Annotated in this window: 100 protein-coding genes and 1 tRNA gene; 49 read left to right on the top strand and 52 right to left on the bottom strand. The window is 65.9% G+C overall.

Going from position 1 to position 114,976, the window contains the following annotated elements:
* Positions 1-27: 27 nt before the first annotated feature.
* On the bottom strand, positions 28-387 hold the full coding sequence (locus ACQY8M_RS30915) for a hypothetical protein (protein WP_428664240.1): 360 nt from the start codon (positions 385-387) through the stop codon (positions 28-30).
* A gap of 1 nt (position 388) precedes the next feature.
* Positions 389-1,798 (bottom strand): aspartate aminotransferase family protein, encoded by a 1,410-nt coding sequence (locus tag ACQY8M_RS30910; protein WP_428664237.1) that lies wholly within the window; start codon positions 1,796-1,798, stop codon positions 389-391.
* A 194-nt stretch (positions 1,799-1,992) separates the two neighbouring features.
* Here ACQY8M_RS30910 and ACQY8M_RS30905 point away from each other — a divergent pair, with 194 nt between their 5' ends.
* The 6 genes from ACQY8M_RS30905 (at position 1,993) to ACQY8M_RS30880 (ending at position 9,394) form a co-directional block, all read left to right on the top strand.
* Positions 1,993-3,606, top strand: coding sequence for an ABC transporter substrate-binding protein (locus ACQY8M_RS30905; protein WP_428664235.1), 1,614 nt, complete (start codon positions 1,993-1,995; stop codon positions 3,604-3,606).
* 137 nt (positions 3,607-3,743) lie between these two features.
* Positions 3,744-4,733 (top strand): ABC transporter permease, encoded by a 990-nt coding sequence (locus tag ACQY8M_RS30900; protein WP_428664233.1) that lies wholly within the window; start codon positions 3,744-3,746, stop codon positions 4,731-4,733.
* Between the two features lie 16 nt (positions 4,734-4,749).
* Positions 4,750-5,667 carry an ABC transporter permease gene (locus ACQY8M_RS30895; protein WP_428664230.1) on the top strand — a complete coding sequence of 306 codons (918 nt, stop codon included), beginning with the start codon at positions 4,750-4,752 and terminating at the stop codon, positions 5,665-5,667.
* A 241-nt stretch (positions 5,668-5,908) separates the two neighbouring features.
* A complete protein-coding gene (locus ACQY8M_RS30890; protein ID WP_428664228.1) occupies positions 5,909-6,931 on the top strand; it encodes an ABC transporter ATP-binding protein in 1,023 nt (340 codons plus the stop codon).
* Positions 6,924-7,949, top strand: coding sequence for an ABC transporter ATP-binding protein (locus ACQY8M_RS30885; protein ID WP_428664225.1), 1,026 nt, complete (start codon positions 6,924-6,926; stop codon positions 7,947-7,949). Before ACQY8M_RS30890 ends, ACQY8M_RS30885 begins: the two co-directional genes overlap by 8 nt.
* 446 nt (positions 7,950-8,395) lie before the next feature.
* On the top strand, positions 8,396-9,394 hold the full coding sequence (locus ACQY8M_RS30880; RefSeq protein ID WP_428664223.1) for a cyclic nucleotide-gated ion channel: 999 nt from the start codon (positions 8,396-8,398) through the stop codon (positions 9,392-9,394).
* A 76-nt stretch (positions 9,395-9,470) separates the two neighbouring features.
* On the opposite strand, the gene ACQY8M_RS30875 is transcribed toward ACQY8M_RS30880, so the two are convergent.
* The 10 genes from ACQY8M_RS30875 to ACQY8M_RS30830 all read right to left on the bottom strand — a co-directional run bounded on the left by ACQY8M_RS30875 (position 9,471) and on the right by ACQY8M_RS30830 (position 18,724).
* A complete protein-coding gene (locus ACQY8M_RS30875; RefSeq protein ID WP_428664221.1) occupies positions 9,471-11,615 on the bottom strand; it encodes an adenylate/guanylate cyclase domain-containing protein in 2,145 nt (714 codons plus the stop codon).
* Positions 11,612-12,769, bottom strand: coding sequence for an ABC transporter substrate-binding protein (locus ACQY8M_RS30870; protein ID WP_428664218.1), 1,158 nt, complete (start codon positions 12,767-12,769; stop codon positions 11,612-11,614). The genes ACQY8M_RS30875 and ACQY8M_RS30870 overlap by 4 nt, the downstream gene beginning before the upstream one ends.
* A gap of 115 nt (positions 12,770-12,884) precedes the next feature.
* Positions 12,885-13,178, bottom strand: a complete 294-nt coding sequence (locus ACQY8M_RS30865) for a helix-turn-helix domain-containing protein (RefSeq protein ID WP_428664215.1) — start codon at positions 13,176-13,178, stop codon at positions 12,885-12,887.
* Between the two features lie 151 nt (positions 13,179-13,329).
* Positions 13,330-13,533, bottom strand: a complete 204-nt coding sequence (locus ACQY8M_RS30860; RefSeq protein ID WP_428664212.1) for a hypothetical protein — start codon at positions 13,531-13,533, stop codon at positions 13,330-13,332.
* A 501-nt stretch (positions 13,534-14,034) separates the two neighbouring features.
* Positions 14,035-15,552 carry a 5-methyltetrahydropteroyltriglutamate--homocysteine methyltransferase gene (locus ACQY8M_RS30855; protein ID WP_428664210.1) on the bottom strand — a complete coding sequence of 506 codons (1,518 nt, stop codon included), beginning with the start codon at positions 15,550-15,552 and terminating at the stop codon, positions 14,035-14,037.
* A gap of 11 nt (positions 15,553-15,563) precedes the next feature.
* The gene (gene phnC, locus ACQY8M_RS30850; RefSeq protein ID WP_428664207.1) at positions 15,564-16,310 is read right to left on the bottom strand and encodes a phosphonate ABC transporter ATP-binding protein; all 747 of its coding nucleotides are present in this window, start codon (positions 16,308-16,310) and stop codon (positions 15,564-15,566) included.
* Positions 16,311-16,351: 41 nt separating this feature from the next.
* Positions 16,352-17,167: a phosphonate ABC transporter, permease protein PhnE gene (gene phnE, locus ACQY8M_RS30845; protein WP_428664205.1), complete on the bottom strand. Its 816-nt coding sequence runs from the start codon at positions 17,165-17,167 to the stop codon at positions 16,352-16,354.
* Between the two features lie 25 nt (positions 17,168-17,192).
* Positions 17,193-18,077 carry a phosphate/phosphite/phosphonate ABC transporter substrate-binding protein gene (locus tag ACQY8M_RS30840; RefSeq protein WP_428664202.1) on the bottom strand — a complete coding sequence of 295 codons (885 nt, stop codon included), beginning with the start codon at positions 18,075-18,077 and terminating at the stop codon, positions 17,193-17,195.
* Between the two features lie 2 nt (positions 18,078-18,079).
* Positions 18,080-18,442: a DsrE family protein gene (locus tag ACQY8M_RS30835; RefSeq protein WP_428664199.1), complete on the bottom strand. Its 363-nt coding sequence runs from the start codon at positions 18,440-18,442 to the stop codon at positions 18,080-18,082.
* A gap of 39 nt (positions 18,443-18,481) precedes the next feature.
* Positions 18,482-18,724 (bottom strand): sulfurtransferase TusA family protein, encoded by a 243-nt coding sequence (locus tag ACQY8M_RS30830; protein ID WP_428664197.1) that lies wholly within the window; start codon positions 18,722-18,724, stop codon positions 18,482-18,484.
* A gap of 502 nt (positions 18,725-19,226) precedes the next feature.
* Between ACQY8M_RS30830 and ACQY8M_RS30825 the strand changes: the two genes are divergently transcribed.
* From ACQY8M_RS30825 to ACQY8M_RS30760, 14 genes are all read left to right on the top strand, one after another.
* Positions 19,227-19,577, top strand: coding sequence for a hypothetical protein (locus tag ACQY8M_RS30825; RefSeq protein ID WP_428664194.1), 351 nt, complete (start codon positions 19,227-19,229; stop codon positions 19,575-19,577).
* A gap of 358 nt (positions 19,578-19,935) precedes the next feature.
* Positions 19,936-20,940 (top strand): hypothetical protein, encoded by a 1,005-nt coding sequence (locus ACQY8M_RS30820; RefSeq protein ID WP_428664192.1) that lies wholly within the window; start codon positions 19,936-19,938, stop codon positions 20,938-20,940.
* Positions 20,941-21,251: 311 nt separating this feature from the next.
* Complete coding sequence (locus tag ACQY8M_RS30815) at positions 21,252-22,271, top strand: helix-turn-helix domain-containing protein (protein ID WP_428664189.1); 1,020 nt, start codon at positions 21,252-21,254, stop codon at positions 22,269-22,271.
* Positions 22,272-22,401: 130 nt separating this feature from the next.
* Positions 22,402-22,701: a formylglycine-generating enzyme family protein gene (locus ACQY8M_RS30810; protein WP_428664186.1), complete on the top strand. Its 300-nt coding sequence runs from the start codon at positions 22,402-22,404 to the stop codon at positions 22,699-22,701.
* A 56-nt stretch (positions 22,702-22,757) separates the two neighbouring features.
* Entirely contained in the window at positions 22,758-23,207 is a 450-nt protein-coding gene (locus ACQY8M_RS30805) for a hypothetical protein (RefSeq protein WP_428664184.1), read from the top strand.
* Complete coding sequence (locus ACQY8M_RS30800) at positions 23,204-24,922, top strand: SulP family inorganic anion transporter (RefSeq protein WP_428664181.1); 1,719 nt, start codon at positions 23,204-23,206, stop codon at positions 24,920-24,922. Before ACQY8M_RS30805 ends, ACQY8M_RS30800 begins: the two co-directional genes overlap by 4 nt.
* Positions 24,919-25,176: a DUF202 domain-containing protein gene (locus ACQY8M_RS30795; protein WP_428664179.1), complete on the top strand. Its 258-nt coding sequence runs from the start codon at positions 24,919-24,921 to the stop codon at positions 25,174-25,176. Before ACQY8M_RS30800 ends, ACQY8M_RS30795 begins: the two co-directional genes overlap by 4 nt.
* A 121-nt stretch (positions 25,177-25,297) precedes the next feature.
* Positions 25,298-26,791 carry an arylsulfatase gene (locus ACQY8M_RS30790; protein ID WP_428664177.1) on the top strand — a complete coding sequence of 498 codons (1,494 nt, stop codon included), beginning with the start codon at positions 25,298-25,300 and terminating at the stop codon, positions 26,789-26,791.
* A 63-nt stretch (positions 26,792-26,854) separates the two neighbouring features.
* A complete protein-coding gene (locus ACQY8M_RS30785; RefSeq protein ID WP_428664175.1) occupies positions 26,855-27,058 on the top strand; it encodes a hypothetical protein in 204 nt (67 codons plus the stop codon).
* Between the two features lie 133 nt (positions 27,059-27,191).
* Positions 27,192-27,764: an HdeD family acid-resistance protein gene (locus ACQY8M_RS30780; protein ID WP_428664172.1), complete on the top strand. Its 573-nt coding sequence runs from the start codon at positions 27,192-27,194 to the stop codon at positions 27,762-27,764.
* A 349-nt stretch (positions 27,765-28,113) separates the two neighbouring features.
* Positions 28,114-29,736, top strand: coding sequence for a glycosyl hydrolase family 28 protein (locus ACQY8M_RS30775; RefSeq protein ID WP_428664169.1), 1,623 nt, complete (start codon positions 28,114-28,116; stop codon positions 29,734-29,736).
* A 556-nt stretch (positions 29,737-30,292) separates the two neighbouring features.
* Positions 30,293-30,574 (top strand): hypothetical protein, encoded by a 282-nt coding sequence (locus ACQY8M_RS30770; protein WP_428664167.1) that lies wholly within the window; start codon positions 30,293-30,295, stop codon positions 30,572-30,574.
* A 99-nt stretch (positions 30,575-30,673) separates the two neighbouring features.
* Positions 30,674-31,252 (top strand): hypothetical protein, encoded by a 579-nt coding sequence (locus ACQY8M_RS30765; protein WP_428664164.1) that lies wholly within the window; start codon positions 30,674-30,676, stop codon positions 31,250-31,252.
* 150 nt (positions 31,253-31,402) lie between these two features.
* Positions 31,403-32,332, top strand: coding sequence for a PRC-barrel domain-containing protein (locus ACQY8M_RS30760; protein ID WP_428664161.1), 930 nt, complete (start codon positions 31,403-31,405; stop codon positions 32,330-32,332).
* 80 nt (positions 32,333-32,412) lie between these two features.
* On the opposite strand, the gene ACQY8M_RS30755 is transcribed toward ACQY8M_RS30760, so the two are convergent.
* The 6 genes from ACQY8M_RS30755 to ACQY8M_RS30730 form a co-directional block, all read right to left on the bottom strand.
* Positions 32,413-32,784 (bottom strand): DUF983 domain-containing protein, encoded by a 372-nt coding sequence (locus ACQY8M_RS30755; RefSeq protein ID WP_428664158.1) that lies wholly within the window; start codon positions 32,782-32,784, stop codon positions 32,413-32,415.
* Positions 32,785-32,893: 109 nt separating this feature from the next.
* Positions 32,894-33,628 carry a spermidine synthase gene (locus ACQY8M_RS30750; RefSeq protein WP_428664155.1) on the bottom strand — a complete coding sequence of 245 codons (735 nt, stop codon included), beginning with the start codon at positions 33,626-33,628 and terminating at the stop codon, positions 32,894-32,896.
* A gap of 68 nt (positions 33,629-33,696) precedes the next feature.
* Positions 33,697-34,500, bottom strand: coding sequence for an enoyl-CoA hydratase-related protein (locus ACQY8M_RS30745; RefSeq protein WP_428664152.1), 804 nt, complete (start codon positions 34,498-34,500; stop codon positions 33,697-33,699).
* Positions 34,501-34,532: 32 nt separating this feature from the next.
* Positions 34,533-35,738: a CaiB/BaiF CoA transferase family protein gene (locus ACQY8M_RS30740; RefSeq protein ID WP_428664149.1), complete on the bottom strand. Its 1,206-nt coding sequence runs from the start codon at positions 35,736-35,738 to the stop codon at positions 34,533-34,535.
* Positions 35,739-35,864: 126 nt separating this feature from the next.
* Positions 35,865-37,007 (bottom strand): CaiB/BaiF CoA transferase family protein, encoded by a 1,143-nt coding sequence (locus tag ACQY8M_RS30735; RefSeq protein WP_428664146.1) that lies wholly within the window; start codon positions 37,005-37,007, stop codon positions 35,865-35,867.
* 95 nt (positions 37,008-37,102) lie between these two features.
* Positions 37,103-38,320: an iron-containing alcohol dehydrogenase gene (locus tag ACQY8M_RS30730; RefSeq protein WP_428664143.1), complete on the bottom strand. Its 1,218-nt coding sequence runs from the start codon at positions 38,318-38,320 to the stop codon at positions 37,103-37,105.
* A gap of 205 nt (positions 38,321-38,525) precedes the next feature.
* On the opposite strand from ACQY8M_RS30730, the gene ACQY8M_RS30725 reads away from it, so the two are divergent.
* Together ACQY8M_RS30725 and ACQY8M_RS30720 are read left to right on the top strand one after the other, a co-directional pair.
* On the top strand, positions 38,526-39,278 hold the full coding sequence (locus tag ACQY8M_RS30725; RefSeq protein ID WP_428664141.1) for an IclR family transcriptional regulator: 753 nt from the start codon (positions 38,526-38,528) through the stop codon (positions 39,276-39,278).
* 42 nt (positions 39,279-39,320) lie between these two features.
* The gene (locus ACQY8M_RS30720) at positions 39,321-40,958 is read left to right on the top strand and encodes an ABC transporter substrate-binding protein (RefSeq protein WP_428675545.1); all 1,638 of its coding nucleotides are present in this window, start codon (positions 39,321-39,323) and stop codon (positions 40,956-40,958) included.
* A 22-nt stretch (positions 40,959-40,980) separates the two neighbouring features.
* Here the strand turns inward: ACQY8M_RS30720 and ACQY8M_RS30715 are convergent, their stop codons facing one another.
* The 5 genes from ACQY8M_RS30715 to ACQY8M_RS30695 all read right to left on the bottom strand — a co-directional run bounded on the left by ACQY8M_RS30715 (position 40,981) and on the right by ACQY8M_RS30695 (position 47,200).
* A complete protein-coding gene (locus tag ACQY8M_RS30715; protein WP_428664138.1) occupies positions 40,981-42,186 on the bottom strand; it encodes a CaiB/BaiF CoA transferase family protein in 1,206 nt (401 codons plus the stop codon).
* Between the two features lie 3 nt (positions 42,187-42,189).
* The gene (locus ACQY8M_RS30710) at positions 42,190-42,993 is read right to left on the bottom strand and encodes an enoyl-CoA hydratase/isomerase family protein (protein ID WP_428664135.1); all 804 of its coding nucleotides are present in this window, start codon (positions 42,991-42,993) and stop codon (positions 42,190-42,192) included.
* Between the two features lie 114 nt (positions 42,994-43,107).
* The gene (locus ACQY8M_RS30705; RefSeq protein ID WP_428664133.1) at positions 43,108-44,289 is read right to left on the bottom strand and encodes a CaiB/BaiF CoA transferase family protein; all 1,182 of its coding nucleotides are present in this window, start codon (positions 44,287-44,289) and stop codon (positions 43,108-43,110) included.
* Between the two features lie 151 nt (positions 44,290-44,440).
* Positions 44,441-45,598 (bottom strand): acyl-CoA dehydrogenase family protein, encoded by a 1,158-nt coding sequence (locus ACQY8M_RS30700; protein ID WP_428664131.1) that lies wholly within the window; start codon positions 45,596-45,598, stop codon positions 44,441-44,443.
* Positions 45,599-45,610: 12 nt separating this feature from the next.
* A complete protein-coding gene (locus ACQY8M_RS30695) occupies positions 45,611-47,200 on the bottom strand; it encodes an ABC transporter substrate-binding protein (RefSeq protein WP_428664129.1) in 1,590 nt (529 codons plus the stop codon).
* 228 nt (positions 47,201-47,428) lie between these two features.
* Between ACQY8M_RS30695 and ACQY8M_RS30690 the strand changes: the two genes are divergently transcribed.
* Genes ACQY8M_RS30690 through ACQY8M_RS30680 form a run of 3 tightly spaced genes read left to right on the top strand, consistent with a single transcriptional unit; the run spans position 47,429 to position 50,053 of the window.
* Positions 47,429-48,430: a Bug family tripartite tricarboxylate transporter substrate binding protein gene (locus ACQY8M_RS30690; RefSeq protein ID WP_428664126.1), complete on the top strand. Its 1,002-nt coding sequence runs from the start codon at positions 47,429-47,431 to the stop codon at positions 48,428-48,430.
* Positions 48,431-48,435: 5 nt separating this feature from the next.
* Positions 48,436-49,272 carry a phytanoyl-CoA dioxygenase family protein gene (locus ACQY8M_RS30685; RefSeq protein ID WP_428664123.1) on the top strand — a complete coding sequence of 279 codons (837 nt, stop codon included), beginning with the start codon at positions 48,436-48,438 and terminating at the stop codon, positions 49,270-49,272.
* A 16-nt stretch (positions 49,273-49,288) separates the two neighbouring features.
* Complete coding sequence (locus ACQY8M_RS30680) at positions 49,289-50,053, top strand: SDR family NAD(P)-dependent oxidoreductase (protein ID WP_428664120.1); 765 nt, start codon at positions 49,289-49,291, stop codon at positions 50,051-50,053.
* Between the two features lie 141 nt (positions 50,054-50,194).
* On the opposite strand, the gene ACQY8M_RS30675 is transcribed toward ACQY8M_RS30680, so the two are convergent.
* A complete protein-coding gene (locus ACQY8M_RS30675; RefSeq protein WP_428664118.1) occupies positions 50,195-50,659 on the bottom strand; it encodes a hypothetical protein in 465 nt (154 codons plus the stop codon).
* A gap of 23 nt (positions 50,660-50,682) precedes the next feature.
* On the opposite strand from ACQY8M_RS30675, the gene ACQY8M_RS30670 reads away from it, so the two are divergent.
* Positions 50,683-50,838 (top strand): hypothetical protein, encoded by a 156-nt coding sequence (locus tag ACQY8M_RS30670; RefSeq protein WP_428664115.1) that lies wholly within the window; start codon positions 50,683-50,685, stop codon positions 50,836-50,838.
* A gap of 141 nt (positions 50,839-50,979) precedes the next feature.
* Here the strand turns inward: ACQY8M_RS30670 and pgm are convergent, their stop codons facing one another.
* Together pgm and ACQY8M_RS30660 are read right to left on the bottom strand one after the other, a co-directional pair.
* Positions 50,980-52,590: a phosphoglucomutase (alpha-D-glucose-1,6-bisphosphate-dependent) gene (pgm, locus tag ACQY8M_RS30665; protein ID WP_428664112.1), complete on the bottom strand. Its 1,611-nt coding sequence runs from the start codon at positions 52,588-52,590 to the stop codon at positions 50,980-50,982.
* Between the two features lie 221 nt (positions 52,591-52,811).
* Positions 52,812-53,387 (bottom strand): NUDIX domain-containing protein, encoded by a 576-nt coding sequence (locus ACQY8M_RS30660; RefSeq protein WP_428664109.1) that lies wholly within the window; start codon positions 53,385-53,387, stop codon positions 52,812-52,814.
* A gap of 402 nt (positions 53,388-53,789) precedes the next feature.
* Between ACQY8M_RS30660 and ACQY8M_RS30655 the strand changes: the two genes are divergently transcribed.
* Complete coding sequence (locus tag ACQY8M_RS30655; protein ID WP_428664107.1) at positions 53,790-57,674, top strand: beta strand repeat-containing protein; 3,885 nt, start codon at positions 53,790-53,792, stop codon at positions 57,672-57,674.
* Between the two features lie 126 nt (positions 57,675-57,800).
* On the opposite strand, the gene cysN is transcribed toward ACQY8M_RS30655, so the two are convergent.
* The 3 genes from cysN to ACQY8M_RS30640 form a co-directional block, all read right to left on the bottom strand.
* Positions 57,801-59,696, bottom strand: coding sequence for a sulfate adenylyltransferase subunit CysN (cysN, locus tag ACQY8M_RS30650; RefSeq protein WP_428664104.1), 1,896 nt, complete (start codon positions 59,694-59,696; stop codon positions 57,801-57,803).
* Positions 59,696-60,607 (bottom strand): sulfate adenylyltransferase subunit CysD, encoded by a 912-nt coding sequence (gene cysD, locus ACQY8M_RS30645; protein WP_428675543.1) that lies wholly within the window; start codon positions 60,605-60,607, stop codon positions 59,696-59,698. Before cysD ends, cysN begins: the two co-directional genes overlap by 1 nt.
* Positions 60,608-60,848: 241 nt before the next feature.
* Positions 60,849-61,826: a hypothetical protein gene (locus ACQY8M_RS30640; protein ID WP_428664102.1), complete on the bottom strand. Its 978-nt coding sequence runs from the start codon at positions 61,824-61,826 to the stop codon at positions 60,849-60,851.
* Positions 61,827-62,286: 460 nt separating this feature from the next.
* Between ACQY8M_RS30640 and ACQY8M_RS30635 the strand changes: the two genes are divergently transcribed.
* The 8 genes from ACQY8M_RS30635 to ACQY8M_RS30600 all read left to right on the top strand — a co-directional run bounded on the left by ACQY8M_RS30635 (position 62,287) and on the right by ACQY8M_RS30600 (position 72,867).
* A complete protein-coding gene (locus tag ACQY8M_RS30635; RefSeq protein ID WP_428664099.1) occupies positions 62,287-63,018 on the top strand; it encodes an enoyl-CoA hydratase/isomerase family protein in 732 nt (243 codons plus the stop codon).
* Positions 63,019-63,313: 295 nt separating this feature from the next.
* On the top strand, positions 63,314-64,336 hold the full coding sequence (locus ACQY8M_RS30630) for an ABC transporter permease (protein WP_428664096.1): 1,023 nt from the start codon (positions 63,314-63,316) through the stop codon (positions 64,334-64,336).
* Positions 64,333-65,214 carry an ABC transporter permease gene (locus tag ACQY8M_RS30625; RefSeq protein ID WP_428664094.1) on the top strand — a complete coding sequence of 294 codons (882 nt, stop codon included), beginning with the start codon at positions 64,333-64,335 and terminating at the stop codon, positions 65,212-65,214. The genes ACQY8M_RS30630 and ACQY8M_RS30625 overlap by 4 nt, the downstream gene beginning before the upstream one ends.
* A complete protein-coding gene (locus tag ACQY8M_RS30620) occupies positions 65,211-66,929 on the top strand; it encodes a dipeptide ABC transporter ATP-binding protein (RefSeq protein ID WP_428664092.1) in 1,719 nt (572 codons plus the stop codon). The genes ACQY8M_RS30625 and ACQY8M_RS30620 overlap by 4 nt, the downstream gene beginning before the upstream one ends.
* Positions 66,926-68,506 carry a hydantoinase/oxoprolinase N-terminal domain-containing protein gene (locus ACQY8M_RS30615; protein ID WP_428664089.1) on the top strand — a complete coding sequence of 527 codons (1,581 nt, stop codon included), beginning with the start codon at positions 66,926-66,928 and terminating at the stop codon, positions 68,504-68,506. The genes ACQY8M_RS30620 and ACQY8M_RS30615 overlap by 4 nt, the downstream gene beginning before the upstream one ends.
* A gap of 197 nt (positions 68,507-68,703) precedes the next feature.
* Positions 68,704-69,786, top strand: a complete 1,083-nt coding sequence (locus tag ACQY8M_RS30610) for a DUF917 domain-containing protein (protein ID WP_428664087.1) — start codon at positions 68,704-68,706, stop codon at positions 69,784-69,786.
* Positions 69,787-69,799: 13 nt separating this feature from the next.
* Positions 69,800-71,383, top strand: a complete 1,584-nt coding sequence (locus ACQY8M_RS30605) for an ABC transporter substrate-binding protein (RefSeq protein WP_428664084.1) — start codon at positions 69,800-69,802, stop codon at positions 71,381-71,383.
* Between the two features lie 290 nt (positions 71,384-71,673).
* On the top strand, positions 71,674-72,867 hold the full coding sequence (locus ACQY8M_RS30600; RefSeq protein WP_428659174.1) for an IS4 family transposase: 1,194 nt from the start codon (positions 71,674-71,676) through the stop codon (positions 72,865-72,867).
* Positions 72,868-73,003: 136 nt separating this feature from the next.
* Here the strand turns inward: ACQY8M_RS30600 and ACQY8M_RS30595 are convergent, their stop codons facing one another.
* The 7 genes from ACQY8M_RS30595 to ACQY8M_RS30565 form a co-directional block, all read right to left on the bottom strand.
* Entirely contained in the window at positions 73,004-75,232 is a 2,229-nt protein-coding gene (locus tag ACQY8M_RS30595; protein WP_428664082.1) for a N,N-dimethylformamidase beta subunit family domain-containing protein, read from the bottom strand.
* Entirely contained in the window at positions 75,229-75,588 is a 360-nt protein-coding gene (locus tag ACQY8M_RS30590) for a hypothetical protein (protein WP_428664080.1), read from the bottom strand. Before ACQY8M_RS30590 ends, ACQY8M_RS30595 begins: the two co-directional genes overlap by 4 nt.
* Before the next feature lie 7 nt (positions 75,589-75,595).
* On the bottom strand, positions 75,596-76,645 hold the full coding sequence (locus ACQY8M_RS30585; RefSeq protein ID WP_428664078.1) for an extracellular solute-binding protein: 1,050 nt from the start codon (positions 76,643-76,645) through the stop codon (positions 75,596-75,598).
* Positions 76,646-76,678: 33 nt separating this feature from the next.
* Positions 76,679-77,431, bottom strand: coding sequence for an ABC transporter permease (locus tag ACQY8M_RS30580; RefSeq protein ID WP_428664075.1), 753 nt, complete (start codon positions 77,429-77,431; stop codon positions 76,679-76,681).
* Positions 77,432-77,472: 41 nt separating this feature from the next.
* On the bottom strand, positions 77,473-78,342 hold the full coding sequence (locus ACQY8M_RS30575; RefSeq protein WP_428664073.1) for an ABC transporter permease: 870 nt from the start codon (positions 78,340-78,342) through the stop codon (positions 77,473-77,475).
* The gene (locus ACQY8M_RS30570) at positions 78,339-79,427 is read right to left on the bottom strand and encodes an ABC transporter ATP-binding protein (protein ID WP_428664071.1); all 1,089 of its coding nucleotides are present in this window, start codon (positions 79,425-79,427) and stop codon (positions 78,339-78,341) included. The genes ACQY8M_RS30575 and ACQY8M_RS30570 overlap by 4 nt, the downstream gene beginning before the upstream one ends.
* A gap of 80 nt (positions 79,428-79,507) precedes the next feature.
* Complete coding sequence (locus ACQY8M_RS30565; protein ID WP_428664068.1) at positions 79,508-79,813, bottom strand: hypothetical protein; 306 nt, start codon at positions 79,811-79,813, stop codon at positions 79,508-79,510.
* Positions 79,814-80,144: 331 nt separating this feature from the next.
* Between ACQY8M_RS30565 and ACQY8M_RS30560 the strand changes: the two genes are divergently transcribed.
* The gene (locus ACQY8M_RS30560) at positions 80,145-80,357 is read left to right on the top strand and encodes a hypothetical protein (protein WP_428664066.1); all 213 of its coding nucleotides are present in this window, start codon (positions 80,145-80,147) and stop codon (positions 80,355-80,357) included.
* A gap of 3,288 nt (positions 80,358-83,645) precedes the next feature.
* Here ACQY8M_RS30560 and ACQY8M_RS30555 read toward each other — a convergent pair.
* A tRNA-Glu gene (locus tag ACQY8M_RS30555) sits at positions 83,646-83,721 on the bottom strand.
* Positions 83,722-83,773: 52 nt separating this feature from the next.
* Positions 83,774-84,784, bottom strand: a complete 1,011-nt coding sequence (locus tag ACQY8M_RS30550) for a methyltransferase (RefSeq protein WP_428664063.1) — start codon at positions 84,782-84,784, stop codon at positions 83,774-83,776.
* 61 nt (positions 84,785-84,845) lie between these two features.
* On the opposite strand from ACQY8M_RS30550, the gene ACQY8M_RS30545 reads away from it, so the two are divergent.
* Positions 84,846-85,643, top strand: a complete 798-nt coding sequence (locus tag ACQY8M_RS30545) for a class II aldolase/adducin family protein (protein WP_428664061.1) — start codon at positions 84,846-84,848, stop codon at positions 85,641-85,643.
* A 79-nt stretch (positions 85,644-85,722) separates the two neighbouring features.
* A complete protein-coding gene (locus ACQY8M_RS30540) occupies positions 85,723-86,886 on the top strand; it encodes a helix-turn-helix transcriptional regulator (protein ID WP_428664058.1) in 1,164 nt (387 codons plus the stop codon).
* 452 nt (positions 86,887-87,338) lie between these two features.
* Here ACQY8M_RS30540 and ACQY8M_RS30535 read toward each other — a convergent pair whose 3' ends face one another.
* The 12 genes from ACQY8M_RS30535 to ACQY8M_RS30480 all read right to left on the bottom strand — a co-directional run bounded on the left by ACQY8M_RS30535 (position 87,339) and on the right by ACQY8M_RS30480 (position 99,155).
* A complete protein-coding gene (locus tag ACQY8M_RS30535; RefSeq protein ID WP_428664056.1) occupies positions 87,339-88,100 on the bottom strand; it encodes a hypothetical protein in 762 nt (253 codons plus the stop codon).
* Positions 88,101-88,104: 4 nt separating this feature from the next.
* Positions 88,105-88,251 (bottom strand): hypothetical protein, encoded by a 147-nt coding sequence (locus ACQY8M_RS30530; protein WP_428664053.1) that lies wholly within the window; start codon positions 88,249-88,251, stop codon positions 88,105-88,107.
* Between the two features lie 25 nt (positions 88,252-88,276).
* A complete protein-coding gene (locus tag ACQY8M_RS30525; RefSeq protein ID WP_428664051.1) occupies positions 88,277-88,657 on the bottom strand; it encodes a copper resistance CopC family protein in 381 nt (126 codons plus the stop codon).
* 36 nt (positions 88,658-88,693) lie between these two features.
* Positions 88,694-88,954, bottom strand: a complete 261-nt coding sequence (locus tag ACQY8M_RS30520; protein WP_428664049.1) for a hypothetical protein — start codon at positions 88,952-88,954, stop codon at positions 88,694-88,696.
* A 269-nt stretch (positions 88,955-89,223) separates the two neighbouring features.
* A complete protein-coding gene (locus tag ACQY8M_RS30515) occupies positions 89,224-89,580 on the bottom strand; it encodes a molybdopterin dinucleotide binding domain-containing protein (protein ID WP_428664047.1) in 357 nt (118 codons plus the stop codon).
* An 86-nt stretch (positions 89,581-89,666) separates the two neighbouring features.
* Positions 89,667-89,939: a hypothetical protein gene (locus ACQY8M_RS30510; protein ID WP_428664044.1), complete on the bottom strand. Its 273-nt coding sequence runs from the start codon at positions 89,937-89,939 to the stop codon at positions 89,667-89,669.
* Between the two features lie 111 nt (positions 89,940-90,050).
* The gene (locus tag ACQY8M_RS30505; protein ID WP_428664041.1) at positions 90,051-93,173 is read right to left on the bottom strand and encodes an efflux RND transporter permease subunit; all 3,123 of its coding nucleotides are present in this window, start codon (positions 93,171-93,173) and stop codon (positions 90,051-90,053) included.
* A 5-nt stretch (positions 93,174-93,178) separates the two neighbouring features.
* The gene (locus tag ACQY8M_RS30500; protein ID WP_428664038.1) at positions 93,179-94,837 is read right to left on the bottom strand and encodes an efflux RND transporter periplasmic adaptor subunit; all 1,659 of its coding nucleotides are present in this window, start codon (positions 94,835-94,837) and stop codon (positions 93,179-93,181) included.
* 13 nt (positions 94,838-94,850) lie between these two features.
* Positions 94,851-95,129, bottom strand: a complete 279-nt coding sequence (locus ACQY8M_RS30495; protein WP_428664035.1) for a metal-sensing transcriptional repressor — start codon at positions 95,127-95,129, stop codon at positions 94,851-94,853.
* Positions 95,130-95,454: 325 nt separating this feature from the next.
* Positions 95,455-97,746: a molybdopterin guanine dinucleotide-containing S/N-oxide reductase gene (locus tag ACQY8M_RS30490; RefSeq protein ID WP_428664033.1), complete on the bottom strand. Its 2,292-nt coding sequence runs from the start codon at positions 97,744-97,746 to the stop codon at positions 95,455-95,457.
* A gap of 9 nt (positions 97,747-97,755) precedes the next feature.
* Positions 97,756-98,796 carry a threonine aldolase family protein gene (locus ACQY8M_RS30485; RefSeq protein ID WP_428664031.1) on the bottom strand — a complete coding sequence of 347 codons (1,041 nt, stop codon included), beginning with the start codon at positions 98,794-98,796 and terminating at the stop codon, positions 97,756-97,758.
* Positions 98,793-99,155, bottom strand: coding sequence for a DUF6476 family protein (locus ACQY8M_RS30480; RefSeq protein WP_428664028.1), 363 nt, complete (start codon positions 99,153-99,155; stop codon positions 98,793-98,795). The genes ACQY8M_RS30485 and ACQY8M_RS30480 overlap by 4 nt, the downstream gene beginning before the upstream one ends.
* Before the next feature lie 9 nt (positions 99,156-99,164).
* On the opposite strand from ACQY8M_RS30480, the gene ACQY8M_RS30475 reads away from it, so the two are divergent.
* The 7 genes from ACQY8M_RS30475 (at position 99,165) to ACQY8M_RS30445 (ending at position 108,967) form a co-directional block, all read left to right on the top strand.
* Positions 99,165-100,133: an RluA family pseudouridine synthase gene (locus ACQY8M_RS30475; protein WP_428664025.1), complete on the top strand. Its 969-nt coding sequence runs from the start codon at positions 99,165-99,167 to the stop codon at positions 100,131-100,133.
* Positions 100,134-100,265: 132 nt separating this feature from the next.
* Positions 100,266-101,195 (top strand): RNA polymerase sigma factor RpoH, encoded by a 930-nt coding sequence (rpoH, locus tag ACQY8M_RS30470; RefSeq protein ID WP_428664022.1) that lies wholly within the window; start codon positions 100,266-100,268, stop codon positions 101,193-101,195.
* Positions 101,196-101,285: 90 nt separating this feature from the next.
* Positions 101,286-103,031, top strand: coding sequence for a hypothetical protein (locus ACQY8M_RS30465; RefSeq protein ID WP_428664019.1), 1,746 nt, complete (start codon positions 101,286-101,288; stop codon positions 103,029-103,031).
* Between the two features lie 96 nt (positions 103,032-103,127).
* Positions 103,128-104,147, top strand: a complete 1,020-nt coding sequence (locus ACQY8M_RS30460; protein WP_428664016.1) for an HlyD family secretion protein — start codon at positions 103,128-103,130, stop codon at positions 104,145-104,147.
* Positions 104,147-106,477: an ABC transporter permease gene (locus ACQY8M_RS30455; RefSeq protein ID WP_428664014.1), complete on the top strand. Its 2,331-nt coding sequence runs from the start codon at positions 104,147-104,149 to the stop codon at positions 106,475-106,477. The genes ACQY8M_RS30460 and ACQY8M_RS30455 overlap by 1 nt, the downstream gene beginning before the upstream one ends.
* A complete protein-coding gene (locus tag ACQY8M_RS30450; RefSeq protein ID WP_428664011.1) occupies positions 106,470-107,447 on the top strand; it encodes an HlyD family secretion protein in 978 nt (325 codons plus the stop codon). Before ACQY8M_RS30455 ends, ACQY8M_RS30450 begins: the two co-directional genes overlap by 8 nt.
* A complete protein-coding gene (locus ACQY8M_RS30445) occupies positions 107,444-108,967 on the top strand; it encodes a mechanosensitive ion channel domain-containing protein (protein ID WP_428675542.1) in 1,524 nt (507 codons plus the stop codon). The genes ACQY8M_RS30450 and ACQY8M_RS30445 overlap by 4 nt, the downstream gene beginning before the upstream one ends.
* Positions 108,968-109,176: 209 nt before the next feature.
* On the opposite strand, the gene ACQY8M_RS30440 is transcribed toward ACQY8M_RS30445, so the two are convergent.
* Positions 109,177-110,478, bottom strand: coding sequence for an ABC transporter substrate-binding protein (locus ACQY8M_RS30440; protein ID WP_428664008.1), 1,302 nt, complete (start codon positions 110,476-110,478; stop codon positions 109,177-109,179).
* Positions 110,479-110,829: 351 nt separating this feature from the next.
* Here ACQY8M_RS30440 and ACQY8M_RS30435 point away from each other — a divergent pair, with 351 nt between their 5' ends.
* The 3 genes from ACQY8M_RS30435 to ACQY8M_RS30425 all read left to right on the top strand — a co-directional run bounded on the left by ACQY8M_RS30435 (position 110,830) and on the right by ACQY8M_RS30425 (position 112,903).
* Complete coding sequence (locus ACQY8M_RS30435) at positions 110,830-112,167, top strand: ABC transporter substrate-binding protein (RefSeq protein WP_428664006.1); 1,338 nt, start codon at positions 110,830-110,832, stop codon at positions 112,165-112,167.
* An 83-nt stretch (positions 112,168-112,250) separates the two neighbouring features.
* Positions 112,251-112,490: a type II toxin-antitoxin system Phd/YefM family antitoxin gene (locus tag ACQY8M_RS30430; protein ID WP_428664004.1), complete on the top strand. Its 240-nt coding sequence runs from the start codon at positions 112,251-112,253 to the stop codon at positions 112,488-112,490.
* Positions 112,487-112,903: a type II toxin-antitoxin system VapC family toxin gene (locus ACQY8M_RS30425; RefSeq protein ID WP_428664001.1), complete on the top strand. Its 417-nt coding sequence runs from the start codon at positions 112,487-112,489 to the stop codon at positions 112,901-112,903. The genes ACQY8M_RS30430 and ACQY8M_RS30425 overlap by 4 nt, the downstream gene beginning before the upstream one ends.
* Positions 112,904-112,925: 22 nt before the next feature.
* On the opposite strand, the gene ACQY8M_RS30420 is transcribed toward ACQY8M_RS30425, so the two are convergent.
* Positions 112,926-113,816: an alpha/beta fold hydrolase gene (locus tag ACQY8M_RS30420; RefSeq protein WP_428663999.1), complete on the bottom strand. Its 891-nt coding sequence runs from the start codon at positions 113,814-113,816 to the stop codon at positions 112,926-112,928.
* Between the two features lie 38 nt (positions 113,817-113,854).
* Between ACQY8M_RS30420 and ACQY8M_RS30415 the strand changes: the two genes are divergently transcribed.
* A complete protein-coding gene (locus ACQY8M_RS30415; protein ID WP_428663996.1) occupies positions 113,855-114,706 on the top strand; it encodes an enoyl-CoA hydratase in 852 nt (283 codons plus the stop codon).
* Positions 114,707-114,976 lie beyond the last annotated feature (270 nt).

The following is a 114,976-nucleotide window of genomic DNA, read 5'->3' as shown; positions in this document are numbered from 1 at the left end:
GACGAATTTTGCGAGCCGTTCGCAACGTCAGGCCAGCAGCACCCCGATCAGGGCTGCACTCAGGAACAACGAGACCGTGAGCATCGGCAGGGCGCCAAGCAGGCGTACCTGAAGCGGCAACCCGTCCCAATGGCGCAGCGTCGGGACGGCAGCAGCGACCGCAAACAGCGCTCCGAGTGCCCAGAGCGCAAGGGCGATCGGCATGCCGACCGCGATCTCTTCGCCCCGGGCCGAGGCAACGCCCATGCCGACCAGGGCCGGAGGGACGGCGGCGGCGAAGAACGCCACGGCCCAGATCGCCCGGTTACGGATCCGCTGGCTGGTGCCGAAGGGCGGCGTCCAGTCGGGCGAGGCAGGGGCGTCCGGCCCAGGGGCGCCCCCGACCATGTCAGCCCTCGAAGTGGCCGTCCGTCTTCATGTCGGCGAGGGCCAGATCGAACGCCTTGTGCAGGCGGCCGAACAGGTCGGCCAGCTCGGTCTCGTTGATGATCAGCGGCGGGCAGATCGCGACGCGATCGCCCATGTTGCGCACGAACAGGCCGAGCGCCTGGGCGTGGTTGGCAACGCGCGTGCCGGCGCCGACCGTGGCGAGGTCGTACGGCGCGCGGGTCTTCTTGTCGGCCACGATCTCGAGCGCGCCGACCATGCCGACGCCCATCGCCTCGCCGACCAGCGGGTGATCGGCGAACGACTGCAGGTGCTTCTGGAAGATCGGGCTCATGCGCTTGGCGTGGCCGAACAGGTCGATCTCGTCGTAGATCTTCTGGGCCTCGAGCGCGACGGCCGCGGCCACGGGGTGGCCGGAGTAGGTAAAGCCGTGGCCCCAGGTGCCGATCTTGTCGCTCTCGCTCATCAGCGCCTGGTAGATCTTGTCGGTGATCATCACCGCCGAGATCGGCAGGAACGACGCCGACAGCGCCTTGGCGCAGGTCAGGATGTCCGGCTTGATATTCATCGTCTGGCAGCCCCAGACGTTGCCGGTGCGGCCAAAGCCGTTGATCACCTCGTCGGCGACGAACAGCATGTCGTACTTGGTGCAGACCGCCTGGATCTTCTCGTAGTAGCCCTTGGGCGGCACGATCACGCCGCCGGCGCCCATCACCGGCTCGGCGATCATCGCGGCGACTTCATCGGCGCCGCCTTCCTTGATGATCAGCTGCTCGAGCTCCTCGGCGCAGCGCGTCGTGAACTGGTCCTCGGTCTCGCCCTCGGTGTGGAAGCGGTAGTAGTGCGGGCAGCTCGTGTGCAGGATGTTGGCGATCGGCAGGTCGAAGGAGCGATGGTTGACCGGAAGGCCAGTGAGGCTGCCCGAGGCCACGGTGATGCCATGATAGCCCTTGATCCGCGAGACGATCTTCTTCTTCTTCGGCCGGCCCAGCGCATTGTTCATGTACCACACCATCTTCACGACGGTGTCGTTGGCCTCGGAGCCGGAGTTCGCGAAGAACACCTTCGACATCTCGACCGGCGCCATCGACTTCAGCTTCTCGGCGAGATTGATCGCTGGCTCGTGGGAGCGCTGGTTGAAGGCGTGGTAGAAGGGAAGCTGCTTCATCTGCTCGTAGGCGACCGTCGCCAGCCGCTCGTTGCTGAAGCCCAGCGCCGCCGACCACAGGCCGGCCATGCCCTCGATGTACTCCTTGCCGTCGTCGTCCATGACGTAGATGCCGCGGCCGCGCACGATCGTGACCGGGCCGGTCGCCTCGTGCTTCTTGAAGTTGGTGTAGGGGTGCAGATGATGCGCGATGTCGCGCGCGGCATTCGAATTGCCGCGAAAGCTGCGTGGAACGTCGTTCATGGCCGCATCCTCAAATTAACCCGAGGGCAGCACGATAGGAGCCCGGCCAAGGCCTGTCCAACGGTTGTGTTTCATGCTGGCCAATGAGAATTCTTGTGGAATTGACGGCCCCACAGAGCCGGTGCAATTTGCGCAGAGCGATGCGCCTGTGCTTGGGAAGGCAGGATGCTGTGCGTCCATTGAGGGGGTTTTCGATGATTTTCAGTTTCCGTCATTCCATGGCGATGAGCGCGCTCGTTTGCGCGGCCCTCGCGACGGCCTCGATCGCCGAGGCCAAGACGTTCAAATGGTCGAACTCGGGCGATGTCAGCTCGATGGACCCCTACGCCCGCCAGGAAACCTTTCTCCTGACCTTCACCCAGAATATCTACGACCCGCTCGTGCGGCGCGACAAGAACCTCAACCTCGAGCCCGCGCTGGCGACCAAGTGGGGCCAGACCGACAAGAACACCTGGTTCTTCGACATCCGCCCCAATGTGAAATTCAGCGACGGCACGCCTCTCACGGCCGATGACATCGTCTTTTCGCTCAACCGGGCCAACGGGCCGGGGTCGAACATGGGCAGCAACTTCGCCTCGGTGAAGGAGATCAAGAAGGTGGGCGACCTGCGGGTCGAGGTCACGACCAAGTATCCCGACCCGCTGCTCGCCAGCAAATGGGCGGCGCTCGGCATGATGTCCAAGGCATGGGCCGAGAAGAACAATGCACTGAATTCGGCCGACATGACCAAGAACGAGGAGAATTTCGCGACCCGCAATGCCATGGGCACGGGCCCCTTCATGCTGAAGGAGCGCAAGGCCGGCGAGAAGACGGTGCTGGTGCCGAACCCGGGCTGGTGGGACAAGCCGACGCATAATCTCACCGAGGTGGTCTTCACGCCGGTCGCCAATCCCGCCACCCGGATCGCGGCACTGAAGGCGGGCGACATCGACATGACCTACGAGGTTCCTCCGGCCGACACCGAGTCGCTCAAGAAGGACCCGAACATCAACGTGCTCGAAGGCCCGGAGACGCGCGTCGTCTATCTCGGCATGGACCAGGAGCGCGACGAGCTGCTCGAGTCCAACGTCAAGGGCAAGAACCCGTTCAAGGACAAGCGTGTCCGCGAGGCGTTCCATCGCTCGATCGACGTCGACGCGATCAAGCGTACCGTGATGCGCGGCCAGTCGTTCCCAACCGACCTCATGGTCGCCCCCGGCATCAACGGCTACATGAAGGATCTCGATAAGCGCCCGCCGCTGCTCAAGCCGGACGAGGCCAAGAAGCTGCTGGCCGATGCCGGCTATCCGAACGGCTTCGAGGTCGGCATGGATTGCCCCAATGACCGCTACGTCAACGACGAGAAGATTTGCCAGGCCGTGGTGTCGATGCTGGCCAAGATCGGCGTGAAGGTAAATCTGCGGGCGCAGACCCGAAACCTCTACTTCGCCAAGATCCTGCGCAAGTCGGACGGCAAGCCGGGCGAGACCAGCTTCTACATGCTGGGCTGGTCGCCGGCCCAGACCTACGACGTGCACAACGTCTTCGAGGCGCTGATCCAGACCCCGAATGCGGCCACCAAGAAGGGCATGTTCAACGCCGGCGGATACTCCAACCCGGCGCTCGACAAGCTTGCCGACGCCATGGAACAGGAGACCGACAAGGCCAAGCGCGACGATATGATCAAGCAGGCCACCAAGCTCTATGTCGACGACTTTGCCTATATCCCGCTGCACCAGCAGGCGGTGGTGTGGGCGGCGCGCAAGAACATCGACCTGTTCCAGCCCGCCGACAACGCTTTCCCGCTGCGCTTCGTGACGGTGAAGTAGCTCTAGTCCTCACTCCTCATGTTCCTCTCTCCCGTGAGGGGGAGGGCAGGTGAGGGGAGTTGGCACACTGCGTGCAACCCCCTCGCCCGCCCGCTCCCCCTGGCGGGGGAGAGGAGAATGAGAATAAAACCGACGTAATGCTCGCGTTCATCCTCCGACGCCTTCTGCAATCCGTTGCCGTGCTGCTGGCGGTCGGGGTCGTGTCCTTCTTCCTGTTCCGCTACGTCGGCGATCCGATCAACGCCATGGTCGGGCAGGATACCTCGCAGCAGGAGCGCGACGAGCTGCGCGAGAAGCTCGGCCTCAACGACCCGGCGCCGATCCAGTTCTTCCATTTCCTCGTCAATGCCGCCCAGGGCAAGTTCGGGCTGAGCTACCGGACGTCCGAGCCGGTGAGCCGGATGATCCTGGAGCGCCTGCCGGCGACCCTGGAACTCTCCTTCTGCGCCTCCCTCTTCGTCCTCCTCTTTGGCATCCCGATGGGCGTCTATACCGGTCTCTATCCGCGCCACTGGTCGAGCCGGCTGCTGCAGGCTGTGTCGCTGATCGGCGTGTCGCTGCCGACCTTCCTGATCGGCATCCTCCTCATCCTGTTCTTCTCGGTCGTCCTGCACTGGCTGCCGTCGTTCGGCCGCGGCGAGACGGTCGATATCGGCGGGTGGACCACGAACTTCCTGACGCGCAAGGGGCTGGAGGCGCTGATCCTGCCGTCGATCACCCTCGGCCTGTTCCAGCTCACGCTGATCATGCGGCTGGTGCGTTCGGAGATGCTCGAGGTGATGCGCACCGACTACATCAAGTTCGCGCGCGCCCGCGGCCTGACCAACCGCGCCATCAACTTCGGCCACGCGCTCAAGAACACGCTGGTGCCGGTGATCACCGTGGCCGGCCTCCAGCTCGGTGCGCTGATCGCCTTCGCGATCGTGACGGAGACGGTGTTCGCCTGGCCGGGCGTCGGCCAGCTCTTCATCCAGTCGGTGCAGTTCTCAGACATTCCGGTGATGGCGGCCTACCTGATGCTGATCGGGTTGCTGTTCGTGGTCATCAACCTGGTCGTCGATATGCTTTATTTCGCCGTCGATCCGCGCCTCCGAGGCGGCGGTGCGGCGCGGGTTGGTGGCCATTGAGCGGCGGGCGCCTGACATGAGCGAGTGGCTCGCCCGTGCTGCCGACAGCGACGTCTGGTGGAGCTTCAAATCATCGAAGCTCACCGTCGTCGCTGCGGTCGCGACGCTATTGATCGTGGGCATCGCCTTCCTGTCCCCCTTGCTGGCGCCGCACACGCCGTTCGATCCCGCCACGCTCAACCTCAGCGACGGCCTGAAACCGCCGGTGTTCGTTGGCAGCGACGGCGACTGGGCCTTCCCGCTCGGCACCGACGACCAGGGGCGCGACATCCTCTCCTCGATCATGTACGGCACGCGTCTCTCGCTGGTGGTGGGCTTCGCCTCGGTTGTCGTCGCCATGGTGCTGGGCATCGCGCTCGGCCTGATCAGCGGCTATGTCGGCGGCGCGGTCGACGCGGTGATCATGCGCATCGCCGACGTGCAGCTCACCTTTCCGGCGATCCTGGTGGCGCTGCTGATCGACGGCATCGTGCGCGGCCTGATCTCGGTGCAGCGCCACGACGAGATTGCGATCTACGTCATCGTCGGTGCGATCGGCCTCAGCTTCTGGGTGCAGTATGCCCGCACCGTACGCGGCTCGGTGCTGGTTGAGAAGAACAAGGAGTACGTGCAGGCGGCACGGGTGATCGGCCTGTCGCCCGCACTGATCATGGTGCGGCACGTGCTGCCCAACGTCACCGGCCCGGTGCTGGTGATCGCTACGCTCAATCTGGGCCTCGCCATCATCTCCGAGGCGACGCTGTCGTTCCTCGGCGTCGGCCTGCCCTCGACGCAGCCCTCGCTCGGCACCCTGATCCGGCTCGGCAACGAGGTGCTGCAGTCGGGCGACTGGTGGATCACCGTGTTTCCCGGCGCGACCCTCGCCGCGCTGGTGCTGGCGGTGAACCTGCTCGGCGACTGGCTGCGCGACGCCCTGAACCCGAAGCTGCGATGATGGATCATTTCGGTTTTTCCTTGGCTGTCGCTGCACAAACACCTCACCCTGAGGAGCGAGCGCAGCGAGCGTCTGGAAGGGTGGCGACGCGCACCGTGCCTGTTGCCACCCTTCGAGACGCGTCGCTTCGCTACGCTCCTCAGGGTGAGGGGGAATTGTTGCGCAATCGAACGCACGCACTTCGCCTGCGGCCCGCCCGTCGAGGCCGCGCTATGCGCCTCCTCGGGATGAGGGGTTGCTGATGGCCAGCCCGACCAACAACCCGCCGCTGCTCGAAGTGAGGAACCTTCGCGTCGAGTTCCCGACGCGGCGTGGCACCTTGCTCGCCGTCGACGACGTCTCCTTCGAGATCGCGGCCGGCGAAGTGCTGGGCGTGGTGGGCGAGTCGGGCGCGGGCAAGTCGCTCACGGGCAATGCCATCATCGGCCTGCTCGAGCCGCCCGGGCGCGTCGCGGCCGGCGAGATCCGCCTCGAGGGCCGGCGGATCGACAATCTGCCGTACGAGGAGATGCGCAAGGTGCGCGGCGCGCAGATCGGCGCGATCTTCCAGGATCCGCTGACCAGCCTGAATCCGCTTTATTCGGTTGGCCGGCAGCTGGTCGAGACGATCCAGACCCACCTGCCGCTCAACGCCGCCGCCGCGCGCAATCGCGCGCTCGATCTCCTCAAGGAGGTCGGCATTCCCGGCGCCGAGCATCGGCTCGACCATTATCCGCACCAGTTCTCCGGCGGCATGCGCCAGCGGGTCGTGATCGCGCTCGCGCTGTGCGCCGGCCCGCGCCTGATTGTGGCCGACGAGCCGACCACCGCGCTCGACGTCTCGATCCAGGCGCAGATCATCGCGCTCTTGAAGAAGCTGTGCCGCGAGCACGGCACCTCCGTCATGCTGGTGACGCACGACATGGGCGTGATCGCCGAGACGGCCGATCGCGTCGCGGTGATGTATGCCGGCCGCATCGCGGAGATCGGCCCGGTCCGCGACGTCATCAAGAACGCGCAGCATCCCTACACCAAGGGCCTGATGGGCTCGATCCCGCATCTCGGCGAGCGCGGCGGCAAGCTGACCCAGATCGACGGCGCGATGCCGCGCCTCAACGCCATCCCGAAGGGGTGCGCCTTCAATCCGCGCTGCACGTACCGCGGCCAGCGCTGCCTGGTCGAACGGCCCGAGCTGATGGCGGCAGGCGCAAGCCGCGCCGCCTGCTGGCTGCACGACGCCAAAGGAATCGGCGCGCCCGCTGGCAAGGAAGTCGTCGATGTCTGAGTTCGTCCAGATCGACGGCCTGAAGCGCTATTTCGACGTCTCCGCGCCGTGGCTGGTGCGCCAGATCGAAGGCCGTCCGCGCCAGGTCGTGCAGGCGGTCGACGGCATCGACATCGCCATCGCCAAGGGCGAGACCTTCTCGCTGGTGGGCGAGTCGGGCTGTGGCAAGTCGACGGTCGCCCGCCTCGTGGTCGGCCTTTATCCGCCGACCGCCGGCCGGATCGTGTTCGACGGCCACGACATCGCGACCAGCCGCAACCAGGCCAAGCATTCGGCGCTGCGCCGCCGGCTGCAGATGATCTTCCAGGACCCGTTCGCCAGCCTCAATCCGCGCTGGCGGGTGTTCGACATCATCGCCGAGCCGATCCGCGCCTTCGATCTCGCCAAGGACAAGGCCGATCTGCGCAATCAAGTCGACGAGCTGCTGCGCCAGGTTCGGTTGACGCCGGCCGACGGCGTAAAATTCCCGCACGAATTTTCCGGCGGCCAGCGCCAGCGCATCTCGATCGCCCGCGCGCTCGCCTCGCAACCGGAGTTCCTGGTGTGCGACGAGCCGACCTCGGCGCTCGACGTGTCGGTGCAGGCGCAGATCCTGAACCTGATGATGGATTTGCAGCGCCGGCTGCAGCTCACCTATCTCTTCATCAGCCACAATCTCGCGGTCGTCTATCACATCTCCACGCGCGTGGGCGTGATGTACCTTGGAAGGCTGGTCGAGCAGGCGCCGACCGAAACCCTGTTCAAGCGGCCCAAGCACCCCTACACGCGCATGCTGCTCGACACCATCCCGGACCTCGAGATGACCGGCCGCCAACGTGCGCCAGTGGCGGGCGAGGTTCCGAGCCCGATCAACCCGCCGTCCGGCTGCACCTTCCATCCGCGCTGCCCCTTCGCCAACGAGCGCTGCCGGATCGAGCGGCCGCAGTCGCTGCCGACCGAAGGCGGCCTGGTCGCCTGCCACGCGATCGAGGAAAAGCGCATCCCGATCGAGGACCGCATCTACGCCGCGCGACAATAGCGAGCGGCACGTAGCCGAAACGCAAGGCGGCGGTGACGCCACCGGGTCCGTTGTTTACGAACTTTCTGAAGCAGAGCGGCTCGTTCGATGCGTGCGCGTCGGACAGCCCGCTGCGCTACGTCGATCCGAACGCGCCGAGGAGAACGTGTCGGGATTCCTGCGTGTGCAATGCCCCATCCACCGGCGTCGCGTGAGCACGACCGGCCCCGCGATGTCAGCAGCGATGCAAGGCCGGGCGCATGTAATCGCAGTCGGTGTGGATCGGCGCCAGTCATGTTGGCGTAAGTCCGGCGCTGCAAGATGAATCGACGTCGATGTCCAGGGGGAGCGGTCGGATCTTGTCTTTGCGCCGGCGTGCCTATGCAGTGCTGGAACGAGAGCCTCCGGTCACGCGCACCGTCCGCATCGTCCATCGAGCGATCATCGCGCTTATATTGATCAACATCGTGGCGGCGGTGCTCGACACGGTGCCGGAGATCCACGCGGAATGGGACCGTGCGTTCGACGCGGTCGAGATTTTCTCCCTCTGCGTCTTCTCGGCGGAGTACGCCCTGCGCCTGTGGGCGGCGCCGGAAGCGGGCATGGCCGGGTCCGCCGCATGGCTGACATCCCTGCGCTGGATGGTCAGTCCGGCGGGCCTGATCGATTTCGTCGCAATCGTGCCTTTCGCAGCCGATCAGTTGTTCGACATCGACCTCCGCTTCATCGTGCTGCTGAGATTGCTGCGCTTCTTCAAGATCGCCCGCTACTCGCCGGGCTTCCACTCCCTCGGTGAAGCGGTCTGGTCGGAACGCCACGCGCTGATGGCTTGCCTGGTGATCCTCGCTTCGGTGATCCTGATCTCGGCCGGATTGACCTATGTCGTGGAGCATAACGCCCAGCCGGACAAGTTCGGAACGATACCCGATGCGATGTGGTGGTCCGTCGCCACCGTCACGACCGTGGGCTATGGCGACGTCGTCCCGACGACGACGGCAGGCCGGCTCATCGGCGCGTTCACGATGGTGTCGGGACTGCTGATGCTCGCCTTGCCCGCCGGCATTGTGGCGACGTCGTTCGCCAACATCATCGCGCGGCGCAACTTCGTCCTGAGCGCCGGCCTCGTGGTCCGGATGCCGCTGTTCGCCGGGCTCGCCCCCAGCCAGATCTTCGACCTGCTGCCGGCGCTGTCCACGCGCGTCTTCGAGCCGGGAGAATATGTTCTCCGGCGGCGGGAAAGGGTCGAGGCGATCTATGTCGTCGCCGATGGGCAACTGGAAGTGCACTTCGGGCGGCAACAGCGGATGCTTCGCGCCGGGGACAGCTTTGGCGGCTTGTCCGATGCAACGCGCAAGGCGGTGCGCGCGACCACACGCGTCCGGCTGCTGGTGCTCGATACGCTGGAGGCGAAATGGCTGCTGGCCAACCATCCGGAACTCGGCGGCCGGATCACGGAGCCGGCGTGACCGGAAAGCGGCCCGTTGGCCAGGGGTGCCGAGGTCTTCTCCTCCCTGCGCGCAGCGCAGGGAGGGAGGAACGGCCTTACCGTGCCGGCAGCTGCCGCGCCAGCTCCTCCTCGATGCGGCGCAGCTCGTCGATCGCCTCGTGCATCAGCCGTCGGTCGGGGATGCTGACCGACACATGCTTGCCGACGCGCGTGACCGCGCTGCCGGTGTCGGTGCCGGCCAGGCCGTTCAGGCGGTAATACGCGACCGGCCGCACGAAGCCTTTCGGGGTGATCTGGCCCAGCGGCGTGGCATAGACCGCGTCCTGGATCAGCAGCCAGGTCGAATCGGCGATCAGGATCGTGTCGGCCTCGGCCGCCGTCTGCAGCCGCGCGGCGAGGTTCACCGGGCTGCCGATCACGGTGTAGTCGAGCCGCTGGTCGGAGCCGAAATTGCCCACCGTGCAGTAGCCCGTGACGATCCCCATGCGCGCATGCAGCGGCCGCGAGATGCCGTTCTGCTGCCACAGCCCGGCCAGCTCGAGCAGCCGGTCGCGCATGCGCAACGCCATGCGCGCGCAGCGCAGGGCGTCGTTGCGGTCGCCCTCGGTCTCGGGGTCGCCGAAGAACACCAGGATCGCGTCGCCGATGAACTTGTCGACCGTGCCGCCGTGCGCGATGGCGATGTCCGACATCTCGCTGAGATAGGTGTTGATCAGGAACGCCAGGCGCTCCGGCTCCATTCCGTCGGTGATGTCGGTGAAACCCTCGATGTCGGAGAAGAAGATCGTCAGGTTCTTGCGCGCCAGCGCGGCGGCCGGTTCGCCCCTCTTCGAGAAGATCGAGCTGTAGATCTGCGGCGAGAGATACTTGGCGAGGCGGTTGGCCACGGTCTGCAGCTCGCTGGTCCGTTCGGCGACCAGCCGGTCCAGCGTTTCGGTGCGTGTCTGCACCTCGTCGGCCATGCGCGTGAAGGTGCGCGCGAGCTCGCCCAGCTCGTCGCGCCGATTGCGTACTCGCGCGAGGCTCTCCGGATCGAAGGTCAGGTCCTCGAAGGCTGCTGCTGCGGCAGTGATGCGTACGACCGGCGCCGTGATGTGGCGCGCCACGTAGAGCCAGCCGATCAGCAGCGCGCCCAGGATGCTGATGCCGTTGAGCAGCAGCAGCAGCTTGCTGCCGACCTCGATCGAGCGGGTCGAGGCCGCCACCGCCTCCACCGTCCTCTCGTCGATGCCGGCGACGAGCCGGTCGACCTCGCCGGTCAGCCGGACCGCGATTGTCCGCGACTGGTCCGCCAGCCCGTCCGCGGCGTGCGCCTCGACCAGCAGGGCGCCGCGCGGCGCGAACAGGCCGTGGTCGCCTTCGCCGAGATTGATGAGCCCCTCGGCGAGCACGCGCAGCACCTCGCCGTCGCTGCCGCGCACCGCGCCGAGCGCGGCCCGGAAGCGGTCGGCCGCCGCCTCGAAACGGTCGCGCATCAGCGGCAGGCGGCTCACGTCGGGAATGTAGGCGGCTTCGGCCAGCAGCCCGCCGATCAGGTTGCCCTCGATGCCGAGCTGCATGGTCGCGGTGTAGTCGAGCAGCGCCGCCTCGGACATCCGCAGCTCGTGCGGAACCGGCGCGACCTCGTCGAGCGAGCGGTACCCGGTCACCAGGAATGCCGTCGCATCGTCGAGCAGGGGAATGAGCTTATCGATCAGGCGGCGGTGCAGCTCCACGGCCAGGGTGCGGCGCTGGCGCAGCTCGGCCCGGAGCGTGAGCTGCCGGGCGACCGACTTGTCGAGCCGGTCGAGGACGGCCGAGAGCTCGCGGCTGGCCTCCCGGATGGCCGCGATCGACTGCGGGATGTCGGGATCGGCCGCGAGGCTGACCTCCCTCTCAAGCGAATCGATCAGCCCGGCGATGACCTCCTGCTGCGAGCGCAGCGCGGTCATGAGGCGGCGCTGCTGCTCGGCATCGCCTGCGGCGACGAGCGCCGGCGTGGTCGCGACGACGAGCGCGGTCTGGCGCGCGAGGCGCAGCGAATCGGCGATCGACGGAATGTGCTCGTGCGTGATCCGGCGCTGCACTTGGCCGAGCTCGACGAAGGAGATCCAGGCCACGAGGCTGGCCGCCAGCGTGAGCGCCACGGCGCCGGCGATCGCGGCGTAGAGCTTGGTCGACAGGCCGAGCCGCGGCCGGCGGCGCGGGATCGCGGCGCCCGTTCCCTTGCCCGCGGCGGCGGTGGCATCGGCGAGGCTCATCGCGTGAGCCGCTCGACCGGCACGACGTTGCCGTCGCGGATAACCGTGAGGAAGACCTGGTGGGAGCCGCGATTGTCGCGTGGCCCGTAGGTCAGCTTGAAGCCGCCGATGTCGAACGTGCCCGTCTCGGTGAGGGCCGACAGAAAGCCCTCGCGGCTGGGCGGGTTGCCGGCATGGGCGAGGACGGCGGCCGTCAGCCGGCCGGCGGTGTAGCCTTCGAGCGAGGCGAACGACGGCTGCGCGCCGGCGTCGCTGGCCACGAGCGCCTCGCGGTACTCGGCCAGGAGCGGGATCGAGTTGCCTTCCGGGAACGGCATGACCTGGGTCACGTGGACGCTGCTGCCGTCCGTGCCCAGGGCGGCGGCGAGCGCGTCGCTGCCGACGAAGGAGATGTTGACGATCTGGGCGGTGACCCCGAGCTTGCGCGCCCACTGGGTGAAGGCGGCGCTCGGCTGGTAGGCGCCGATGATGACGATGGCTTCGGGATTCTGCCGCCTCAGCCCGAGCAGCGCGGTCTTCACCGCGGTCGTGTTGCGCATGTAGGTGCCGGCGCCGACCGGCTCGAGGCCGCGCCGTTCGAGTGCGCGCCGCACGCCGGCAAGGCCGCTGCGGCCGAAGGAATCGTCCTGGTAGAGGACGGCGATGCGGGCGATGCCGAGATCGCCGATCAGCCGCGCCACGATCGCCTCGGTTTCCTCGAAGTAGGTCGCCCGGACGTTCACGACATGGCCGAGCGCCGGATCGCGCAGGAACTCGGCGCCAGTGAAGGGCGCGATGAACGGCACGCCCGCGGCGCGCGCGATCGGCTCGGCGGCGGCCGACGTCGGCGTGCCGACCGCGCCGATCAGGGCGAAAACACCGTCGTTGTCGATCAGCCTCCGGGTGTTGGCGATTGCCAGCTCGGGCTCGTAGCGGTCGTCATAGGAGCGCAGTTCCAGGCGGCGGCCACCGATACCGCCGGCCCGGTTGACCTCCTCGAAGGCGGCAACGATGCCAGTCCGCATCTCCGTTCCGAGGATCGCGGCAGGCCCGCCCAAGGCTGCCGACTGGCCAAACAGGATGCGCCGGTCCGTGACGCCGGGCGACTGCGCGACCGCGGTCCCGGCGATCAGCCAAAGCAATACGGCAAGAACGAAATTCAGGTACCTGTTCATTACGCCGCCCCCGGAGTGGGGGTAACACTCCGGCCCGGATGCCGTCCACCGGCCGGATTCAGGCTATTACCTTCGCATCGAGCGCAGCGTATCGATGCTTGGAGCAACTCGGGCCCTAGGCGCGAACCAGTAGCCCGTGCATCCGGAGGACCGAGAGCAGCTTGAGCGCCATGCCGTTCGGCGCCGGTCTTCCATGTCTCGACCGTGCTTTCGCATGTGTTGAGATAGCCGGCGAACATCCGCGGAGCTGCTCGATCTGCGCAGGCTCGATCCCGGTCGGAACGTCCAGGTGGCGCTCGTCGAAATCGCGCATCGTCGCCCTTTCGAGGGCGGCGACCGCATTTAGCATCGCCGCAGACGCGTGAATCGCCCCGGAAATATCGCTCTTGAACCTGGGTTTTGTTGCCATGGCATATCTCCGTCAGGTCCTTGTCCTCCAGGAGCCTGGCGATCTGTCCTTCAGGACCGGTCCGCTACGGTGCTCTGCAAGGTGGAATCGACGGTAGCGATCAGGGCGTCGAGATTGTCGGGTCTGGAAAGATCCGGAATGGCCCTGTCGGTTAGTGCGCCGGCCCCTGCATGTGGATTCCGGCGCCGCCGTGATCGTAGCCGGCATGCAGGAGCCGCTGCAACCTGAACATCGAGTCGATCAGGAGCGCTTTCTCGACTGGCCGTCGCGGGACCTGCTGCAGCAGCGTCGACCGGAGCAGGCGGAAGATTTCGGGCGACACTGCGTTCTCGAGAAGCTGATCGGAATAGTTCACCGGTCTTATCACGAAGTGGTGCGCGGCTGCGGGACGATCGCGAGCTCTCGTAACCGCGGATGAACGGCGATCTTCGGGCTGTTCGCTGCATTGACGCCGTCGAGACGGAGCACGAACACCGCCCGGCACGAAGCTGGTCATGTTTCTCGGCATGGCGAACCCCCTTCGTAAATGGTTATTGGGATGGCAGACATGCCAAGCCCTTCAAATGGATGAACGGCAAACAAAGACACGCATAACCCGCAGGAACGCTCAGAATTCCATCGACGGAGCAGTGCGCATTCGTGGCAATCTCAGATGTTGTGCCGACATTGCCTTGCGTCGTGGGGGCCGCGCCTTTGGCTAAGCTGCCAAAGCCCCCTTTCGAGTGAGCTACGCCACATCGCCACAAGCAAGGTCAGAAGCAACGAAGCGTAAAGCCGAAGTGACCCGTAGCGCGTGCCGACGCAGGTCCTGACCGACGGTATCAATGGTCACGACCGCCTGGTGCAGTTCCTCGTGTCAGCGCACGCGCTCGACGGCTCGGGCGATGACCGACAGCTTCGCCTCGGCCGACGAGGCGTTGCAGATCGGGTTGTCGGCGAAGGTCGCGAAGCCGCAATCGGGATGGAGCAGCACCCGCTCGGCGCCGAACAGGTCGATCGCCTTGCCGATCTTTGCAGCTACCTCGTCGAGCTGCTCCGGCTCGGCGTGCTTCTGGTTGACGACACCGACGCCTACCCGCGCGTCGGCGGGAAGCGCGCGCAGGATTTCCATCTCGCCGGCGCGCGGCGTGCACATCTCGAGCAGGTAGGCGCCGACCTTCATCGCCTGCAGCGTCGTCAGCAGGGGCTCGTAGCTGCCGCTCAGCGCCACCGATTCGTCGGGCGTCCAGTTGCCGCGGCAGACGTGCAGCGCGATCCGTTCGCGCGGCATGCCGTCGACCACCGCGTTGACCAGATCGCGCGCGAAGCCCAGCTCGTGCTCGGGCCCGCGCGATTCCGACAGCGCGCCGCACATGAAGCTCGGCCGGCTCTTCGGTCCGCTGAACACGACCTCCGACAGCACCGGCTCGTCGAACTGGATCAGCGTCACACCGGCGGCGACGAGGTCGGCCAGCTCGGCGCGCAGCGCCGCCACGATGTCCTCCGCAAGCTGCTCGCGGGTCTGGTAGGCCCGCTCGGACAGGCACTCCATCCACATGGTGCGCGTCAGCAGGTAAGGCCCCGGCAGCGCGACCTTGACCGGCTTCGCGGTGAGCGTGCGCAGGAAGTCGAGCTCGTGCGCCACCAGCGGGCGGCTGCGGCCGATGCGGCCGAATACGGCCGGGTGCCGCACGTCGGCGGCCGGAACGTCGAGGGCGCGCAGCTCGCGCTCGAACTCTTCCGGATGATCGACCAAGGGCAGCAGGTCGGTGAGCGGGATCAGCTGGCAGTTGTCGAGCCGCGTGGCGACGAAGCTCGCATAGCTGTCGCGCCGCTGCTCGCCGTCGGTCATCACGCCCACCCCGGCGCGCTCCTGCGCGGCGACGGCGAGCCGCACGGCGTCGTTCGCCGTCTCGTGGAACGCCGCCTCGTCGAGCCGGCCCTCGACATGGGCGTGCATGCTGTCGATCATCCAGCGTGGCCGCGGCCAACTGCCGATCCCCATCACCGCCAGCGGCGGCAGGGGCGGCGCTGCGACGGGCAAGCGGGGTGGCAAAGGGACCGGGGCGATCGACTTCAGCACAGCTGGCTGGACAGGCTGCTTCACCGGCGCCGGCGCGGACTGACCGCGCTCCTCGAACTTGCCGCGGCACACCAGGAAGCTGCGCTGCTTGCCGACCTTGGTGAACGACACCAGGTCGTTCGAGGTCATCCGGCACCATGCCGGCAGGTCCTCGTCGACGGAAATCTCGGTCGAGCGGATCTCGAGCAGCTGCCCGCGTGCCATCGGATCGATGTGCTTGCGGATCAGCAGCAGCAGGCCGTTGCCGCAGTCGAGGTCGCCGCCGTCGAAGCTGACGTCGGGTTCGTAGGGATGCTTGTCCGTGGGTGTCATGGTTGTTCCCGTTAGTGCTGGAGCGCGGCCAGAGCGGTTGGGGCTGCCTCGGCCGGTTGCGGTCCGTAGAGGCGTTCGAATGCGGCCTGGTCGAACCGGTCGGTCGGCGCGTCGATCACGACCCGGCCGTGCGACAGTCCGACGACGCGGTCGGCATAGGCGCGCGCGAAGTGGACCTGATGCAGGCTGCACACGACGCCGACGCCGTCGGCGCGCGCGATCCCACGCAGCAGGTCGAGCACGCCGACGCTGGCGTTCGGGTCGAGGCTCGCGACCGGCTCGTCGGCGACGATCAGGCTCGGCCGCTGCGCCAGCGCGCGGGCGATCGCGACCCGCTGCTGCTGGCCACCCGACAGTGTGTCGGCGCGCTGCATCGCCTGTCCGAGCAGGCCGACGCGGTCGAGGCATTCCAGCGCGAACAGCCGGTCGGTGCGGCCGAAGCGGCGCAGCCAGCCGCGCCACGCCGGGACGTAGCCGAGCCGCCCGGCCAGCACATTCTCGAAGGCCGTCAGCCGGTTCACGAGGTTGAACTGCTGGAATACTACCGCGATGCGCCGACGCGAGCGCCCGCGCAAGGCGCCGATGTCGTCGCCGCCGATGCGGATCTCGCCGCGGTCGGGCGCGAGCAGGCCGGTCAGGCAGCGGAACAGCGTGGTCTTGCCTGCGCCGCTCGGCCCGAGCACGGCGACGAACTCGCGTTCGCGCACCGTAAAGCTCACCTCCTCGATCGCGGCGCGCGCATTGAAGGCCTTGCTCACGCCCACCGCGGTGAGACGCGGAGCGCCGGACCCGGCCACGCTCAGACCAGCCGCTTGCGCAGCCAGCCGGAAAGCTGGTCGAGCAGCGTCACGACGACGAGGATCACCGCGATGATCGCGAACAGGCGCGAGAAGTCGAGCAGGTCCATGCTGTTCTTGAGCTCCTGGCCGATGCCGCCGGCACCGACCACGCCCAGCACGGTCGATGCCCGAACGTTGAATTCCCACCAGAACAGCGTCGTCGACAGCAGCACGGGCAGGATGTCCGGAACCAGCGCATACGCGAGGGTCGTGAAACGGCCGGCGCCGGTCGTGCGCACCGCGTCGACCGGCCCGAGATTGGCGTTCTCGACATGGTCGGCGAAGAACTTCGCCGCGCTGCCCCATGTGTGCAGAGCGATCCCGAGCACGCCGGCGAACGGCCCGAGCCCGACCGCGGCGACGAACAGCAGCGCGAAGACGAACGAGTCGATGCCGCGCAAGGCATTGAGGAACCAGCGCGCCGGATAATACAGGGCCGGCCACGGCGTGATGTTGCGGCTGGCCAGCACCGCCATGGGCAACGCCAGCAGGGTCGCGACCGTGGTGCCGATCGCGGCCATTGCGACAGTCTCGGCAGTGCGTAGCGCGAACAGCGGCACCTCGTCGAGCTTCGGCGGCCACGCCGTGGCGATCCAGTGCCCGAGCTTCGGCAGCCCGACCGCGAGCTTGTGCAGGTCGATGCCGGCGAGGTCCCACGACACCGCATAGAAGGCGAGGACGACCGCGCAGATGATCCAGAAGCGGGCGCGCCGGGCAGTGAAGCCGCGCCGTGCCGCGTCGAGGTCGTCGAGCGCGTGCTCCGCGCGGCTCGCCATCACCGCTGCCCGGGTCGTTTCCGCCTCACGCCCGCGCCTTGATCTTGCCGACCGCAATGCCAGCCTTCTCGATCGTCTCGTAGGAGGCATGGTTAGCCGATACGAACCCGGTATAGCGCGGTGGCAGGAGCGTCTTGGCCTGCTCGACGGTGATGCCGGTCAGGATCGACTGGATCTGGGTGCTCAGCTCCTTCGAGGTAGTGGCCGGCAAGGCAATGGCATCGTTGGGCAGCGGCGCGGAGGTCCACACGATCCTGTTCGAGTCCTCCTTGACCTTGCCGCTGGCGATCATGGCGTTGCGGTTCCGGTCGAAGTCGGTCGCCATGTCGACCTGGCCCGAGCTCACGGCGATCTCGTTGGCGCCGTGGGTCGCACCTTCGCTGTATTTCCAGTAGGTCTTCGGGTCGATTTTCCAGATCTCCTTGGCGTAGAAGCTCGGCACCAGCCAGCCCGAGGTCGAGCCGACGTCGGCGAACGAGATCGATTTGCCCTTGGTATCGTCGGGGAACTTCGCGACCTGCAGGTCGGGCCGCGCGATGATGATGCCGTAGTAGATCGGCTTGTCGTCGTACTTCACCGTCGCGACGGCCTGGCAGTTGGTCGCGTTGTTGGCGATGACGTAGCCCCACGGACCCATCCACGCGATGTCGAGCTGGCCCGAGCCCATCGCCACCGCCATGCCCGCCCAGTCGGTCGTGGCGACGAGGTCGAAATCGACGCCGAGCTCCTTCGCCAGATGGGCGAATAGAGGCATGTAGGCCTTCTTGGTGTCCTCGGGGTTGGGCAGCAGGGGACCGACGCCGAAGTGCAGCTTCTTCTTGCCCTGGGCGAGAGCCAGGCTCGGCGTGAAGATCGAGGCCGCCGCGAGGCCCGCCGATCCGGCGATGACGTGCCGGCGATTGGGGTTCATGTTCAGTAGCTCACGCTCGGGCAGGCCTCGCCCATGAACTCGACCAGCTTGGCGCCACCGACCACCACGGCCCCGGCCACCAGGTTGTTCTCGTCGAGCTTGCGCTTCTTGAAGCAGGGCGAGCAGACGTAGATCTCGCCGCCGGCCTCGACGAAGCTCTTCATCAGGTCCTTGAGCGCCGCGAAGCCTTCCTCGTGGATGTCGTCGGCATAGCCCTTCTGCGACAGCCGCGTTCCCTCGATCGACAGGAACACCATTGCCTTCTTGTCGGACGCCACCGCGGCATTGGCGACGACGAAAGCGACCGTGGCCTTGTCGGTATCGTTCTTCGCATGGGTCAGGCTGACGACGAATTTACCAGGCATCTTCTTCTCCTCGTTCAAGCGGTTGTCGCGATGTCGCGTTCAGCCCCAGTCCGTTCGCGACCGGATCCAGAAGCTGTGGGTGCCCGGATCGTGGCCGAGCAGCTCGTTTCGGGTGAGCCGGCACCACGCCGGCAGGTCCTGCGGCGCGCCGAGATCGTTCGCGATGACCCGGAGCACGCCGCCGGGCATCGCCTTCAGGCGCTTGCGCAGGTCGAGCACGAGCTCGCCGCAGCCGAGATCGCCGGCATCCCATTCCGCGTCGGCCCGGAGGTTCACACTCATACGCACTGCGCCGCTCCGACGCCGCGCCATCCCGCGCGGACCGGTGAAACTCGATAACGACGACGTCGCCGGCATGCTTCGCGCACGTCGGCAGCATCGATCTCGTCAATGGAAAGGAGCGGACCCTCGTCGAAACAACGCCCCGCCAAACTCGAAGGCGGATATGGCTCTCACGGAGCACGACGTCCGAACTGTGCCGCTCTGCATCCGACCCTAGGGCGCCGGGTTGAGCCGGTCAACACGCGCCTGAAGCGTACGCCGCGATGCGGCACGATGGCGAGCACGTGCCAGAAAGCGAGATCATTCTTTGTTGCGGGCTGTTTCGAGACAGCCTTATCGGCCCTTAAGGTCCGGGCTCGTCATGTGTTCCACGAAGCCTGGGATTCTTCCGACACTCCCAGAACTATGCAACTGCCGGTCGATATCGAGTATGCGCAAAGTTCACTATTGGATTCTACAACGCTGACGATTTACCAATCTTCAAGACAGATGGGGCGGCGGCATGGGCAATCAGATCGATGCGCTCGAGTTGAAATATCGGAAGTATGCCGAAGCCTATGGGGCAGCCGCCGTGCGAGGTGACGTCAGGGCCACAAACAGGAATAGCAATAAATTGGCTGAAATCCTTACAAAGCTCAGAGCATGCGGCGAGCAAGGGAAAGCTGTCCTGCGCCGCCTCATGAACGACGGTTCCGACGCTATTGCGGTGAGTGCCGCTTTTGACAGCCTGCCCTTCGCAGAAACGGAAGCACTCAAAATACTCGACGTCATAGCCAAGAAGGCTGGACCTATCGCTTTGGATGCAATGATGTGCGCCAAATTATGGCGAGCCGGAGAACTCAAGATCTGTTAACGGCACGAGCCAAGCCGTGGATCAAGTTTGTCGACCGTGATGCTTGCGAAATGTGCGGCAGCGTTTACGCCTCGTGCAGGACACGACGTTCGGCGGCATGACGTTCCACGTGACCGGACGTCCCGCCAGGAAGAGCCATGAGGGGATTGTGCCTCGGGGGCGGCGCGGATTCTAGGCTGCATCAATATGTCGGCCCAAGCGGTTCCCCGCGGAATCATCGTTGCGTCGCAGCGATAGCAATGCGCTCAGTCTTCGACTCTGGTGGAATATTTATGGTCAAAGAGTGCGTGCCCTTGATACAAAGGTTCGCTGCCTGAGGGCATCCGGGCGAAGTGCAAATTCGATCTGCAACCAACGGATGGCGAAGGGGCGGCTATGGGAATGGGCAGGTCTTTTGAGGCGACCGATGAGCAGATTCTGGGGGATTTCGGTCATTGCCAGCCTTGCCGCCGGAGGAAGTGTCGTCTTGCCGTCTTTTTCGGCCCTCGGCCAGGCTTCCGGCGCGCCGCAGGAGAATGCCGTCGCATCGTCCGAGGCGCAGAATCCTTGGACGTTCCGCTTCACGCCCTATGCGTGGCTCACCTGGATGAGCGGTTCGCAGACCGTGCGCGGCCGCAGCGTCGATATCGACACCAACACCTTTCAGCTGCTGGGCAGCAGCGATACGCTGGTGCCCTTCATGGGATACTTCCAGGCGCGCTTCGAGGACCGCATCGAGCTGTTCGCCGATGTGATGTACGCCGGGATTACCAGTGGTGTGTCGGCGTCGCGGAACTTCCAGGTCAATCCATTCGTCGGCGGCCGCGTCTCGGCGGCGGCGTCAATTTATTACCAGCAGCTCACGATCGAATTTGGCGGTGCCTACCAGGTGGCCAAGGTGGGCCGCGACAGGGGCGCCGAGGGCGCGGGGATGTCGGGCGTGGGACAGACTGCGTTCGATGTGCTGCTCGGCGGGCGGTATTGGCACCAGAAGGCGGACCTGACGCTGAACGTTGCGGGCACGCTGGGGGTCAACGTGGGTGATCTTCAGCTGTCGTTCGACCGCAGCCAGGCATTCGCCAGGTCGGGCGTCATCAACTGGGTCGATCCCTTTGTCGGTTTCAGGGTGCGGCACACGCTGGCGCCGCGGCAGCACCTGCAGGCCCAAGCCGACATCGGCGGTTTCGGCCTAGGCAGCCGGATTTCCTGGCAGGCACTCGCCACGTACGGCTACGAATTCGGTTCGACTGGGAACGTCGCGTGGGCCGGCATCATCGGCTATCGCGCGCTTTATGTCGACTACGTCCAGGGTTCGGGCAACACACTGTTCCAGACCAACCTGCTGCAGCATGGCCCCCTGATCGGGGTGAGCGCGAAATTCTAGGCGCGCGGAGTCAGTATTCGAGCGAAATGCCCGCCCACGCAGATTCGGCGACGATGGAGCGGATCGCTTCGGTGGCGAATCGCCGTGGCCTCATGGCAAGGGGAGCATCACATGCAGGAAAATTGCAGTCGGCAACGCACTGCAATTATCTCGACTGTGCAGCTCGATCGGCCAGAGCAACGACAAGAATTTTCATGTAGTCTGCGGAACGTGCTGGCCTTAGCGTTCGAATACGCCGGTTGATTTTTCGGCCTGACGACGATGACCGTCTCGACGCCGCCATCTCATATCGGTGCGAACGGAGCGACGAGATGGCGGTAAGTAGAACTCTGACGTTTGCCGAACCCGACCAGTATCAGTCCGCACTTCGAGCCGTTGAAGCCGACGTCATCGTTAACGGGAAAGGCAGATTTCACGCTCGCGTGACGCACGTCAACTTTTCCCGGCTCTGGTTGCAGAGCGGCAGTGACAATCTTCCAAGGATTGCACGCCTTGCCAACGACCCGTCTCGGGCGCCGATCTTCCTTCAGACGCATTCCAGCCAAGCGCCGATAATCATTGCCGGCAAGGAAATCTCGCCCAGCGACTTGATCGTCTTTCGCAACGGCGAGACCCATATCAACCGCAGTATGGGCCCCAGCTCCTGGGGGGCAATGTCGCTCGATCCGGAAGCTTTGGCCGACGCAGGGCGCGTCATTGCAGGTCGCGAACTCACATTCCCGCCGAATACCTATTCGACGCGGCCTCCGCCCGAGCTTCTAAGCCGCCTAACCTATCTCCATCGCCGAGCGATCCAGCTCGCTGCGGAAGGTCCGGAAAGGCTCGGACATCCCGAAGTCGCCCGTTCCTTGGAGCACGATATGGTTCACCTGATGGTTCGCTGCATCATCGACCAGTCCGGATCGGATGACCGCATCGGTAATTTTCGCCATAAGGCAATCATCCAGAAATTCGAGGAGCTGGCGGTCGCGAATCCGCACCGTCCGCTTCATCTCGCGGAGGTGTGCGCCGCCACCGGCGCTACCGAGCGCACTCTGCTGCGTTGTTGCCATGAGCAGTTCGGAATGGGCCCGATACGATTTCTCTGGCTTCGGCGCATGAACATGGTCCGCGCGGCGCTGGCACGGGCCGACGCAAGTTCCTCGAATGTGACCAAAGTTGCTACGGCGCACGGCTTCTGGGAACTCGGTCGCTTTGCCGTAAGCTACCGCAGAATTTACGGGGAATCGCCTTCCCGGACGCTGGCACGAACGTCCGCCTGCAATCCGCTCCCCAGCCACCCCGTGCGGTTTCCGGGGGGGCATTTTCCGGAATTGGCGGGAACTGCATAGCGACCGGGCCGCGGCCGGGAATATGGAAAGCGCGCTGACTTCCGAGGCCGGCCCGAACGAAATCCGGAATTGATCGATGCCGCAATCACAGGCTGAAACGCCTTGGCCGCAAAATCAAGAAGGCGCCGCCATGGTCTTCATTCCGGGCGGCACGTTCGTCATGGGCTCTGAGAGGCACTATCGGGAAGAGGCGCGGGCGCATCGCGTGATCTTCAGCCCGTTCCGGATCGACAAGACGCCGGTCACGAACCGGGAGTTCCGCAAGTTCGTCAATGCCGCGGGCCACGTCATGCTGGCTGAGCTGCCGCCCGATCCGAAGGACTACCCAAGCGCGCTGCCGCACGTGCCGAGGCCCGCCTCCCTGGTTTTCACGCCGTCGACCAATCATGTCGGCTTCCGCTGCGTCGTGCGCGAGAAACGGACAGCCTGATGACACCGCCGGCTTCAAAGACCCAGGTCATGATGGCTCGAGCGGCACTTGGGCTGATGGCAGTATTCGTCGTCCTGGGCGTTACAGTGTATGGCCTGTCGACGGAAGTTTTCGGGCGCATTTGGCATAACACGGTCGACCGCGTGGGCGGGCCGATGACCTTCCGATTCATCCTTCAGCCGATCATGGCGTCGGTCGCCGCTCTGTATGACGGGTTGGCAGATGCCCGGAGCGGGCGCTCGCACTATCTCTGGACCCTTGTGACCGATCCGGCGAAGCGCCTTGGCCGGCTGCGCGAGGGTGTGCGCGCCACCTCCCGGATCCTCCTCCTCGGGCTGACCATGGACACGATCTACCAGTACATCGTGTTCGACACCTTCCATCCCGCCGAAGCGGTAATCATTACGCTTCTGCTCGCCTTCGCGCCTTACGTGCTGCTGCGGGGGCCTATCTCGCGAGTCGTATCGTGGTGGCGCGGCGCCACACGCGCGGACGTGCCCCGATGACCGAGCCGGGCATCGTCTCCCGGCTGGGGACCCGGGCGCATCGTCTCGCGCCAGACTCAGGCCATCTCGTGTCGGATCTGATCGCCGGCATGACCTTTGCCGTGGTCAGTGTGCCCCAGGCGATGGCGCATGCACTGCTGGCGACGGTCAACCCCGTGCTCGGCATATACTCCCTGATGGTGGCGGTTCCGGTCGGCGCCATCCTCACCAGCTCCGTTTTCATCAACGTCTCCACGACGGCGGCGCTGTCGGTCGCCGTCGGCGCCGCCTTGGCGGACATGCCTGCCGGCCTGAAGGTCGAGGCGCTGGCGATTCTGGTGCTGCTTGTGGGCGTAATCCAGCTGTTTGCCGGTCTTTTGCGCTTGGGCTTTCTAACCCGCTTCGTCTCGAACGCCGTAATGATCGGCTTTCTCAACGGCATCGCCGTGTTGATCGTTCTTGGTCAATTGAGCGATCTGACTGGATACCGCAGCACTTTCTCCAACAGGGTAGCCCAAGCGCTGGATCTCATTCTGCGGATTGGCCAGATCGACGTTCAGGCGACAATCACCGGCGGAATGACGCTGGCGACGATCGTGCTGCTGCTGGTTTCGCCCCTGCGCCGGTTCGCGTTCATCATCGCCATTGCCCTGGCGACCGGCGTCCTGGCGGTCCTGACCCATTCGTCCCTGCCGACGGCTGCCTACTTCGCCGCGGTCCCGACGGTCGGCGATGTCACTGCCATTGCGCGCTCGCTACCCGAATTTTCGGTCCCTCGGTTGTCGCTCGTGCTGTCGCTGCTGCTACCGGCATTCTCGGTGGCGATCATCGGACTTATCCAGGGAGCGGGCGTCAGCGAGGGCGTTCCCAATCCCGACGGAAGGTATCCCGACGTCTCGCGCGATTTCTTGGGACAGGGCGCAGCGAACATCGCGACCAGCTTCGTCGCAGGCATTCCCGCCGGCGGTTCGATCTCGGGCACGGCATTGATCATGGGTGCTGGCGGCAAGTCGCGCTGGGCCAATATCTTCGTCGGCTTCTTCGTGGCGGCGATCGTGCTTCTGGCGGCGCCCCTGGTCGAACGCGTGCCGATGCCTGCACTGGCCGCGTTACTGATCGTGGCCGGATACCAGGGCCTGCGTCTACCGCAGGCGGTCATTGCCTGGAAGACCGGCCGCACCTCGGCGGCCATCATGCTCGTGACCTTCGTTGCGACACTGCTCGTTCCCCTGCAGTTCGCGGTGCTGTTCGGCACCGGGCTCAGCGTCGTGCTGCACGTGCTCCGTCAGTCCAACAAAGTCGTCGTGACCCAGTGGGTCCTGCAGCCGGAAGGCTTTCCAATCGAACAGGCGGCCCCCCGGCGCCTGGCGAGCAACCAACTCACGGTCCTGCATATTTATGGCAGCCTGTTTTTTGCCGCCGCCAAGAGCATCGAGGAGATGCTGCCGGCTGTCGGCGACGCCACCCGCGCAGTGGTTGCACTCACGCTGCGTGGCAAGATCGAGATCGGCAGCACCTTCGTCACTGTCTTGCAGCGCTATGCCGAGACGCTGAGGGCGCGCAACTGCAGGCTGATGCTGGTCGGCCTCGATCCAGCGGTGTACGAACAGCTCGCCAAGACCGGCGTGCTACAGTTGATCGGCGAGGAGAACATTTTCCTGGCGACACCGCAGATCGGCGCTGCCCTGAATGGGGCCGTGGCGGCGGCCACAACCTGGCTGGATCAGAAGCCATGACCGACCTGCGCGCCGAGCCTCGATCCGATCGGTCCGCCGCCAACGTGACAACTGGCAGTCATTTTTCCTGGCTGCAGACGCAACTCGCGCTCGAGAACACGATGCTGGCGTGGATCCACACCACTGTAACGACAATCGGATTCGGTTCTGCGATCGTGCAGCTCTACGAGCACCTGCACGACCTGCCGGGAGGAACGTCCGGTCTATTGGCAAGCGAATGCACGCGCCGGTCTACACGGTGGCGATGGTTCTGATGCTGATCGGCATCTTCGCCTTCTTCGCGGTGCTCCTGCATTTTGTCTGAAGCCTGGTTCACGGGAAACGGTCGACTCCGATACCGACGTCAAATCGGAGGGGCATTTGAAGGAGAGCAGAATGGCAAAGCCAAAGAAACCAAACATCCTCGTCCTGTGGGGAGACGACATTGGCTGGTGGAACATCAGCTACAACAATCGCGGACAGATGGGGTACCGCACGCCCAACATCGATCGGGTCGCGAACGAAGGCGTGGCCTTCACCGACTACTACGGGCAGCAGAGTTGTACGGCGGGCCGTGCGGCCTTCATCACCGGCCAGAATCCGATCCGTACCGGCCTGACCAAGGTCGGCATGCCCGGCGCGCCGAACGGACTCAAGCCGGAGGATCCGACGATCGCCGGCCTGCTCAAGCCGCACGGCTATGCGACCGGCCAGTTCGGCAAGAACCATTTCGGCGACCGGGACGAATTCCTGCCGACCCTGCACGGCTTCGACGAATTCTTCGGCAACCTCTATCACCTCAATGCCGAGGAGGAGCCCGAAGATCCCGACTATCCGAAGGACCCGGAGTTCAAGAAGCGCTTTGGACCTCGCGGCGTGCTGCATTGCCTGGCGGATGGCAAGGGCGGGCAGACGGTCGTCGACACCGGCCCGCTCACGAGGAAGCGGATGGAGACGGTTGACGACGAAGTCACGGAGCGCGCGCTGCGCTTCATCGACGACGCGCACAAGGCGGAAAAGCCGTTCTTCGTCTGGTACAATACGACGGCGATGCATTTCCGCACCCACCTCGCGCCCAAGCACAAGGGCAAGAGCGGGCAGGGTGACTACAACGACGCCATGGTCGCACACGACGAAAACATCGGCCTGATGCTCGACAAGCTCGACGAATTGGGCATCGCCGACGATACGATCGTGCTTTACTCGACCGACAACGGCGTTCACTTCAACAGCTGGCCGGATGCGGGCATCACGCCGTTCCGGTCGGAAAAGAACACCAACTGGGAAGGCGGATGGCGCGTTCCGGCATTCGTCCGCTGGCCGGGCAAGTTCAAGGCAGGTTCCGTCGTGAACGGCATTGTCAGTCACCAGGACTGGCTGGCGACATTCCTGGCAGCGGCCGGCGAGCCGGATATCAAGGACAAGCTGCTGAAGGGTCACAAGATCGGCGACCGGACCTACAAGGTCATGATCGACGGCTACGACATGCTGCCGTATCTCAAAGGCGAGACGAAAGAGAGCCCCCGGGAGTCCTTCTTCTATATCAGCGACGACGGCGACATCCTGGCGATCAGGATGGGCGACTGGAAGGTTGTGCTGATGGAGCAGCGCGCTCGCACCCTGCAGTGCTGGTTCGAGCCGTTCATCCGCCTGCGGGCGCCGAAGATGTTCCACCTCCGGCGCGATCCGTTCGAGCGGGCCGACGAGAACTCGAACACCTATTGGGACTGGATCATCTCGCATGCCTACATCGTCTACATGATGCAGGACGTGGTGGCGCAGCAGATCAAGAATTTCACGCTGTTCCCACCACGCCAGAAGCCGGCCTCCTTCAACCTCGATTCAGTGATGCGGCAGCTCGAGGATGCAAGCGGCAGCGCGAATCACTGAGTCGGCGGCACCAATCGATCGAACCGGGCCCGCTTGGGCCCGGCTCCCCGCATCACGGACCCCATGCACTGGAGTCTCCCGGCATGGGGCTCTCCCTTTCACGCTCGCGCCCTTGAGATCATGCAGGCCCTGCTGATCAAATACCTCAAGCGCACCCTTCTCGTGTTCGTGTTCGTGGTCGCGGGCGTGACCCTGCTCGCGGTGCGCGCCTGGGGCTCGCATGCCGGGCAACCGTTCCTTCGCCGACAGCCCGCTCTACCCAGGTAATTTCGCGCAGGACGGGAATAGCTCGTATCCTGGAGACCAACGGCGCTCCCACATGCCCGACGCCACAGGGCGCGCAGTGACGTCGAGGCTCGAAATCCTGCCAAGTATGGCATGCACGCAAGAGGAGTAGGTCATGAGCACGGACGAAGAATACAGAAGTGAAGGTCCGAATCCGGTTGCAGCAATTCGATCGAACCGGGGCTGGTTCGTTCTCCTCGGCCTGGTCTTGATGCTGGCCGGGGCCATCGCGATCGTCCTTCCTTCCCTTTCGACGATCGCGGCGGAACGAATCCTCGGCACCGTTCTCTGTCTCGGCGGCCTGGTTCAGGTCATCCAGGCATCCAAGGTCCCGAACTGGCTCGGCTTCGCATCGCACCTGCTGCTTGGCCTTTTCGCTGCGATCGGCGGCGCGCTGATCTATATCGACTCGCTTTTTGCCGTCGTTGCCATCACGATTCTCATCGCCGTCATCTTCGCGATTCTCGGCGTGTCGCAGATCGTCTTCGCGTTCAAGGTCAGGCGCATCCCGGCGTGGTACTGGTTCCTGGTTTCGGGCGGCATCGCGCTCATCGTCGCTGGGGCGCTATTGATTAAGCTTCCCTATGGCCATTCCTTCACGCCGGCAACGATCGCCGGTGTCTCGCTCCTGTTCACCGGCTGGGCCTATGTCGCCATCGCACGTGCATCCAGCGGAGCGGCGGAGTAGGGCTCCATGCCGGTAGATCGTCGATCTGTTGCTTTTTTCTTGCCCGATAGACGGACTTCCCAAGAGCGTCAGGACAAAAGTTGCACCGGCGTCCACGGAGCCGCGTCGGTTCCTCCCTGCTTGTAATCGCGGGCGCCCCCGATGGAGCCGCTCTCGTCGAATCTCCTCGAGCGGCCTATGCTCCTTCCTCTCTAAAACGAGTGAGGCCATCGCATTTGGAAGCAGCCCCCGTTTCCGGGTGAGGACTTCTCAAATACGATGGTTTTTGCTTCGCACCCAACCATCCGCCAGACCGTTACCCGTGTAGGCTCCCTTCCACGAGCGCTATCGCAACGGCGGGTATACGGGCATGTCCTATCAGGTCTTCGATGTCGTGCAGTACGGCGCGCTGGGTGACGGGGTCGCCGACGATTATCCTGCAATCACTGCGGCCTATGACGCGCTGGTGGCGGCGGGCGGCGGGGAGCTGTGGTTTCCGGCCGATCGGCGCTACCACGTGCGCTCGACCGGCGTTCACGGCCTGCACCTCGTCCGCCAGGGCGACGTCACGATCCGCATGGGTGAGCGTGCCTGGCTGGTGATGGACAACATGGCGGACGGGCTCGCCGTGTCGCACGGCATATTCGTCGAGGGGCCGGCGGCCAACATCGCGCTGATCGGCGTGCAGGTGCGCTACGCCACGCTCTCCGTCGCGCGCCAGGGCTGGGCACCGATCTATTTCCTCGGGGCGAATGTGGGCACCGGCGATGGCGGCGCCCGGCCGTACGGCTGGTATCGCGGCAATCCCGACGGCACAGAGGCGTGGCCGCAGATCGAGGCGGGGGCGGTGCGCGACGTGCGGCTGGAGAACGTCACGGTCGAGGACAGCCCGTCGGTCGGCGTCGGCATCGTCGGCGTCGACGGCATCCGCATCGCCAAAGTCACGGTCCGCCGCACCTGGGCAGACGGCCTCTATCACCTCTATTTCCGCAACGCGCGGATCGACGGATTCCACGGCATCGAGGTCGGCGACGATGCGATCTCGATGGCGAGCTACGAGAGCGACCTCGAGCGCGCCGACATCGACCTGCCGTTCCATGGCGAGGGCTCGGTCGTCACCGGCATCGCGATCGAGGGCAGGGGGCCGGTGCGCGACCTGCCGAGCGGCTCGATCGTGCCGCTCGGTGTGCGTGACTTGACCGTGGCGGGCTTCGTCATTGCCGACCGCTTTCGCGGCCTGCGCTTCGAGCCGGGCACGCAGCGGACGCTCGACTATCCGACGCTGAACCTGAACTTCCTGGCCAGCCGCAACGTCGTGATCCGCGACGGCGAGATCCGCGGCGCCGTGCAGGCGATCAGCCTCGTCGCGAAGGAGTGCAATTTTGCCACGCCGCGCAAGTGGTGGGACCATGACGTCACGATTGCCAATGTCGCGCTACGCGGCGGATCGGCGCCATTCGACTGCTGGGCCACCGGCGTCCCGCAGAACGGCGGGCCACCGCTCCCGCTGTTCGGCGGGTTTCATTTCAAGGACATCGTCTGCACGGGCTTCACCAGTCCGCACACGACGCTCGCCGGCCTGTACGACAGCACGTTCGTCGATATCGAGATCGACAGCCCGCTCGCAATACACGGGTCGGTGCCGCAAGGCATTGATCCCGACCGGCTCGACGGCGACGGCAAACCTATGTGGCCCGACAATCGCTGCACGTTCCGAGGCATCGAGAGCGCGGCAATTGTCTTCAGGGGCCTGAAGCACTGCCTGGTCGAGGACCTGCACTCGGCCGATGCGTCGGGCCGCGCCGTCACGTTCTCGACCTGCGCCGATGTCGAGCTGCGCAATGTGCGAGTGATCCGGGCCGATGGCGCGCGGAACGATTCAGGCATCCATATCGATTCCTTCTGCAGGCGCATCACGAGTGATGGCCTGATGCTCGACCCGGATGGCCATGCGCGGCATGGCGTGACGATTCGGGGCGCTGTGGATCGCTGAATCGCCGGCGCACGAAGGCGACGCAAACGATCGGCGGGGGGACGCGTCGCGAGGTGAAGCCGAACAGCGGAGCGGGGATTGTGAGCGGGAAAGAGTGTCCCATCTCCCGCGCCGTTCTGCCTGCCATGTTGACGCGCTTGCTGCGGCGTGTCGGTGCGAGGGCGTCCGGCGGTCCTGGCGATCGGGTCTCGCTCGGAGGAATCGTCAACGCCGACCGCATCGCCAGACGATTGCGCCGGTCGGCATGGTCTCGCCGGCCCCATGTCCTGCGTCCCAACCTGAGGTGGCGGAAGCTCGTGAACGAAGCGGAGATCGCCGCCATTGCCGTGCGACACGGCTTCAGCTCCGTCGTTCCGGTCACCCTCACCATGGCCGAGCAGGCCGCTCCAGCCTTGAGCGGAGGCCGCGGTGGCCGCATCATGGATCGATGTCAGATACTACGCTCACGCCGCACGGCGGATTCCTCGTCAGGCAGATTCTCGGACCGACGGTCATTATCGACGGAGTGGAGCTCGGACCCCTGGACGGCAAGACTCAGCTGGCGATCGCGGCAAAGGTGATCGGCAAGTCCACCGGCGAGCGGCTCGGTGCGCGGTACCGGACCCTGACCAGTCACCATGATCGAGACTCCGAGGCCACCATCCTCACATGGGTGTTCGACAAGTCGGCCTTTGGAAACATCGACGAGATGGCCAGCCTGGCGATCCTGCAGGAGGCCATCGAAGCATGGGCCGCAGAGGCATGGCGTCGCTTCGACTCGACCGCGGAACCGGAAGACGAAGCCGACCGTCCCTTGAGGGACGGGCTCGGCAAGATCCCGCGGTTCGGCGCGCTCTGACGCTCCCCGGAGACGTGGGGCATTTGGCCTTGCGGCCGTGGCATCCTTCGCCAAGAATCGGGCGTCCTTGGGAAGAACGAACGGCTACCTGGGACTGAAATGCGGATTCTTGCAAGTGCGGTCGCTGCCGCTTCGATCGTGATGACGTCTGTCGGATCTGACGGGCCGCGAGCGACCCTGACGGGAAGTCACAGGCGCCTCAGCCCGGCCTGGCTCGCCATTCCTGCCACGCTTATTGCGCTCGCGATCATTGCCTGGTTCTGGACATTTCGGGACTCGTCCATCCAGATCGCCACGGCGTGGGGCTTGCCGGGAGTCTGGCAGAACGATTGCGAAGCGCCGGTTAGCGCGGCCAATCCGCGCTACAGATTCAGCATCGAGCAGGGGAAGATCCTTCTCAGGCGCGACTTCGGACGCGACTTGAAGGATACGAGCGAGGTTTCCGATGTGGAGACGACGCCGGCCGGGGAGCTTCGCTACGTGGTGCACTTCGTCCAGCTCGGCAACAATCGCCAAGGTCGGGCAAGCCGGCAAAACGTCCTCGCCAAGTCGGCAGATGGCCGAATTCGGACCGTCTCCAACAAGGATACCGGCACCAGAGTGGAAACCGTGGTCGGGGGTATTCGGGCCGAGGACAGGAGCCCTACGCCCTGGATGAGCCGTTGCAGGCTGCAATAGTCGCCTCGCGGCTGCGTCGGGCACGCGCCGCCGGCTGATCCTCCATTCGTGGCGGTTAGGCCGAGCGGTTTGCGGGGTTTCCGGGGCACTCCTGAGGCAACTTCGCGCCTCACCGGTTCGTTACCCGGGCATCAATCATCCGGAGGAACCATGATCTTCAGACATGCCCTGCTTGCAGCAGTGATCACCGGCCTTGCCGCCGCGGCCCATGCCCAGACGCCGCCGTCCGCTTCGCCGGCCACCCCGCCGGCCGCGACCTCGACCACCAAGCCGATGCCGGGCTCGCACGCGGCCGATGCCAAGAAGCTGATCGGCCGCAACGTGAAGAATGCCGATGGCGACACGATCGGCGAGATCAAGTCGGTTTATATCTCGTCCGACGGTACGGTCGACAGCGTGATGGTCGGCGTCGGCGGCTTCCTCGGCGTTGGCGAGCGCGAGGTCCAGTTGGCCTGGAAGGAGCTGCAGATCGCCGACAATGGCGAGAAGGTCACGGTCAACATGAGCAAGGACCAGCTCAAGGCGATGGCGCCGTACACCTATAAGGATACGTCTTGGCGTGGCAACGTGTTCAGCGACCGCGGTCTCTGGACCGAGGACCAGCGTGCCGCGCGGGATGCCCGCGCCACCGCCGATACGGGCGCGTCGGTCAATCGCGATCGGACGATGGCGGACAGCAAGGCGACGACGGCCACTTCCCCGGCCGCGACGACAACGCCTCCGGCTGCGACGGCATCGACCGAATCGACCGGTGACTTCAATGCCGCGGGCGACATGTCGGCCAACGCGGTGATTGGCACCAAGGTCCGCAACGATAACAAGGACACCGTCGGTGCGGTGCAGGACCTCTATATCGATGGCCAGGGCGCGATCAAGACGGTGGTCGTCTCGGTCGGCGGTTTCCTCGGCATTGGCGCCAAGGACGTCGCCATCAAGTGGAGCGACCTCAAGCAGAGCCGCGACGGCAAGTCGCTGGTGCTGATGACAAATCTCAGCAAGGACGAGCTGAAGGCGCTGCCGGACTATACTGCCGAGCGCCGTGTTCCGACTACTCCGGACCAGGCGGCTGCGCCCAAGTAGGCGCCGCCGTCCATCCGATCGAGACGCGAGGCCCCTTCACTCGATGGAGGGGCCTTTCTCGTTGCACGGCGAAGAGTGTTTCATTGCCTCTCGGATCCCGGCGCCTGGGTCGCCCAGATCACACTCAGGAGGACTGCTTTGGCACGCGGCAGCACGACGAGGCCCAGAGCCAATGCAAGTGCCGGCCATACCGTGATCGCCACCCAGATCGGCCAGGACGTGAGCCTTTCGGCAGTGAAGATGATTGGAACGGCGATATGCCCGACGACAAGGATGGTGAGCCACGGCGCAGCGTCGTCCGAGCGGATATGCCCGTACCGTTCGCCGCAGGCAGCGCAGTGATCGACTTGCTTCAAATAGGATGCGAACAGCTTTCCTTGCCCGCAGTTTGGGCACCGCCCGATCAACGCACGCCGCATGACAATGCCCAGCCTGCGTCGGGGTGCCGTCATCGTGCTACTGGAGCGACGCGCTTCCCTTTACCATCTGGGGTGACTATCAGTGGCCGGCGCGCTCGATCGCTCCTCCGACGAGCCGTCGGTTGGTTCCGGCGAGACATCGTCACCGGCATTGCCAGGGTCTGAATCTCATGTTGGCCAACGCCGAGATGATCTCCTGGCGATCCAGCAACGGCGGCATGTGAAGAGAGGGTTGCTGCAGATTGCGGACATTTCCGGCAACGACGAGTGCATTGCGGCCCATGACACCCCGCGTGTCGAGCAGGCGAACGTCGCGCCAAGTTCTGTGGGCGGTGGCGGCATATCGATCCGGTGCCCTGTCCAGATCATGCAGGGCATGGACATTCGAAACGAAGCAACCGCCAGGTTCATCGAGGTGCGACCGGACCAGGTCGAAGAATTTCGATGTTTGCAGATGGGCCGGTATTTTGTCCCCATCATAGGCATCCAATACGATCGCGTCGTATTGGTGATGCGTTCCCAGGAGGAATTCCCTGCCGTCTGCAACGTGACAACGCACGGCCGCCGGAAGGCAGAAATAGCCGCGTGCGATTTCGAACGCGACCGGGTTCTTGTCAACGACCGTGACCTGCACGCCCGCCTTGGCGAGCATCGTTCCCAGGCAGCCGCCGCCGCACCCGATCATCAGGACATCCTGCGCTTTCGATTGCTTCAGCAATCCGAAGATCGCGTGGACATAGGGTGACAAGCCGATGCCATTGCGATCCGCCTCCGTTTGGAAGCATCCACCCTGTACGTAGAAGAACAACTTCCTGGCGCGATACTCCAGAACTTCGATTTCCCCGAATTCACTGTCGAGCCTTGCAATGGAGATCATGTGACTCTCTCGGGAGCTTTGCTTCGCAGGAAGCCTGACCGATTCGGCGCGCCCGCCGGTAGCGCGGATCAGCGTCCCGTGAACTTCGGGGCGCGCTTCTCGGCGAAGGCGCGGGCGGCTTCCTTGTGGTCCTCGGTGTCGCGCAGCTGCATCAGGTTGGCGCTCTCTGTGTCGAGGCACTCGGCGAAGCTGCCGGTCATCGCGCGGTTGAGGTTGTCCTTGATGAAGCGGTGCGCGAGCCGCGGACCGGCGGCGAGGCGCTTGGCGATCTCGAGTGCCTTGGCCTCGAGCTCGGCGGCCGGCACGACCCAGTTGACCAGGCCGAGACGGAACGCTTCCTTCATGTCGACGCGGTCGCCCAGCAGGTAGAGCTCGCGCGCCTTGGCGGGACCGACCAGCTGGGTCAGCAGCCAGGTGCCGCCGTAATCGCCGGACAGGCCGATCTTCACGAAGGCCGTGCTCATGATCGCCGTTTCGGCCGCGATGCGCATGTCGCACGACAGCGCGAGCGAGAGGCCTGCGCCGGCCGCGGCGCCGGGCAGGGCGGCGATCGTCGGCTTGGCCATCTCGAAAAGGCGCAGCGAGGTGCGCCGCTGCGACTGGCGCTGCGTCTCCATGCGCCGCAGCTGGTCGACCGGCGCGCCTGAGGAGAGGCGGGCCATGTTCTTCACGTCGCCGCCGGCGCAGAAGGCGCCACCGGCGCCGGTCAGCAGCACGCAGCCGACCTCGCGGTCGAGCTCGGCGGCGGCGAGCTCCTCGCCCATCCGCGCCTGCATCTCCTGGGTCAGCGCGTTGCGCTGTTCTGGCCGGTTGAAGGTCAGCACCAGGACGCCGTCCTCGCGCCGGACCAGGAGATCGTTGTTGTCGCTCATCGTTTCCTCTCGTCCATATTTGGTTCTGCCGGTCAGCCCCGACGCTCCGGGAAGGCAATCTGCTTGTCGATCATGTCATCTATCTCGGCCTCGCTGTAGCCCGCCTCGGCGAGCACCTCTCCGGTGTGCTGGCCCAGCCGCGGGGCGAATTGATCGGACGGCGGGGGCGTTTCCGACCAGGTGCTGGGCTCGCGCATGGTCCGGATGCGGCCCTCCGACGGATGCTCACGGAACTGGAAGAAGCCGCGGTCCTGCAGATGCGGGTCTTCGAGCAAGGTCTCCAGCGTATGCGGCACCATGTTGGGGATATCGGCCTCGTGCAGGATCGTCTGCCACTCCGCGGTCGGCCGCGTCTTAAGCTCGTCGGCGATCATGTCGTACAGGGCGTCGATGTTGGTGGTCCGTGCAGCGATGTCTGCGAAGCGCGGATCCTCCTTGAAGATGTGGCCCTTGCCGACCGCCTCGAAGAACCGCCGCCATTGGCCGTCGTTGTACGGCAGCACGGCCAGATAGCCGTCCTGCGTGGCATAGGGCCGGCGCGAGCGCGACAGGGTGCGCGCGTACCCCGGTGGGCTCGTCGGCGGGTCGAAAGTCGCGCCCTGCATGTGCTCGCACATCACAAACTGCACCATCGTCTCGAACATCGGCACCTCGATCTTCTGGCCGACGCCGGTGCGCGCCTTGGCCAGCAGGCCGGCGAGCAGAGCATTGGCCGCCGCCGTGCCGACGATGCGGTCGATCGCCGCCATCGGGATGAAGCGCGGCTCGCCCGTCGAGCGCTGCAGCAGCATGGGGATCGCCGACGCAGCCTGGATCAGGTCGTCATAGGCCGGCCGCCCGGCATAACGGCCGCCACTGCCGTAGCCGACCATGCCGAGATAGACGATCGCAGGATTGGCCTTGCGCACGGCTTCATAGCCGAGGCCGAGCCGTTCGAGGGGGGCGGGGCGGATGTTGGAGACGAAGGCATCCGCGCGGGCGGCCAACCGCAGGATCGCGTCCCGTGCCTCCGGCTTCTTCAGGTCGAGCACGATCGATCGCTTGCCGCTCGCATTGTGCTGGAAGCCGCCGCTCATGCCGCGGTTGCGCGCGTTGGCACCGTAGCGGCTGGAATCGCCCTCCGGCGCCTCCACCTTGATCACGTCCGCGCCGAGGTCTGCGACGATGCGCGTGCACCACGGCCCCATCTGCACGGTCGTGAGGTCGAGGATCCGAAGGCCGGCGAGAGGTCCGTTCATTACGCTACGCTCCTTGAACAAGTGCTCATGCTCTTCCGGACCGCGAGCGTCTCGCTCGCTCATGCGCATGAGCGAGCAAGACGCTCGCGGTCCGGAAGACGATGACAATCCAGGTTTCCACAGCGATCAGCCGACCGCGCCGCAGGCGCGCAGTTGCGAGATCTCGGCGGCGCCGAAGCCCCAGTCGCCGAGCACGTCGTCCGACTGCTGTCCAGCCGATCCGGCCGAATGGCGGATTTCAGGCTTGGTGCGGCTGAAGCGCGGCGCGGGCGCCGGCTGCACGACGCCGTCGAGCTCGACGAACGTGCCGCGGGCCTTCATATGCGGGTGCTGCGGCGCCTCGGCCATCGAGAGGACCGGGGCGAAGCAGACCTCGCATCCCGCCATCGTTTCGCACCATTGATCCCGCGTTTTCTCCCGGAATTTCCGCGTGAAGCACGCGCGGATGGCCGGCCAGCCCTTCCGGTCGTGCCGGTCGGCCGGCAGAGTGGTGCGGTCGACGCCGAGACGGTTGAGCAGCGCCTCGTAGAACTGCGGCTCGTTGCAGCCGATCGATATCCATTTGCCGTCCGAGGTCTCGTAGACATCGTACCACGGCGTGCCGGAGTCGAGCCGGTTGGAGCCGCGATCGTCGGTCCATAGGCCGGCGGCGTGCATGCCGTACATCATGGTCATCAGGCTCGACGCGCCATCGACCATCGCGGCATCGACGACCTGGCCCTTGCCGGACGAGCGCGCTTCGAGGAGGGCACAGACGATGCCGAAGGCCAGATACATCGCGCCGCCGCCGAAATCGCCGACGAGGTTGAGCGGCGGAACCGGCGGACCGTCCTTCGAGCCGATGGCATGCAGCGCGCCGGTCAGGGCGATGTAATTGATGTCGTGGCCCGGCTCGGCGGCGAGCGGACCCTCCTGTCCCCAGCCTGTGATGCGGCCGTAGACGATCTTCGGATTGAGCTTCAGGCAATCATCGGGACCGAGACCCAGCCGTTCGGCGACGCCGGGCCGGAAACCTTCCGTCACCGCATCCGCCTGGGCGATCATCCGCTTGACCGTCTCGAGTGCGCGCGGGTTCTTGAGGTCCATGGCAATGGTGCGGCGGCCGCGATTGAGGAGCTGATAGCGCTTGTCGAAGCCCTTGATGCCCTCCGCGCCCGGACGGCCGATGCGCACCACATCGGCTCCCATCTCGGCGAAGAGCATGGATGCGAATGGCCCGGGCCCGATCCCGCCCAGCTCGACGATCCTGATACCCGCCAACGGTCCCACGTGTGCCTCCTTTGCCGGGAGCGCGGCTCTCCAGAACCGCTCTTCCTTTTGCTTGCCCTATCCCATGAGCGGCTCTGGAGAGCCGCGCTCCCAGCTCAGTAGGCGGCTTCGAGGAGTTGGAGTGCGTCGGCGACTTGGGCTTCCGGTGAGCGGGCGCCGGCGTTCGCGTTAAAGTTCTTCACCGTGTCGGCGGCGATCTTCGGGAAGTCCTCGCGCGGGATGTCGAGCTGGCGGACGCGTGTCGGCATGCCCAGCCGCGCGTAGAGATCGTCGAGCCGGTCGGCCACGGCAAGCGCGGCCGCGCGGCCGTCCATGCCGTCGCGCCAGACCTCGAGCGCCTCGGCTACCCGTTGCGCTGCCTGCGCATCGACCGTGTCGGACGTCCTGATCCGCGTGGAATGGATCACCGAGGTGGATTCGCCCTGACCGATCCTCGGATAGCGGATGTGCAGTGCCGTCGAAACCGCGTAGCTGCCTGAGAAGGTTCGGCCGCGCAGCAGTCGGCTCATGCCGTCGTCCTCGGCGCGGTTGCGCAGGAAGGCGGCGACGCTGATGTCGATGAGCAGCGACGGATTGGCCGGCTCGTCCGGCAGCCGCTTGCAGGCCCGATAGGCGAGCCGGAACGCCTGGTCGTCGTCGCCCTCGACCAGCGGGTTGGAGTCGAGCTGGCCCTTGCCCGCGACACAGCCGGCGAACACTGTCGCCGCCGTCGAGCGGATCAGGTGCGGCGGCGTGGCAAGCAGCGCCTCCTCGTCGAGAAAGATCGAATGCGGCCGCGTCTTGGGATCGAAATACTCCATGCGATGGTCGAGGTCGGGATTCTTCAGTGCGGTTCCGGCCCGGTTCATTGCGCTGTTCGGCGTCGTCGGCACGTTGATGATCGGCGGCTTGGGCGCCGCCAGGCGCGGGCTGTAGGCGGGCCGTCCTTCCGGATACTGCGTCATGATCTGGAACGGATCGCCGGCCTCGCCCATGAAGATCGCGACGCCGCGTGCGGCCATGATCACGGTGCCGCCGCCGACCGCGATCAGCAGATCGGCGTCGGCCGCGACGGCAGCGTCCTTGGCCGCCTTCACCGAGACGTAGGTCGCGTCGTTCTCGACCGCATCGAAGACGCCGGCGTAGAGATCGCCGAGGGTTGCCGCGATGCGGCGGACGCTGTCGGTCTTCCCGGCGATGGAGGGCGAGCAGATGACGAAGGCGCGCTTCGCGCCGGCCCGGATCACGGCCTCCTTGAGGCTTTGCTCCAGCACCTGGCGCCCGCAATAGAGACGCCAAGAAAAGCCCGCCGCCCTGAATCCGTTCGCACTCATCCGATTTCCCCCTGTCGGCACGATTTGAGCGGCGCCAGCCGTGCAGGTCCAGCGCTTGTCAATGCCGTATTCCATGACTCGGAATGCATTGGCATATATGCGTATACAAGCCACCCGGCCTCGCACAAGATGTTTTCAAATGGGAAGAACATTGCAGATATGAGAAGTCGGGTGGGCTTCGAACTATAGCTGCAGCAGGACCAAGATGACGGTCAGAACCGCCGATCGCACGCTCGACATCTTCGAGAGCTTCGCCCGCCGGCAGAGCCCGATCACAGTGTCGGATCTGGCGCGCGAGCTATCGCTGCCGACGTCAACCTGCTTTGCCCTGGTCCGGACGCTGGTCGACCGGGGCTTCCTCTACTATCTGCGGCCGCGCGGTGCGTTCTATCCCACGCGGCGGCTCAGCATGGTGGCCGACGCGATCGCCCATCACGATCCGATCGCCCAAAACATCCGCCCGCTGCTCGAGGCCCTGCGCGACGCCACGGGCGAGACCGTCATCCTGGGCAAGCTGCAGGGGCTCGGCGTCGTCTATCTCGAGATCATCGAGTCTCCCCACGCCATCCGCTACACGATGACGGTCGGCTCGGTCCGCGCGCTGCACGCGTCCTCGATCGGCAAGGCGATTGTGTCCGCGATGGAGCAGGAGCCGCGCGAGCGCCTGCTGTCGCAGCTCAAGTATCCGAAGCTTACCGACCATACGATCCGCAGCCGTGCTCAATACACAAAGAGCCTGGAGGAGGGCCGCAAGCGCGGCTACTGGACCAACGTCGGCGAAAGCTCGCCCGATGTCATGGGCATCGCGCTCGCCGTCCGCATCTTCGGCGATCTCTACGGCATCAACCTGGTCGGCCCGCAGTCGCGCTTCGACCGGAACCTCAAGTCCTACGTCGACGCGCTGAAGGCGACGGTGCGCAAGGTCGGCGCCGTCCGTACCGCGCTGTACGACGATTAGCGTCGTACGGCCCTGGCAAATGCGTAACTGAGGAATCGAGTGATGATGCGAACAGGCAACCTGATGAGGAGGAAACGGCCTGGCCTTGCGGCCCGGTTCGGAGCGGCGCTTCTGGCCGCGACGCTCGGGGTGTCCGCGGCGGCCCTGCCGGTCCACGCCCAGAAGGCGGGCGGCGTCCTGCGCGGCGAGCTTGCCGACACGCCGCCCAGTCCCTCGCTGCACGAGGAGATCACCGTCTCCGTCGCCGTGCCGTTCATGGCGGTGTTCAACAACCTCGTGATCTACGACCAGTCGATCGCGCGCAACACCTTCGATTCCATCCGTCCCGAGCTGGCGACGGGGTGGACGGTCAGCGACGACGGCCTGACGGTGCGCTTCGACCTGCGCCAGGGCGTCAAGTGGCACGACGGCACGCCCTTCTCCAGCGCCGACGTGAAGTGCACCTTCGACATGCTGATGGACAAGGGCGAGGTGAAGCTCCGGCGCAATCCGCGCGGCGTCTGGTACGAGAACGTCGAGAAGGTCACGGCCGACGGCGACTTCCAGATCACCTTCCATCTCAAGGTGCCGCAGCCCTCTCTGCTGGCCTTCCTCGCGGCGGGCTGGACGGCGATCTATCCCTGCCATGTGCCGCCGGCGCAGATGCGGCGCCATCCGATCGGCACAGGTCCGTTCAAGTTCGTCGAGCTGAAGAGCAACGAACGCGTGAAGCTGGAGAAGAACCGCGACTACTGGAAGCCTGGGCGGCCCTATCTCGACGGCATCGAGTATTCGATCATCTCCAACCGGGCGACGCGCATGCTGGCCTTCACCGCCGGTCGGGCCGACATGACGTTTCCCACCGACGTAACGGTGCCGTTGCTGAAAGACACGATGCAGGCGCTTCCGACCGCGCAATGCACTTTGCGGCCGCTCGGCGTGAGCTACAATCTGATCCTCAACCGCGACGCGGCGCCTTTCAACGACGCGCGTGCGCGCAGCGCGGTGGCCCTGGCAATCGACCGCAAGGCCTTCATCGACATCACCAGCGAAGGCAAGGACCTCATCGGCGGCGCGATGCTGCCGCCACCGGCCGGCGTCTGGGGCGTCGGGCCAGAGGCGTTGAAGGACCTGCCGGGCTACGGCGGCGACATCGAGGCGTCGCGCGAGAAGGGGCGGGCGCTGATGCGCGAGGCCGGCTACGGCCCGGACAAGCGGCTGAAGATCAAGGTCAGCACGCGCAACGTCGCGTCCTACCGGGACCTCGCCGTGATCCTCGTCGACCATCTGCGGCACATCTACATCGACGGCGAGCTGGAGATGATCGACAGCGCGGTCTACTTCAACCGCCTCTACCAGAAGAACTACAGCCTGGTGCTCAATGCCACCGGCAGCTCGCTCGACGATCCCGACCAGCACTTCGTCGAGAATTACGGCTGCGCCGCGCCGCGCAATTTCAACGGCTACTGCAATCCGGAGCTCACCGCGCTCATGAGCGCACAATCCCGCGAGCGCGATACCGACAAGCGCCGCGCCATCGTGCACCAGATCGAACGCAAGCTGGTCGAGGACACGGTGCGCCCGATCATCTCCCACACTGTCGCCGCCGGCTGCATGCAGCCTCAAGTGAAGGGCCTGACCCTCATGTCCAACAGCATCTACAACGGCTGGCGCTTCGAGGATGTCTGGCTCGATCGGTAGGGCTCAACTTCTTCCATGAGGATCAGCGACGCCATTGCTTGATGACGTTGCGCTCGACGAGGGAGGCTACATCGTCGGCGGTGTAGCCCACCTCGCGCAGGACCTCGCTCGAATGTTCGCCGAGATTGGGAGCGGGGCGGCCAGGCGCGAGCGGGGTGTCCGACCAGGTCGCGGCCGGGCGCATCTGGCGCAGGGTGCCCTCGCTCGGATGTTCGACGGTATCGAAGAAGCCGACATCCTCGAGATGGCGGCTGTCGATGACGTCCTCGATCGAGTTGACGGGCATCGCCGCGATATCGAGCTTCTTGAAGAACGCCAGCCACTCCGCCGTCGTGCGTTCGACGGTGATCTTCGCGGCCATCACATAGAGATCGTTCACGTTCTCCAGTCGAGAGGCGTCCGTCGTGAAGCGTGGGTCGCCCTCGTACAAATCGAGCTTTCCGACGGCGCCGAAGAAGGCCTTCCACTGATCGTCGCGATAGGGCAGCGCCGCCACGAACCCGTCCTTCGTCGGATAGGGCTTGCGCGCGGGCGCCAGCATGCGCTTGTAGCCCCACGGCCCGAGCGGCGGCTCGAAGGTCATGCCGCTCAGCTGGTCGCCCAGCATGACCGAGGCCATGGTCTCGAACATCGGCACGTCGATGCGCTGGCCGCGGCCGGTGCGGGTGCGCGCCTGCAGGCCGCCCAGGATGTTCATCGCGACATGCGCACCCATCAGCCGGTCGACGATCGGCGTCGGCACGAAGCGCGGTTCGTGGCCGCCGGCGAACTGGTAGAGCCACGGCATGCCCGTCGCGGCCTGGATGAGGTCGTCATAGGCCGGGAGGTTGGAATAGGCGCCGTCGCGCCCGAAGCCGAGCGCGCCGACATAGACCACCTTGGGGTTCACGGCGGAAACCGCCTCGTAGGAGAGCCCCAGCCGGTCCATCGCCGCCGGGCGGATGTTGTAGAGCAGCACGTCGACCGTCTCGGCGAGGCGCAGCAGGGCGGTCCGGCCCTCCGGCGCCTTGAGATCGATCGCGAGGCTGCGCTTGCCGCGGTTGAGATTGAGGAACCAGGCCGACATGCCGGGGGTGCGGGCATAGCCGCTCTTGCGCGTGCCGTCGCCGTCCGGCGCCTCGACCTTGATCACGTCGGCGCCCATGTCGCCCAGCATCTGGGTCGCCGACGGCCCCATCAGCACCGTCGTGAGATCGAGGATCCTGATTCCTTCCAGCGCAGACGTCATCGGTCAGTTTCCCTTGAAATCCGGCACGGTCCGGGCGGCCATCGCACGCACGCCCTCCCTGAAGTCGGCCGTCTTGAACAGCCAGTCCTGCTCGACGAATTCGTGATCGGTCGCGGCCTCCACCGCGTCGGCCAGGCCGCGCCGCATGGTGGCGCGCGTCGACCTTACGGCCAAGGGCGCCGACTGCGCGATCTTCGTCGCCAGCTCGATCGCCGCCGTGCGCACCTCGGCGAGCGGCACCAGCAGGTCTGCCAATCCCATCTCGAGGGCTTTGTCTCCGGGAATGCGATCGCCGGTATAGAACATCATCTCCGTCGCCTGGGTGCCGATCAGCCGCGGCAGGGTCACCGTCAGGCCGAAGCCGGGATGGGTGCCCAGCCGCGTGAAATTGGCGCAGAAGCGGCCTTCGAGGCAGGTCACGCGGAAGTCGGCGACCATCGCAAGTCCGAGACCGCCGCCGACGGCGGCGCCCTGGATCGCCGCCACGACAGGCTTGCCGATGCGGAACAGGCGCACGGCTTCCTTGTAGAGGTTGGTCGAGCCGGCCTGCTGCTGGCGGATGACCGCGCCGCCCTCCTGGGCGCGACCGTCGGCGGCGAAATTGGCCCCCGAGCAGAAGTTCTTGCCCTCCGCGCAGAGCACCAGAGCGCGGCAGTCCTCATCACGATCGAAGGTCTCGAACGCCTCGCGCAACTGGGCGATCAGCGCGCGGTCGAAATAGTTGTTGGGCGGCCGGCGGATCTCGATCGTGCCGACCCTGTCGGCGAGCGAGACGGCGATATCGGCGTAGGAACTGTGGGTGATCATGGGTTTCGATCCTTGGTCTTGGGAATGATCATTGGACCGCGCGCATCCTGCGCGCTCATGATTCCGAGCGCGCAGGATGTGCGCGGGCCAATTAGGATGACGAGGGCAAATAAGTCACTGCAGCGCCTCGAGCGACCGGAGCTTGTCGATCGTCGCGGAGTCGATTCCCCAGCGCGGCAAGACTGTATCGGTATCGGTACCGGAGCGACGCGGGGGTCGCGGCATCGGCGAGGGCGTGCCGACGAAACGCGGTGCCGGGGCGGGTTGCGCGATGCCGTCGATCACTGGAAGCGAGCCGCGGGCAATGTGATGCGGGTGTTGCGACGTTTCCGCGACCGAGAGGACGGGCGCGAAGCAGGCGTCGCTGCCCTCGAAGACCTCGCACCATTCGGCGCGCGTGCGCTGGCGGAAGATCTCGGCGAGCGTCGGCTTGACGGCATGGCGCTCGGCCGGCCCGTCCTTGCCGATCAGCGAATCGGGATCGAGGCCGAGCTTCTCGTAAAGCTCGCGGCGGAAGCGCGATTCGATCGGGGCGACGGAGACATATTCGCCGTCGGCGCATTGGTAGACATCGTAGTAGGGGGCGCCGCCGTCGACGACGTTGGTGCCGCGCTGCAGCGACATCCGCCCCGATGCGTAGCCGCCGTAGAACGCCGTCATGAGCGACAGGGCGCCGTCGACCATCGCAACATCGATCACCTGGCCTTCGCCGGTTTGCTGGCGCGCATGCAGGGCGGCCAGCACCCCGACCGCCATGTAGAGCGCGCCGCCGCCGAAATCGCCGATCAGGCTGAGCGGCGGGGCGGGTGGTCCGCCCTCGCGGCCGATCGCATGCAGGGCGCCGGTCAGGGAGATGTAGTTGAGATCGTGGCCGGCGCGATCGGCCAGCGGTCCGGTCTGGCCCCAGCCGGTCATGCGGGCATAGACCAGGCCGCGGTTGCGCGCACGGCACTCGTCGGGACCGAGGCCGAGCCGCTCCATCACGCCGGGGCGGAAGCCCTCGATCAGCACATCGGCCTTTGCCGCCAGTTCGAGCGCGCAGGCCTGCGCTTCCTTCTGCTTGAGGTCCATCTTCACCACGAGGCGATTGCGGCGCAGCAGGTCGAAGCCCGGCGTCTTCGGGCTGCCCAGCTCGATCGGCTCGGTACGGTCGATGGTCACGACCTCGGCACCCATGTCGGCCAGCAGCATCGTGCCCATCGGCGTCGGGCCGACGCCCGCGAATTCCAGCACCTTCAGTCCGGCCAGAGGCCCGCCGCGCGGGCCGGCCTCATCCTTTTTTTCTTGCGACTCCACGTGCGCCTCCCTGGTGCTGCCTTCGATCACAAGCGGTGTGCTGGGGGCGCGTCACTCCAGTGACGCGTCATGCTGTGCAACAACGAGGAAGACGCGCCACTGGAGTGGCGCGCCCCCAGCAATTTGATCCATTCAAGAGGCTCACATGAGTTCACCGCAGGCCGAGGCCGCGCGCGACGATGCCGCGCAGGACCTGGGTCGTGCCGCCCTGGATCGTGTAGGTTGGCGCCATCATGGTGCAATGCTGCGCGAGGTCGAGGAAATCGGCCATGTCCTCCTCGCTCGTGGCGTCCGACTCGGCCAGCCGCCGTGCGATCTCGGGCAGTTCCTGCTGGTAGATCGTGCCGAGGTCCTTGACCAGGGCGCCCTCGATCGTCGGCGACTTGCCGGCTTCGAGAAAGCCCGCGACCGACACCGACATCTGCCGCAGCGTCCAGAGCCGGGCGACGAGCCGGCCGAGGATCGCGCCGGCAAAACCGGAGGGTTGGCGGCCGAGCACGCGCACCAACTCGCGCAGGACGTAGAAGTTCTGCAGGAAGCGTTCCGGGCCTGACCGCTCGTAGGCCAGCTCGCTGGTGACCTGCAGCCAGCCGTCGCCCTCGTTGCCGATCAGGCAGCTTTCCGGAACGAAGCAGTCGCTGAAGGTCACTTCGTTCCAGTCATGGCGTCCCGCCAGGTTGATGATGGGGCGTAGAGTGATGCCCGGAGTTTCGAGGTCGATCAGGAGCTGGCTCAGCCCCTTGTGCCGGTCGCCGTGCTGACCGGAGGTGCGCACCAGCGCGACGCAGTAGTGGCTGCGATGGGCGCCCGAGGTCCAGACCTTTGTGCCGTTGACTCGAAACCCGCCGGGCACTGGCTCGGCGCGGGTGCGCACCGAGGCGAGGTCGGAGCCGGAGTCCGGCTCGCTCATGCCGATGCAGAAATAGCATTCGCCGCGCGCGATGCGCGGCACGATTGACTGGCGTTGCTCCTCGCTGCCGAAGCGCAGCAGCAGCGGTCCCGACTGGCGGTCGGCCAGCCAGTGCAGGCCGGCCGGCGCGCTGTGGCCCAGAATCTCCTCGGTGACGACGTAGCGCTCGAGGAAGCTCTTTTCGTGCCCGCCGTATTTCTTCGGCCAGGTCATGCCGATCCAGCCGCGCGCGCCCAGCGCCCGGCTGAACTCGGGACTGGGCGTCGTCCACGAGGCGAAGCCGTCGTCGCTCTGCACCTTGGGCAACGTCTCCTTGAGGAAGGTGCGGACCTCCTCACGCAACGTTTCGACTTCGGGAGGGAGGCGGAAGGGCGGGAACTCGAGCTTGGGAATCGTCATCGGTATTCCGCCCTATTTGTCGAGCCAGACGTCCTCGAAGCGCCAGTTGTTGTAGTGCGAGTTCTGCGGCGGCGAGACGCCGTGGACATAGGGATACCAGCAGGTATTGCCGCGCTGGTGCATGATCGAGGGTCGCACGCCGGCTGCCTGCAGGTCGTGATCGATCTTGTTCACCAGGGCCTTGCGCTTCACCGGATCGATGGTCGACGACTGCTCGTCGAAGCGGGCCTGCATGTCCTTGTCGCAATAGTTGGTGTAGTTGCGCTCCGAGCCGCAGGCGTAGGCCTCGTAGAACATGACGTCTGGATCGTCGAGCGCCGAGCCGCCGGAGTTGGTCGCGACGTTGTAGTCCTTGCGCAGCAGGCGATTATACCAGACCGAGCTCTCGACCGCCTCCAGCTCGCCCTCGATGTTGATCTGCTTGAGCTGGTCGATCAGCAGGACGGCCGGCTCGCGATAGATCGGCAGGTTGCGGGTCAGCACCTTGATCTTGAGCGGCTTGTCCGGCCCGTAGCCCAGCTCCGTCAGGATCGTGCGGGCCTCTTCGCGGTTCTTCGAAACGTCGCCCGTGAAGCCCGGAACGTCGGCCAGCTGCTCGGGCCCGATTCCCCAGACGCCCTCGGGGGGCGCTTCCATCACGCCGCCGATGCGGAACTGGCCCTCGCTCAGGATATCGACAAAGGCCTTGCGGTCGATCGCCAGCATCATCGCCTTCTTGATGCGCGGATCGTCGAACGGCGCGATCGGGTTGACCAGCAACTGCGTCTGGATGTTGAACTGCGCCAGCTCGCAGATCGCCTGGGGCGCCTTGGCCTTGATGTCTGCGGCGAGACGCGAGGAGATGTCCTGCGAGAAGGTGAGGTCGAACTCGCCGACCGAGAAGGCGAGCACGCGCGTGGCGCGGTTCGGCACCATGCGCCATTCGATGGCGTCGAGATAGGGCCGGCCCTTCTTCCAGTAATCGGGATTGCGCACCAGCGAGATGCTCTGGTTCGACTTGAATGACGCGAGCTTGAACGGTCCGGTGCCGATCGGCTTGGTACGCATGTCGCGCCCCGGCACGTGGCAAGGATAGACAGCCGAGAACCCGGCGGCGAGGAAGCCCAGGAACGACGGCTGAGGCCGGCCGAGATGGAAGCTCACCTGCCGGTCGCCTTGGACCGTGACGTCCTTGAGATTTGAATACCATTCCTTGCGCGGGTTCTTGCGCCAGCCGCTGTCCCGCTTGCCAGTGACCGTGTCCCACGTGCACTTCACGTCGGCGCTGGTGAATGGCTTGCCGTCGTGCCATTTCACCCCGTCGCGAAGCTTGAATGTCACGACCGTGTTGTCCGGGCTCCAGCTCCACGATTCGGCGAGGTCGGGCACGATCGTGGAGTCGGTATTCTGCTTCGCGGTCTGGTCGTAGATGACCAGGTTGTTGAACAGCGCCATGAACGGCATCAATGTCGCGATCGTCACTTCCTCGTGGAGCGACGCGCTGGGCGGATTGTCGTTGTGATAGACGCGCAGCACGCCGCCGCTCTTCTGCGCATGTGCCGCCGTCGCCAGCACGATGCCAAACAGGCCGGCCGTTGCAGCCCGCAACAACTTTATCTTCATGACATTGCTCCCATCGCGACGACGGTCGAGCGTTGTCACATCCTCTCTATATCGGCAAGAGTCTTGGCATATCTGAATTCGACATGCGGTCATGCTCATGTTCCTCCCCGCGTTGCGCACAGGGAGGAACAAGGCTATCGAACCTTGTGCGTCGTCTTTTCATTGCCGATCTTCGCCCTTGGACCGATATTTGCGTTGGTGGTACCCAGCGTAGCGTCGGGAGGGGTAATGAGCGACAGCATCGTGTCCGGCAAACGTTTCGGCATTCATCGGCGAACGTTCCTGCGGGCAGGCGCGGCCATCGTCCTGCCGACCGTCGCCAGCGCGCAGGAGATCTTTCCCGACAAGCCCGTACGTATCGTGGTGTCCTATGGGCCCGGCGGTGCGATCGACGTGGTCGCGCGCATCATCGCCGAGCACATGACGTCCACGCTCGGCAAGCCGGTGCTGGTCGACAACAAGCCGGGCGCCGGATCGACCATCGCGGCCGACCTGATCGCGCGCTCCGCGCCGGATGGCTACAACCTTCTCGTGACGGGGATGGCGCACTCAGTCATCGCCGAGCTGTTCCCGCAGGTGACGTTCGATCCGAGCCGCGCCTTCCAGCCGATCAGCCATCTCGGACTCATGCCGTTCGTCCTGGCGGTGAATCCGACATTGCCCGTTACGGACTACGCCAGCTTCATCGCCTACGTGAAAGCGCACCCGGGCGCCATCAACTGCGGCTCCGCCGGCCCCGGAAGCTCGGCGGATCTCGGCGAGATGCTGCTGGCGAAGATGGCGGGCCTGGATTTCGTGCGCGTGCCGTATCGCTCGACGCCGGCTGCCATGAACGATCTCGTCGCCGGCCGGGTCGGCTTCATGATGGACTCGCAGAACGTATTGGTGCCGCACGTGAAGAGCGGCGCGCTGCGGGCCGTCGCCGTCACGTCGATCGGCCGCTCGCGGCTGGTGCCGGACGTTCCGACCTTGGACGAACTCGGCCTCAAGGGCTTCGAGGCCGGAAGCTGGCAGGCCATGCTGGCGCCGGCCCATACGCCGCGTCCCATTATCGACAAGCTCTCGAAAGCGGTCGAGACGGCGCTGGCTGATCCCGCCATCCAGAAGCGCTACACCGACCTCGGCTATCAGATGCCGCGCAAGGTCGGACCGGAGGCGCTGGCAGAGTTCCTCGCCGGGGAATCGGCGAAATGGGGGCCGCTGGCCAGGGCCACCGGTACCGGGGGCTGATCTCGATGACAAAGCTGACCGAGGCTCAGGTCGACATCTTCCACCGCGACGGCTACCTCGCGCCCGTCGATGTCTTCACGGCTGAGGAAGCGCGGTCCTGGCGCGCCGATCTCGAGGCCTTCGAGCGCACGCTCCCGCCAGGCCCGGTCTCAGCGGGCAACCGGCGCAAGCTCCATGTCCGCTGCCCCTGGGCGCGCGACCTGGTGGGCGATCACCGCCTGCTCGATGTGATGGAGTCGCTGCTCGGCCGCGACATGCTGGTTTTCACCAGCACCTTCTTTATCAAGGAGCCGAACACCGATGCCATCACGGCCTGGCATCAGGATGCGACTTATTTCGGGCTTTCGCCCTATGAGCATGTCACCGCTTGGGTCGCCTTGTCCGAGGCCTCGATCGAGGCCGGCTGCATGGAGTTCATCCCCGGCAGCCATCGCTGGGGTCAGCTCGCGCACGGGCAGGAGACCCTGCCGGGCACCATCAATGCCGGCGCCCGCTCGATCAGCCAGCCGATCGACACCTCGACCGCCGTCTTCGCGCCGGTCAGGACCGGCCAGGTCTCGCTGCACCACACGCTGATCGCGCACAACTCGCCGCCCAACCGGAGCAATGATCGCCGCATCGGCTTCGGCATCAGCTACATCCCGACGCGCCTTCGCCACAGCGGCAGCAAGCGGATGTCGGCAACCCTGGTGCGCGGCGTCGATCGCTACGGACATTTCGATCTCGAAGACGATTGCCGGCTCCTGGGCGCAGAAGCGCGGGTCGCGGCCCACGGGCGCGCCTACGCCCGCTATCGCGAGTGCCATTCGGAGCAGATGGCGCGCTACGGCGAAGTCGCCTGACTCTGGAGTCATCCGCGTGAAGCCATTGCAAGACAAGGTCGCGATCGTGACCGGCGCGTCGTCGCCCGTGGGGATCGGGGCCGCCGTGGCGCGCCGCCTCGCGGGATCCGGCGCACGCCTCGTGCTGGCCGCGGATGTCTCGCCCGAGTCGGTGGCGAAGGAATGCGCCGACATGCTGGGCGATCCGAAGGCGGTCGTTCCGCTTGTGGTCGATCTGGCCGATCCATCGGCCGTCGCGGCGATGGTCGCCGGGGCGGAGAAGCACTTCGGCCGGATCGACCTGCTGGTCAACAATGCGGCCGTCCGGATCAATCGTCCGTTCGGCATGTTCACCGCCGCGGAGTTCGACAAGGCGGTTGCGGTCAATTTGCGCGCGCCGTTCCTTGCCAGCCAGGCGGTGCTGCCGTCGATGCGCCGCCAGGGCGGTGGCCGCATCGTGCATGTCGCGAGCCAGCTTGGCTCCGTCGCCTACCAGACGCGCACGATCTACGGCATGACCAAGGCGGCGCTGATCCATCTCGCCAAGTCGATGGCGCTCGAGCTGGCGCGCGACAACATCCAGGTCAACACCGTGTCGCCGGGGCCGGTGGCGACCCAGCCGATCCTCGATCGCGAGAAGAACGAGCCGGAGGAATCCGCGCGGCGCCGCGAGTACGTGCCGATGGGCCGCTTCGGCCGTCCGGAGGAGATCGGCGAGGTCGTGCATTGGCTGCTGACCACGGACGCTTCCTTCCTGACCGGCCAGGATCTCATCGTCGACGGCGGCTACACGATCCACTGATCACCCATCACCTGGGTAAGGGTGAATGGCGCGGCGTTCGTCAACGTCCTCGATCGCTGTTGCGTTTCGAAGGCGAGAGCGACGCTGGCGCGCGAGCGCGACCTCTCCGTGTAGTTTGCTTCGGGGAGCAGCGTGTCCTGCTCAGGGACTCAAGAATTGCCCGTCGGCGATCCCGGACGGCCTTCCTACGACCAGCATGAGCGGCAGGCCGCGAGCCGTCTGGCCTCGCGCGATGAAGCTATTGCCCCGATCGCCCGCCTTTCGCTCGTAGTTTCCATTGCCGCTGAAATAGCCCTTGAAGCAGCTCAGAGAGAACTTGCCGGAGCGACGTGCTTCCGTGGTGAAGGTGCCACTGCAGACCTGTTCTCCGCTTTCGTTGACCACCGTGAAGGAGACCGACGGATCGCGTCCCAATAGGCCGCCATAGTGGGCCACCCCCTTCAGCTGCCTGACATTGCTGACGTCATCGCGATAGACGATGATGATTGGACCGGGGCGAGAAGCCGCAGCCTCGGGCTTGGCGATCGAGGGATGGACCGACAGGCTGAAAGCCAATCCCAAGGCCACGCCAATCGCGACGCCAAATGCTCGGGCGCGGTAGGCCATCGGCCAAGTCCAAGGATTTCCTGATGCGCACATTCCATCGGATCGATCTGATTGTTGCGCACGATGCCTGCGACGGCAACGGCCCGCAATTGGAACAGGCAGGGGTGACTGCCAACGCTGGGGCACGGCTTTTGTTGCTTGCACCACCTCCCGGCAAGCCCGCCATCATGATCAGGTAGCGGTCGAACGTCGGCCCCTAGAACACATACTTGTGCCCGAGCGTTGCGCGGCTCCCAAATGCATAACTGGAAAGCCGGCCTGATGTTTGGGTTCGAGGCCGATGAATTACCGACCATGGATGGTCGCGTCGGCGAACTGACCTAAATGAGTGCCTTGTCGACGATCGCCTGTGCCTCGCCGAGGATGGTGCGGAGGTGGTCCTCGCCGCGGAAGCTCTCGGCGTAGATCTTGTAGATGTTCTCGGTGCCCGAAGGGCGCGCGGCGAACCAGCCGCTCCGGGCCACGACCTTGATGCCGCCGATGGCGCCGTCGTTGCCCGGCGCGCGGCTCAGCACGTGCTCGATCGGCTCGCCGGCCAGCTCGGTGCTTTTCACCTGGCCGGGCGACAGGCCGGCGAGCTTGCGCTTCTGCTCGGGCGTCGCCGGGGCGTCGATGCGATCGGCGGCGGAAGCGCCGAAATCGCGCTCCAGGTCGCGGTAGAGAAGGTCGGGCGTGCGGCCGCTGCGCGCGGTGATCTCGGCCGAGAGGAGGGCGGCGGCGATCCCGTCCTTGTCGGTCGACCACACCGTCCCGTCGCGGCGCAGGAACGACGCGCCGGCGCTCTCCTCGCCACCGAAGCCCAGCGAGCCGTCGAGCAGGCCGTCGACGAAGAACTTGAAGCCGACAGGCACCTCGTGCAGCCGCCGGCCGAGCCGGGCGGCGACGCGGTCGATCATGGTGCTGCTGACCAGCGTCTTGCCGACGGCGGCGTCACTGCGCCACTGCGGCCGGTTGCGGAACAGGTAATCGACGGCGACGGCGAGGTAATGGTTGGGCGGCATCAGCCCGCTGGGCGCGACGATGCCGTGGCGGTCGTGATCGGTGTCGCAGGCGAAGGCCACGTCGTATCTGTCCTTCATGCCGATCAGCCGGCGCATGGCATAGGGCGAGGACGGGTCCATGCGGATGCGGCCGTCCCAGTCGAGCGTCATGAATGGGAACCTGGAATCGACCTGCTCGCTGACCACGTCGAGGGCGATCCGGTAGCGCTCGGCGATGCGCGCCCAGTAATGCACGCCGGCGCCGCCCAGCGGATCGACGCCGAATCGAAGGCCGGAGGCGCGGATGGCGTCGAAATCGAGCACGGTGCCGAGATCGGCGGTATAGGCCTCGAGGAAATCGTGCTCGTGCACCGTCGCGGCCCGCCGGGCCTGCGCGTAGGGCAGGCGCTTCACGCCCTTCAGCCCCTCGGCGAGCAGGCGATTGGCCTCCTTCTCGATCCAGCCGGTGACGTTGCTGTCGGCCGGGCCGCCATGCGTCGGATTGTACTTGAAGCCGCCGTCCTCCGGCGGATTGTGCGAGGGTGTGATGATGATGCCGTCGGCCAGCCCACTGTTGCGCCCCTTGTTGTGAACGAGGATTGCCTGCGACAGGGCTGGCGTCGGCGTGTATTCGCCGCCCGCCGAGACCAAGACCTCGACGCCGTTGGCCGCCAGCACCTCGAGCGCGCTCTCGAAGGCGGGCTGCGACAGCGCATGGGTGTCGCAGCCGATGAACAGCGGACCGTCGGTGCCTGCCTGCCGGCGCCAGTGGCAGATCGCCTGGCTGATCGCCAGCACATGAGCCTCGTTGAAGCTCTGCGCAAAGGACGAGCCGCGATGGCCCGAGGTGCCGAATGCCACGCGCTGCGCCGCCACGGCGGGATCCGGCGCGAGCGCGCCGTAGGCGTCGAGCAGCTTGGTGGTGTCGACAAGCTGCTCCGGGGTCGGCAACTGGCCCGCCCGGGGGCTGATGCGGGGATCTTTGCTTTCTGTCGCCAAGGGCCTGCTTCCGCTTTCTGCGCTGCGCTGACTTGCGGCAACCCGCCTCGGAAACGCTTTGGCGACGCTAACCACATGCAGCAAACGATGAAGGAACGACTATCGTTCCAGCTCGCAAATTGTCCAATGAAATCAATGGGACATGGAGAGCCGCCGCGCGGGCGGCCTTCGCGTCAGGCGCATTTCACGGGCAGTCTCCCCTGCAGATGCAGGAGCTGAACGGCCTGAAGGGAAAGGACGCTGAGCGCATCCTGGATTTCTCCGGCAGCGACCATCCGAAATGCCTCGGTCAACGGCACCCGGCGAAGAGCAAGCTCCTCCGTCGGCTCGGGTGATGCCGTGCCCTGGGTCAATCCCCAGGCGAGGAACGAGATCGAGCGCTCGTCGGATACCGAATTGGAAAGGTCGCACCGGAGCAGTTGCTGCCAGTTGCCGGCTTCGAGCCCGGTTTCTTCCTTCAGTTCCCGTGCCGCCGACTCCCGGGCATCGACACCGATCGTGCCGCCGCCCTCCGGAATCTCCCAGCTGTACTCGTCGAACGGGAAGCGGTGCTGGCCGACAAGGAATGTATGCCCTTCGTCGTCGACCGGCACGATGCCGACGGCCAGGTTCTTGTAATGGATGGTTCCGTAGATGCCCGGCTCTCCCGCAGGCGTGAGCACCTCGTGGTGCGTCACCCGTATCCATCGATTGTCATAGACATGGCGACTGGACATCACGGTCCAGGGGCCTCGTTTTTCCAGGGTCATTGGGGGTAACCAGATTGGGTGCTGCCCGACCTTAAGGCCCGAGGTCGCGGAAGTGTAGCGGGTTGGGTTCGAGCCGGCCGCGCAGCAGGGCGGCACCTGGCGCTTACGGGCGCGCGGCCTGCGTTGACCTGACCGGAGTACGTACGGTATCGGTTGATGCGCTCGTCTGAAACTCGTCTTCCGGCGGCTGAGCTGCCGGCGATCGAAGGCGTGCTGCATTGATTGTGAAGTTCATTTTCCGCCAGGGGAGATCGATCGACTGATCCGGTCGATCCGCGGGGGGCCGGGGGGACTTGAAAATGGCCACTTCTCTTGTCAATGGCCTGGCCGGCGCAACCGGCTTCGGCGAAAACATTCCCGTCGGCAACGACGATGCTTCTTTCGAAGCGAGGGCCACACGACATGGCTAGAGTCACGCTCAAAGACGGGACCGTCATTTTCGACGATGAGACCCCGCTTCCTGGCGGGGCATGGACGGGGGTCGATTCCGAAGATCTGTTCGATACGTCCGCTCATTCGGCGGAAGACTATCTCTATGCGGCGCTTTCGCCCGAGCTTGCCCTGCAGGTCCTTGCAGGAACGGCTCCCTTCTCGCTGGTCAGCGCGACCATCACCGGGCCGTCGCAGATTTCCATGTTCGATGGGATGACCGTCAGCGGCGTCAACGGGCTGGTCAGCGACCTGGTCTTCCCGAAGGGCGTCTTTCTCTCGAGCGGCTATTCGTCGACTCCGCTGTACAATAGCTCAGACGGCTATTCTCTGATTACGGGCCGCGCCGGGGACAGCGATGTCCTCGACACCGTGACCGCCGCCTTCCCGGGAGAGGCGGACTCGACAAACGATGCAGCCTCGCTCGAGGCCGTAGTCTTCGTGACGGATCCCGATACGACCAGCTTCAGTTTCGACCTGGTCTTCGGCTCCGACGAATTCCCCGAATTCAGCAATTCCTTTGTCGATGGCGCCGTCGTGATGGTCGACGGTGTCAACTACGCCCTGTTCAATGGTGCCTCGACGCCGCTCAGCGTCACGGATGCCAATATCGCCAGCGGCTATTTCTACAACAACAGCGATTCGACGACGAGCCAGGGCGGCGTAACCCTGCCCGGCGCGCAAATGGTCCTGCCGGTAGAATACGACGGCATCTCGCAGACCCTGCGCATCACGGGCCAATTGGGGGCGGGGACCGCCGCGACAATCGACGGCAGGTCCGGCACCCTGCACACGATCAAGATCGCCATCGCCGATACGAACGACGGCCGCATCGACAGCGGTCTCTGGATTGGCAACATCTCGATCGGCGACGGCGGCGGCCTCGGGGTGGTGATCAATTTCGATGAGTCTCCGGCGGCCCGGGCCTTCTTCACCAACCCCGCCGTGCTCGATTCGACAACTCCGTACGCTCAAACCTTCATCGCCACGTATGGTCGGCAGATCTATGACATCCTCATTGCCAATGCCCCCGGCAACCAGACGATCACCGATGCTGCCGGCGCGAGCTCATCGATCTACGGCTATGGCGGCAACGACACGCTGAACGGCGAGGCCGGCAACGACACATTGCACGGCAATGCCGGCAACGACTTCCTCAATGGCGGCAGCGGAAACGACACCGCGGCCTTCTCGGGCCCCTTCGCCCGCTATGCCATCACCTACGATTTTGAAGCCGATCGGGTGATCGTGACCGACAGCCTTGCCGGCGGCGACGGTACCGATCGCGTCGGCCTCGACGTCGAACGCCTCTCCTTCGCCGATGGCGTTCGCGACCTCGCCGATTTCCGACCCCGGCTTTCCGTCAGCGGCCCGGGCACCGTCACCGAAGGCAACAGCGGCAGCAAGACGGTCACCTATACGGTGACCCGCAGCGGCCCGACCAACGGCGTTTCGACCGTAAGCTGGCTGGTGGAGGGAGTCGGGAGCATTCCGGCGAATGCAGCCGACTTCGCCGGGGGTGCCCTGCCTTCCGGCAGCCTGACCTTCGCCGCAGGCGAGACATCGAAGACGCTTACGATCACCGTCGCGGGCGATACCGTCGTCGAATCCAACGAGACCTTCCGCCTGCGGCTGGCCAATCCCGGCGACGCCGTCCTCACCGTCGGCTCGGTGACGACGACCATCCTCAACGACGATTCCGCGGCGACCGTCCTTTCCATCGGAGCGGTCAGTGCGAGCAAGGCCGAAGGCCAGTCCGGCAGCACTCCATTCACTTTCACGGTCACCAGGACGGGCGACACGTCGGTGGCTCACATTGCCCACTGGGCGGTTGGCGGCGCGGCCGTCACCGGCGCGGACTTTGCCGGCGGCGTGCTGCCGTCCGGGACGGTGATCTTTGCGGCCGGCCAGACGAGCCGCACTATCACGGTAAACGTGGCCGGCGACACGGCGGTGGAAGCCAACGAGGCCTTCACCGTCACCTTGTCCAGTCCGAGCACGGGAGCGACCCTGGGCACAGCGACAGCCACCGGCACGATCCTCAACGACGACGCCAGGCTTTCCATCACTGCGGTCAGTGCGAGCAAGGCCGAAGGCCAGTCCGGCAGCACCCCGTTCATCTTCACGGTCACCCGGACGGGCGACACGTCCGTGGCCCACAGCGCCCACTGGGCGGTCGGCGGCGCGGCTGTCACCGGCGCAGACTTTGCCGGCGGCGTGCTGCCGTCCGGGACGGTGACCTTCGCTGCCGGCCAGACGAGCCTCACGATCACCGTCAATGTAGCCGGCAACACGACGGTGGAAGCCAACGAGGCCTTCACCGTCACCCTGTCCAGCCCGAGCGCGGGCGCGACCCTGGGCACGGCGACGGCCACCAGCACGATCCTCAACGATGACGGCCCGACGACTCTGGCGATCGTCGCCACCGATGCCGTGAAGGCCGAGGGCAACAGCGGCACCACCACGTTCAGCTTCACCGTGACCCGGACCGGGTCCTCGGTCATCGCGAGTTCCGCCCACTGGGCCGTCTCGGGAACGAAAGTAAATGGTGCCGACTTTTCAGGAGGCGTGCTGCCGGCCGGTACCGTCGCGTTCGCTGCCGGAGAGACCTCCAAGACGATCATGGTCGGCGTTGCCGGCGATTCCACGGTCGAGGCCAATCAGAGCTTCAGGGTCAGCCTGTCCAGCCCGAGCGCCGGCACCATAATTTCGACGTCCAGCGCGATCGGGACAATTCTGAACGACGACGCCGGATTCGCGATCAAGGCCGTGTCGGCCGACGCTGTGGAGGGCGCGGCCGGAACGACCAAGCCCTTTACCTTCAGCATCACACGGACCGGCGACACGACGGTGGCACGCTCAGTCGGCTGGACGGTCGGCGGCGCGGCCGTGACGGGTGCCGACTTCGCGGGAGGCGTGCTGCCTGCCGGGACGGCAAACTTCGCGGCAGGCGAGACGCTCAAGACGATTTCGCTGTCTGTCGCTGGCAACAGCGTCGCGGAAGCGGACGAAAAGTTCACCGTGACCTTGTCGAACCCCGGACCGGGCGCCTCGCTCGTGCAGGCAAGCGCCAGCGGCATGATCCGGAACGACGACGCCTCGAGCGGCAACGATTCGATGACCGGAACGCCGAACGTGGACTCCCTCGACGGGCTGGCCGGCGACGACACGCTCTATGGGCTGGCCGGCAACGATGTGGTCCTCGGCCGCGACGGCAACGATCTGCTGGATGGCGGGACCGGAAACGACCTGATGGTGGGCGGTGCCGGGAACGATCGCTACTACGTCGATGCGGTTGGAGACGTCGTGCTCGAGGTCTTTCCGACCGATGGCATCGACACCGTCGTCTCGTCGATCGGCTACACGCTCGGCGCGAATGTCGAGCACCTCGTGCTGACCGGCACGGCGGCGATCAATGGGACCGGCAATGCCGAAAGCAACATGCTCTCGGGTAACGGCGCGGCCAATATCCTGTCGGGTGGCGCCGGCAACGACGTCATCGATGGTGGCGCGGGCGCCGACCGCCTGATCGGAGGCAGCGGCGCCGATACGTTCGTCTTCTCCGCGCCCCTGGTCGCGGGCCAGTACGACACGATCGCGGGGTTCAACGCCCAGGAGGACAGCATGCGGCTGAGCAGCGCCGTCTTCCACGCGTTCTCGCCGGGCACCAGCGTCGGGAACGGCGCGTTCGAGCTCGGATCGGCGGCAACCAGCGCTCTCACCCGACTGCTCTACAATTCCGCGTCGGGTGCACTGCTGTACGATAGCGACGGGCAAGGGGGCGCTGCGGCGATCCAGTTCGCGTCCGTCACCGGATTGTCCGGTGAGCTCTCGGCTACGAACTTCAGGATTTCCTGACGCGGTTTCCTCATGGGCGTGCTGGGGGCGCGCCACTCCAGTGGCGCGTCTTCCTCGCTGCTGCTGCACCGCATGACGCGTCACTGGAGTGACGCGCCCCCAGCGAACCGATGGGCGGCGACGCCGCTACAGCGGCTCGATGACGCGCTGCGCTTCGAGATACTCCACGATCCGGGCCGCGATTGCGTCGGCCGTCGTGCCGCCAGTCTCGAATCGCAGCTCGGGGTCCGTTGGCACCTCGTAGGGCTGGTCGATGCCGGTAAAGTTCCTGATCTCGCCGGCAAGGGCGCGGCGGTAGAGTCCCTTCGGGTCGCGGGCGATGCAGAGCTCGAGCGGCGTGTCGATGAAGATCTCGACGAACTCTCCCGCGTCGACCAAGTCGCGCACGGAGCGGCGGTCGGCGGCGAACGGGGAGATGAAGGAGCACAGCACGATGAGGCCGGCGTCCATCATCAGCTTCGCGACCTCGCCGACGCGGCGGATGTTCTCGACCCTGTCGGCATCGGTGAAGCCGAGATCGCGATTCAGCCCGTGGCGCAGGTTGTCGCCGTCGAGCAGGGTGGTGTGGGCATTGCGCGCGAGCAGGCGAGCCTCGACGGCATTGGCTACCGTCGACTTGCCGGAGCCGGACAGGCCGGTGAACCACAGGATCACGGGCTTCTGCCCTTTCAGGCGCGCGCGCGCCTGCCGGTCGACAGCGAGCGCCTGCCGGAAGATGTTGCCGGCGCGGCGCAGCGGGAAGGCGATCATGCCCGCCGCGACCGTGGCGTTCGTGGCGCGGTCGATCAGGACGAAGGCGCCGGTCGCCCGGTTATCGCCGTAGCGGTCGAAGGCGATCGGCGCCTTGAGTGACAGGTTGCAGAAGCCGATCTCGTTGAGCGACAGGGATTTGGCTGCAAGCTGCGCGTTGGTGTCGACGTCCAGCCGGTGCTTGATCTCCGTGACCACGGCCGGAACGGTCCGTCCGCCAGTCTTCAGCCAGTAGGAACGTCCGGGCAGCATCTTGTCGTCGCCCATCCAGACGAGGTGCGCGGCGAACTGGTCGGCGACGCTGGGACGCCGGTGCGGGTGGCTCAGCACATCGCCGCGCGAGGCGTCGACATCGTCCTCGAGCACAACGGTGGCCGCCTGTCCGGTCTCCGCCACGGCCAGGTCGCCGTCCATGGTGACGATACGGGAGACGCGCGAGCGCCGTCCCGAGGCAGCGATGACGACGTCGTCGCCGACGGCGAGGCGCCCCGAGGCGACCGTGCCGGCCAGCCCGCGGAAATCGAGGTGGGGGCGGTTCACCCACTGGACAGGAAAGCGCAGGGCGGCGTCGGGCGAGCCGTCACCGATTTCGACGGTCTCCAGGTGGGTCAGTAGCGATGGACCGTCGTGCCATGGCATGCTGGCCGAGGTCGTGCAGACGTTGTCACCGAAGCGGGCGGAGAGGGGGATCGGCTCGATGCTCTCGAACCGCAGGGCAGCGGCTTCCTTGCGGAACGCGTCGACGATAGCCTGGAAGACGGACCGGTCGTAGGCCACGAGATCCATCTTGTTGACGGCCAGCACGACGTGGCGGATGCCGAGCAGGGATACGATCGTTGCGTGACGCCGGGTCTGGGGCAGAAGGCCCTTGCGCGCATCGACCAGGAGGACGGCGAGATCGGCGTTCGAGGCGCCGGTCGCCATGTTGCGCGTGTATTGCTCGTGGCCGGGACAGTCGGCGACGATGAAGGCGCGCGCCTCCGTGGCGAAGTAGCGGTAGGCGACGTCGATGGTGATACCCTGCTCGCGCTCCGCGTCGAGGCCGTCCATCAGCAGGGCGAGATCGAGGCTGTCGCCGGTCGTGCCGTGCCGGCGCGAATCCCGCGCCAGCACGGCGAGATGATCGTCGTACAAGAGGTTGCGGTCGTAGAGCAGCCGCCCGATGAGGGTGGACTTGCCGTCGTCGACCGAACCGCAGGTGAGGAAGCGAAGCGTGGGAAGGCGCGCGCCGGAGAAAGATGTGGCAGCCGACGGCGCGGTTTCGGAATCCATCAAAAATACCCTTCGCGCTTCTTCTTCTCCATCGAGCCGGCCTCGTCGAAATCGATCAGGCGGCCCTGCCGCTCCGAGTGCCTCGACCCGCGCATCTCCTCGACGACCTTTTCGATCGTGTCCGCCGTCGACTCGACGGCACCGGTGAGGGGGTAGCACCCGAGGCTGCGGAACCGCACCCGCAGTCGCTCCGGCGTCTCGCCCTCGGCCAGTGGCATCCGGTCGTCGTCGAGGACGAGCAGGGTGCCGGCACGGCGGACGACAGGTCTCTCCCTGGCGAGATAGAGCGGAACGACCGGGATATTCTCGGCCAGGATGTAGTCCCAGACGTCGAGTTCGGTCCAGTTCGACAGGGGGAATATCCGCATCGACTCGCCCGGCGCGATCCGCGTGTTGAAGATGTTCCACAGCTCGGGCCGCTGGTTGCGCGGCTCCCAGGCGTGGCGGGCGTTACGGTGGGAGAAGATCCGCTCCTTGGCGCGGCTCTTCTCCTCGTCGCGGCGGGCGCCGCCGAAGGCCGCATCGAACTGCCACTTGGCGAAGGCCTGCAGCAACGCCTCGGTCTTCATGACTTGGGTATGCACGGATCCGCCCGACGCGACCGGGGAGACGCCGCGCGCCAACCCTTCGCGGTTGACATGGACCAGCAGCTCGAGGCCTAGCCGGCGCACGGTCTCGTCGCGAAACAGGATCATGTCGCGAAACTTCCAGGTGGTGTCGACATGCAGCAGGGGGAAGGGCGGCTTCGCCGGATAGAAGGCCTTGAGCGCGAGATGCAGCATCACGCTGGAGTCCTTGCCGATCGAATAGAGCATGACCGGCCGGGCGAACTCGGCGACGGCTTCCCGCATGATGTAGATCGATTCGTCCTGCAGACGGCGCAAATGGCGGGAAAGACGATGGTTGGGCATGGGTGAATATTGACTCGCGGCAAGCTCGTGGATCGGGGCGTGGCCGACCCGGTCGTGTTTCCAGATCGCGGGGACTATCGAGTGATCATGGTCTGCATAGGGCATGTCGCGCGCCGGCCGCAAGATCGCTTGCCTCGCGTGCAGTGGCCGGGCGAACCCGAACGACGCGGAAAAGTTTGAGCCGAGTCAGGAGCGGGAGCAAGGAACAGGACATTCGCTTTCTTCTGGCCGCCGAGGGCGTTCAGCCCTCGGATTTCACATTTGCGGTGGCCTGCTCGTCGCTACGCTCGACCGGGATGGCCCGGCCCTGCCGGTCGCGATAGTTCTCGTCCGGCGTGAGCGATTTGGCGACGTACGACCTGTTCGTCCGGCCGTCGACCTTGCGGGGGAAGAGGGTGCAGGGCATCTCCCATGCCGTCTGGCAGTGCGGGCACACGACGACGTAGGCTTCGGTTCCCTCGAAGCTGCACTCCGCTCCGCACGCGCAGTGGAACTCCATGCTGAGCTTGGTAGTCGTCCGCCTGATGTGGGCGCGCGGATCGCGGAGCGGCGTGCCGATGCCGCGGTCGAAGCACTGATCGAAGGGGATGGGAGGATGGTCCTCCGAGGGTATCACAGGGGCATCCTGCGTCGGCCAATCGGAAAGGTCATACTCGAACCGGCTCGCAAGCGGCTGGAACTTGGACAGAACGGCCTCTCTCAGTGCAGCCAGATGGAGGCGGCTCTCGTCGCTGCGCCGCCACCGCCCGATCGCGCTCGGATCCGGAGGCCGCAGGCCGTGCATCGCCGAGATGGTGGTGTTCTTGTCCTGGACCTCGAATACGGAAGCGAAGTCCTGGGCGCGTGCGCGAGGCTTCAATCGGAACTTCTCGGCCAGCGTCGACTGAACGTCCTGCGGCCTGGATGCCAGGTCCTCGAACCTGACGACGACCATGTTGGGGCGGTTCGACTTGAGAAGCCCGAGCAGCGCGTCCATCTCCACGTTCCACCGCTCGATGTCGATGTAATTTTCGATATCACCCCAGCTGCTGGTGAGCACGTCGCGCGGGTCGCGGAGCATGTAAACCATGCCGATGGAATCAGGAATTTCGTGAAGCCAGCGGTAGGAATGCCGCGAACGTTTCATGACGTGGTTGGCTTCCGGTCTTGCGGCGAAGTGCGCAAACCGCCCCCACCAACCCTCCTCGGGGTAGACGTAGCAATCCTCGAACGTGCTCATGACACCAAGGGCGAGCCAAGTGCCGGACCGGCCGCAGCCGGCGACGAATATTCTGTTCCTGGGATGCGACGCGAGAAGCTTGCTCCGACGCTTCGCTCTTTTCGCCTTGACATCAATCGTACTCGACATCTTCCCAGTATAGCCGGATCCGAGGCGATCGGGGAGACGCCACGTACCGGCCTCTCGCGGTCGGCATGGACCAGCAGCCGGCGACGGCTTCCCGCAGGATGCAGGTCAATTCGTCCTGCAGCGGCGCAAATGGTGGGAAAGACGATGAGGGGGCGCTGGCAATGCAGACTCGTGGCAGGATCGCGGGGCAGATGCGTGGCCGGCCCGCGAGTCGCGCCAGATGCATTCCTCCGCGCGCTTCACGCAGGGAAGAATGCTATTCCAAATGTGTCCATACTGTCGGTGCCGCGAAGGACGACATTCGGGAAACAGCGTTGCGAGGAGGCGGAACTTGGAAGACGAGGTATTGCTGACCGAGATGCGCGGCGCCGTGCGGCTGCTCACCCTGAACCGCCCGAAGAAGCTCAATGCGCTGAATGCGGATCTCCTGAAGGCCCTGTCGGCGGCGCTGCTCGCCGCGCAGCACGACGATTCGGTCGCCGCGGTGATCATCGCCGGCGCCGGACGGGCCTTCTGTCCCGGGATGGACACGTCCGTGGCGCGCGTGCTGACGACGGAAAGCCGCAGGGACCTGGTGCGCCACGCCGATGAGAGTGTCGGGCTGTTCAAGCTGATGGCCCGGATCGACAAGCCGATCATCGCGGCCGTGCACGGCTACGCCCTCGGCGCGGGTTGCAGCCTGGCCCTCGGCAGCGACCTCGTGGTCGCCGCCGAAAGCGCGCGCTTCGGATTTCCGGAGCTACGGGCAGGACTGACCGCGTCCACCGTCACGGCACATGCCGTGCATGTGATGGGGCGTAAGATCGCCTTCGAGCTGTTGATGCTGTGCGAGAACATCACGCCGCAGCGGGCCTACGAGCTCGGCCTCGTCAATCGCGTGGTGCCGGAGGGGCAGCATCTGGAAGCGGCCCTGGGCATGGCGGAGATCATCGCCAAGTGGAATCCGGAGTTCGTCGGCCAGACCAAGCGCACCTTCCATCGGGCGGCATCGCTCGATATCGATCAGGCGCTGGACATGGCGCGCGATGTTTCGGTCATGATGGGGCGCCTGCCGCAGGCTTGAATCGGGTTTTGGTGCGGATCGTGCATTGGCGCTGCCAACCCACTCCTCGAGCGCATCGCCCTTTTTCACCCCAGTGCATTCTCATTTGCTCGACTCTCTGTCGTCCCGAGCGAAGCGAAGCGTAGTCGAGGGACCTGCTCATGCCGGCAGGCGTTGCATGAATAGGTCCCTCCACTCCGCCTCGCTACGCTCGGCTCCGGTCGGGACGACGGAGTTTGTTATTCGTATGCGAATGCCCTGCTTTCCACCTGAGCATGGCTGATACTTTGTTCCTGGTGCATTATCGGCCGGTTCGATGACGGGTTCCTATCTTCTGCGCCGCGCGTTCGGGTTCGCCTTTGTCCTGCTGGGGCTGTCGGTCGTCATCTTCGTCGTCGCCCGCATCGTTCCCGGCGATCCGGCCCGAATCGCGCTGGGGCCGCTTGCCACCCAGGAGCAGGTCGCCCAGCTGCGCGAGGAGATGGGCTTCAGCAAGCCCGCGATCGTGCAATATGTCGACTATATCGGCGGCGTGCTGCACGGGAATCTGGGCAAGTCTCTGCTGACCAGCCGCGCGGTTTCGTCCGACATCGCCCAGGCGCTTCCGGCGACGCTCGAGCTGGTTCTTTTCACCCTGCTGCTGATCGGCGCGATGGCCGTGCCGCTCGGCGTTCTCGCGGCGCGCTGGCATAACAGCGGGATCGACAATGGCAGCCGCCTCGTCGCGCTGCTCGGGGTCGTGACGCCGGGCTTCGTATTCGCCATCCTGCTGCAACTCTTCGCCAGCCACTATCACTTCTTCCCGCTCACCGGACGGCTGACCCAGGGACTAGGCTTCGTTCCCGACATCACCGGGCTCGCCCTCGTCGATTCGCTGCTCAAGGGACGGCTCGACGCTTTCGGCGATGCCCTGTCGCACATTTTCCTGCCGGCCCTCGCGCTGTCGGCCGCCGGCATCGGCCAGATCATGCGGATCACGCGCTCGAGCATGCTCGATATCGCGCGGCGCGATCATGTCGAGACCCTGCGCTCCTTCGGCGTCCCGGGCTACGTCATCACGCTCAAGTACATGCTGCGGCTGGCGGCCGTCGCGCCGCTCACCATCCTCGGCCTCGAATTCGCGTCGCTCATCGGCAACGCCTTCATCGTCGAGATGGTCTTCGCCTGGCCCGGCATCGCGAGCTACGGCCTGCGCGCGATCCTCAACAAGGACTTCAATGCCGTGATGGCGGTGGTCCTGGTGTCGGGCCTGTTCTTCATCTTCGCCAATCTGCTGGTCGACCTGCTGGTTGCCCTGATCGATCCGCGTCTCAGGGGCGGAGCGGGGCTGCGCCGATGAGCGCCGCGAACGACGCCCTGGCGCCGGCCGGCGAGCTCACCAATTTCGCGCGGGCGCGGCGCCGCTTCTTCGGCAATCCCGCGGCGGTGATCGGCGTCGTCATCGTCGTCTCCCTCATCTTCGCCGCGCTGCTCGCTCCCTATATCGCGCCGTATCCCCAGCACGCCGGTTCCTTCGTCGACTTCCGCAGCCGCCACCAGGCGCCGAGCCTGCTGCACCTCATGGGGACCGACAATGTCGGCCGCGACATGTTCTCGCGCGTGCTGTTCGGCTATCGCGTCTCGCTCCTGCTGGTGGTCGGCGTCCTCGGCGTCGCGGTGCCGCTCGGCGTGCTCCTGGGCCTGCTCGCCGGCTATTTCGGCGGCATCGTCGAAACCGCGATCATGTGGCTCACCAACGTCATGCTCGCCGTGCCGCCGCTGGTGATGGCGCTCGCGATCTCGGCGGTGCTGACACCCGACCTGATCCATTCGATGATCGCCATCACGGCGCTGTGGTGGACCTGGCATTGCCGCCTCGTCTACCGGGTGGTGAAGAGCGTCGTGGCCGAGGATTTCGTCGAGGCTGCGCGCGTGGCCGGCGCCTCGCATCTGCACATCCTGTTCCGCGAGATCCTGCCGAACTGTACGGCGGCGATCTCGGTCAAGACGACGCTCGATGCCGGCTTCGTCATCCTGTTCGGCGCATCACTCAGCTTCCTGGGCCTCGGCGTCCAGCCGCCGACACCGGACCTCGGCACGATGGTCTCGGCCGGCGCGCAGTTCCTGCCCGAGATGTGGTGGGAGGCGGTGATGCCGGGGCTCGCCGTGCTCTACGCGATTCTCGGCTTCAACCTGCTGGGCGACGGGCTGCGCGACATGCTGGACGTCGAGATATGACGGGCGCTCCGCCCCCTCTCCTCGACATCCGGGGCCTCAGTGTCAGCTTCGCGAGCTATGGCCGGACGACACCGGTGCTGCACGACATCGATCTTCGGGTCGAGGCGGGGCAGCGCGCCGCGATCATCGGCGAGTCCGGTTCGGGCAAGTCGGTGACGATGAAGACCGTCATCGGCACGCTGCCGCATCCGGCCGGCCGTATCCTCGGCGGCAGCGTGCGCTTCGACGGCCAGGAGCTGCTCAATCTCGGCCGACGGGAGCGCGAACGGCTGAAGGGCACCGACATCTCGATCGTCCACCAGGATCCGCTGGCCTCGTTCAACCCCGTCTTCACCATCGGCCAGCATCTCGACGACGTTCTGCGCTTCGCCGACCGCCGGCTCGGCACGGCCAGCCGCGCCGGCGACCGGCGTCAGCGGATCGAGGCAACGTTGCGCCAGGTCCAGCTCAAGGAGCCGGAACGGGTGCTGCGCTCCTATCCCTTCCAGCTCTCGGGCGGCATGCGGCAGCGGGTGCTGATCGCCATGGCGCTGATGCACCGGCCGAAGCTGCTGATCGCCGACGAGCCGGGCACAGCGCTCGACGTGACGACGCAGGACGAGATCCTGCGCCTGCTCAACCAGCTCGTCGCCGAGGAGCAGCTGACGCTGATCATGGTGACGCACAATCTCGCGGTCGTGCGCCAGACCTCCGACTACGTCTATGTCATGCAGGACGGCCGCATCGTCGAGCACGGTCCGGTGCGCGAGATATTCCAGGCGCCGCGCATGCCCTACACCCAGCGGCTGCTCGAGGCGATTCCGCCGCTCTACGGGCCGCGGGTGCAGCATCGCGAGGCGCACAGCACGACGCCGGTCATCACCGTCACGGATGTCGTCAAGCGCTTCGTCGCGCCGCGGCGCTGGCTAGAGCCCGCCCGCCCGGCGGTGACGGCGGTGCAGAATGCGACGCTCTCGATCTGCCGTGGCGACATCTTCGGGATCGCAGGCGAATCGGGCTCGGGCAAGACCACCGTCGCGCGGATGATCATCGGTCTCGGCGCGCCGACCTCGGGCCGGATCGAGATCGACGGCCGGTCGATCGAGGCCTGGCGGAAGGACCCCGCGTTCCGGCGCCGCATCCAGATCGTCTACCAGAATCCCTCGTCGTCGCTGAACCCCAAGCGGACGGTGGCGGAGACGCTGTCGGTGCCGCTCGCCTTCAGCGGTACTGAGAAGGGTGGCGCGGTGGGGCGCAACCAGCGCGCCGCGCGCATCCGCGAGCTGCTCGACAGGGTGGAGCTGCCGCCGAGCTTCGCTGAGCGATATCCCCACCAGCTGTCGGGTGGCCAGAAGCAACGCGTTGCCATCGCCCGCGCGCTCGCGGTCGAGCCCGAGATCGTCGTGCTCGACGAGCCGACCTCGGCGCTCGATGTCTCGGTGCAGAAGACCGTCATCGACCTGCTGCTGCGGCTGCGCGACGAGCTCGGCCTGACCTATGTCTTCATCTCGCACGACCTCAGCCTGATGCGGAACTTCTGCAATCGCATCGCCGTGATGTTCCGCGGCGAGATCTGCGAGCAGGGCACGACGGATGCGGTGTTCGAGAGCCCGCAGCATCCCTACACACGCGCCCTGATCGCCTCCGTCCCCGTCCTCACCGAGGCCGAGGAGCGGGCCAAGCCCTCCGTCACCCTGGAAGAACGCCGAGCCGTGCTCGCGTCGACAACGCAATGAAAGGTCCTCAAGGCGGCATGTCCAAGCCCAAGTACAGAATTGGCGTCGATGTCGGCGGCACCAACACGGACGCCGTGGTCATGGCGGGACGCACGGTGCTGGCCGGCGTGAAGGCGCCAACGACGCGCGATGTGACCACGGGCGTGCTCGAGGCACTGGCCGGCGTGCTGGAGAAATCCGGCGTCGGCCGCGACGAGATCTCGGCCGTCGTCATCGGCACGACCCATTTCACCAACGCCATCATCGAGCGCCGGCACCTGGCACCCACCGCGATCGTGCGGCTCGGCCTGCCGGCGACGCAGGGCCTGCTGCCCATGGTCGATTGGCCGGACGACCTGCGCGAGGCGATCGGGCGGCATTGCGCGCTCGCCCATGGCGGCAACGAGTTCGATGGCCGCGAGATCTCGCCGCTCGACGAGGACGAGCTGCGGCGGATCGGCCAGGCCGTCGCCGCGAAGGGCATCCGCGCCATCGCCGTGTCCTCGGTCTTCAGCCCGGTCGACGGCCAGATGGAAGCGCGCGCCGCTCGGGTGCTCGAGAGCGCCTGTCCCGGCGCGCGGGTCGTCCTGTCCTCGCATATCGGGCGACTCGGCCTGCTGGAGCGCGAGAGCGCGGCGATCCTCAACGCGAGCCTGCTCGACCTTGCCGAGCGGACGGTCGACGCCTTCGCCACGGCCCTGCAGAGCTGCGGCCTTACGTGCCGCTTCTTCATCAGCCAGAACGACGGCACGCTGATGGATGGTGCCCAGGTCAAGCGCTATCCCGTGCTCACTTTCGGCAGCGGCCCGACCAACTCCATGCGCGGTGCCGCGTTCCTGTCGGGCCACAGCGACGCCATCGTGATTGATGTCGGCGGCACGACCACCGACGTGGGCCTGCTGCAGCACGGATTCCCGCGCGAGGCGGCGACGACGGTCAGCATCGGCGGCGTGCGCACCAACTTCCGCATGCCCGACGTCTTCAGCTTCGGGCTCGGCGGCGGCTCGATCGTCGAAAAGCAAGGAGACAGCACCGTCGTCGGCCCGCGCAGTGTCGGCTACGAGATTACGCAGAAGGCGCTGACGTTCGGTGGCGACGTGCTGACGGCCACGGATATTGCCGTGGCTCTCGGTCTGGCCAAGATCGGCGATCCCGCCAAGGTCGCGCATCTAGACGGCAGGATGCTTTATGCTGCCAAGCAGGTCATGGACGACATGGTCGAGCGCGCCGTCGAGCGCAGCCGCGTCTCCGCCGCGCGCATTCCGGTGATTGCCGTGGGCGGCGGCAGCATCCTTATCCGCGATCGGATCGTCGATCTCGACGTCCTGCGGCCGGAGAACTTCGCCGTGGCGAACGCGGTCGGCGCGGCCATCGCGCAGGTCAGCGGCGAGGTCGATCGCGTCTTCTCGCTGTCGGGCGGGCTGACGCGCGATCAGGCGCTGGGCGAGGCGGAAGCGATCGCGCGCGACAAGGCGATCGCTGCCGGGGCCGTCGTTGACACGATCGTCGCGGTCGAGCGCGAGGACGTGCCGCTCGCCTACCTGCCCGGCAACGCCACCCGCATCCGGGTGAAGGTCGTCGGCGACATCGAGATCTGAGGGTTTGCGAATGTTTCGACCGAGTGAATGTTTTGGCTGTGGTCTTTCGCTGGGGGCGCGTCATTCCAGAGGCGCGTCATGCGATGCGGCAACGATGAGGAAGACGCGCCACTGGAGTGACGCGCCCCCAGCGAAAGAAATCTTGAAATCCAAAGGGGAGGTCAGCGTGAGCTCGTTCACGAACGCCGAGGAGCGTCATGCGTAACCTTACTCGCGACGATATCGAGGCGCTGGCGATCGGTGCGGCGATCCTGGGCACCGGCGGCGGCGGCAATCCCTATCTTGGCAAGCTGCGCTGCTTCGAGGAGCTCAAGAAGGGCGGGGAGATCAGGCTGATCGGCCTCGACGAGCTGGCGGACGATGCGCGGGTCGTCTCGGTTGGCGGCATCGGCGCGCCGGTCGTCGGCATTGAGAAGCTGCGCGAGGGCGAGGAGTTCCTGCGGGCCGTGCGGGCCATCGAAGAACATACTGGCGAGAAGGCCGACGCGGTCATCGCCTTCGAGATCGGCGGCGGCAATTCGATGAACCCCATGGTCACGGCTGCGCAGGCCGGGATTCCCGTCGTCGACGCCGATGGCATGGGCCGGGCCTTCCCCGAGATGCAGATGACGACCTACAGCATCTACGGCCAGCCGACCGCGCCGGCGGCGCTGGCCGACGACAAGGGTAACGTCGTGCTGATCCAGAAGGGCGCGTCGGAGAAATGGGTCGAGCGGCTGGGCCGCACGGCGGCGGTCGCGATGGGCGGCTCGGCAGGCTCGGCGATGGCGCCGATGAGCGGCAGCTTCGCCAAGCGCTATGCCATTCCCGGAACCGTGACGCAGGCGATCACGCTCGGCTATGCGGTGATGGAGGCCAACCGGCTGCACCATAACCCGATCGAGACGATCTGCCAGCGGGAACGCGGCGTCCGTCTCTTCGAGGGCAAGATCGTCGACCTGCAGCGCCGGCTGGAGGGCGGCTTTGCGCGCGGCGAGATCAGGATCGACGGGCTCGATGCCCATGCCGGCTCGACCGCCATGATCGCCATCCAGAACGAGTTCCTGGTGTTCCGCCGCGATGGCAAGGTCGAGGTCTCGGTGCCCGACCTGATCCTGGTGCTCGATCTCGATACCGGCCATGCAATCACCACCGAGGTGCTGCGCTACGGCCAGCGCGTCGCCGTGGTCGGCCTGCCGTGCCACCCCTTGCTGCAGACCGAAGCAGCCCTAAAAGTCATCGGGCCTGCGGCTTTCGGCCTCGACGACGTCGTCTTTCGCCCGCTCGCCCGAGCCTCTTGAGATGGAGACAACCATGCGCCTCTTCCGCCGAATCACCGCTCTTGCCGCCGCGGGCGCGGTCTGCCTGCTGGCGCCGCTCGCCGCGGCGCCCCAGGCATGGGCCAAGACGAGCATCGTCGTGACCGCGACCCAGATCTTCGGCACGATTGATCCTGCCAAGATCAAGGACTACACGGAATACATGGCGGCAGTGAACCTCTACGAGGGCCTCACCACCGTCGATCCCACGGGCAAGGTGCTGCCGCTGCTCGCCGAGAAGTGGGACATCTCGCAGGACAACAAGAACTACCGCTTCCACCTGGTCAAGGACGCGACCTTCTCCGACGGCAAGCCGATCCGCGCCAAGGATGTGGTCTATTCCCTGCAGCGGCTGATTGCGCTCAACAAGGGTCCGGCCTTCCTTTTCGCCGGACTGATCTCGCCGGAGAACGTCAAGGCGCCCGACGAGCACACGGTCGAGATCTCGCTCAACCGGGTCTATGCGCCGTTCCTGGCGACCACGCCGCTGATCCTGATCACCAACAGCGAGGCGGTTCAGGCCAAGGCGAAGGACTCGGACAAGTGGGCGGAGGAGTTCCTGGCCAACAACGCCGCCGGTTCCGGCCCCTTCGCCCTGGGCTCGTACGATCGCGGCGGCGAACTTGTGATCGTGCGCAATGAGAAATACCACTTGGGCTTCCCCAAGAAGCCGATCGACGAGGTGCGCTTCATCGTCACCAAGGACGAGGCGACCGTGAAGGCGCTGGCGCAGCGTGGGCAACTCGGCATGTCGGCCCGCGCGCACGCCACCGAGACGTTCGAGGCGCTGTCGAAGATCAAGGACTATCGGATTGTCCGCAATTCGACGGCCTCGGGATTCTACCTGAAGCTCAATCACAAGGCCGCGCCGACCGACGACATCCACATCCGCCGCGCGATCGCCTTTGCCACGGACTACAAGACGATCCGCGATGTGCTCTATCCCGGCATCGAGCTCCGGGGCCCGCTGCCGCCGGCCTTTGGCGACGCCTTCGCGAGCGACCTGCCCGCGCCCGAGTTCAACCTCGAGAAGGCGAAGGCGGAGCTCAAGCAGTCGAAGTACGCGTCCGGCGGCAAGGTGCCGCTTGTCCATAGCTACGTACAGAGCCTGCAGTTCGAGGAGGAGATCGGCCTGCTGCTGAAGGCTGCGCTCGACCAGGTCGGTTTCGACGTCAAGCTGCAGCCTGAGCCGTGGAACCGCATCACGGAGCTCGCCTCCAAGCCTGAAACGACGCCGGCGATGACGCAGATCTTCAACGGCCCGACCTATCCCTCGCCGGACAGCATGTTTTACGTCCAGTACCATTCGAAGGGCGCGGGCACCTGGTCGTCGATGAGCTGGGCGCAGCAGCCCGAATTCGACACCTTGATCGACCAGGCGCGCCAGGAGACGGACGTGGCCAAGCAGAACGTGATCTACAAGGAGTTGCAGAAGAAGCTGGTCGCCGACCAATCCGATGTCTATCTGCTGGCCTCCAACGAGCGGCAGGCCATGCACCGGTGCCTCGACGGCTTCACCTGGGTTCCGATCCAGAGCTTCGGCTACAATTTCGGCAAGTTCTTCTGGACCTGCGACTGAGGCGGCGAGTCTTTCCTCCCCACTCTTATCTATCGTATTCACACATCGTAGTTGCGCGGGAGGCAGAACGTCGATTCCCTGAAGCCGTTTTGGCGATGGGAGAAGTCGATGTCTGTTGTGGAGTACGGACTGGGGCGGTTTGGCGACCGCCGCCTGGAAAAAGGGGGGCCTGCCTGCACGCGGCTCTGGTTGGCGATCCTGGGTCTTGCATCCGTCGGCTTGGCGGCACGCGGGCCCGTGAGATTCAGTTCACCCGCTTTCTGCGCAACCGGTCGGTGACGGCCGGGGCGATGTCGCGGCACGCCGGTGCGCTGACGGCGCAGCGCGTCGCAGGGCGCGATGTTGTCGCGATCCAGGATACCAGCGAACTGGTGCTGGGCGGCCGTCGGGCCCGGCAGGCGGGCTATGGCGCGGTCGGCAAGGGCGGTGTGCTGAGCGGTTTGCTGCTTCATCCGGTGCTGGCAGTGGAAGCGGGGAGCGGCGGACTGCTCGGCCTGGTGTCGATGCAGGTGTGGAACCGCGGCCGGGCCGAGTTGGCGCCGCGGCGCCGACGGACGACGGCGGCCAAGGAGTCGCGTCGCTGGATCGAGGGAGCGCAGCAGGCCGGCGAGGTTCTGGCCGAGGCGCGCTGCATCACGGTGGTATCGGACCGCGAGAGCGACTTTTACGAGCTGTTCGCGCGCCGGCCGGCGAACGTGCATCTGATCGTGCGCGCCTGCCAGAACCGGCGGATCGAACGGCTGACCGAAGAGCCGGCGGACGGCTTGCTGTTCGGGATGATTGACGGCCAACCCGAGCAGGGCCGCTTCGCCACGACCATCCCGGCCGCCCCCGGACGAGCAAAGCGTCACGCTGAACTGGCCCTGCGCTTTGCGCCGGTGGCTCTGCGCCGGCCATTGCATGGCGCCGATCCGGCATTGCCTGCGACAGTCGGCCTGACGCTGGTCGATGTCCGCGAGATCTCGACACCGCCCGACGGCAAGCCGATACATTGGCGACTGCTGACGACCCATCCGGTCGCAGAGTGCGGCCAGGTACGGCGCGTCATTGACCTGTATCGCCAGCGCTGGACCATCGAGGAGTTCTTCCGCACCCTCAAGACCGCTGGCTTCGACATCGAAGACGCCGACATCGGCGAGCCGCAGGCCATGATCAACTTCGTCGCCGCCGCCACGATTGCCTCCGTAACAATCAAGCAACTCGTGCAGGCCCGCGACGGCAACACCGATCGACAGCTTGGCGATGCCTTCGATCCCGACGACCGGCCCATCCTCGAGGCCGTCTCGGCAAGGCTCGAAGGCAAGACTGCGCGCCAACGCAATCCCCATCCCACAGGCAGCTTGGCCTTCGCTGCTTGGGTCATCGCCCGCCTCGGCGGCTGGACCGGCTACTACGGTAAGCCCGGGCCAAAGCTCATGCGCATCGGTCTCGCAAAGTTCAACGACATCAAATACGGCACCACCCTCGGGCTTCGAAATGTGTGAATCCAACAGCCACTCTTATGGGGAGGTGTCGGCGTCATACGCCGACGGAGGGGGCATGGGCCGCATCGGTGTTGTAGCTCATGACCCCTCCGCCCCTACGGGGCACCTCCCCGCGCTGCGAGCAGGAAGGAAAGCTCTACAGCGGCCGGTCGTCGAGGAAGCGTTTCAGCACGTTGCCCGCCAGCCGGCTGATGTTGTTGTCGTAGTCGTTGTGCGACAGCGCGCAGACCCAGGCGATCGATCCGGTCGAGAAGACGGCGCCGCCGTTGGCGGTCGGAAAATAGACCAGGTCGGCACGGACCTGCGCGTTCTGGTCGCCCATGACGCCGCGATGCAGGGTGCGCAGCTCCTCCGGCGCCGGCGTGCCGCCGTAGCCGAGACGGTCGGCCGTCGCGAGCCACACCGCGTCGGGCGGCGTGCCGAGGGTAAGCTCGAACCGGTCGACCTCGACGCCGGCCGCGCCGTTGCCGCGCAGGCCGAAGTCGCCGAGCGGCTGGTCGAGGTCGATGCCGACGGTCAGCCATTCCAGGCCGGGGGCCCTTGCGGCATCGAGCCAGCGATAGGGCGAGGAATGGGTGAACACCTGCGCGTCGAAGCCGACGCCGACCAGACGCTGCGGCGGACGGCCGTTGCTGCGCCAGGTCGAGGACGGCTCGCCCGTGAAGGCGAGCGCCGTTTCGCCCGCTTCGCCTTCCCAGGTGCGCAGGCCGGTCATGCCGCGCCGCATCTCGATCGCGTGCGGCTCGGTGCGGTGATAGGCGATGCGCCAGTAGAAGCCGTTGCCGCCCAGGTACATGTGGCGGCCGCCGCCCTGCTGGTAGGCGTCGAAGGCCTCCCAGATCTCGCGGCTGATGTATTCCGGATGCGAGCCGGTGACGACGCAGCGATAAGGCTTCAGCACCTGCAGGCCGTGGCGATGGATGTCGTCGTCGGTGACGATGTCGTAGTCGTGGCCCATCTGCTCGAGCCAGTCGATGAAGTGCGTGTCGTTGCCGTAGTTGAACACGTTGCCGCGCGGCCGCATGTTCAGAATCGGTCGCTTTGCGGTGCTGATGCACCAGCCGCTGCCGTCGGCATGGGTGTCGTAGGTCGACAGGCCGAGCTCGCGATGCTCCTGCAGATAGACGTCGTCGCGCGACAGCGTGAGCAGGCCCTCGAGCATCGCTTCGGCATGGACCTGGTCAAGGCGCAGCGCGCTGTTGGCGTAGGCTAGGAAGGTCGCGGTGCTGGCGACGAACGCCATCGGTGCGCGCGGCCTGGCGAGATCGGCCCGCACGAAGAAGCCGACGAAGCTTTCGACCGGCTCCGCGCCCGCAGGATGGGCGCGCACCTGCAAGGCATAGAAGCCGCTGCGCCAGTCCTTCGGGATGGTGAAGTCGATCGTCGGCTTCCACTCGGCGTCGGCCATGTCGTCGCTGTGGAAGTGGATGGCGCCGTACTGGTCGGGCTTCTCGGTCCATCTGTCGCTACTGCCGTCCCAGTTGGCGCCGGTCATGCCGCGCGCCGGCATCTGCCGCACCGTGCCGTGCAGGCGGTTGGCCGACATGTCCGTGATCGCGCTGGTCGGGACATCGAGCGAGAAATTCCAGGCCGCGACGACGCGGGCGTCTGCGGGCGTAATCTCACAGGCGTCGCAAAGGCGGTGCAAGGCATTGATGCCGAGTGCTTCGGCATAAAGACGCGGCCGGTCGATCTTGCCGTCGTAGAACGCGGAGAATGGAGTCGATTCATTGGTTTGCGCGGCGATGACGAGCGGCACGTTCGCCGGCCACTGCATCTTCGTCGGGCCGCTGGCGTCGACCGTGGCGCGTCGTTCGCGACCGCCCTGGGCGTCGAGGCTATGGACCATGACGCGCAACGCGCCGGCCTCTGCATCCCAGGTGCCGCCGACCAGCGCCCATTCGCGGACGACGAGCGGCTGCGCGGTCGCCGCACGCCAGGTCTCGCCTTTGGCCGAGAGGACGAATTCGAGATGGCCTGCCGCGTCGAGCCCGAGGCGCCAGCCGCCACCCTCGTCGCTCCAGCGCGAGATGATCGTCTGCGCGCGATCACCGGGCATCGTCGGCCAGACGAAGGCGCCGACGGTGAAGGATTGGAAATCCACGAGGGCAGGGGCGTCGGCGATCACCGCGCAGGAGCCCGGCCGCAGCGGCTGATGCGACAGCGCCACCGGGCCATTGATCGATGACGGCATGTCGGTGACGCGGAGGCCCGGGCCGGCCGGATCGGGGTCGGCACAGCGCACCCGCACCAGCGTCGCCTCGGCACTCGCCAAGGTCGGGCTCGAAAGATGGAACGAGATCTTCTCGCCAGCGGAAACGATCATCGGCCATGCGTAGCCGAGAACGGACGTCGTATCGGTCAAGGCGCGTCCCTCAGATGGTCCGGCAGCGGTTGGCCGGTGAGCGCTTCCCAGCGCAGCTTGAAGACTTCCCACTCGGCTTCCGCGATCGAGGTGAAGAGCCGATTGCCCATCACCTCGATCGGCTTGCCGCGCTCCCGCGGCAGGCGGCCGAGCTGCCATTCCTTGCCCGGGGTCTTGATGACGAGGACATAGCGGCCGGCGCCGGTTTCGAAATCGCCGGCCCAGCGCATGCGATGGAGCAGCTTCTGCAACTCCTCGCCGTGCGGCCCGCGCGGCGCGCGGCGGAACTCCTCGACGAGATCGAGGCGGGTGGGATCGATCGGCCAGTGGGCCGCTTCGGCGTAATTGACGAGCATGATCAGGCTACGCCGTCAGCCAGCTCACCCAGCGTTCGCGCATCTTGGCGCGCTCGCCGGCGATCCACTGGAAGTCGGCGATGACCAGCTTCTCATAGTTCGCCGGGTAGCTCGGGCGGAACCGGCGATCGGCTTCGGGCACCTGGGCGGCGGCTTCCTTGTTGTTGGAATCGAAGCTGACCTCGTTGCTGAACGGCAGGTGCTCGGCCGGATTCTGTACGAAAAAGTCGAGAAACTTCAGCGCATTCTGCGTATTCGGCCCGCCTTTCAGCACCGCCCAGTTGCCGGTATCGCGGATCGCGCCGTTCCAGGTGAAGTCGAACTCGCCGCTCTTGGCAAGCGGCACCGCGCGGCTCGAATACAGCATGCTCATCACGGCGTCGCCGCCGCGCAGGATCTGCATGGAGTTGTCGCCGCTCTTCCACCACGCCGCGACATTCTTCTTGATCGCGTCGAGCTTCTTGTAGGCACGGTCGAGATCCATCGGGAACAGCTTGTCGCGCGCCACGCCGTCGGCCATCAGCGCGGCGAGCGGCACCCACCATTCGCGATCGCCGGTGTCGGGCAGCGAGCGTGGCCCGGGGAACTTCGCCACGTCGAAGAAGTCGGTCCAGGACTGCGGGCCGCCGTTGGGGAAGGCCTTCTTCGACCAGGTGAGCGCCATGCCGCCGACCGTGCGGATGATGCCCTTGGGCATGCAGCTGCCGGGCAGCGCATGAGCAACGATCCCCGGCATTGCGGCACAGTCGAGCGTCTGCAGGATATCGGCGTGCTGGATCAGGTCCGGCGGCGTGGCCGTCACGACGTCGAACGGCAGGGTGCCGGTGCGGGCGCCGGCGACGGCACGGGCCCACTGGTCGGGCAGCTCGATGGCCACGGCGCGGACCTTGACGCCGGTCTCGGCCTCGAACCGCTTGTAGAAGTGGGCCTGCAGGCTGTTGGTCATCAGGCCGCCGGTCGTGGCGATGATGACCTCGCCGCCGCCTTGGGCGCGCGCCGGCACGCCAGGAAGAAGGGCGGTGGCTCCGGCGGCGGCAATCAGGCTACGGCGCTTCATTTTCATCGCAATTCTCCTCTCGAATCTCGCAACTCAGGTCCGGTTCGAACGACGTTTCAGGAAATGTCCCAGGACCAGCGCCAGCAAGGTCAATGCCGTCAGCATCGTGGCGACTGCCGCCAGCGTTGGCGAGATGTTGTAGTCGATATCCTCGAACATCTTGCGCGGCAGCGAGCGGTTGTCGAGGTTCGAGATGAAGAACGACACCACCGGCTCGTCGAATGAGATGATGAAGGCGAACAGTGCCGCCGAGACGATGCCCGACGCGATCTGCGGCAGGGTGACCAGCACGAACGCCTGCAGCGGATTGGCGCCGCACGATAGCGCCGCCCGCTCGAGGTTCGAATCGAAGCGATAGAGCGAGGCCAGGATCGTGAAGACGACGAAGGGCATGGCGAGCGCGGTGTGCGCTGCCACGAAGCCGAAGGTCGTGCCGGTCAGCCGCAGGCGGTCGAACACCAGGAACATCGCGATCGCCAGGGCGATGTTGGGCACGATCACCGGCCCGACGACCAGCAGCTCGAACACGCGCTTGAGCGGCAGGCGGCCGCGCACCAAAGCCACCGACACCAGCGTGCCGATCAGCGTGGCGGCGAGCGCCGTCAGCACGGCGATCTTCACGCTGAACAGGGTGGCGCCGATCCAGTCGGCGTCCTTGAAATAGGCTTCGTACCAATGAAGCGTGAATCCGTTCGGCGGGAAGCGCAGATACTGGTCGGGACCGAAGGACATCGGCACGATCAGGACCGTGGGCAGCAGCAGGAACACCGTGACGGCGTAGGCCACCGCTGAGACGGCCAGGCTAGCGGCGGCGGGGCGCGCGCGCCTCATAGCTGGCCGACGAAGCGGTCGAGCCGCACCACCCTGTTGAACAGGAGGACCAGCGCCAGCACGAAGACCAGCAGCACGCCGACCAGCGCGCCGGCGAACGGCCAGTTCAGCAGCTCGGTGACCTGCTGCTGGACCAGGGTGGCCAGCATCATCTGCTGCGGCCCGCCGATCAGCGCCGGCGTCACGAAGAAGCCGATCGCCAGCAGGAAGGTCATCAGGCAGCCAGAGGAGATGCCCGGCAGCGACAGCGGCAGCACGACGTGGCGGAAGACGGAAAAGCTGCCGGCCCCCAGCATCTGGGCCGCACGCGTATAGTCGTGCGGGATCGCGCGCAAGGCCGAATAGAGCGGCAGCACCATGAACGGCAGCAGGACGTGGCTCATCGCCAGCACGACAGCGCCCTCGGTGCGCAGGAGCTGGACCGGTGCGGAGATGATATGCAGGCCGAACAGCACGTCGTTCAGCACGCCGTTGCGCTGGAGCAGCACCAGCCAGGCGTAGGTGCGCACCAGGACGGAGGTCCACAGCGGCAGCAGGACAGCGAGCAGCAGCAGGGCCAGCAGCAGGCCGCGCGTGCGCGCCATCAGGGCGGCGAGCGGAAAGCCCAGCAGCAGCGTGATGACCGTCACCAGGGCGGAGATCCGGAGCGTGCGTCCCATGACGCGGAGGTAGACTGCCTGGTCAAACACCTTCTCGTAGTTCGCCACGTTGAACGTCGGCACGAACAGGCTCTCGTGCAGCAGCATGCCGAGCGGCAGCAGGAAGGCGAGCGCGATCATCGCCAGGAAGGGCAGCGCCAGCAGCAGGCTGGCGGCGGGGCTGTAGGTGCGACCGCCCAGCAGGAAGGACGAGGGGCGGGCGCTCACGATGCCGCGTAGGCCCGCGCGTTGCGGGGCTCCCAGCCGACCGCGATAGTGCCGCCCGGCGTCGCTTCCGGCGTCTCCAGGCGCACCCGCAGGGTCGGGCCGCGGGTCTTGGCCAAGAGCGTCGTTATGCTGCCGGCATAGATGGCGTCCTCGACGGCAGCGCCGATGCCGTTCGGGGCGAGCTTTATGTGCTCGGGACGGATCGCGACCTGTGCCGCCTGGCCGCGCCTCAACCCATCGACGGCCAGAACGCGCGCGCTGTCGCCGCCTTCCAGCTCGACCTCGGCTTCCGTCCCGGCCGCCGCATCGGCCTTCGCACGCGCCGGCCAGAAGTTGGTCTCGCCGATGAAGCCCGCGACGAACGCCGACGCGGGACGTTCGTAAAGGTCCTTGGGGGCGCCGACCTGCTGCAGCTCGCCGAAGTTCAGCACGGCGATTCGGTCGGCCATGGTGAGCGCCTCGGTCTGGTCGTGGGTGACGAAGATCACCGTGATGCCGAGCTCGCGCTGCAGGTGCTTGATCTCGACCTGCATCTCCTCGCGCAGCTTCTTGTCGAGCGCGGAAAGCGGCTCGTCCATCAGCAGGACCTTTGGATTGTAGACGATGGCGCGGGCGAGGGCGACGCGCTGTTGCTGGCCGCCGGACAGCTGCGCCGGCATGCGGTCGCCATAACCCTCGAGCCGCACGGTCTTCAGCGCCGCCCGCGCGCGGTCGTTGCGCTGGGCGCGGCCGACCTTCCGCATGCGCAGCGGGAAGGCGATGTTGTCGAGCACGCTCATGTGCGGAAACAGGGTGTAGCGCTGGAACACCATGCCGAGATCGCGCTTGTTCGGAGCGGCCCAGGTGACATCCTCGCCGCCGATCTCGATCCGGCCGGAATCGGGGAAGTCGAAGCCGGCAACCGCCATCAGCAAGGTCGTCTTGCCCGATCCCGACGGCCCCAGGAGTGCCAGGAATTCGCCCGGGCTTACGTCGATCGTCACGTCCCTGACCGCGACGACGCTGCCGTAACACTTGCGCAGGTGACTGATCCTGACGTGGCAATCGTGGCGGGCTGCGGCGTTCGAGCGGGGTACTTCCGACATGTCACGGAATGATATCGCCGCGTCGCGGAGAGTGCGACCTTCATCGACGCTCCGACCCTCAGCGTAGTCGCTCCGCGAGGCTATGGGGCTTTCGCCGTGGCCTTGTGGCGTTCGGCCCCGAGGGCACTCAGCTCTGCGTTCAAGGTCACGAGGTCGGCTCTGAGGGCATTACGTTCTTCCTTCAGCTTCGTGGCGCGTGTTGCCAAATATACGTATTGCCGGCGCGCCAAGCTGACAGCCCTCTTGCCCTCTGCACCGGCAGTCAGCGCGGCCCTAAGTGTCTTGCTCTCCGTTCCCAGCCGCAGCAGCTCCTGCCTGATTTCCGGCAGGCGTTTGGTCGCGTAGTATTTCTTCCGCGACAGTTCGCGAAAATCCTTCTTTTCCATCCGTCCTCCTGACAGTGAGAGCCGGATAGAAGTGCATTGCCGACAGGTGGGTCAATGGGAATCGCCGCGGCGGGCGATTGAAGCGAGCGGCGATGACCTGCGCTCGGGATGACACCATTGTTGTTATCCGGAGTGCAGCGTGGAAATTTTTGTTTCTTCGAGCAGCCGCCGAGGACAAGACCACAGAAAATCGCGTCGACGTCATTTTGCTGCAAAGGCGATGGTGCATTCATTCGTTGTCAATTCCGGCGTATGGCATCGAATTTGCGTTGTGTTGAGCGAAGCGTAACGCGCGTCCTTCACCGCGCGAGTTGAAGATGAAGGTATTCTTATGGCCAATCGTGAGATCATCCTTGCCGTCGCGCGCAGCCTGTACTGGGGTTACATCAAGGATACGACCGGGACGCCGGGAAAATGGTCCGAGCTCAATGAGGCGGACCGCAAGGTATGGCTGAACGCCGGCTGGCGGGCGGTGCGCAGGCTCGATGAGCTTAGGTCGTTGAGGCCAACGGAAGCCGAGCAGCCGTCGGATAACGTCGAGTGACTGGCCTCGGTGCAGGGGCGCTTCTGCGCGGCCGCTAGTTCCTGCACCGCGCCGCCCGGCGAGCTGCAGTCCGGGCCTTCTGTTCGGCGGTCCTCGGCGGATGCTGCACTCCCTGCGCCAGGCGTTGCTCCCTCAGCGCTTTGCGTTCCGCCCGCTGCTCGGGCGTCAACTTCGGTCTTGCGCACGTCGCGGCATTTGCGCCGCCTGCGTCACCGCGAGGCCGGATCGCAGCAGGCGCCGGCGCCCCGGCCGAAGGAGTTCCTTCCTGCATGCCGCCTGCGGCGCCATACCCTCCCGCGTCGTTGGCTGCCATCGCCGGATGAAGCAGGACGGCGAACACACAAGCGGCAATCAGGCTCTTCAGCGCGAGCATCATATTCCTTTCAGGCTGGGGACCGGCTTGGCCCTGTCCGGTGATACGAGCGCCCAGCCGGTGATGTGCCCGCGCTATGATCGCCGATGATGGTGCTTGCCGGTGTTTTCAAAGGCAAGAAAGTGTCCGCCGTCCAGACACGGCGGGCGCGATGCCTGGGGCAAATGCCCTGATCGGCACCATCGGCGGGCTCTTCGCGTCGTGCCGGGTCATCATCCAGAGAAGGCCCCCGGTGGGCGGGGCCTTTCGTGCAGTGCTTGCAACAGGTGTCTTGGCGCTGCGCGAGTTCGATGAGGGCGGCTGCGGCCGATAAATCCACGGCGGAAGTCACCAGCGGCAGCCGGCGCCGCGGCCGACAGCACCGGCGCGAACCGCGTAGTGGGAAACGCAATGTCCCAGCGTCGCCGCAATGTTGCCCCCGCGCGGTCGTGCCCGGCGGGGATCTTGTCGCCGGGAGACAGAGAGGGGGGCAAATGGATTCTGGGGCTATCTGGGCGCTGGTCGCGACCCTTACCGGCGTTGGCAGGGGGGCCGGAGGGGCTTTCGATTGTCACCAAGCCGGCCGAACAGCGGCCATCGCCGCGGGGCGCTGCGGAGGTGACGCGCCTGCCCGGCTCTCGTCGCTTCCTGGCCTCGATCGCGATCTGGGCGGGCGACGTGCAGGCGCCGGGGCATTGCGCGGCCCTGAAAACACCTGAGCCGAAGCAGCATCAACGGAAAGCCGACCCCAATGGACAAGCCCTACGTGGCCATCATGTTGTCGATTGTGCTGCTTCTGGCAGTCGCACTATGGCAATTTCACTCGCTCAAATGGGGCTAAGGGCGGTGAAAAGCAGCGAGTTTCCGCTACTTCCTGTACCCCCACCACTTGCCGATGATCAACATTGTCACAAGGGACAGCATGCAAAGCGCGGACGCCGACAAGGCGACGAAGAGCACCCATTCCAGCACGACCTCCGTGTCCGGTTGAAGAAGTACGCTTCCCATGTACGAGTGCATAGAGCGGCCTGGCGCTCATGCCAAGTGCCAAGACACGTCCTCCGCTGTCGCTGGTAAGGAGGGCGGGCCGATCGAGACGACCCGTACGCCTGCCGACGCTGCATAACGTGTGGTCTTCCCGACTGCATTGGCCATGCAGACGACGAAGGAAGGGGAGGAAGCCCCGACGCGGCACTAACCGTCCCGGCATCGTCCCCGAGACTGCGCTCGTGCAGGCGCTCCCCGAGTACGCTTACAAAGGCGGACATCGACCAAATCGGACTGTCGAGAGTCAAAGCCTGATTGGTCCTGAGCGTCACGAACTCTGCCGCCGCGACGTGGCCTTTCCGCACTGGATCTCGTCGATCGAGGGGAGTCCATGATTGGGACAGCCAGAGTGGCGACGCATGTTCACTGTCTCTTTGGCCGCGTGACCGCCACAACCTTTGGATCGGTGTACCGTCCCTCCAGCCTGTCGGGCCCGTAAAGGCGCAGCTCCTCGAGGTACTGACCGCCGCCCAAGCGCAGATTCTCTCCCTCCACCTCCCCCTGCCACGCGGTCGTTATCGGCTTCACTGCAAAGTTGTTGCCCGTCCCAATTGGCCTGACGGTGTCTCCCAACACCCGTATCGAGCTAATGGTTCGGTTTGCAGAGATGCTCTCGATGATGAAGGCCACACACCGCTCGAACATCTGGTTGTATCCAGCATTTGTTCCCTGCAGCGCCCCGGACCACATGCCCTCGTGCCGTGGGGGAGCAGGTGCCGGAAAGCCGGGGGTCGATGACGCTTACTACGGCAGGATTCTGCCGACGCTCGACCGCCAGCTAGGCGGGGTTGCGTTGGCGGGATTCCTTATGACTTGCGCGCGCTGGGGCAGTGCGCAGTCCGTTGATGACAAATAATCAATGAACCGGAAGAAGCGGCTCAATCGCTGAGGCCCAATAATCCGGCGTCTTGGAAGCAGAGTCGCTTGGATTCTGACTGCGTGCGCCTCAACAAGAACCGGAGAATGCAATGGTCTCGTGGTATTGGCTGCTTGCCGCTTTCATGTTGGGCGGCAGCTTCGGCTTTCTCACTCTCGGGGTAGCGATGGGGAGCAGCCGAGACGGTCATTTCAACAATGATTACTCTCGTACGGCCGATTTGAAGTCCGCCGCGCGCTCGTAGGCGGCACTTCGCGCGCTTGCATCCCGCGCGTTGATCCGCTTCCGGTCTATCGGCTGCGTGCGTCTACGCGGCCTTCCTCTCCGGTCGTCGCATCACGACAGCCTCATCCGGCGCAGGTCACTGCATTGGCAGCGCGCTTTTGAGCGAACCGCCGGATAGCCATTGCTCGACGGCCTCGCCGTCAGCAGCCCAACCGGCATGGCCTTTTCCTGCACAGGGTGGACGACTCAAAGACGGCGCAGCTACAGCGAGGCCGAAGAATCCTCCGGAGGTCGGCGAGCTGCGGCTTCGATGGGGAGGATGCGGCGCCGACCGGCGAGAAACGCTGACGGCTCCAATCGGTCCACGACCGCTCAACGCGGCACTCGGCGGCTCGAATTACTGTCACCACCCGGCTCGAACTGCTCCATAGTGCTGCCATAGAGGGGGAGCTTCGAATGGTCGGGATCAAGAAGGCGCTTCTGGTCGGGGCGCTGATCGCTGCTGCTGCATTCGTCTGGCTGCAGTTCTTCGCCGCAGAGCAGCCGCCGATGTGACCATGCCGGGAGGCAGCGGGCGAAACGTCTCCCTACCTCTGGTTTGCCGCGTCCAAGCCGAACGCAACAAAGTCGCGCCGTTGCTGGCGAAATCGACCCGACGGGCCATCGATCGGCGCGACTATCAATGCGGTGCAGGGCGGATTGGGGGGCTGCGTGCTCGAAATCGAGCCGCGTGCTTCCCCGATTAAGACCGCCGACCCGTCAATTTCGCCTAAGCCACTGAAATGGTTGGCGCTCCCTACGGGATTCGAACCCGTGTTTTAGCCTTGAGAGGGCCACGTCCTAGGCCTCTAGACGAAGGGAGCAGAGACCGGAGGCCGTAAATAGTCGAAGGGAGCGGGGGACGCAACCCCGGCTTCATCCCGGCTTGCGCCCGGTCACGCGCGACAGGACGCCGGGCACGAACGGATGCACGGCGACGCCGGTGAAGCCCGCATCCTGCAGGTAGCCGCGCACCTCGCCCTCGGTGTGGGCGACGCCGGTGCTGCCCTGAACCGCCTCGTTCAGGCCCCACAGCGCGGCCGACAGCGGGCCGCGGCGGTCGTCGTGCAGGGTCTCGCCGATCAGGTGCATCTCGCCGCCTGGCACCAGCGCGGCGAAGGCCTTGCCGACCACGAGGCGGATCAGCGCCGGCTCGTATTGCGGCAGGTTGCTCGCCATCACTACGACGTCGACGCCCTGCGGGAATGCGCTGGTCGTGAAGTCGCCGGCCATCGCGCTCACCCGGTCGGCCGCGTCGTTGGCCGCGATGTATTCCTGGGCCACGACAGCGACCGGCGGCAGGTCGAGCACGATCGCCTTCAGGCCGGGGAAGGTCTTCGTCGCCACGATGCTGTAGGCGCCCGAGCCGCCGCCGAGATCGAGCATCAGCTTGCGGCCGGTGAGGTCGACGCTCCGGCTGAACAGCCGCGCCGCGCCCATGCCGATCGAGTAGGTCGCGGCATGGTAGCGGCGGGCGTCGTCGACCGTGAACTCGGTGTACTGGCCGAGCGTTTTCTCCTCGCGCCGTCGCAGCCGCTCGCTCAGCTCGCCGAATGCGGTCCAGCGCGGCTTGGTGAACAGGATCCACGGCCCGGCATAGCGCTCGCCGTCCTTGACGAGGAAGCGCTGCACGTCCGGTGCGTTGGCGAAGCGGTCGCCCTCGCGGCTCAGAAGGGTCATCGCGGTGAGGGCGGTCAGCAGCCGCTCGGCGTTGCGCTCGCTGATCGCGACCGTGCGCGCGACGGCGGGGATGGTGTCCTGACCGTGGGCGATGGCGGTGAAGATCTCGAGCTCGACCGCGGCCATCAGGGCGGCGCTCTCCCAGTAGGCCTGCGCCATCTTCTGCAGGCGGGTGGTGTCGAGGCGTTGCGGTTGTTGCTGCGTCATTGGTTTCCTCCGTTGCGGGATCATAGCGCGTGGGCCTAAGCTCGGGGCCGGAGGTTTTCCCATGGACATGCATATCGCCCAGGACCTGCCGGTCACCGGCATCGACGTCTACGCACTGCCGCCGGAAGAAGGCGAGGCCGTGCTGCGCCGCCAGCTCGCCGCCGCTTATCGCATGGTCGACTATTTCGGCTGGACCGAGCTGATCTACGGCCATCTCACCGCGCGAGTGCCGGGCGAGGCGAATCACTTCCTGATCAACCCGTTCGGCCTGAACTACGACGAGGTGACGGCGTCCAACCTCGTGAAGATCGATGTCGACGGCAACCCGATCGGCGAGTCCAATCATCCCGTGAACTACGCCGGCTTCGTGATCCATTCGGCGATCCACATGGCGCACCAGGCGCGCCATCGCGCGGTGATGCACACCCACACCCGCGCCGGCATGGCGGTGGCCGCGACCAGCGAGGGCCTGTTGCCGATCTCGATGAACGCGACCGCCTTCCACGGCAACCTCGCCTACCACGATTACGAGGGCGTGAGCCTGGAGGTCGACGAGCGTCCGCGTCTGGTGGCGGACCTCGGCGACAAGACGGCGATGATGCTGCGCAACCACGGCCTGCTGACCACCGGCCGATCGGTGGCCGAGGCATTCCTGCGGCTCTACCGGCTGGAGCGGGCCTGCCAGACCCAGATCGACGCCGGCGCGGCGGGCACGATCGCCACGATGGGCGACAACGTCGCCGGCAAGTCGCGCTCGCAGCTCGAAGGCTTCGCCGACAGCGACACCGGCGGCGGCGACCTCGAGTTTGCGGCTTTGATCCGCAAGATCGACAAGATCGATACGAGCTGGCGGAACTGACCCCACTCGCCAGATTTGGCCGCAGATGGTGCGCGACTTGCTCGCGCTCAACAAAGCGACAGATAGGAGGGCCTGGTAATTGTCCTCTCTCGAGGAGCCGTCCGACAAGCTTCTGGATCTGATCTACGACGCGGCTGCGGATGACTCTCTGTGGGTGGCAGTCCTCCGGGAGATAGCCAACCTGACGAATAGCGCAGGCGGTGTGCTGCTGTGCCAGTCGGGGAGGGACCGCACCCTGTTTTTCGAGCACCACTGCAACACCAGCGACGAGTGCATTCGCGTCCTCAAGGAACGACATGTGCTCAATCCCTGGACCATCCATATGGCGACCAAACAGCCGGTGGGAGTCGTCGTAGCCTCGGACGAAATCCTTGCATTGCCGGAATTGCGACAGACGGCGTTCTTCGACGAAGTCTTGCGACCCCAGGGACTGGGCCATAGTGCGATGATCGGCCTCGCGCAGAAGCCGGACTTCGGCGTTGCGTTCAGCATGAACCGGGGACCGCGCCAGGGTTCATATAGCGAGCAGGAACTCCGCTTCCTGCAGAAGCTCACACCTCATCTGCAGCGGTCGATGAAACTCGGCCTTCGGGTCGATGCCTACAAGGCATTGCAGCGCGCCGAGTTTCGGACGCTCGATTCTCTCGCCGTCGGCGTCATCCTGCTCGACCGCAAGGCTCGAATCCTCTTCGCCAATACCGCTGCGAGGTCGTTTGAGGGCGAGCATGGGCCGCTCGGCCTGCGTCAAGCAGGACTTGTCCATGCCTCGCCGCTGCACTCCCGGCGTCTGAACAATCTTGTCCAATCGACCCTGCGGGGCGTGCCTATGGGGACGATCAGCGTGCCGCGTGCGGACGGCGGCGACTCGCTCACGATCCTCGCCCTCGCCGCCTCCGTGCGCGCACAAGATGTGGACAGGCTCGCCGATGCCAATCTGCAAGGCGCCGCCGTCGTGCTGTTCATCATCGATCCAGCCAACAAAGCCGGCATACCTGCTACCTGGCTCATGGATGCCTACGGCCTGACACCTGCCGAAGCCAAGGTAGCCCTCGCCGTCTCATCGGGACTCAGCATCCCCGAAACGGCCAGTCAGCTTCATCTGTCGCCGAATACGATCAAGACGCAGCTGCGCAACGTATTCGCCAAGAGCGGTGTCAACCGGCAAACCGACTTGGCACGTTTGATTGCCTCGATCGGACTGCTGAAGTCGGGCGGAGCAAATCTGTCGCGTGAAAATGAATGACTGTGGGGTCGGCAAGATGGGGGCTGTAGAGGCGACAGGAGGCCAGACCAGCGCGAAACCAGCTGTCAGTATGATGGCACGGCAACTTATTCTGTAGCACTTCGACGGCAAGCGCCCTGAAATTCCTGCTTCCTGACCGTCGGTAAGGGCGGTTCGGTCTCGCCGACGATCGCCTCGGCGAGTCGGACGTGGGGATGTTCAGAGGCACGCCACGCAAACGGCGCAGCAGTTCACCGAGTCCAGCAGCGCATCGTTTCATGCTATGACGCGGCCCCGGCCGACACGGCAACTCCCTGCGTCGCAACAAGGGAACGACATCTGGGCAATACGGCCTCGCCGGCGGCATTATGCATCCGTGAGCAAGAGCGGCGACGATCGTCGCAGGGATGCCAACAACGATGCCGGCAGCGGCACGGTCAACACGCTTGTGGATCGGCGTGCCCGATCGCCAATCACAGCGACAGCGGCAGCTCCAGATGCTTGGCGTACATCATGTCGCGGTGCTGCAGCAGGATCGGATCGAGCGCTGCGTCGGTCACCGGATCGCGCGTCTCGAAGGCGGCCCGGCTCTCCTTGTCCATCGCGCACTGATCGGGCGGCAGCGGCCGGAACAGGGCCATGAAGGTGGCGCTGTAGATATCCACGGCGGTGAGCGTATCGCCGAAATAGTAGCGGCCGCCGCTGGCCTTCAGCCGCGCCGCCAGCATGCGGAGCAGGGCGGCCACCCGGTCGTCGGACGCGGCGCCGAGGTCCGGCGTGTAGCCGTACTTGCGGCCGAGATAGATCGCGACGTTCTCCCGGAAGCCGCCCCGTCGCTGAATGCCGAAATGGATGAGCTGCAGGCGGCGCGCCCAGCCGAGGCCGTCCTCGCCGCAGATTTCGTGCGCCAACCCGAACATCTCGGCGCGCTCGGCGGCGTCGGCGGGGACGAGCGACGGCGTCGGCGCCAACCGCTCGGCCAGCAGCAGGATCTCGGCCCAGCCCGCGCGCGGCGGCTCGCCGTCGTAGATCGCGACCGGGCCGCTGCGCTGGCCGGCCCATTGCTTCAGCGGCTCGCTATCGTAGACCAGGCGCACCGCCGCCCAGTCGATCGCCTTGAGGTGCAGGATGCCCTTGGCCGCTTCGCCCCACGGGCTGGGCACATTGCCGACCACCACCATGCGCAGGCCCTTGCGGGCAATGGCCTCTTCCACGCTGACATACAGAACGGGCATTGGGCTACTTCACCTCGAAGAGAGTGCGCAGCGAGCCGCCGGCGCGGGCGATGTCGAGGATGCGCCAGCCTCGGGCGTCGGCCACCGCCTCGACGGCCCCCGTCTCGACGGCCAGCGTCTTCCATTGCTCGAATTCCAGGAACGAGACCATGCCTGTGGCCTATGCATCGGTTATCTTATTGCGATGGCCGGTCCGAGACCTTGAAGGGAATATCGCCTTCGATGCCTTGCGCGCCCTCGAGCGTGATGACCGACCAATGCAGCAGATAGTCGCCCGCGGCCAACGTGGGCGCCCGCGCAAACAGCACTTCCGGCGCAGACTCCAGCCGAGGATGGAGAGTTTCGATCTCGCGGCCGTTCCGAGTGATGACGAGCTTCGATTTGACGTGATCCACGGGTCGGTCGAAGCGGACCAGGAAATCGCTGCTCGTCGAGCCGATCTGGGCGTACGCCGCGGGAAACGATTCCACGACGGCCACGCCTTTGGCCTGTGCGAAAACGCCCGATGGGTAAATGCACCACGCGGCCAGAGTGGCGATTGCCTCGCGACGCTTCATGGGACCAAGCCCACCTGCCGGGATACGGTGCCGCCGTCACTCACATTGTCCTCCTCTCGAGACCTTGCAATTCGGCAGAAGATTGCAATGCGCGCGCCTTGTCGAGATCATTCGGCGTAGCCACCCGGCCGAGCGGCCTTCCTGTAGAGCCGCTCCCCTATTACCAGTCTCGTCGACCACGCGCTGGTCGGCCACCATCATGGTGCCGAACAGCACCTCGGCCGCCTTCTCCACGCTCTGGGGGCCCTTGTCGTCGACGAAGTCGAAGAAGATACCGCGGATGCCGGTGATGCTCATGGACCCTCAGCCTTCTCCAGGCAGGCCTGCGGCAAGCCGCGCCAATGTGCCATTCATCGAAAGCGTCCCCCCTGATTTTTCCAGTGCAGGTTATCGGAAGGTCCGGATTTGTCATGATCGATCCTCCGGCGAGCCCGCGCGCGTGCTCGGTGCCCTCGAGCACCGCGTGCGAGCGCGTACGACCTGTCTGGCGATCCGTGGGAGACAGCGCGTCGGACTCTTCCGGACCGCGAGCGGGACGCTCGCGGTCCGGAAGATCATGAGAAGCCTTACAAGAAGTCCGGGAGACGGTGGGCGGTGATCTCGGGGACCGGGCCGTCGAAGCGTTCGATCTCGACGAGGCAGGTCTGGGCGATGCAGCCCTGGCTGAGCTTGGAGGCGCCGATGTCGAGGGTCAGGGCGTTGGGATTGCCGTGCTTCTCGAGCAGGATGTTCGAGCCTGACAGCTCCGGGTCGAACCAGGCGCCGGTCGACAGGCGCACCACGCCGCGCCGGATGCGGTCCGACAGCCGCGCGACCGCAAGGCAGGCGCCGCGGTCGTTGAACACCCGCAGCAGGTCGCCGTCCGCGACGCCGCGGGCTGCGGCATCATCGGGTCCCATCTCCCGAAACGTCGGACGTGCCATCCGAAACGGCGCCCCCGTCGCAACATCAAATCGGGGTCGCGAGTGCGGAGCCGATCGCGGTGGTGTACATGCCAGCCGGTGTCGGCTCAGAACTTGGCTTGGAACGTCTTGCCGTCTGGCGCCGTGACCTGGACGACGCCCTTTGGGGCCGCGCCCAGGGGAACTGCGGCGGTGCCGGCAAGCCTGTTGTCGGCGGCCGGCTCCAAGACGATACGTTGTGATTGCCCGCTCACCAACATGACGGCCAGGCCTCTGAAGCCCTTGATCGATACCGGCTTGTTCTTCGCGTCAGCCAGGAACAGCTCGAGCTTGTTCTCCGTGCTGACGAGTTCGGCGTGATACGGACCGGCGTCGACCATGCGGCCTCCGTTCGGCCCTTTCTCTTCGTGGGCGATGGCTGGGAATGCAGCGACGAGACCGATCAGGGCGATGAGGGATCGGAAGGTCATGGATGGCTCCTTTGCTGAGGATCAGAACGCTTCGGCCGGCCCACGCATAGGCGCCGAGGCGGCGGCCGTGCGGAGTCGATCGAGTGCCTTTCCGCCGAATCTCAGGAACAGGATCGGCGTCAGGAACGCGTCGAGCAGGGTCGCCGTGATCAGCCCGCCGAAGATGGTAACCGCGACCGGGTGCAGGATCTCCTTGCCCGGCGCAAGCGGATCGATCAGCAGCGGAAGCAATGCGATGCTGGCAGCCAGAGCCGTCATCAGCACCGGTGTCATTCGTTCCAGGCTGCCGCGGATCACGAGCTCGCGCCCGAAGGGTTGGCCCTCGGTCAGGGAAAGATTGATGTAGTGGCTGATCTTCAGGATGCCGTTGCGCGCGGCGATGCCCGCCAGGGTGACGAAGCCGACCATGGTCGCCATCGACAGCGGCTGGCCCGCCAGGGCGAGCGCCAGCACCGCGCCGATCAGCGCCAGCGGAATGTTGCCCATGACGATCAGGGCAAGCACGCCCGATCGATAGCGGCTGTAGAGGACGGCGAAGACCAGAGTCAGGGATACCAGCGACAGCAGCCCCATCGTCCGCGTCGCCTCCTCCTGAGCCTGGAAGGTGCCCTCGATGGCGGTGAAGTATCCTTCGGGCAGCCGCGTCTCGGCCACGATCAGCCGCAGATCGGCAAGGATCGCCGCCATGTCGCGGGTGCCGTCGGTGTTGGCCAGCACCACGACGCGACGCTTGCCGCCCTCGCGCAGGATCTGGTTGGGGCCGTCGGTCTCGCGAATGTCGGCAAGCTGGCGCGCGGGCACCCATCCCGCCGGCGTCTCGATCAGAAGGTCGCCAAGCCGCTCCGTCGTCCGGTTCGTATCGTCGAGACGCATCACCACGTCGAACCGGCGGTAGCCATCGACGACGCGGCTGACGACCCGGCCGCTCGACAGGCGGCTCAGATGGTCGACGACAGCGCCGGGCTGCACGCCGTGCAGCGCCGCCCGCGCGTAATCGACGCGGATCTCGAGTTGCGGGATGCGGACCTGCTTCTCGACCTGCAGGTCGACGAGCCCCGGAACCGAGGCAAGCCGAGATTGAAGCGCTTCGGCGCTGCTGCGCAGCGTGTCGAGATCGTCGCCGAATATCTTCAAGGCGATCTCCGCGCGAACGCCCGAAAGCATGTGGTCGAGGCGGTGGGAGATCGGCTGGCCCACGTTGAACGACAGGGGCAGCACCGCCAGGACGCGTCGGATGTCGGCCACGATCTCGGCCTTCGACCGGCTGGACGGCCTGATATCGATGTCGATCTCGGAGGAGTGGACGCCTTCGGCATGCTCGTCCAGCTCGGCGCGGCCGGTACGCCGCCCGACCGCCTTCACTTCGGGTACGTCGAGGATGAGCCGCTCGGCTATCGATCCGACGCGATTCGATTCCGCCAGGCTGACTCCCGGATTGAACAGCATGTTCACCGTGAAGGTGCCCTCGTTGAAGGGCGGCAGGAAGGCACGAGGCAGCATGAAGGCGGCGCCACCCGCGACCAGCACGCCGAGCACCGCCAATGCCACGACGGGGCGGCCGTTGCGCAACGCGGCAAGCAGGCCGGCGCCATAGTGTCGCTTGAGGAAGCGGACCAGCGCGCTCTCGCCCGTGCCAAGCCGCTTCAGGCCGGGCAGCATGTAGTAAGCCATCACCGGCGTCAGCGTCACCGAGACCAGAAGGCTCGCCAGGATGGAGATGATGTAGGCTTCACCGAGCGGGGTGAAAAGTCGGCCTTCGATGCCGCCAAGCGCAAAGAGCGGCACAAACACCAGGATGATTATCAGGGTGGCGTAGACGATACCCGACCGCACCTCTTGAGAGGCTGCAACGATCACGTCGAGGGCCGGCGCCGGGTTGGTCAGCAGCCGATTTTCATGGAGGCGGCGAAAGATGTTCTCGACGTCGACCACGGCGTCGTCGACCAGCTCGCCCATGGCAATGGCGATGCCGCCAAGCGTCATGGTGTTGATGGACAATCCGAGCAGGTGGAAGATCGCGCCGGTAGTGAGGATCGACAGCGGAATGGCGGTGAGAGAGATCGCCGTGGTGCGCCAGTTGAGCAGAAAAGCGAACAGGACGACGGCCACGGCCACCGCTGCCTCGACCAGCGCGCGCCGCATGTTGTCCAGCGAGGTCTGGATGAAGCTGGCCTGACGGAACAGGATCTGATCGGCCTTGACGCCCGCCGGCAGGCTGCGCTCCAGCTCGCGCAACGCCTCCTCGATCCGGGATGTAAGGCGGAGCGTATCGACGTTGGGCTGCTTCTCCACCGAGACGATGACCGACGGCCCGCCCATGTAGCCGGCGTCGCCCCGCTTGATCTTGGGCGCAAAAGAGACGGAGGCGACCTGATGAAGGAAGATCGGCCCTCCCTCGGCATTGCCCAGCGCGACGTTGCGCAGGTCGTCCAGGCTGGTGGTGCGACCGATGTTGCGGATCAGGTATTCGCGGGCATTGAGGTCGGCGAAGCCGCCGCCGGTGTTGACGCCGAACTGGGCCAGCGCCTTCTCTACCTGCTCGTAGCTGACGCCGAGCGAGCGCATCGCGGCCGGTTGGGGAGAAACCCGGAATTGCCGGACCTCGCCGCCGATCGGGATCACCTGGGCGACGCCCGGGATGCTCAGCAGCCGCGGACGCACCGTGAAGTCCGCCAGCTCGCGCAGCTCCATCGGCGATGCCCGCTCTCCGGTGATCGCGACCAGCACGATCTGCCCCATGATCGAGGTCAAGGGCCCGAGCTGCGGGAGCGCGAAGGGTGGGAGCTGGTCGCGCAGGAAGGACAGGCGCTCGGCGACGAGCTGACGGTTACGATAGACGTCGGTTCCCCATTCGAACTCGACATAGACGATCGAAAGTCCGATGCCGGATACCGAGCGCACGCGGCTGACGCCGGGCACGCCGTTCATCTGCGTCTCGATCGGGAAGCTCACCATGGTCTCGACTTCGGGAGGCGCTAGCCCCTCCGCTTCGGTCATGATGGTCACGATCGGCCGGTTGAGGTCCGGGAAGACGTCCACGGGAATGCGCGGCAGGGCGTAGAGTCCGTATACGATCAGTGCCAGGCTGAGAGCGAGCACCAGCAGCCTGTGGCGTAAAGAGTGCGAGATGAGGACGTTGAACATCGGCGCTAGCGAACCTGATCGAGCAGCGCGGCACCCTGCACGACGATCCGCTTGCCGGGCTCGAGTCCGGCCGGGATGAGCACCCGCTTGCCGTCGAGCGGCGCAATGCGGACCGGTTTCGCAATGAAGCGCTCCGGGGAAACATGCTCGAAGACGAATTCCTGCCCGTTCGCTCCGCGCACGACGGCCGAGCGTGGCACGGCGATCCCCTGCAACCGCTCGTCGGTCGACGCGACGACCGTGACGAACTGTCCGGCGCGCAGGCCGGCGACGTCACCGGCAATGGCGAAGTGGACCGGCAGGGCCTGGTTACGATCGGCAAAGCCCGAGCCGCGGAACTCCAGCGGCAGCGTTCGTTCGCTGGCAGTCCGGGCGGTCGCCGAGGAAGGCCTCACGACGGTGAAGCTCAAGGCCTCAACCCAAAGTTTCGCGGGGTCGACGATGTGAAAAACGACCGCATTGGGTTGGGCCATCTGCCCCGCCACGGGCACACCGTCGGCAACGATGCCGTCGACAGGCGCGACCAGCGCCTCCTCCCGGCGGCTTCTGTCGAGGGACTGGCGGCGATCTCTCAGCCCTTCCAGCTCCGACTTCGCATCCTCGAGCTGCTGCCGCGCAACCGCACCGCTGACGACGAGCTGCTGGTAGCGCGCGACGCGGCGCTCGACGATGCCGATCTGCTGGTCGAGCTCACCCTGGCGCTGGCGCATGTCCGACACGTCGACAGCCTGAATCGGGGGCGTCACATAGGCGAGGATATCGCCGGCCTTCACGGCGGTACCCAGGCGCGGAAAGCCGCCGGGCGGTGCCGACAGGCGTCCGCCCACCGCGGCCTGGACGAACCCGCTCGCATTCGGGTCGGGGATGATCCGTCCCGGCAACTCGACCGAACGGTTGAATGTGCTTTGCTCGCTGACTTCGGTGCGAATCCCGAAGATCCGCTGCACCGGCTTCGGCACGAACAGGGAGCCGTCCGCGAGCCGGGCAGCCAGCTCGCCGGTCGGCGCCTGGATCGGCGCCTTCTCACCGCCATGGACATGGTTCTCGTGGGCTTCCGCCCCATTCGGCGCTCCCGCGACCGCCAGCCCCAGAACGACCAGCGCCGACACCGACCGCCGTCGCACCAGCAGCGAGAACCCCGTGCCGAGCAGCACGCCGACGCCGATCGCAGCCAACAGGACCGGTACGGGAAGCGATCCGAGCCACGCCGCAAAGCCGTGCGGGGGATGCTCATCGTGCAGTGCCGGCACGTCGAGCGACAGTGGAAGCACCTCGGTCGTCTGCCCAAGGCTCACGATCGCGATCAGATCGTAGTGGCCAGGCTTCTCAAGGAATGGCGCGTTCAGTTCGTAGAAGCCGTCCTTGGCCGTTGCGTCCAGCGGACCGGCCGGGGTCTCGATGACCACGCGAGCATTGGCGATCGGCGCATTTGTCGCAAAGTCATCGATGTATATCGACATCGCGTTGTTCTTTGCCGTGACCACCATTTCGAACGGTCCGGCTGTCGCCTCGGCGCGCGACAACGCACTGCCGCGGTTGGCCGCCGCCGCCGGCTTGTCCTCGGCGTGTACGTGGTTTTCATGGGCATGCGCCAACCATGCGACTGCAAGGCCCACCACGGCGATGATCGCCGCTGCGACAAGGCGGGAGATCGACCGGTACATTGGCCTGATCGCCTCAGAGATACTTCGAGATCGTCTTGAACTCACCTACCGCACGAGCGGTCGAACTGCCATGTCCGTTTGCGGAAACGTCGAGGCAATGTTCGATGTGATCGTGGATAAGCGCCTTCTTCGCTTCGCTGATCGCCTTCTGCACCGCATGGAGCTGTTGGGCCAGATCGAGGCAGGGACGCCCTTCCTCGATCATGTCGATGACGCGCCGCAGGTGACCCTCCGCGCGCTTCAGGCGCTTGGCGATCTGCGGATGCGTTGAGTGCAAGTGGGGATCGGACATGTACTGAGATATATCCCCCCTGGGGGATATCGCAACATCACTGTGCCGGCACGGCACCACGATGAGTTGGGTCCCAAACCCATAAGGAGGTTAGGAAAGACCGCTCGCAGCTGCCCTAGAAGCTCGGCCGGAAGAGACCGTAGCCGCGAGACCGGTCCCCCTCGGGCCGCCGTGGGCCGGGAATGAAGCCTGTCGGAAAGCCGGATGCGGGAAATCCGCGGTCGCAACCGCGCCCGTCCTCGACTCTACCTCGCTCATACGCGCATATGATGCGCTTGATCATGAGCGAGCGGGACGCTCGCGGTCCGGAAGATCATGAGAAGACTTACAAGAAGTCCGGAAGACGGTGGGCGGTGATCTCGGGGACCGGGCCGTCGAAGCGTTCGATCTCGACGAGGCAGGTCTGGGCGATGCAGCCCTGGCTGAGCTTGGAGGCGCCGATGTCGAGGGTCAGGGCGTTGGGATTGCCGTGCTTCTCGAGCAGGATGTTCGAGCCTGACAGCTCCGGGTCGAACCAGGCGCCGGTCGACAGGCGCACCACGCCGCGCCGGATGCGGTCCGACAGCCGCGCGGCCGCGAGGCAGGCGCCGCGGTCGTTGAACACCCGCAGCAGGTCGCCGTCCGCGATGCCGCGGGCTGCGGCATCATCGGGATGCATCGTGACCGGCTGGCGGCCCTTCACCTTGGTCGCCTTGGCGTGGGGGCTGTGATCGAGCTGGCTGTGCAGCTTGTCGGTCGGCTGGTCCGACAGCATGTGCAGTGGAAAGCGCTCGGCCTTCTTCGAGCCCAGCCATTCGGTCGGCTCGAGCCATACGGCGTGGCCAGGGCAATCGTCGTAGCCGAAGGAGGCGATCTTCTCGGAGAAGATCTCGATCTTGCCCGACGGTGTCCTGAGCGGATTCGCGGCGGGGTCCGCCCGAAAGCGGGCGAGCATCACCGGCTCGCGATTCTCGCCTTTGGCCTCGGCGATGCCCGCTTCCCAGAATTCCTCGAACGACGGGAAGGGCACGCCCGCCTTGGCTGACTTCTGGCGGCTCTCCTCGTGCATGTGGGCAAGCCACTGCATCGTGTCGCGGCCCTCGGTATAGACGTCGCCCGCACCGAGCCGGCGGGTGATCTCCGAGAAGATCCAGTAGTCGTCGCGCGCCTCGCCGATCGGCTCGCGCGCCTTCTTCATGGCGATCAGGAACGGCTCGCGCCGGGCGTAGCCGATGTCGTCGCGCTCGAGGCCGGTCGTGGCGGGCAGCACGATGTCGGCCATCTTCGCCGCCGGCGTCCAGAACTGCTCGTTGAATACGATCGTCTCGGGCTTGCGCCACGCGATCCGCAGGCGGTTGAGGTCCTGGTGGTGATGGAACGGGTTGCCGCCCGCCCAGTACACCAGCCGGATGTCGGGATAGGTGATCTCCTGCCCGTTGTACGGGATCTTGCCGCCCGGATTGAGCAGCATGTCGGTGAAGCGCGCGACCGGGATGAAGTCGGGGACCGCGTTGGTGCCCTGTGACAGCGTCGGGCCGGAAAACACCGGGCTGCTGCTGCCCATGATGTTGGTCGGACCGTAGCTCGCACCGAAGCCGCCGCCGGGCAGGCCGATCTGGCCCAGCATGCTGGCCAGCGTCACCAGCGCCCAGAACGGCTGCTCGCCGTGATGCGAGCGTTGCAGCGACCAGTTGATATTGACCGTCGTGCGCGTCGCCGCCATCTCGCGGGCCAGCGCCCGGATGCGGGAAGCGGGAATGCCGCAAATCCCTTCGGCCCATTCCGGCGTCCGGTCGGCGAGGGAGGGCGCGAACTTGTCGAAGCCAACCGTGCAGCGGTCGAGGAACGCGCGATCGTGGAGGTTCTCGGACAGCAGCACGTTGCACAGCGCCAGGATCAGCGCGGCGTCGGTGTTGGGCCGGATCGCCAGCCATTCGATGTCGCCGCCGGTGTCGAGATCCTCGGCGGTCGGCGTGATGTTGACGAAGCGCACGCCTTTGGCGCGCATGCCGTAGAGACCGTCCTTCAGCCGGTGCACCATGGCGCCACCGGCATTGATCTGCGCGTTCTTGTGCGGTGCGCCGCCGAAGGTGACGAACAGCTTGCAATGCTCGGCCAGCACCTCCCACGACGTGTGCATCGACATCAGCTCTTCCATGCCGGCCACGATGTGCGGCATCAGCACGCGCGCAGCGCCCAGGCTGTAGGAATCCATGTGGCGCACGTAGCCGCCGATCGCGTTCAGGAAGCGATGGACCTGGCTCTGCGCATGATGGAAGCGGCCGGCGCTCGACCAGCCGTAGGAACCGCCGAAGATCGCCCGGTTGGAGTGCGCATCCTTCACCCGCTTGAGCTCGGCGGCGACGCGATCGAGCGCCTCGTCCCACGGCAGCTCGACGAATGGCTCCTGTCCGCGTTTGTCGCTATTCGCTCCGGGGCCGCGCTCCAGCCAGCTCTTGCGGAAGGCCGGCCGGCGCACCCGGAGGCGTGCCACCTCGTCCGAAAGCATGTGCAGGCCGATCGGCGACGGATCGGGATCGTGCGAGAAAGGGTGGAGCTTCGCCGCCTGCCCCTTGTCGTCATATTCGACTTCGTAGACGCCCCAATGGGCGGCGGTGAGCGTACGCTGATGGGTCATGGAGCGACTCTACGCTTGCTTGGCGATGGACAGGAACCGGTCGACGTCGGCGGGATCGGTGTCGAAGGCGGTGACCAGCCGGAAGGCACGCTCGCCCGGCCGGTCGGACGGCCAGGGATGGTACTGCGCACCGCCGGCCTGCAGGGCGTCGTGCATGGCGGCCGGCAGAACGATGAAGATCTCGTTGGCGTCGACCGGATAGAGCAGGGCGGTGCCGTCGAGCGGCGTCAGGCCGGCGACGAGCCGGCGCGCCATGGCGTTGGCATGTCGCGCGTTGGCGAGCCACAGCCCGTCGGCGAAGTAGGCGTCGAGCTGCGAGGACAGGAGCCGCATCTTGGAGAACAGATGTCCTCCGCGCTTGCGCAGGAACTCGAAATTACCGGCCGTCGTCGAATCGAAGAAGACCACGACTTCCGCGCCCATCGCGCCGTTCTTGCTGGCGCCCAGGCTCAGCACGTCGACGCCGGCCTTCCATGAAAGCTCGGCCGGCGAGCAGCCGACGAAGGTCAGCGCGTTGGCGAAGCGCGCGCCGTCCATATGCAGCTTCAGCCCATGACGGTGCGTCGAGTTGGCGATCGCGGCCACTTCCTCGGGCGAATAGGCCGCGCCACACTCGGTCGCCTGGGCGATCGACACCGCGGCGGGCTGCGGATGATGCACGACGCCGTACACCGGCTCTGCCAATGCCAGAGAGAGCTTCTTTGGGTCGATCTTCCCCGCTGGTCCGTCGATACAGGTGAGCTTGGCGCCGCCGGTGTAGAACTGCGGCGCGTTGGCTTCGTCGACGGCGAGGTGCGAGGCGGGGTTGCAGAAGATCGCGCCCCAGGGCGGGCAGCACGTGGCCAGGGCCAGCACGTTGGCGGCCGTGCCGGTCGCCACCGGGTAGGCACACAGGTCGGGCTTCTCGAAGATCTCGCGCAGGCGATGCTCGACCTTCTGCGTCCACTGATCGGCGCCGTACGAGTGAACGGGACCGGCGGCGAAGGCGCGGCTCACTGCCTCGATGATCGCCGGATGGGCTCCGGTCTCGTTGTCGCTGCGGAAATTCAACGGATGGCTCCTGACGGGAAATCGACAGTGCCGAGCAGGGCGCCGTTGCGGGGATCGAGGATATAGAGGGTGGACCGGCCGTCGACGGCCCGGACATGCACCGTGATGCGGTCGGCCGCGGTGCCGACCGACACGACCTGGGCGCCCGACGGCAGCGTAATGCGCTCGGCAAACGAGGCGCCGCTCGATGTCGAGGTGGCTGGCGAGCCGAGGGTCGAGGGGCTAGAGATGCGACGGGCGAGCTCGGCCGCGACGACGACGAAGCCCACGACGATCAACAGGCTCATGACGATGACCAGCACCTTCAGCCAGAGCGGCGCGGAGGCGTGGGGCGTTCGGGCCGGGGAAGGGGACGCCAAGAAAACTCCATGAGTGAAGCCAAGCGCCACATCGTGACCTTCGACCAAAGCGCCACCGGCGAGCGGCTGGACCGTGCGCTGGCGGTCGCCTTGCCGACCCTTACGCGCAGCCGCGTGAAGGCCCTGATCGAAAGCCGTCGCGTTGCGCTGGCTGACGGAACGACAGTAGAAGAGCCCTCCCGCAAGGTCAAAACGGGCGATCAGTTCGTGGTCGACGTTCCGGAGCCGGAGGCGCCGACGCCGCAGCCCCAGGCGATCGATCTCGAAATCCTCTACGAGGACAGCGACCTGCTGGTGCTCAACAAGCCGGCCGGCCTGGTGGTTCATCCAGCCCCCGGCAACCCCGACAACACGCTGGTCAACGCGCTGCTGGCCCACTGCGGCGACAGCCTGTCGGGGATCGGCGGGGTGCGCCGGCCGGGCATCGTCCACCGGCTCGACAAGGACACGTCGGGGGTCATGGTGGTCGCCAAGAACGACGCCACCCATCAGGCGCTGTCGAAGCTGTTCGCCGCCCACGACCTCGTCCGCATCTACAAGGCGCTGGTCTGGGGCGCGCCGAAGGCCAAGACCGGCACGATCGAGGCGGCGATCGGCCGTCATCCGATCGACCGCAAGCGCATGGCCGTGCGTGAGACGAGCGGGCGCCACGCGACCACGGAATACTGGCTGGAAAAGCGCTTCGGGCCACCCCTCAAGCCGCTGGCGAGCCTCGTCGGGGCCAAGCTCGGCACCGGGCGGACGCATCAGGTGAGGGTCCATCTCTCCCACATCGGCTGCCCCGTGATCGGTGACCCGGTCTACGGCAGGCGCCGGAACAGCCCCGCACCCGATTCGTTGAAATCGTTCAAGAGGCAGGCGTTGCATGCCGCGGTCCTGGAGTTCCGCCATCCCGCGACCGGAAAAATCATGAAGTTCGCCTCAGAATTGCCGCAAGACATGGCAAGGCTCGTGACTGAACTGAACAGCGTTAAGTAATCCTTAGTAACTGAGAGGATTAGTAGGTTTTTCTTGACCTGTCCGGTGCCCGAGCCTTAAGGTCGGCATTAGCAGTCGACGGGTGAGAGTGCTAAACGCCCATTTACTGCCCTTTGAGAAAGGGGGATCCCCGTGAGTGCAGCTACTACAAACCTTCCCTCCCTGCCGTCGTCCCTGTCGCCGGAGGGCAATCTCAGCCGCTACCTGTCGGAGATCCGGAAGTTTCCGCTGCTCGAGCCGCAGCAGGAATTCATGCTCGCCAAGGCCTGGCGCGAGCACGGCGACACCAAGGCCGCCCATCAGCTCGTAACCAGCCATCTGCGCCTCGTCGCCAAGATCGCCATGGGCTACCGCGGCTACGGCTTGCCGGTCGCCGAGCTGATCTCCGAGGGCAACGTCGGCATGATGCAGGCGGTCAAGCGGTTCGACCCGGACCGTGGCTTCCGCCTGGCCACCTACGCCATGTGGTGGATCCGCGCCTCGATCCAGGAGTACATCCTGCATAGCTGGTCGCTCGTGAAGATGGGCACTACGGCGGCGCAGAAGAAGCTGTTCTTCAACCTGCGCAAGCTGAAGGGCCAGATGCAGGCGATCGAGGAGGGCGACCTCTCGCCCGAGCACGTGTCCAAGATCGCCACCCGCCTCGGCGTGCCCGAGGAGGAGGTGGTGAACATGAATCGCCGCCTCTCCGCGCCGGACTCTTCCCTGAACGCCGCGGTGAAGGCCGAGGGCGACATGGAATGGCAGGACTGGCTGGTCGACGACACGCCCAACCAGGAAGCCCGCCTCGGCGAGAGCCAGGAGATGGGCCAGCGCAAACGGATGCTGGCGCAGGCCCTGAAGGGCTTGAGCGACCGCGAGCGGCACATCATCGTCGAGCGCCGCCTGACCGACGAGCCCAAGACGCTCGAGGACCTGTCGGCCAAGTACGGCATCAGCCGCGAGCGCGTCCGCCAGATCGAGGTCCGTGCCTTCGACAAGCTGCAGAAGGCGATGAAGAACATGGTGGTCGAGGCCGCCACCGAGAACACCCGTAAGGTCGACGCCCACGCCGCTCGGTAAGAGCGGGCCGCGCGGTAAGATTGGGATCGTCCGTTTTTTCGGAAAGCCAAGCCGCTGTCCCTTGGCGGAAAACTGCTGCAGAATCCGGATGTGAGCATACGTCTGGCGAATGATAGCAGCGGACTGGAGGCCCAACCGGTCCTCGCCCAGCTCGACAGGATCCGGCGCAGTGCCGTGTTCGCCGGATCGGAGCGGCTGCTGGCCTTCCTGAGTTTTGTCGTCGAGGAAACGGTGCGCGGCGGCGGCGACTCACTCAAGGAGGCGGTGATCGGCAACGCGGTCTACGCGCGCGATCCACCCTACGATCCGCGAATTGATTCGACGGTGCGCGTGGAGGCGCGGCGTCTCCGCCTCAAGCTGCGGGAATACTACGAGGGGGAGGGTCGCGGCGATCCGGTCGTCATCGACCTTCCTGCCGGCCGCTATGTTCCCACGTTCGTGCCCAACCGGCGCTCCGTGACCGCTACACGGCGCGACCCGCAGCTATTCGAGCAGGGGACCGGCGCAAGAATTGCGATCCTGCCGACGCGTGCCCTGTCGGCGGATCCGGCCGACCAGAGCTTTGCCGACGGGCTGACGGACGAGCTGATGTTTGCCTTTCGCGACGCGCAGGGCTTGCGCATTACCTCGCGCGATCTGGCCTTCGGGTACCGCGACAGCCCGCGGCCACTGGCCGAGATCGCCGTAGCGCTCGGCGTCGATGCGGTCATACATGGGACCGTGCGGCGCCATCCCGGCATCCTGCGCATCACCGTCGAAGTGTCTGATCCCAAGGGCTTCGTCGTCTGGTCCGACCGGTTCGATATCCCGGACGAGGACCGGCTGTTGATCCAGGAGCGGGTCGCGGCGACGACCGTCAGCCGCGTGCGGTTCGACAATTCGTCGCTGCGTGCCGGCCGGATGCGGCCGCTGCCGACGGCGCTCGAGGCAAATGCCAGGGTCTATCGCGCGCGCCAGTTGCTCGATCAGCAAACGCCGGCGGCGATCGCCCGTGCACTCGATTTGTTCCGGGAGGTTGCGCGCGGCGCTCCGGACTATGGCCGCGGCCATTCCGGCGTCGCCGATTGCCTATGCGATCTGTACCGGCTCGGCCTGAAGGATCGGGCAGAGGCGGTGGCCGAGGCCAGGCCGGCCGTTCGCCGCGCTCTCGAGGTCGATCCCGGTTCCGTTGAGGCACATTGCGCGCTGGCCACCATCGCTGCCTGGCTCGACGGCGATGCCGAGACGGCGCAGGCAATGTACGCCAAGGCCCTGGCGCTCGGCGGAAATGCACGCTCGAACCGGCTGCATGGCCTGTTCCTGACGCTGCACCGCCGCTTCGACGAGGCCGAGCGTGCCCTGCGTGAGGCGAGGTCTATCGAGCCCTATTCCTCGCACCAGGACATCGTCGAGGCCATACATGCCTATCAGGGGCGGTTTGCCCCGCCGGATCCCAAGGTGTTCGCGCATGCCGCAATTCCGATAGAGGTGCTGGTCAACGCCGCGCTCTCGGAATCGGTGACCGGCCGGCAGCGCGATTGGCCGGCTCCGACCGGACCATCTGGCCATGCCGGGGAGCGCGGGCCCGATATGGTCCATGCCGACATCGAGTTGGCGGCCTGGCGGGGCGACCGCGATCGTGCCCGTGCCGCCCTCGACTCCGAAGATCCAAAGGCGAGCGCGTTCGCCCGGGCAGCGCTGGCGGCGGCGGTCGGCGATAGGCAACAATCCCTGGAGGCGGCCGGACATTCGGTCGAGCGTGGGGAATTCGCCGCGAACTGGCTGCGAACCGATCCTCGCTTCGACTGCCTACGGGATCTGCCCGCCTTCCAGGCGCTGCTGGACAGGCTTCCCTAACAGTGAGTCACACTGCGCCTCACTCCGGGGCTGCGGGCCGCTCCCTGTAGACTATACTGAAGGGCGCTGGCCCCCCACCGCCGACAGACCGACGTCATGGATCAGACATCAAAAGAAGGCACCCGAACGCCGGTGGGCACGCCACGCGTTGCGGCGTTGATCGTCGCCGTTCCGATAGCGGCGATCGTCGCGTTGTCGATGTGGTATCTCGTGCGGCCGCAGCCGTTGCTCATCCAGGGCGAGGCCGATGCCACCCGCATCGACATCGCGGCTCGGGTCGATGGCAGAGTGGCGACACGTCCAGTGCAGCGGGGCGACGATGTCCAGGCCGGGCAGCTCCTTGTCACGATCGACAATCCGGAACTGACCAGCCGGCTCGCCGAGGCGCAGGCGGCTCGCGCCGTCGCGCTTGCAGACCTCAAGCGCATCGAGGTGGGCACGCGCGCCGAGACCATCGAGGCACGCCGCGCCGCCCTGTCTGCCAGCGAGGCCAATGCAAAGCTTGCCGAGCAAAGCTACGAGCGCACGCGGCAGCTGACTGCGCGCGACTATGCCTCCATGCAGAAGCTGGACGAGGCGACGGCCAATCTCGACGTGACGCGCCGGGCGCGGCAGCAGTCGAAGCTCGCGCTCGACGAGGCGGTCAACGGCTATACGGCGGAGGAGCGCGGCGTAGCGCAAGCGGCGGTCGCCAAGGCCGAGGCTGCGATCGCGACCTTGCAGGCTCAGGTCCGCGAGCTGACGATCAAGTCGCCCGCCGCAGCGCAGCTCTACCAGACCGGCGCCGAACCCGGCGAGTATGTTTCGCCCGGGGTGCCGCTGCTCACTCTTGTCGACCTGTCGGACGTGTGGGTCCGGTTCGATCTGCGCGAGGACCTGATGCAGGGGCTCAAGGTCGGCGACCGGTTCGAGGTCCGTGCGCCGGCGCTGGGCGACAAGCCGATCACGGTGGTGGTGCGCCGGATCGCCACCCGGGGCGAATATGCGGGCTGGCGGGCCACCCGGGCGACCGGCGACTTCGACCTGCGCACGTTCGAGATCCGGGCCTATCCGGCCGATCCTACGCCGGCCCTGCGGCCCGGCATGAGCGTCTACGCCGACTGGCATCAGCGGTGATGGCACGCCGCCGGTCGACCGGTCTGCTCGCCGTCGCGGCGCGCGAGGTCGACTGGATCTGGCATGACCGGGTCGCGCTGCTGCTGCTGGTCGGCGTACCGGTGCTGGCCTTTGCGATCCTGTCCTTTACCTTCGGCAACGCCGTGATTCGCGACCTGCGCGTCGACGTGGTGGACGCCGACAACACGCCGACCTCGCAGACCTTTGTCCTCGCCGTCAATGCGGCACCGGGCGTGGCGGTGACCCGGCGATCGGCCGACCTGACCGGCGCCATGCAGGCGGTCCGCTCTGGGCAGGCGATCGCCGCGGTGTACTTGCCGCGCAACCTCGAGCGCGATATCGAGGCGGGCCGGCGGCCGCAGATCGTGATCTTCCACAACAAGCAATATTTCACGCCCGGCAATGTCGCTTCGAGTGCCCTGACCGGCGCCCTGTCGGCCGGCGCGGCGGAGGTGGCGGTCCGCCCGGCGGCCGCACGCTATGCGCCTGGACCGCTGGTGATCGAGCAATATGTGCTGACCAATCCGGCACTCAACTACGCGCAGTTCCTGCTGCGTGCCATCTTGCCGATCGTGCTGCATGTCGTAATTGCCATCGCCGGCGGCTATGCGGTCGGATCGGAATTCGAGCGGCGCGATCTGCGGGGATGGATGGCGGCGGCTGGCGGCGACGCGTTGACGGCGCTGCTCGGCAAGCTCGCACCCTATTTCGCTATCTTCCTGCTGCTGCTGGTCGGCGCGGCCTTTACCATCCACGACGGCTTCGGTGTGCCGTTCCGCGGCGACTCGGCGCTCGCCGGCGTCGCGGGCTGCCTTTTCATTGCGGCCTATCTGTTTGTAGGCGCGCTGTTCCAGCTTCTCGCGCGCAATCTCCCGTTCGGGTTGTCGCTCACCGGCATCTTCTGCTCGCCCGCCTTCGGTTTTGCCGGGGTCGGCTTCCCCGTTCTGGCGATGGGCGATTTCGCGCGCTGGTGGGGCAGCCTGCTGCCGGCGCGCTGGTACCTGCAGGTGCTGTCGGACCAGGCAGCGCGCGGCACGCCACCCCGCGACTCGATCGAGCCGCTCGCTGTGCTCGCCGCGCTGGCGGTTGGATTCCTGTTGCTGGCATGGCTGCGCTTGCGATCCATTGCCGGCAAGCCACTGCCGCCGGCGGAACAGGCACCCGAGCCGCCATCGCAGCGGATTGGCCTGGTGCGGGCGTTCGTCGCCGAATACGGCAGGGCATTGCGCGACCGTGGAGCTTTCGGCCTGTTCGTGCTGGCGCCGATCATCTACGGCCTCTTCTACCCGCAGCCCTACACAGGCCAGCTCGTGCGGGCCATCCCGATCGCCGTCGTCGACCAAGATTCGTCGGAACTCAGCCATACCCTGGTGCAGGGGCTGAACGCGCACGAGGCGATCCGCGTGGTGGCCCGTCCAACGACCCTCGCCGATGCCCAGGCTGCGCTGCAGCGGCGCGAGGTCTTCGCCATCCTCGACATCCCGGCTGGCACCGAGCGGGACGTGCTGGCTGGCCGGCGCGCCCGGCTGCCTGCCTACGTCGATTCGATCTACTTCCTGCTCTACAACCGCACGCTCCAGGGCATCTCCGAGGCAGCCGGCGCGGTGAATGCCGACATCCAGTCTGGCAATGCCCGCGACGACGGCAGCCTTTATCGCGCGGCGCTGGCGCGGAACTCCCCAGTCGAGGTCGTGAACCAGCCGCTGTTCAACCCCACCGGCGGTTATGCCAGCTACATCGTGCCGGCGGCCTTCATGCTGATCGTGCAGCAGACCGTGCTGATGGGCGTGGCGTCGCTGGGTGGCGCGGCCTTCGAGCTCGGCGGTACCGGCGCGCGGCGACGGCGCGGCGCGCCGGCCGCGGTGCTGGGGCAGGGCCTCGCCCATCTCCTTCTGGCATTGCCGGGCGCGATACTCTTTCTGGTCGTCTTGCCGCGATTCTACGGGTTTGCGGCGACTGCCAGGATCGGCGATCTGCTGGCCGTGTTGGTGCCGTTCATCCTTTCCGTCAGCTTCCTCGGGCAGCTGGTCAGCGGCTGGTTCACCCGGCGCGAGACGGCGGTGTTGCTGTTCATCGCGATGGGCCTGCCGCTCTTCTTTCTGGTAGGCGTCGCCTGGCCGGTGGAGGCAATCCCGCCCGCCGTTCGGATGGCGAGCCTGGTCGTCCCCAGCACCTCAGCCATCGATGCGCTGGTCCGTGTCAACCAGATGGGCGCTGCCGTCACCGACGTGTTCGACGACTGGGTGCGCCTATGGATATTGGCCCTGTTGTTCGGCGCGGCGGCGTCGAGCGCGGTCTTTTTCCGAAGCCGGAGTACCGTTCATGCCTAGGCGCAGGCTCCTCGTCGTGTCGGGGCTCGTCGTGGTCGCGGCTGCTGCGATGCTGGTGATCCGGCCGTGGCGGCAACCTCCGGTACCGCCGATCGCCGGCATGGTGCGGCAGACCGAGATCCGAATCGCTCCCGAGATCACAGGGCGGCTGGCGTCGCTCGCCGTCCGGGCCGGGCAAAAGGTACGCAAGGGCGAGCTTCTCGCGACGCTCGACAATCCGGAGCTGGCGGCTTCGCTGGGCGAGGCGGAAGCGGCGGCGCGCAGCGCCGCGGCCGAGCGTGCCCGCATTTATTCGGGCATGCGCGCCGAGGAGGTCGCCATCCTCGACCAGAGCGTCGCGACGGCCGAGGCCAATCTCGCGCTGGCGCGGCAGGAGCAGGCTCGCGCCGCTGCGTTGGCCGCCCGAGATTTCGCCAGCCGTCAGACGCTCGACGAGACCGATGCCGCGCTTGCCAAGCAGACGGCAGACCTCGCATTCAAGCGGGCACAGCTCGATGCTGCGCGGGCAGGGCCGACGGTAGAGGAGCGAACCTTGGCCGATTCGCGGGTCGCCCTTGCCGACGCCACGGTCGCCGCCTTGCGCGCGCGGGTCGACAAAACGAGGATCGTCGCGCCTGCCGACGGCGCGGTCGGCATCCTTGTGGTTGAGCCGGGCGAGATCGTGCCGGTCGGCAAACCCGTCGTGACCCTGCAGATCGAGTCGGAGCCGTGGTTCGCCTTCACGGTCCGGGAGGATGCGCTGCATGGCCTCGGCATCGGCTCGGAGGTCCGGCTGTCGACTGGTGACGGTCGTCCGGTGCGCGCCCGCGTGGCCGAATTGCGCGCGCTCGGCGAGTTCGCCACCTGGCGCGCCGCGCGCGCCGTCGGCGACCACGACCTCAACAGTTTCCGCATGCGGCTCGATCCCCTGGAGGCGGCGCCCGACGGGCTGCGGCCCGGCATGACGGTGTGGCTGCCGAGCGGCGCGTGATGGACCTTCCGACATTCGGCCAGCTGGCCCGCGACCCGTTCGTCCAGACGGGCGTGCTTGCGCTGCTGGGCGTGATCGTGACGCGCTTCCTGCTGCGGCACTATCCGACGCATCGCCTGATCTGTCAGTTCGGCCTCTTCCTGATGCTGACGGCGCTGCTGTTCTATCACGGCATCGTTCCCTATGAGATCGCACCCGACACGACGCCGACCGTCCAGCGCATCTTCGCCGCTGCCGCCAAGATCGTCTGGTGGATCAACGCCGCCTGGGTGCTGACCGGCTTCACGCGCGTGTTCCTGATCTTCGAGCGGCGGCCGCGCGAGGGCCGCCTGATCCAGGATCTCGTCGTCGGGCTGATCTATCTCGGCGCCGCGCTATCGATCGTCGCCTATGTGTTCAGCGCGCCGATCGGTACGCTGATCGCGACCTCCGGCGTTTTCGCCATCATTCTCGGTCTCGCGCTGCAGAGCACGCTGGCCGACCTCTTCTCCGGCATCGCGCTCAACTTCAACAAGCCCTACGAGGTCGGCGACTGGATCGTCCTCGGCGACGGCCTGGAAGGCAGGGTAGTCGAGACCAACTGGCGCGCGACGCACCTGCTGAACGGCTCGAACGACCTGGTGATCCTGCCTAACAGCGGGCTGGCCAAGGCCCAGATGACCAATCTGAGCAGCCCCAACCGCAGCCATGGCGTGAAGCTGCGCATCCGGATCGCGCCCACCATGGCCCCATCGGCGATCTGCGAGGTGATGCGCACGGCCCTGCTCAGCAGCAACACGATCATGGCAGCGCCACCGCCGGCGGTGGAGATCAAGTCGCTCGACGCCCATGCCGTCGAGCTGGAGCTATCCTTCCGGGTCCTCGACTTCTCGACGGCCGCTGTCGCACGGCACGAGGTCTTCGACCTGGTCTATCGGCATGTGAAGGCGTCGGGCCTCTCGCTTGCGCCGCCCAAGGAGGCGTCGATCCTCTTGGCCGACCATGGACCCGCTCCGGCCGCCGAGACGACGCGCAGCGTTGCGCTCCGCCTGCTCGACGCTGTCCCCCTGTTCATCTCCCTCACCGAGGAGGAGAAGGGGGCACTGGCTGCTACGATGACCCGCCGGAATTTCCGCAAGGACGAGATGATCGTCGACCAGAGCGCCCATCTCGGGGCGCTGATGATCGTGCGCAACGGTGTCGTGGCGATAATTCATTGCGACGGCACGCACGAGGTGGAGCTCGAGCGCCTGGCACCCGGGGATTATTTTGGCGAGGGCGGCCTGTTCGCCGGCACGACCGAACCGTCCAGGCTGCGCGCCTTGACGCCGGTGGTCGTCTATGAGGTAGGACCAGCTGGCGTTGCCCACCTGCTTCAGGAGCGGCCGAGCATTGCGGATGAGATCGGCGTGACCCTGGCGCGCCGCAGCCACCATGTCGTAGCGGCGCTCGATAGCGCCGATGGCGCCGATGCCGGCGGTTCCGTCGGCCGGCTTGTCACCCGCATCCGGCAGCTCTTCGATGTCGCTCATGGGGCGTGACGGCTCCCTGTGTTCCGCCGTCTGCGGGCGGAAGGCGGCCCGAAGGGCCGGAAGGGGGGCTTCGTCTTCGTATCCGTCGATGCCTGGCAGAAAGGGTCTCATGACCCCCAAACGGCGCTACGCGCCACCTTCCCCCGCAGACGGGGGAAGGCATGAATATCCTGGCTCGAGCTACGGTTGGATGGATCTCGAAGTCATCTTCGCGGCCGCTACACGTAGACCTTCGCGAGTTCGGCATGGGACCATTTGGCCGCTTCTTCGGCCGGCATGCCCTGGATCGCCTTCGCGTACATGTTGACGACGATGTACTTGCTGACCGCTTCCGCTGATCGTCGGTCTGGCGGCCCCGCCCAGCCCGCCAGCCGGCCCTTGCCCGGCAGGTCGTGGAACGGCTTCAGTGCCGGATCGGCATCCCACACCGGGTGCGTTGCCCACGTCTTGGTGGCGCCGCAGGTGTAGCCCTGCTGCGACGTGAACCACTGATCGTACACTGGCTTGGAATGGATCCAGCGCAGGAAGTCCTTGGCAGGCTTCTGGTTCTTGGAGTAGCCCATCAGGAGATCGGTCTGCGGGCCGACATAGACGAACTGGCCGCCGGCGCCCCTCGGAATGGCGGCGTGCCCAATGTCCTGCGCCATCGGGGTGTCCTTCTCGGTCCTGTAGGTGTCGGGCTTTCTCTTGGCCTCGATGTAGATCGAGGCGCCGTTGTTGGTGGCGCTGATGGTCTGCGACAGGAAGGCGCGGTTGTTGTTGGTGTCGTCCCAGGCCATGCCGCCTTCGTCCATCGTCTCCTTCCAGAGCGCGACCGCGAACTTGATCGATTCGACGGTTTCCTTGCTGTTCAGGACGACGGTCTTGCCGTCGGCTTCGACCTCCTTGCCGCCCCACGACCACAGGTAGGGATACCACCAGCCGGGCGCGTCGCCGAACGTCTGGCCCACGGTCTGGCCGATCGGCCGCCCTTTGGCCTTGAGCTTTCTGCCGGCGTCACGGAACGTATCCCAGTTTTCGGGAAAGCTGTTGTGGCCAACCTCCGCGAACCAGGACTTGCGGTACGCGATCAATCCACCGCCAGCCGTCCACGGCACGCCGATGCATTTGCCGCCAACCGTGGCGACCAGACGGGAGGTGTCGTAGTAGCCGCCCTGTGCCTCTGCGATCTCCTCGGCCACGTCGCTGGCATCGGCCAGGCTGTCGCCGTAAAGCTGCGGCCAGTTGCCGATCGCCATGATGATGTCGGCGCCGGTTCCGGACTGGATGGCCGAGGTGATACGCGGCTGCAGGTCGTTGGCGTTGACGGTCTCGAGCTTGAGGGTGATGCCCGTCGCCTTCTTGCATTCCTGCACGATCTGGTTCTTCAGCAGCGTGTCGGACGCCGGCACGAAATCGGCCCATCGCAGCCAATGGACGTTCGCCGTTCCTTGAGCGAGGGCGGGCGCCCGTCCGGTCGCCAGGATGGCGGCCATGCCACCGGCATGAGTTATGAGCTTGCGCCGCGAGATGCGAGTCATGGTGTTGCCTCCTGTGATTTTGAATCGGAAAGAGAACGCGTCGTTGAGTTCTGAAACCACGCATGCCCGGGCGCCGACTGGAGCAGCGCCGAGGTATCGTCAGCCAACTATGCGACTCGAACTGAACCACTGCCGCAGGGGGCCTCGAACGGCCGAGCGTCCGGACAGGGACGCCGTGCGGTCAACGCTGGACCAACCATACGCCCGTTCTGTCCGAAGCACAGCCCCGGTGGCATGACGGCCGTCGCCCTTGCCGGCGCCTTTTGTCGGCCCTAACGTGCGGTCACGTACCGCGTTCGAGTAGTACCGGTAGTTGCGTGCTTACGCGTTCCTTCAAGGGAGGACGAAGTAATGCCGAAATCAAAAAATCTGTCACGTCGTCGAGTCATCATCGCAAGCTCCGCGCTCGGCCTGGTCGCAGCGCCGTTCGTGCGCGGCGCCCATGCGGCCGGAAAACTGTCGGTCGGCTTGTGGGACCACTGGGTCCCCAACGCCAACGATGCCACGCAGGCTCTCGTCAAGGAGTGGGCGGACAAGGAGAAGGTCGACGTCACCGTCGACTACATCACCACGCAGGCCAACAAGCTGCTCCTGACCGGGGCAGCCGAGGCCCAATCCAAGAGTGGCCACGACATCCTGGCCCATACATCATTCCTGCCGGCGCGATACGCCGAGCAGCTGGTGCCGGTCAGCGACCTGATGACCGAGTTGATCAAGACGAACGGTGCGGTCAACGGCACGGTCGAGTATCTCGGCAAGGTCGGCGGCAAGTGGCTCGCCATCCCGGCGACGGCGGGCAGCCAGATCAAGGGACCCTGCTCGCGCATCGACTACATGAAGCAGTTCGCCGGCATCGACGTGCAGGCGATGTACCCCGTGGGCGCCCCGCCCAAGGCCGACGACTGGACCCTCGACACTTTCCTGAAGGCGGCCGAAGCCTGTCAAAAGGGCGGCAAGCCGTTCGGCATCGGGGTCGGCAACACGGGCGACAGCACCGACACGATCGGCGCCATCTTCCACTCCTTCGGCGCCATGCTCGTCAATGAGAAGGGCGACATCACGGTCAAGACCGACGGCGTGCGCCAGGCGCTCGACTACTACAAGCGCCTCATGAAGTTCCTGCCCGGCGACGTTTCGGCGTGGGACGACGCGTCGAACAACAAGTTCCTGATCGCCGGCCAGGGCTCGCTGATCATGAACCCGCCGTCAGCCTGGGCCGTCGCCAAGCGCGACGCACCACAGGTCGCCGAACAGCTCTGGACGCATGGCTTCCCGGCCGGACCGAAGGGCCGGTACGCGCCGTTCGTGCCGTTCTTCTGGGGCATCTGGAATTTCAGCAAGAACATCCCGGCGGCCAAGAGCCTGCTCATGCATCTCTCCCAACCGGCGTCGATCGAGAAGATGGTCGTCGCTTCCGGCGGTTACGACCTGCCGTCGTTCGAGAAGCTGACGACGCTGAAGGTGTGGGCCGAGGCGGAGCCGCCCAAGGGCACGCTCTACCATTATCCCAACCCGTACAATCACCAGATCCTGTCGGTCGCAGCGGCGCCCGCGCCGCACAAGATCGCCGAGCAGATCAATACGGCCAACATCCAGTGCCAGATGGCGGTCCGCTACTACAACGGCGAGGCGCTGGAGAAGACGCTGGCATGGGCGTCCAACGAGGTCGAAGGCTTCATGCGCAACTGAGTGGGCGGCTGGGCTCCAGCCGCCAGGACTCGCACTGGAACAGCGATCAGCCTAAACTGGTCTGAATTCTGGTTGGAGAATTCATGTTCACGGTAGGCGCCTTTGAGGCCAAAACCACGCTTTCTGCCTTGCTCGAGCGGGTAGCGGGCGGGGAGGAGGTATTGATCACGAAGCACGGGCGGGCCGTTGCGCGGCTCGTTCCTGCCGGTCTCGTCGACCGGAGTGCGGCGAAGGCTGCGATCGCCGCGATGAAGCAGGAGAGCGGGGGACGGAAGTTGCGCGGTCTCTCGGTGAGGAGGTTACGAGAGAGCGGCCGCGCGTGACCGCTTTCGTTCTCGATGTGTCGGTGACGATGGCTTGGTGCTTCAAGGACGAGGCATCCGACGCTACGTGGGCGCTGCTCGACCGCCTTGCCGTCGACACCGCGATCGTTCCCGGCATCTGGTCTGCCGAGGTCGCCAACGTCCTGCTAGTGGCGGAGCGTCGCCGGAGGATCGACAGAGCAAAAGCGCGCACCTTCGTTGCGAGGTTGATGGCGCTGCCGATCGCGGTAGAGGAAACGGCTCCAGACAGGATGCTCAGCGAAGTTCTGTCGATCGGCCGTGAAACGCGGCTCGCAGCCTATGACGCCCTCTATCTCGATCTCGCCATCCGGCACGGCACGCCACTTGCCACCACCGATCTTGCCCTGCGGACGGCTGCGCGAAAGATGCGCGTTGCGATCGTGCCAGCCTGATGACTCGTGGCGGTTGCGGCCATTATGAGCCGCGATAGCCGATCCTGGTGAAGAAGCGGTCGATCTCGGTCGCAGCCGGATCGGGCGTCTCGTAATGGACGAAGTGGCCGGCATCCTCCGCGATGCTGGCCTCCACATCCTCGAAATACTCGGGCACGACGTCGATCCAGTCGCTGCGCAGGACGGGATCGTGCCGGCCCCAGAAGACGCGGGTCGGCTGCTTGATCTTCGGCGGCTTGGACGCGGTGCCGGCCATCACCGCCAGCCGGCCGGCATTCTGAGAGATGTACCAGTTGAAGCCGCCTTGCAGATTGCCCGGCCGAAGAAAATTGTCGACCCAGCGCTCGAGCACCGGATCGAAAGCGTCCTTGCGATACGACCAGTGTTTCAGGAAGTGATGGAAATAGGTGCGGCAGGTTTCGCGCGAGGCTCCGACGAACTGCGGCGCGAACGGCATCTGATGGAAGGTCTGGTACCAGATCTCGTTGATCTGCCGCGGGTCGCGAAAGCGCGCGCCGACGCCGTGCGTTGCGCAATTGAAGAAGAAGAGGCCGGCTACCCGGCTGGGATGGTCCAGCGCCAGCCGCTGCATGACGAACGCGCCGACGTCGTGGCCGACGAACCCGGCGCGCGCGATCCCCAGCGCCTCCATCAGCGCGTCTATATCGTCGGCCAGCACGCCGGCGCCCGCCTGGTCCGTCCGTCCGGTGTCCGGATTGCCGCTCTCGCCGAAGCCGCGGAAGTCCGGTGCGATCAGCCGGTATCGTCCGGCCAGCCGTTCGAACATCGGCTCCCAGGTGGCCCAGAATTCCGGCCATCCGTGCAGCAAGAGGAGGGGAGGGCCGCTTCCCGTTTCGGCCACGTGGGCCTTGAATCCGCGAACATCGATGTAGCTGTGTTTGATCTCGGTCATGGCGGCTATGCTGCCGCGAAACGCTCTGGGAGGAAAGAATGACCGACGAGACGATCCTCTACGAAACGCTGCCGCCGGGCATTGCCCGCATCGTTCTGAATCGGCCCGAGACGCGCAACGCGCAGGACACGGCGTTCCTCTATGCGCTGAACGAGGCGTTCGACCGCGCCGCGCACGACGATGCGGTCAAGGTGATCGTGCTGTCGGCCAACGGGCCGCACTTCTCCTCCGGCCACGACCTGCGCGAGGTCGGCGGCCACGACAACATGCGCAGGCACGAGACGGTCGGCACCTGGGGCGGCTTCGGCAAGCCCGGCGCCGAGGCGCAGTATTCGCGCGAGCAGGAGATCTATCTCGGCTTCTGCGAGCGCTGGCGCAACCTGCCCAAGCCGACGCTCGCGCTGGTCCAGGGTAAGGTCATCGCCGGCGGGCTGATGCTGATGTGGCCGTGCGACCTGATCGTCTGCTCGGACGACGCCGAGTTCCTCGACCACACGGTCGCGATGGGCGTCGGCGGCGCGGAGTTCTTCGCCCATCCGTGGGAGATGGGCGTGCGCAAGGCCAAGGAGTTCCTGTTCACCGCCGACTGGATCAAGGCGGCGGAGGCGCATCGGCTGGGCATGGTCAACCACGTCGTGCCGCGCGCCGAGCTCGAGAGCTTCGGCCTCGCAATGGCCGAGCGGATCGCGCAGAAGCCGCTGTTCGCGCTCCGGCTCACCAAGCAGGCGATCAACGCCGCGCAGGACGCGCAGGGCAGGGTGGGCGCGATGCAGACGTCATTCGCGCTCCATCACCTCGCCCACGCCCACAACATGATCGCGCACGGCAAGCTGGTCGATCCGACGGGGCTGATGCCCGCGATCAAGAAGCACGACAAGGCGGCGGACTAGATCGTCGGGAAGAGGCTAGCGAGACTGGTACGACACTGTCACACAGGAGCCGATATGCCTCGAGCCAATCGCCCGATCGACGCGGCCTTGGACCAACTGCAGCACGGCATCGAAACGCGCGTGAAATCGGGTGCGGGCCCGGGATCGGAGGAGGCAGCCGTCGACGGATGGCTGCGCCAGCGGGTCGACGAGGCATTCGCGGACCCCAGCCCGAACGTGCCGGCTCGAGAGGTGTTCAGGCGCCTCAGGTCTCATCACGCCCGGCGCGTA

The organism is Reyranella sp. (assembly GCF_965279465.1).
Taxonomy (GTDB): Bacteria; Pseudomonadota; Alphaproteobacteria; order Reyranellales; family Reyranellaceae; genus Reyranella.
The sequence above is the reverse complement of the archived record's forward strand: the minus strand, read 5'-3'. Positions and strand labels throughout refer to the sequence as shown.

Excerpts from the sequence above, each read along its gene's own strand:
- ACQY8M_RS30430 (WP_428664004.1), top strand. The coding sequence starts at position 112,251 with ATGTTCACGGTAGGCGCCTTTGAGGCCAAAACCACGCTTTCTGCCTTG.
- ACQY8M_RS30825 (WP_428664194.1), top strand. The coding sequence starts at position 19,227 with ATGGGCAATCAGATCGATGCGCTCGAGTTGAAATATCGGAAGTATGCC.
- ACQY8M_RS30725 (WP_428664141.1), top strand. The coding sequence starts at position 38,526 with ATGACGGTCAGAACCGCCGATCGCACGCTCGACATCTTCGAGAGCTTC.
- ACQY8M_RS30875 (WP_428664221.1), bottom strand. The coding sequence starts at position 11,615 with ATGAGCCTCGCCGATGCCACCGCCGCCGCGGGCAAGGGAACGGGCGCC.
- ACQY8M_RS30790 (WP_428664177.1), top strand. The coding sequence starts at position 25,298 with ATGGCAAAGCCAAAGAAACCAAACATCCTCGTCCTGTGGGGAGACGAC.
- ACQY8M_RS30710 (WP_428664135.1), bottom strand. The coding sequence starts at position 42,993 with ATGATCACCCACAGTTCCTACGCCGATATCGCCGTCTCGCTCGCCGAC.
- ACQY8M_RS30895 (WP_428664230.1), top strand. The coding sequence starts at position 4,750 with ATGAGCGAGTGGCTCGCCCGTGCTGCCGACAGCGACGTCTGGTGGAGC.
- ACQY8M_RS30490 (WP_428664033.1), bottom strand. The coding sequence starts at position 97,746 with ATGACCCATCAGCGTACGCTCACCGCCGCCCATTGGGGCGTCTACGAA.
- ACQY8M_RS30475 (WP_428664025.1), top strand. The coding sequence starts at position 99,165 with ATGAGTGAAGCCAAGCGCCACATCGTGACCTTCGACCAAAGCGCCACC.
- ACQY8M_RS30500 (WP_428664038.1), bottom strand. The coding sequence starts at position 94,837 with ATGTACCGGTCGATCTCCCGCCTTGTCGCAGCGGCGATCATCGCCGTG.
- ACQY8M_RS30685 (WP_428664123.1), top strand. The coding sequence starts at position 48,436 with ATGACAAAGCTGACCGAGGCTCAGGTCGACATCTTCCACCGCGACGGC.
- ACQY8M_RS30600 (WP_428659174.1), top strand. The coding sequence starts at position 71,674 with ATGTCGCGGCACGCCGGTGCGCTGACGGCGCAGCGCGTCGCAGGGCGC.
- phnE (WP_428664205.1), bottom strand. The coding sequence starts at position 17,167 with ATGGCGAGCCGCGCGGAGCACGCGCTCGACGACCTCGACGCGGCACGG.
- ACQY8M_RS30545 (WP_428664061.1), top strand. The coding sequence starts at position 84,846 with ATGGACATGCATATCGCCCAGGACCTGCCGGTCACCGGCATCGACGTC.
- ACQY8M_RS30900 (WP_428664233.1), top strand. The coding sequence starts at position 3,744 with ATGCTCGCGTTCATCCTCCGACGCCTTCTGCAATCCGTTGCCGTGCTG.
- ACQY8M_RS30495 (WP_428664035.1), bottom strand. The coding sequence starts at position 95,129 with ATGTCCGATCCCCACTTGCACTCAACGCATCCGCAGATCGCCAAGCGC.
- ACQY8M_RS30435 (WP_428664006.1), top strand. The coding sequence starts at position 110,830 with ATGCCGAAATCAAAAAATCTGTCACGTCGTCGAGTCATCATCGCAAGC.
- ACQY8M_RS30655 (WP_428664107.1), top strand. The coding sequence starts at position 53,790 with ATGGCTAGAGTCACGCTCAAAGACGGGACCGTCATTTTCGACGATGAG.
- ACQY8M_RS30515 (WP_428664047.1), bottom strand. The coding sequence starts at position 89,580 with ATGGCACGTCCGACGTTTCGGGAGATGGGACCCGATGATGCCGCAGCC.
- ACQY8M_RS30660 (WP_428664109.1), bottom strand. The coding sequence starts at position 53,387 with ATGACCCTGGAAAAACGAGGCCCCTGGACCGTGATGTCCAGTCGCCAT.
- ACQY8M_RS30835 (WP_428664199.1), bottom strand. The coding sequence starts at position 18,442 with ATGCCTGGTAAATTCGTCGTCAGCCTGACCCATGCGAAGAACGATACC.
- ACQY8M_RS30905 (WP_428664235.1), top strand. The coding sequence starts at position 1,993 with ATGATTTTCAGTTTCCGTCATTCCATGGCGATGAGCGCGCTCGTTTGC.
- ACQY8M_RS30785 (WP_428664175.1), top strand. The coding sequence starts at position 26,855 with ATGCACTGGAGTCTCCCGGCATGGGGCTCTCCCTTTCACGCTCGCGCC.
- ACQY8M_RS30605 (WP_428664084.1), top strand. The coding sequence starts at position 69,800 with ATGCGCCTCTTCCGCCGAATCACCGCTCTTGCCGCCGCGGGCGCGGTC.
- ACQY8M_RS30630 (WP_428664096.1), top strand. The coding sequence starts at position 63,314 with ATGACGGGTTCCTATCTTCTGCGCCGCGCGTTCGGGTTCGCCTTTGTC.
- ACQY8M_RS30765 (WP_428664164.1), top strand. The coding sequence starts at position 30,674 with ATGCGGATTCTTGCAAGTGCGGTCGCTGCCGCTTCGATCGTGATGACG.
- ACQY8M_RS30590 (WP_428664080.1), bottom strand. The coding sequence starts at position 75,588 with ATGCTCGTCAATTACGCCGAAGCGGCCCACTGGCCGATCGATCCCACC.
- ACQY8M_RS30755 (WP_428664158.1), bottom strand. The coding sequence starts at position 32,784 with ATGACGGCACCCCGACGCAGGCTGGGCATTGTCATGCGGCGTGCGTTG.
- ACQY8M_RS30740 (WP_428664149.1), bottom strand. The coding sequence starts at position 35,738 with ATGAACGGACCTCTCGCCGGCCTTCGGATCCTCGACCTCACGACCGTG.
- ACQY8M_RS30720 (WP_428675545.1), top strand. The coding sequence starts at position 39,321 with ATGATGCGAACAGGCAACCTGATGAGGAGGAAACGGCCTGGCCTTGCG.
- ACQY8M_RS30610 (WP_428664087.1), top strand. The coding sequence starts at position 68,704 with ATGCGTAACCTTACTCGCGACGATATCGAGGCGCTGGCGATCGGTGCG.
- ACQY8M_RS30440 (WP_428664008.1), bottom strand. The coding sequence starts at position 110,478 with ATGACTCGCATCTCGCGGCGCAAGCTCATAACTCATGCCGGTGGCATG.
- ACQY8M_RS30615 (WP_428664089.1), top strand. The coding sequence starts at position 66,926 with ATGAAAGGTCCTCAAGGCGGCATGTCCAAGCCCAAGTACAGAATTGGC.
- ACQY8M_RS30420 (WP_428663999.1), bottom strand. The coding sequence starts at position 113,816 with ATGACCGAGATCAAACACAGCTACATCGATGTTCGCGGATTCAAGGCC.
- ACQY8M_RS30870 (WP_428664218.1), bottom strand. The coding sequence starts at position 12,769 with ATGAACAGGTACCTGAATTTCGTTCTTGCCGTATTGCTTTGGCTGATC.
- ACQY8M_RS30775 (WP_428664169.1), top strand. The coding sequence starts at position 28,114 with ATGTCCTATCAGGTCTTCGATGTCGTGCAGTACGGCGCGCTGGGTGAC.
- ACQY8M_RS30745 (WP_428664152.1), bottom strand. The coding sequence starts at position 34,500 with ATGAGCGACAACAACGATCTCCTGGTCCGGCGCGAGGACGGCGTCCTG.
- ACQY8M_RS30530 (WP_428664053.1), bottom strand. The coding sequence starts at position 88,251 with ATGGTCTCGTTCCTGGAATTCGAGCAATGGAAGACGCTGGCCGTCGAG.
- ACQY8M_RS30830 (WP_428664197.1), bottom strand. The coding sequence starts at position 18,724 with ATGAGTGTGAACCTCCGGGCCGACGCGGAATGGGATGCCGGCGATCTC.
- ACQY8M_RS30415 (WP_428663996.1), top strand. The coding sequence starts at position 113,855 with ATGACCGACGAGACGATCCTCTACGAAACGCTGCCGCCGGGCATTGCC.
- ACQY8M_RS30750 (WP_428664155.1), bottom strand. The coding sequence starts at position 33,628 with ATGATCTCCATTGCAAGGCTCGACAGTGAATTCGGGGAAATCGAAGTT.
- ACQY8M_RS30810 (WP_428664186.1), top strand. The coding sequence starts at position 22,402 with ATGGTCTTCATTCCGGGCGGCACGTTCGTCATGGGCTCTGAGAGGCAC.
- ACQY8M_RS30450 (WP_428664011.1), top strand. The coding sequence starts at position 106,470 with ATGCCTAGGCGCAGGCTCCTCGTCGTGTCGGGGCTCGTCGTGGTCGCG.
- ACQY8M_RS30890 (WP_428664228.1), top strand. The coding sequence starts at position 5,909 with ATGGCCAGCCCGACCAACAACCCGCCGCTGCTCGAAGTGAGGAACCTT.
- ACQY8M_RS30565 (WP_428664068.1), bottom strand. The coding sequence starts at position 79,813 with ATGGAAAAGAAGGATTTTCGCGAACTGTCGCGGAAGAAATACTACGCG.
- ACQY8M_RS30865 (WP_428664215.1), bottom strand. The coding sequence starts at position 13,178 with ATGGCAACAAAACCCAGGTTCAAGAGCGATATTTCCGGGGCGATTCAC.
- ACQY8M_RS30700 (WP_428664131.1), bottom strand. The coding sequence starts at position 45,598 with ATGACGATTCCCAAGCTCGAGTTCCCGCCCTTCCGCCTCCCTCCCGAA.
- ACQY8M_RS30855 (WP_428664210.1), bottom strand. The coding sequence starts at position 15,552 with ATGACACCCACGGACAAGCATCCCTACGAACCCGACGTCAGCTTCGAC.
- ACQY8M_RS30675 (WP_428664118.1), bottom strand. The coding sequence starts at position 50,659 with ATGGCCTACCGCGCCCGAGCATTTGGCGTCGCGATTGGCGTGGCCTTG.
- ACQY8M_RS30840 (WP_428664202.1), bottom strand. The coding sequence starts at position 18,077 with ATGAACCCCAATCGCCGGCACGTCATCGCCGGATCGGCGGGCCTCGCG.
- ACQY8M_RS30570 (WP_428664071.1), bottom strand. The coding sequence starts at position 79,427 with ATGTCGGAAGTACCCCGCTCGAACGCCGCAGCCCGCCACGATTGCCAC.
- ACQY8M_RS30520 (WP_428664049.1), bottom strand. The coding sequence starts at position 88,954 with ATGAGCATCACCGGCATCCGCGGTATCTTCTTCGACTTCGTCGACGAC.
- ACQY8M_RS30560 (WP_428664066.1), top strand. The coding sequence starts at position 80,145 with ATGGCCAATCGTGAGATCATCCTTGCCGTCGCGCGCAGCCTGTACTGG.
- ACQY8M_RS30670 (WP_428664115.1), top strand. The coding sequence starts at position 50,683 with ATGCGCACATTCCATCGGATCGATCTGATTGTTGCGCACGATGCCTGC.
- ACQY8M_RS30815 (WP_428664189.1), top strand. The coding sequence starts at position 21,252 with ATGGCGGTAAGTAGAACTCTGACGTTTGCCGAACCCGACCAGTATCAG.
- ACQY8M_RS30715 (WP_428664138.1), bottom strand. The coding sequence starts at position 42,186 with ATGACGTCTGCGCTGGAAGGAATCAGGATCCTCGATCTCACGACGGTG.
- ACQY8M_RS30505 (WP_428664041.1), bottom strand. The coding sequence starts at position 93,173 with ATGTTCAACGTCCTCATCTCGCACTCTTTACGCCACAGGCTGCTGGTG.
- ACQY8M_RS30640 (WP_428664102.1), bottom strand. The coding sequence starts at position 61,826 with ATGAGCACGTTCGAGGATTGCTACGTCTACCCCGAGGAGGGTTGGTGG.
- ACQY8M_RS30805 (WP_428664184.1), top strand. The coding sequence starts at position 22,758 with ATGGCAGTATTCGTCGTCCTGGGCGTTACAGTGTATGGCCTGTCGACG.
- ACQY8M_RS30620 (WP_428664092.1), top strand. The coding sequence starts at position 65,211 with ATGACGGGCGCTCCGCCCCCTCTCCTCGACATCCGGGGCCTCAGTGTC.
- ACQY8M_RS30460 (WP_428664016.1), top strand. The coding sequence starts at position 103,128 with ATGGATCAGACATCAAAAGAAGGCACCCGAACGCCGGTGGGCACGCCA.
- ACQY8M_RS30885 (WP_428664225.1), top strand. The coding sequence starts at position 6,924 with ATGTCTGAGTTCGTCCAGATCGACGGCCTGAAGCGCTATTTCGACGTC.
- ACQY8M_RS30800 (WP_428664181.1), top strand. The coding sequence starts at position 23,204 with ATGACCGAGCCGGGCATCGTCTCCCGGCTGGGGACCCGGGCGCATCGT.
- ACQY8M_RS30910 (WP_428664237.1), bottom strand. The coding sequence starts at position 1,798 with ATGAACGACGTTCCACGCAGCTTTCGCGGCAATTCGAATGCCGCGCGC.
- cysD (WP_428675543.1), bottom strand. The coding sequence starts at position 60,607 with ATGCCCAACCATCGTCTTTCCCGCCATTTGCGCCGTCTGCAGGACGAA.
- ACQY8M_RS30535 (WP_428664056.1), bottom strand. The coding sequence starts at position 88,100 with ATGCCCGTTCTGTATGTCAGCGTGGAAGAGGCCATTGCCCGCAAGGGC.
- ACQY8M_RS30695 (WP_428664129.1), bottom strand. The coding sequence starts at position 47,200 with ATGAAGATAAAGTTGTTGCGGGCTGCAACGGCCGGCCTGTTTGGCATC.
- ACQY8M_RS30795 (WP_428664179.1), top strand. The coding sequence starts at position 24,919 with ATGACCGACCTGCGCGCCGAGCCTCGATCCGATCGGTCCGCCGCCAAC.
- ACQY8M_RS30690 (WP_428664126.1), top strand. The coding sequence starts at position 47,429 with ATGAGCGACAGCATCGTGTCCGGCAAACGTTTCGGCATTCATCGGCGA.
- cysN (WP_428664104.1), bottom strand. The coding sequence starts at position 59,696 with ATGGATTCCGAAACCGCGCCGTCGGCTGCCACATCTTTCTCCGGCGCG.
- ACQY8M_RS30915 (WP_428664240.1), bottom strand. The coding sequence starts at position 387 with ATGGTCGGGGGCGCCCCTGGGCCGGACGCCCCTGCCTCGCCCGACTGG.
- ACQY8M_RS30510 (WP_428664044.1), bottom strand. The coding sequence starts at position 89,939 with ATGGTCGACGCCGGTCCGTATCACGCCGAACTCGTCAGCACGGAGAAC.
- ACQY8M_RS30780 (WP_428664172.1), top strand. The coding sequence starts at position 27,192 with ATGAGCACGGACGAAGAATACAGAAGTGAAGGTCCGAATCCGGTTGCA.
- ACQY8M_RS30820 (WP_428664192.1), top strand. The coding sequence starts at position 19,936 with ATGGCGAAGGGGCGGCTATGGGAATGGGCAGGTCTTTTGAGGCGACCG.
- ACQY8M_RS30760 (WP_428664161.1), top strand. The coding sequence starts at position 31,403 with ATGATCTTCAGACATGCCCTGCTTGCAGCAGTGATCACCGGCCTTGCC.
- ACQY8M_RS30550 (WP_428664063.1), bottom strand. The coding sequence starts at position 84,784 with ATGACGCAGCAACAACCGCAACGCCTCGACACCACCCGCCTGCAGAAG.
- ACQY8M_RS30525 (WP_428664051.1), bottom strand. The coding sequence starts at position 88,657 with ATGAAGCGTCGCGAGGCAATCGCCACTCTGGCCGCGTGGTGCATTTAC.
- ACQY8M_RS30585 (WP_428664078.1), bottom strand. The coding sequence starts at position 76,645 with ATGAAGCGCCGTAGCCTGATTGCCGCCGCCGGAGCCACCGCCCTTCTT.
- ACQY8M_RS30455 (WP_428664014.1), top strand. The coding sequence starts at position 104,147 with ATGGCACGCCGCCGGTCGACCGGTCTGCTCGCCGTCGCGGCGCGCGAG.
- ACQY8M_RS30730 (WP_428664143.1), bottom strand. The coding sequence starts at position 38,320 with ATGAGTGCGAACGGATTCAGGGCGGCGGGCTTTTCTTGGCGTCTCTAT.
- ACQY8M_RS30625 (WP_428664094.1), top strand. The coding sequence starts at position 64,333 with ATGAGCGCCGCGAACGACGCCCTGGCGCCGGCCGGCGAGCTCACCAAT.